Here is a 111,611-nt window from a genome sequence, read left to right on the forward strand (position 1 = left end):
AATCGGACCTCCGGACAGCCGTCGGTGACTTCGGTCCAGCCTCGCGCGGAATGAACGGCGTGCTGGCGGCAGTGCTTCTCGTCGACGTATCCCCAGGCCATCAGGACGTCCCGGCCACGGTAGGAGTACCGGCCCACGGAGGCGATCCGGTCACCGTCCGGACGGCGGTAGAAGTCGGCACGCAGGCCGGGGACGATCGTGCCCTCGAAGTCGGCGTCCGGCGTCGAGCGGTGCGGGGCATAGGTGGACAAGTCGGGAATATGCACAATTGTTGGTCGGTCGTTCTAGCCCTGTGGTTCCCGCGATCCGTCTTTCAGGTGACTGCGAATCTTCGCCCGCAACGCCCGCCGGGCCAGCGGACCCAGCTCGTCCACCACCTCGACCAGCACCGCCAGCTGATCCAGCGCCGCCATGGCCTGCCGGCCGCCGTCGTGATCCACGCCCTCGTAGAGCTCCAGCCCCACGAAGGCCGCCGCCACCGCCTTGGCCAGCCCCGGCAGGTCGGCGACCTCGGCCACCGGCGAACCCTCCAGCAGCCGCCGGAGCACCGACTCGATCTCGTCCGACCACATCCGCAGCGCCGCCGCCGTAGGCGCGGCCAGCCGCTCCCCGGTCTGGGCGGCCGCGAGCATCTGCGCCAGCACCGACACGTTGCCCGCCGCCAGCTCCGCCTCGTGCAGCTCACGGCCCACCGACAGCAGCTCCCGCAACGAGCCGACCGCCGCGAACCGGTCCGCATACGCCGTCACCCGCTGCCGCGTCGCCTGCTCACAGGCGGTGCCGAGCAGCTCGTCCACCGAGCCGTAGTGGTAGAAGACCAGCGCCTGATTGACCCCCGCGGCGGCCGCGATGGTCCGGGCGGACACGCCGGTGACACCGTGCTCGCGCAGCGCGGCCAGGGCGCCTTCGAGCAGTCGCTGCTTGGTGTCGCTCATGACGCGACATTCTGCCGGGCCTCGCCCGCGCGAGGCGGCACGGGGTGCGGCGGCGCGATCGAGGTATCGGTCATCGGTGGGGGCGGTTTCTTCAAACCCGGGAAGACCCATCGGCGGTACGACCGGAGTAGTCCCCCGTCCTCCGTCTCCCGCCCGGCCGGCACGACGCTACGGGGGCCGTCAGCAACAGACCGATGGTGGTGAACCGGAAGACCCTCCCGTGGCCGGCCGTGAGCGCCGGTATCGCGACGTCCACGACAGGCAGCCCCCCGAACAGCATGGCACCGTCGGCGCTGCCGCACCGGGCCGCCAGCCCCAAGAACAGCAGGGCACCGTCGGCGCTGCCGCACCGGACCGGCAGCGCCATGGGAGCCGCTCCGCAAGGCGGCATCGTCTCGGCCAGGACAGTGGTGTGCCGCCGGAACACCACCACCGATCTCCCCCCGTTTGAGCACTCGCTCAAACGCAATCTAGCGTGTTTTGAGCGATTGCTCAAGACATAGGGTGGTCGGCATGCGCATCCGGGACGCGGCCCTCCCCACCGGCCGGGTGGTGGCCTCCGCCCTTCCCGCCGGACTGGCCGCCGTCCTCCCCGCCGGACTGGCCGCCGTCGCGGCCGCAGCCGTCCCCGCCGGGCTGGCCGCCGTCGTGGCGGCGGTGGCGCTCACCGGCGCGGACGATGACGACCGGGCACTGTGGCCGTGGGGCTGGGCGCTGATCCTGGTGTCCTCGGCGGCCGTTCTGTGGCGACGCCGGCACCCGATCCCGGTCCTGGCCGTTACCGGCGCGGCCTGCCTCGCCTACTACCCGCTCGGGTTCCCCGACTCGCCGCTCGCGTTGTTCCTGCTCGTGGCCCTCTACACGGTGGCACGCACCCACGGCCCGCTCCCGTCCGGCGCCGCGGCCGCCGGGCTGCTGCTGCTCGTCACCGTCACCGCCTCGGACCCGCTGCCCACGGCCGCCGCGGTCGGCCCTCTGCTGGCCCTGCCCGTGGTGCTCGGCGAGGTGATCCGCGGCCGGGCCCGCCAGACCGCACAGGCCGAGGACCGCAGGGCGGTGGCCGAGGACCGCAGGGCGATGGCCGAGGAACGAACGGCGCAGGCCGAGGAACGACGGACCCTGGCCGACGAACGGACGGCACTGGCCGAGGAACGAGCCGTGCTCGCCGAGGAACAGGCTGTGCTGGCCGAGGAACGAGCCGTGCTCGCCGACGCTGCCCGCCGGAGCGCCGAGGCCGCGCGGGCCGGCGCCGAATCGTCCCGGCGGCACGCCGAGGAGTCGCGCGAGAACGAAGCGCTGCGGCGGGCCGCGGAGGAGCGCCTGCGGATCTCCCGCGAGTTGCACGATGCGCTCGGTCACCAGTTGTCACTGATCAGCGTTCAGGCCGGAGCCGCCCTGCACACCCGCGCGCCGGACGCCGCGTTCGCCGCCCTGACGGCCATCCGCGCCGCGAGCGGTGACGCCCTCCGTGACCTGCGCGAGGTGCTGGGCGTCCTGCGCGAGCCGGTGCGGCCCGGCCTCGCCGCCCTTCCCGAGCTCGTCGACCGCACCTCAGCGACCGGTCTGACCGTCCACACGACGATCGACGTCCCCGACCCGGCACCGGCGCCCGAGGTTCAGCAGGCCGCCTACCGCATCGTCCAGGAGGCGCTGACGAACGCGGTCCGCCACGCGTCCGCCGGTGCTGCCGTCCACGTGACCATCCGCCAGGCTCCTGGATCCTCCCTCGCAGACCCACCGCGAGCCGGTGACGCGGCCCCCGGCCCGCCCTTCGCAGACCCACCGCGAACCGGTGACCCGGCGCCCGCGACCGCCGCCGGCGAGGGTGCGGTGGGGCGGCGGGTCGCGGGATCGACCCTGGTGGTCGTCGTGGAGAACGACGGTGACGAGGTGGGTGAGGTGGTGGCAGGGGGCGGCGTGCGCGGCATGGCGGAACGCGTCGCCTCACTCGGCGGCGCATTCTCCGCCGAGCCGAGACCGGGCGGTGGTTTCCGGGTGGAAGCGCGGCTGCCCACCGTCCCACCGGCATCCGAACCGCCTGTGGGACCCGGCCCACCGGCAACCGTGGAGAACGGAGCTCGATGATCGACGTCGTTCTGGCCGACGATCAGGCACTGGTACGGGCCGGGTTCCGGGCGATCCTCTCCGGGGAGCCGGACATGACCGTGGCCGGGGAGGCCGCCGACGGGGAGCAGGCGGTGCGGCTGGCCCGGGAGCTGCGACCGGACGTGCTGCTGATGGACATCCGGATGCCGGTCGCCGACGGGCTGGCCGCGACCCGGGAGATCTGCGCCGACGAGACCCTCGACGGGGTCCGGGTGGTCATTCTGACGACCTTCGAGTCCGACGAGTACGTCTACGGCGCGATCAGGGCCGGGGCGAGCGGGTTTCTTCTGAAGGACATCGAACCGGCCGAGCTGATCCACGCCGTGCGGGTGGTCGCCCGCGGTGACGCGCTGCTCGCGCCTTCGGTGACCCGCCGCCTGATCGGTGAGATGGCGGCCCGCCTCAAACCGCCACCCGAGCCGGGATCGGCGGCCCTGACCGCCCGGGAGACCCAGATCCTGGACCTGGTGGCGGCCGGCCGCTCCAACGAGGAGATCGCCGCCGCGCTGGCGATCAGCTACACGACCGCGAAGACCCACGTCAGCCGGATCCTCACCAAGCTGGGCCTGCGCGACCGGGCCCAGCTGGTGGTGTGGGCGTACGAGTCGGGCCGCGCCGTCCCCGGCTGGCTGCCGTGACACCGGGACGGCCGGCCGTCGCATACCGGGGCGCTGCGTCCGCGATGCCCTCGGTACTTCTCGGGAAGTACGCGCGGGCCGCCGGAATACATCCCGCGATGCATTGACGAACGGGGGATACAACCGATTCCGGCGGACGATTTCCATTGCCACCATTGAATTCGTGAAACGTCGAAGCGTCTTTTCTCTGGCAGTTTTCTCCACGGTTCTCAGCGCCTGCGGCGATGACCGGAACGGCGGTGGTGGTGGCGGTGACAACCGGCTGCGGATTCCACCGGTGGCGGGGTCGGCCGTCGACCCGGACGGGGCGCGGCGGTTCATGTTGACGATGCGCGCGGACGGCCGGTCGGAGCTCTTTCCCGGAAAGGTCACCGAGACCTGGGGGATCAACGTCGACCATCTGGGGCCGGTCGTCCGGGCGAAACGTGGCGAGAGGGTCCGGATGTCCGTCACCAACCGGCTGCCGGAGGCGAGCACCCTGCACTGGCACGGCTTGCGTCTGCCCGCACGGATGGACGGCGGCCCGCACCAGATGATCGAGCCGGGCGCGACGTGGACCCCGGAGTGGACGATCGACCAGCCCGCCGCCACGGCCTGGTTCCATCCGCACCCGCACGGGAGGACGGCCATGCACGTCTACCGTGGTCTGGCCGGGCTGTTCCTGATCGACGAGCCGGGCGGGCCGGTCCTGCCGCACGAGTACGGCGTGGACGACCTCCCGCTGATCGTGCAGGACAGGGTGTTCGACGGCGCCGAGATGGCTGCCGGTGGTGTCGACAGCGGCACGTTCGGGCTGCTCGGCGACACGATCCTGGTCAACGGCACGTACCGGCCGTTCCACGAGGTGACCACCGAGTCGGTCCGCTTCCGGCTGCTGAACGCGTCGAACGCCCGCGTCTACCGGGTCGGGTTCGCCGACGGTCGCCGGTTCGACGTGATCGCCGGCGACCAGGGGATGCTGCCACGGCCCGCGACGGTCGACCGGGTGAAGATCAGCCCCGGCGAGCGGCTGGAGATCGTGGTGCGGTTCGTGCCGGGTGAGACCGTCGTCATGAACAGCGCGGGCGAGCCGCGGAAGCAGGCCAACGACATCGAGGAGGACGACTTCGACCTGGTCCGGTTCACCGCCGGGGCCACCCTGCGGCCCTCGGGACGGGTGGCCTTCGACGGGCCCGCCGTCGGGTCGCCGCCGCCGGGCGCGCGGGTGCGCCGGTTCGAGCTCTCCGGTTCGGAGATCAACGGGCGGGACATGGAGATGTCGCGTATCGACGAGGTGGTCCCGGCCGGGGCGGTGGAGATCTGGGAGATCGACAACACGACGTACGCCCACAACTTCCACATCCACGAGGTGGAGTTCCGGATCCTCGACGTGAACGGCGAGCCGCCGCCGGCCTACCTGGCAGGCCCGAAGGACACCGTGTTCGTGCCGAAGAAGGCGAGGGTACGGCTACTCGTCCGGTTCGGCCGGTACGCCGACCCGGTCACGCCGTACATGTACCACTGTCACCTGCTACGGCATGAGGACAAGGGCATGATGGGCCAGTTCGTGATCGTCGAGCCGGGCACCGAGGACCTGGTCCCGAGGGTCATCCCGGCCGGGCACCATCACGACTGAAAGCGACCGTCCTTCGGCAGTCCCGCGGCGGTCAGCAGGGACACCACGTAGGGCCCGTCTCCCCAGGCGTCGGCCTCGATGAGCGACTTCACGACGGCCAGCTGGAGGTCGGTGAACCGGCTGATCAGCCTGTCGGTACGCGGGAACACCGAGTCCACCAGGGCGCCGATGAGGGTGGTGCGGTCCTGGCCGGGCCGGGTCTTGCGCAGCCGGCCGATCAGCAGGTCGACCCGATCCGCGGCGGTCGACGGGTCGAGCCGGGACAGGGTGAGGGCGGCCAGCGTACGCATGTCGCCCTCGAGGAACGGCCAGTTGGGCACCGGGTCGTCGGCGTCGAGCAGGCACTCGTAGACCTGGTCGATCACCTCCCGCGGTGGCCGGGTGTACAGCGTGGCGACCGCGATCGCCGCGGCCCACCGCTCGGTCGGCAGCGGCCCGGCCAGGCGCATGGCGAGCGCGCCGGTGAGCACCCGGTCGGCGGCCACCCCTCCGGCGAGGGCGGCGGCCACCGCGGCGACGGCGGCGACCTCGGCGTGCTGGCCGTGCTCGGACTCGACGACCCGGGTGAGGGCCGGCACGACGGCGTGGCGCTCCTCGGGGAACCAGGCCAGCAGGTGCGCGGTGTGCATCCGTACCGCCGGATCGTGGTCGTGGAGCGCCGCCAGGAATGCCGGAATCCGCGCGCGAACCGCGTCATAGGCCGCCATGTCCCACTGTTCGGGCGCGGGAGCGGCGCGCAACTGCGCCGGCTGGGGGCGCTCGATCAGCCAGTGCGTCTCGTCGCCGATCGCGATCAGGCGCAGCAGCTGGCAGGCGCCGAACCGGTCGCCGGCCGCCGGGTCGGCGAGGACGTCGGTCAGGAACGGGATCGCCGCGATGCTGGTCGGGAAGCGGCTGCCCTGCTGCACGAGGGTGCCGGCCAGGTAGTTGTAGGCGCTGCGCCGGAGGAACTCGTCGCCGGACCAGAGCGCGTGCAGGGCGGCGGGCACGCCCGTGGCGGCGCGGGGGTCGCGAGTCAGGGACGCCCAGTTGACGGCATCCACCATGTGCGTGCGCTCGGGCATACCCCGGAATCTAGACGATCATCTCCCCATCCATCGCCCGCCCCCGGCGACCTCGTCATCGATCGGGGGCGGGTGGCCGTACCAAATAGTGCTTTTAAATGAGAATGCGGGCGGCGACCGCCTCGCCCATCCGGATGGCCCCGTCGACGTGCTGGAATCCGAGGCCGGCGATGTCGCTGCTGGCGAAGGCCAGCGGGCCGACGTCGGACCTCAGGTGCCGGCCGTATCGGGTGAGCGAGCCGATGTCGAAGGAGGTGCCGAAGGCGCCGACCGTCCACTCGTCGGCCATCCACGGGCTCTCGTAGTAGTGGACCGGGGTGAGCGCCTGCTCGCCGTAGTAGGCGGCGAGCGCCTCCAGGACCTTGCGCCTGCGCGCCTCGGGGTCCAGGGCGAGCAGGCCGTCGGCCTTGACGTCGGAGACGAACCCGACGAGCGTGCCGCGGGTCTCGCCCTCGACGTCCTCGTTGGTGTTGTCGTAGGCCTCGTGGACCAGGGAGTACGGGCTGAATGCCGTCCCCGACAGGCCGTGATCGCGCCAGAACGGGGTCTCGTAGGTGACGTGCAGCTTGATCACCAGGCCGAACGAGATGTGCTGGCGCATCTGGGCCTGCACCGGCGGCAGCGCGGGAACGAACTGCACCCGGCTGACCAGGGTCGGCGGGACGGCCAGCACCACGTTGCGTCCGTGGTAACTGCCCCGGCCGGTGAAGACGGTCGCCCCGTCCTCGGTCCACTCGATCTTGGTGACCGCCTCGTCCAGGTGGACGCTGCCCGCCGGCAGGCTCTCCGCGAGCGCCAGCGGCACCCGCTGCAGGCCGCCGACGACCCGCCGGTCCAGGATGAAGTCGGCGTCGACCAGGTGGCTGAAACCGCCCGCGCTGGCCGCCATCAGCACCGCCGACAGTGCCGAGAACGAGTGCGCCGGCTTGGTCAGCATCGCCGGGCCGACGTAGAGGGCCACGTTGTCACGCGCCTCCGGGTCGTCGGTCTGCCCGGCGAGCCACGCGGCGAACGAGATCCGGTCCAGCTCGTCGGCGTCCGGGTGCTCCCACGGCTCGAGCGGGTCCATCTGGGCGGCGAGCCGGTCCATCTCCTTGACCAGGCGCTCCACCTCGGCGGCGGTGGCCGCCGAGACCGGGAACTTCTCCCCCTCGAAGGTACGGCGGACCCCGTCACGGCCGATGTAGATCGACTCGCCGGCCCGGTACCGGGAGTACATCTCCAGGTCGAGCTCGTCGATCAGCGCGAGCAGGGCGGTCTGGTCCGGGGAGACCCACTGACCGCCGACCTCGAGACGGACGCCCTCGTGGTCCTCGGTCAGCAGCCGGCCGCCGACGCGGTCACGGGCCTCCAGGACGAGCACGCGGCGGCCGGCCGCGTGCAGGCGGTTCGCGATGGTGAGCCCGGTGACACCGGCCCCGACCACCACGGCGTCGAAGTCGGTCACGACTCTCCTCCAGGTATAGCGGGTTCCTGCTGGGTGATGCAGTGGATGCCACCACCGAGCGCGAAGATCGCCCGGGCGTCGACGCCGACGACCCGGCGGCCGGGGTAGGCGGCGGCCAGGATCTCCAGCGCCTGGTCGTCCCGGGGATCGTCGAACGTGCAGGCGACGACACCGGCGTTGCACACTAGGTGATTGACGTACGAGTGATCAACTGGCCCGCGCTCGTCCTCGATCCCCTCCGGCGCGGGGAGATCGATGATCGTCCAGTCGCTTCCGATCGCTTCTCGCAGCGCCGCGTCCAGAGCGTGATCCGGATGCTCGGGCGAGGGCTGGACGTGCAGCAACACGGTTTTCGGCGCAGGGAACGTGGCCACGATGTCGACGTGCCCGCGGGTGCCGAGCTCCTCGTAGTCACGGGTCAGGCCGCGCGGCAGCCACACCACCTCACGGACCCCGAGGGTGCGTCGCAGCTCACCCTCCACCCGCTGCCGCGACCACCCCGGGTTACGGCCCGGATCCAGCTGGACCGTCTCGGTGACCAGCACCGCCCCGTGGCCGTCGACGTGGATGCCGCCGCCCTCGTTGACCATCTCCGAGCTGACGACCGTGGCGCCGGCCCACTCGGCGACCTGCCGGGCGATCCTCGCGTCCCTGTCCCACCGCGCCCAGCTCTGCCCGCCCCAGCCGTTGAACACCCAGTCGACGGCGCCCAGCCCGGCCGGGCCGACCACGAACGTCGGGCCGATGTCGCGCATCCACGCGTCGTCCAGCGGGGCCTGGAAATACTCGACGGCGTCACCGAGCCAGTCCTTGGCGTCACGGATCGCGGACGGATCGACGACCAGCCGGACCGGCTCGAACTCGGCGACGGCGAGGGCCACCGATGCCCACGCCCGGCGGGCGTCGTCACCGTCGGTGTATCCCGAGGACGGCCAGGCCATCCAGGTGCAGGTGTGCGGCTCGGTCTCGGCCGGCATGCGCCATGCGCTCATGTGAGACCACCGTAGGTGTCCGGGCGGCGGGTCCGCAGGAACGGGAAGAGCGTCAGCCAATCCCGGCGCTGGTCGAGGTCGAGGTCGGCGATCAGCACGGCCTCGCTGTCGCGAGGGGCACGGGCGAGGATCCGGCCGTACGGGTCGACGATGAACGAGGAGCCGTAGAAGGTGATCCGGCCCTCGTCGCCGGTGCGGTTGGGGACCACGATGAACAGGCCGTTGGCGATCGCGTGGCCGACGATGACCTGCTCCCACAGCGGCTGGGTGTCGAAGTCGGGATGGTCGGGCTCGGACCCGATCGCGGTCGGATAGGCGAGGATGTCGGCGCCCTTGAGCGCATACGATCGCGCGACCTCGGGGAACCACTCGTCCCAGCAGGTCGGCAGGCCCACCTTCGCCCCGAGCATCGAGTGGACGGGGTAGGCGTCGTCGGCCGGGCCGGGCCGGAAGTACTTGTCCTCGACGTAGCCCTCCGTGACGGGAATGTGCGTCTTCCGGGTTCTGGCCACGACGTTGCCGTCCTCATCGACCAGGACCGCGGTGTTGAACCCGAGCCCGTCGCCCAGGTCGACCTTCTCGTAGAGCGACGCGTGCACCATGATCCCGTGCCGTCGCGCCGCCTCGGCCGCGAGCGCCACCGTCGGCCCGGTCTCCAGGTCCTCGGCCAGCGCGACCGGCCTGCCGACCGGCTCCTCGAACGCCGGGTACCTCGACAGGGTGAGCTCCGGCAGGAACACCACCCCGGCCCCGGCGTCCGCGGCCTGCGCGATGCCGCCGAGCAGCACCTCCCGCAGCTCCGCGGGGTCGGACCGCCAGTGGTGCTGAACCAGGCCCACCCGCAGTGGCGGGCGGGTCGGCTCGTCGACACGAGCGGGCGAGTCGTGCAGCGCGGCCCGGATCAGTTCCATGGCTGTCCCCAGAGTTTAACGAATGGCGTTCGTTTTACTATGGTGGTCCACCTCAGCCGAGCGCAAGGGGGTTCGCCGATGGCCCGGCCCGCCACACCGAAACTGTCGGTCGACAAGATCGCCGGGGCCGCGCTCGCCCTCGTCGACGCCAAGGGGGAGTTCACGATCGGCGAGGTGGCGGCGGCCCTGTCGGTGCGCCCGTCGTCGATCTACAACCACCTGAGCGGCAAGACCGAGATCATCGAGGCGATGCGGGCGCTGATCTTCAGCGAGCAGCCGCCGGCCGACGTGTCCGGCGCCTGGCCGGAGGCGTTACGGGCGCTGCTGCTGCGCTACCGCGACGCCTTCGGGCGACACCCGCGGCTCATCCCGATGCTCACGGCGCACACCGTCTCCTCCCCCGACGTCGTGCACATGTATGACGACATCGCCACGGTGCTGCACTCCGCCGGCGTCCCCACAGCCCAGTTGCTCGACGTGATCACCGTGCTGGACAGCTTCGTCATCGGCTCGGCGCTCGACATCGCCGCACCCGACCAGGTCTGGGACCCGGGTCAGGCCCGCACTCCGGTCCTGGTCGCCGCGATCGAGGCCGCCGGGCACGGCCGGGAGCGCGCCGACCGGGCCTTCGAGTTGGGGCTCGGGCTCATCCTCGGCGCGCTCACGACTCTGACCACCGCTCAGGGGCGTGGATACAGCAGGTAGGGCTTGCGCTTGCGGACGAAGGCGGCCAGCTCGTCCCGCCAGGCGCCGGTCACCTCGGCCAGGGGCGCGCCGGCGTCGATCATCGTGCGGTAGCGGTCCGAGCCGGCCAGCTTGTCGACGAAGTGCGGGATCGGCCACGGGTCCTTGCGCCAGACGAAACCGGGGTACCGCCTCGCCTCGATCAGCATGGCGGTGGCCGTACCGATCGGATCGAAGCTCTTCGGGTCACCGACCCGGACCTCGACGCCCACGCACAGCTCGTCGACGAACCTGCCGACCCGCGGCTCGAAGTAGGCCTCCCGGAACTCCACGCCCGGCAGGTCGAGCCCGGCCAGCCGGTCACGCCAGCGGAAGTCCAGGCCGGGGGCGCCGGCCAGCTCGAACGGGCGGGTCGTGCCGCGGCCCTCGGACAGCGACGCCACCCCCTCGAACAGGCACGTGCCGGGATAGACGAGCGCGGTGTCCGGCGTCGGCATGTTGGGGCTCGGCATCACCCACGGCACGTCGGTGTCGGCGGCGAACAGGTCACCGTGCCAGCCCTCGCAGGCGATCACCTCGAGCCTCGCCCTCGGCAGCCACTCGCCCCGGAAGAAGCGGGCCAGCTCCCCGACGGTCATGCCGTGCTGCTGGACGATCTCCTTCCTCCCGACCGCGGACGCGAACGCCGGTTGCAGCATCGGCCCGCGCGCCCGCCCGCCGATCGGGTTCGGCCGGTCCAGCACGACGTAGCGCAGATTCAGGGCGGCGGCCGCGGCCATCGAGTCGTAGAGCGTCCAGATGTACGTGTAGAACCGCGCGCCGACGTCCTGCATGTCGAAAACCACCGTGGTGACCCCGGCCTCGGTGAACATCCTCGTCCAGCCGTCCAGAGTCGCCAGGTGGCCGTCGTACACGGGCAGGGTGGTTCGCGGGTCCGTGCGCATGCCCTCGTCGCCACCGACCGGCGCCGAGCCGCGGAAGCCGTGCTCGGGCCCGAAGATGGCGGCGATGCGGACCCCGTCGGCGTGCATCCGGTCCACGAGGTGCCGGTACTCACGGTCGACGGCGGTCAGGTTGGAGACCACCCCGACCCGTTCGCCGTCCAGCGCCGCCCACTTCGCCGCCGCCTGCCGGTCCATCCCGGTCCGGACCCGTTTCCGGGCTGGAACGGCTCTCGCCGCCCCGGCCGGACCCACCACAGCCGCCAGCACACCGCCGGTAGCGGCCAGTAAGTTTCTCCTCATCACGGGCGTAAATGGTATTATACGGACATAAATCTCACCCGAAGACCAGGCTGGTCAGGCGCTCGCTGCTCTGGAGATAGACGCCGGGACCGTTCGACACCTCGGCCAGGATCCGCCGGCAGCCGTCGCCCTCGATGTTGAGGGTGCCGCCCGGCTCCAGGTGGATCACCGCGAAACGGCCGGCCGGGGTACGGCAGGTGGCGTTGCCGGGAGCAGCCGAGGCCAGTTCGGCGCGAATGGCGGTCCAGTCGGCCGCGGTGAGCGGGCCTCCGTCACGGAAGTCACCGGCCGGCTTGCCGCTGCCACGCTCCCCCACCGGCACGTCGTAGACACAGCGACGCGCCGAGACCGTCTCCGGCAGCGGCCCGAGCGTGCGCTCCACCACTTCGTCCTGGCCCAGGGCCCAGGTCATGTCCCCGTAGGTCTGCGAGCACCCGGCGGTCGCGGCCGCGTCGGACTCCAGCTGCCGGACCACCCGGCTCTTGACCGTGACGGTCACCAGGTCCTCGTAGGCCTTGCGGAACTCGCGGCGCGGCTTGTGACAGGAGTCGATCGGCACACCCGGCCGGATCCAGCGGCCGTCCCGGTCGACCAGCGCCAGCCACGGCACCGCCGGCAGGTCCGCGGTGCAGGCCTCCGCGGTCGCCGGCTCGTCGGACAGCCGCAGCGTGGGCAGCAGCGCGGTCAGATCGTCGGCACGTGCCTCCTCGGCGGTCGACTCGCTGCCGCCGCCGGGTCGCTGCCGGATGCCGGACCGGCAGATGATCGCGGAGACCGGCTGGAAGTCGTCGCCGAGAAGCGGCAGGGTGAGCGCCTCCTGCCCGGCACCGAACGGATCCTCCGCCTGGCCCGGCAGAGCCGCGTCGCAGGAATCCCATCGGTCGTTCACGACGGGCGCCGCCGGGCCGCTGCGCTGCGGTCCCGGAACGGCCCCGCCTCCAGGTGTGTCCTCGCCGGCGCGGGCGCACCCGCCGACGAGAAGGGCCATCAGGGCGACGGTCGTCATGGTCGCGTGAATCCGCATGGTCGTGCTCCTCCGTGTGGCGGACGTGCCAACGGCTCAGACGGGACGGCGGCCCCTCCGGTTGCCGTCACCGCCCGACGGAGTCGAGACCGGCACCGCGGTCACCGAGGCCGCCTGGCAGCCGGGCGCCCGAGCCCGCATCACCGCCGCCGGCCGTCCCACCCTCACCGAGTCGGGCCAGCTCGACCCGTCGTCATGGCCCGACGACCTGCCCTTCGAGCGCGGCCTCGATATTTCTCAATTTCGATTGTTCTATATCCGAGGGGTCATCGAAGACCGCGGAAAGGTGAGAACCGCTCGCTCGTGCCAGCCATTACACGGTCGCGGAAAACTGTCGGAATAGCGACAGTGCGCTTGGCGGCGCATTCCCTCGAACGATACGTCGAGGTCGGGGACCGGGCCACAGAACGGGCTCGCAACGGCCCTACGGAAGCGACTCGGGCATAACTTGCGCGTGTCGTCGGCGCGTTTCCTCGATAGGGCGGGAAAGCTGTGCTAGTGATTCGGTTCCAGGCCCGGGCAGCCAGACCGGCCGCCGACACAAACTGCTAACATCGACGGTACAACTCGGGCGATTATCGGGTGCAAGCGATGAGCGGCCTGATGCCCGTCATGCGCCATCACAATGAGTAAACCGGCTCCGGTCTCGACGATGTGACATCCCGACTGCTGCACCCTCTTGGCAAGGTGGACGCGGGAGGCAGAGAGTGAACAACTGACAGCGACCCCTCCGTACAGACGACGGCATCCGGATGCGACCCGGATGCCGTCGTTCTGTTCGTCGGGCCCTCTTGGCAAGGCGTCCGGCGATAGCTGAAGTAAAACTCATTTCCCACATCTATGCATCGACTGATCGGACCCTCGTGCACCCCGTTTGTCGCCTCGTCCACTTCCGGACGGGCGGAAGACAGCGAAGGAAAATGCGGCATGGAACGGCTCTCCACCAGGCCGGCCTCACTCTCGGTGAACCCTGCACCGCAACTCGAGCACGTAGAACTCATGCCGACCCGACGACTCGTCTGCCGACTCAGTTGTCCACGAGCACCTCCCATTAGCGGAACCACTCGGAATTTACCACAAGAAAGAAACGAGACGCCGCTTATCGCGGATAACTCGAACTATCCCAGATGATCTGGTAGCGGGCACCGGATTTCGGCTTCCCGACGTCGTAGACCGCCTCTCCGGTGGTCGCATCGACGGCCAATGGGCACTCATCGGCGATCTCCCATTCGGTACCGCCACCACGCGGCCGGGTCAGCTCCACGGCCCTGGCCTCGATAGGCCGCATGACAGGCGGGAAAATGACGCGCAGTTTCAGCTCCCCGATCGGCTCGATGATGTTCTTGGCCAACATCGACTGAAAGGTGCGGCCCGTGTCGTGCAACTCTTGAAGAATTTCGATATCAGTGGTCGCGCCTTTCCGTAAGGGGCGCTCCAAAACCACGTAGTAGTACTTCCAGAATCCGTTCCGGGAGATCTCGGTCATCAGCGAGTGCCCGTTGCTGACCACCCGCGGCGGCGGGACGTTCCCGGAGCCGGTCCAGGTGTAGCGGTTCTTGAACATCTCGACGTTGTGCTTGTTGGCCTTGATCCGCACCCGCACCGTCTGCTGATGCTTGAGAATGTCGTCCGGATCGAACCGGTACACGTACTCGGCGCTCTCCCAGGAATATTCCGCGGTCTTGCTCATCCGCCGCTGCATCGTGAGGGTGCCGACGAGGATTCCGGTCCCGAAGGACAGCAGGCCGATCACCGTATACGTCACCACTGCGGGAATCGCGCTGCCAGATCCGGCCACTCTGGCGACGACATAGACGACTCCGGCGACCGCCATCGCGAGCCAGCCGAGATTCCGAACGATCCCGACCCACGTACCCACGCTTTTGATCTTGCCGAATATGTTCACCTCTGCCATCGCCCCCAGAACCCTTCCGACGAATATTCGATATTCACGTTCACCGGGCCACGAAGTGTGGGAAGTAAACGACTCGAACCATATCCGGAAGCACTCAGGGCTGCTGTCACGCGATCGGGGGAGCCACCTCCACAACCAGAGCCGGCAATCCCATCCGGCCCGATAAGGAATGCACGAGCTCGCGAATGTACGGATGCGCTATCTCGATCAATCCGACGGCGCCGAACGCTTTGAGGTCACTCTCCGTCAAAGGTGGATCATCGGGCAGCCGGACCACCACGTGCAACACGATCTTCACGGTGAGGAACCGCTCCGGAGTGGCGTCACGGCCTTCGAGCTCATAGGTGCAGGCGTAGACCATGTGGCCGGGAATCGACGACATCTCACGTTTGAGGTCGAGCAGCACGACGCGTAACGGCGGTTTGACCACCGGCAGCAGCAGTTCGGTGTCCAGTCGGCGCAAACGGAGGTCGACCAGGGAGATCCGGCGGACCACGTTCTCCGAGCGTTGCCGCAGATCGTTCCGCGGCTTCACGCCGGATTTACCGCCTCATCCAGCGCCCGGACGAACCCGTCGTCGCCCGCGGACGCCACGCTCATCTCGTCGTCGCCGGGAGGCGGTATCTGAATGGGCACCCCGGCCCGGGTCACCACGAGAGCGTCACCGGCGTAACCCCATTCCGAGGCATCCGCCTTCAGCACCTTGGTACGGGAGTTCGCCTTGTACGGCAGCGACCGTTCCTCCCAGGAGGTGAAGTGCCGGGTGACGCCCTCGCGCAGCATCAGATCCAGGCTGCAGCCCAGGACCCGCGCGTACCGCTGCAGGGTGGACAGCCGCGGGTCGGTACCGCCGTTCTCCAACTCGGAGATCGCCGACTGGGTCGTCGACATGCGGCCGGCGATCTGCCCCTGCGTCAGGCCACGCCGGCGGCGCATCCACGCCAGCGCACGGATCAACCTGCCGCGGATGTCGGCCTCGTGCCCGACCGCCGACAGGGATGCCTCCACGCCACCCGCCACAGCCTTCACCTCCGCTCAGCCGCGGTCACCGCCCGCAGCGCCTCACACATCCGCCATGACGGAGGCGCCCTTGCCCTATTCAGGCATGATAAGTCCGGTCTGCGGTGCAGACCAGCGGCGTGTCCGACTCGCCGACCGGAAGAAGCGGACGGCGCGACCCGTACCGGCACGGCGACGGTCCCGGCACCGTCAGCCGTACGAGTCGAACAACGCACTGGCGCCGAGAATGGCGCGGCGCCACCCGATCACGACGGACAACCTGTGCGAGGTCACATCGGCGTCAGCTGTTGCCGGGTGGGCAGTTGCGGCTGGTTCGGCGGACCGAGTACTCGCGATCGTCGGCGGTGATGCCGGAGGGCTCGCCCGCGAAGACGGCCTCGCTCTTCTCGCCGGCGGCCCGCTGCTCGTAGTGCAGGTGCGGGGCGCCCGACTTGCCGGTGCTGCCGACGCGGCCCAACTGCCGGCCCTGCTCGACGCGGTCGCCCTCGCGGACCAGGGGCGGCTCCAGCATGTGCAGGTACTGGGTCTCCCACAGGCCGCCGTGGTCGAGTCTCACCCAGTAACCGGCGCCGCTGCCGTGCGGGCCCTCCGGGTTGTCGGGGGTCCGGGACCCCAGGGTGCCGTTGATGCCCGCCTCGACGACGGTGCCGGCGTAGGACGCGTGGATCGGGCGGCCCCACGCCGAACCGGAGGACGGGAAGAAGTCGATGTCGTAGTCGTCGTGGCCGGGATAGGTGCCGAGGATCCACGTCTCCCCGCACGCGACCGGCAGTTGGAAGTCGGGGCGCGGGCCGGGCGTGCGCAGCCGCGGGACGGTCACGACGATGAGCCCGAGGAGGGCGACGAGAGTGACGGCCACGGCTATTCCGGTACGGGCACGCGCTGTCACCCGGCTGATCCTGGCAGAGCATGTCAACACACACTGATCGGGGCTCGTACCCGCCGCACGGTGACACGGCCGGCTCGTGACGGAGTGACCGCCTCTTGCGTGAGGGCGGGGCGGGTGGACCGTACCCCCGAATGGTTCAACGCCGCGGTCAGGGGCAAAATCAGGACCATGAAGCGGGGTGTGTGGGCGGCCGGGGCCGCCGCGGCAGCGTTGGCGGCCGTCGCGGCGCGGGATCTGACGCAGCGCCGGCATGCGCTGCTGCGCAACTTCCCGGTGATCGGGCACGGCCGCTATCTGATCGAGGCGATCGGGCCGGAGCTGCGGCAGTACGTGGTGGCGGCCAACGACGAGGAGCGGCCGTTCACGCGTGACCAGCGGCGATGGGTCTACGCCTCGGCGAAGAGGGAGAACAACTACTTCGGGTTCGGCACCGACAACGACATCGAGTTCACCGCCGGATATCCGATCATCAAGCACCGCACGTTCGGGCGGGCGGTGCCGCGGTCACATCCGGAGGCCGGCTACGAGGCGTCGGTGCCGTGCGCGAAGGTGCTCGGTGGCGCGCGCGGCCGGGCCCACGCGTTCCGGCCCGGTTCGGTCGTCAACATCTCCGGCATGAGCTTCGGATCGCTGTCCGGGGCGGCCGTCGAGGCGCTGAACCGGGGCGCCGCGATCGCCGGCTGCCTGCACAACACCGGTGAGGGCGCGTTGTCGCCGCATCACCGGCACGGCGGTGAGCTGGTGTTCCAGATCGGCACGTCGTATTTCGGCTGCCGCGACGAGCAGGGCCGGTTCGATCTGGCCAGGCTGAAGGACGTCGTCGCGTCCAACCCGATCAGGGCTCTGGAGATCAAACTCAGTCAGGGCGCGAAACCGAGCCTCGGTGGCCTGCTGCCCGGCGCCAAGGTGTCGGCGGAGATCGCCGCGACCCGGGGCATCCCGGTCGGCGTCGACTGTGTGAGCCCGTCGCGGCACGCCGAGTTCTCCGACACCGACAGCCTGCTCGACTGGGTGGAGCTGCTCGCGACGGAGACCGGGCTGCCGGTCGGCATCAAGTCGGCCGTCGGCGACCTGGACTTCTGGGACGAGCTGACCACGCTGATGGTGACCACCGGCCGCGGCGTCGACTTCGTGACCATCGACGGCGGCGAGGGCGGCACCGGCGCCGCCCCGATGATCTTCTCCGACTCGGTGTCGCTGCCGTTCCAGGTGGGCTTCGCCCGGGTGTACAGGATGTTCGCCGAGCGCGACCTGCACGAGAAGGTCGTCTTCATCGGCGCCGGCAAGCTCGGCCTGCCGGACAATGCGATCGTCGCGTTCGCGCTCGGTTGCGACATGGTCAACGTGGCCCGCGAGGCGATGCTGGCGATCGGCTGCATCCAGGCGCAGAAATGCCACACCGACACCTGCCCGACCGGCGTCGCCACCCAGAACAGGTGGCTGACCAGGGGCCTCGACCCGGGCCTGAAGTCGGTGCGGGCCGCCAACTACGTCAAGACGCTGCGCCGCGACCTGCTCAAGGTCGCCGAGGCCTGCGGCGTGGAGCATCCCGGTTTGATCGAGACGTCGTCGGTGGAGATCCTCGACGGGCGGACCACGGCGACACCGCTGGACCGGGTCTACGACTACCAGCCGGGCTGGGGCCTGCCGTCGAAGGCCGACCAGGAGGCCGTCATCGCCCTGATGCTCGACGAGCCGCAGGGCGGCAGCGCGCCACCCTCGCTGTAGACAACGCGTCGTGACGATCACCGAGACGGCTCCGCTGCGGGAACCGGTCTTCCGGAGTCTGTGGCTGGCGGTCCTGGCCGGGAACGTGGGCACCTGGATGCACACGGTCGGCGCTCAGTGGCTGGTGGTCTCCGAGGCGAACGCCGCCACCTGGGTGAGCCTGGTGCAGGCCGCCACCACCCTGCCGGTGCTGGTCCTCGCTCTGCCCTCCGGGGCGCTCGCGGACAACCTCGACCGCAGGCGGCTGCTGCTGGGCGTACAACTGGGGCTGTCGTGTGTGGCCGCGACGCTGGCGGTGCTCGCGGCGCTGGACCGGGTGGAGCCTCCGCTGCTGTTGGTCTTCACGTTTCTGCTCGGCGCCGGGCAGGCGCTGACGCTGCCGTCGTGGCAGGCGGTGATCCCGGAGATCGTGCCGCGCGAGCAGCTGCCGGCCGCGTCGGCGCTCGGCGCCGTCAACACCAACCTGGCCCGCTCGGCCGGGCCCGCTGTCGGCGGCCTGCTCGTGGCGCAGTTCGGCCCGGCCGTGGTGTTCGCGCTCAACGCCGTCTCGTTCGTGGTGTTCGCGCTGGCCCTGGCCCGGTGGCGGCGTCCACCGCAACCGCCGGCCGACCGTCCGGAACGATTCGGGACCGCGGTGCACGACGGCGGCCACTTCGTCCGCTACTCGCCGGACGTGCGCCGGATCCTCGGCCGGGTGCTGCTGTTCGTGCTGCCCGGCAGTGTCGTCTGGAGCCTGCTGCCGCTGGTCGCCCGGGATCTGGGCCTCGGCGCCGGCGGCTACGGCGGCCTGCTCGCCGCGCTGGGCGCCGGCGCGGTCCTCGGCGCGCTGCTGATGCCACGCGTCCGCGCCCGCCTCACCCCGAACCGGATGGTGCTGGCGACCGGGCTGGTCTACGGCTCGGCGCTGCTGGTGATCGCGCTGCGCCCCGGCGTCACGGCGGCCGTCGCCGCGCTGTCCGCCGCCGGGCTGGCCTGGATGATGCTGGTCTCGCGGATGAACACGGCCATGCAGCTCGTGCTGCCGAACTGGGTGCGGGCCCGGGCTCTCGCCGTCTACCAGGTCGTCTTCGCCGGCGCACAGGCGGCGGGCGCGCTGGCCTGGGGGCAGGTCGCGGCGGCCTTCGGCCTAACCGCGACGTTCGGCACGGCCGCGGCGATGATGGTTGCGGGCACTTCGACGGTACGGGTGCTGCCGGTCCGCACCCACGAGGACGCCGACACGAGTCCCGCCGTCTTCTGGCCCGAACCACACCTGATGCTGCAACCCCGTCCCGATCGGGGCCCGGTCCTGGTGCAGGCGTCCTACCGGGTCCCGGAGCCGCACACGTCCGCGTTCGTCGCCGCCATGCACGGCCTGCGTGACTCGCGGCTGCGTACCGGCGCCTCCCGGTGGGGTCTGTTCCGTGACGGCGCCGACCCGCGGACCTTCGTCGAGACCTATCTGGTCCCGACGTGGGAGGAGCACCTGCGCCAGCACGAGGGCCGGCTCACCGGCAGCGACGAGGAAGCCGAGCAGCGGGCGGTGGCCCTCGCCGACGGCCCGCCCGTGATCCGGCACCTGCTGGACGCCGAATCCCTCTGACCGGCGCCTCCGGGCTGTTTGAATGACCTGGTGAGGCCACTTTGGGGCTGGTACTTGGCGATTCTGGGGCTGGCGGTGGGCGGGTACTTCTGGACACCGGACACCTGGGTCCAAACCGTCGTCTACGACTCGATCGCGCTGTCCGGTGTCATCGCCATGGTGATCGGCGTGCGCCGCAACCGGGCCGCGGCCGCCCGGCTGTGGATCATGTTCGCCGGCTGTCAGCTACTCGCGGTCTGCGGCGACTTCACCTACGCCTGGTATGCCCGGCACCTCGACCTGTCCCCGTACCCGGCACCCGCCGACGGCTTCTATCTGGCCGCCGGCTTCCTGGAGGTCGTGGTCCTGGTGCGGATCCTGCGACGCCGGCTGCCCACGCGGGACGCGGCCGGCGTCATCGAGGCCGTCATCCTCACCGGCTCGTTCGCGCTGATCGCCTGGGTGTACCTGATGAAACCGGTCACCCAGGACGCCGACCTCACCACCGGCGGGAGACTCGTCGCCATCGGCTACCCGGTGATCGACCTGCTGCTGCTGACCCTGCTGGCCCGCATGCTCGTCGGCGGCGGCGCCCGCAACGGCGCATTCCGGCTGCTCGCGCTCGGCATGACCAGCTATCTCGTGGCCGACTACGCCTGGGCGTTCACCGACCACTTCCAGTTCGAGGCCGGCACGTTCACCAGTCACCTGATGGACGCCGGCTACCTGCTGGCCTTCGGCCTCTACGGCGCGGCCGGCCTGCATCCGGGGATCCGCGACCTGGCCGAGCCGGTCGAGGTGACCGGCCGGCACTTCTCGCGGTGGCGACTCGGGTTGCTCACCACGGCCACGATGATCGCGCCGGCGCTGCTCGCCGAACAGGCCTGGTTCGCCGACAACCACGTGCCCGACGCGCAGGCGATCGCGGCCGGCTGCATCGGGATGTTCCTGCTGGTGGTGGCACGGATGACGGTTCTGATCCGGCAGGTCGAGCGGCAGGCGTCGGTGCTGGAGAGCCAGGCCGAGGAGCTGACCGAGCTCGCCCAGCGGGACACCCTGACCGGCCTCGCCAACCGGCGCGCCTGGGAGCAGGCGCTGCCGCTGGCGCTGGACCACGCCCGGCGCGACGGGAACCTGCTGACGCTGGCCGTCATCGACCTCGACCACTTCAAACGCTTCAACGACCGGTACGGCCACCAGGCCGGCGACCGTCTCCTGAAGGAGGCCGCCGCGGCGTGGACGGGCGGACTGCGCTCCGGCGATCTGCTGGCCCGCTACGGTGGCGAGGAGTTCGCCCTGATCATCCCGAACGGCGGCGCCGCCCTGGCCGCGGAAGTGCTGGACCGGCTGCGGCCGTTGACCCCGCACGACCAGACCTTCTCGGCGGGTGTGGCCGTGTGGGACGGCCAGGAGTCGTCGGAGATGCTGTTCGCGCGCGCGGACGCCGCCCTCTACGAGGCGAAAGGGGCCGGCCGCAATCGGGTGGCGCTCGCCGCGTGACCCTCGCCGGCGAACTCCGCCACCACCGCGGTCAGCGCCTCCGGAGTCTCGATCTGTGGCAGGTGACCGGTCTCCGGCAGCAGCGTGAACCGGGCGCCGGGAATCGCCGCGGCGTAGGCCCGGCCGAAGTCGGTGTCGCCGATCCGGTCCGCCTCGCCCCAGACGACCAGGGCCGGGGCGGTCACGCCGCTCAGTCGGGCGGCGAGGGTCGGATCGGTCATCGCGCGGCCCGCATAGACCTCGATGGCGGCACGGTTGCCGGCCATCGCCGCCCGAGCCTCCGCGGGTAGCCGGGCCGGGTCGACGCCGTACGTCACCGGGTCGTGATAGCTGAGCGCGGCCAACTCGGCCGGTGTGAGCGCGAAGAAGTCGGCGACCGGGTGGCCGGGAACCTCGATGCCCACCGCGTCGACCAGCACGTAACCGCCGACCCCGGCCGGGTGCAGCAGAGCCATCTCGGCGGCGATCCAGCCGCCGATCGAGTTGCCGACCACCGTGACGCCGGTCAGCCCGAGGGCGTCGAGCAGGGCCACATATGTCGCGGCGAGGCCGGCGATGGAGTCGAGCGCGGCGGGGCGCGGAGTCCCCTGGAAGCCGGGATGGATCGGAGTCAGCACGCGGGCGGGTGCGGCGGCGGCCAGGCGGTCCGCCCACGGTGTGACGGTGAGCGGGCCACCACCGCCGTGCAGCACGAGGATCGGACGGCCCTCACCGCGCTCGCTGAGGGTGACCTCGACCGGGCCGATGGTGGGGACGGTGAGTCGGTGCGTATTCATATAAGGAACCTTAGGTCAGGTTCCTTATATACGCAACCTGCTATAGCCTGGCACCCATGAGCGCGTCGTTGCAGCAGGTCGGCCTGGCGGTCAAGCGCCTTCAGTGGCGTCACCACCGCGAGGCCAACCGTCGACTGGCCCCCCACGGCCTGTCACTGGTCCAGTGGGACACCCTGCGTCACCTGCACGCCGAGCACGAGCCGTCACTGCACCGACTCGCCGAGCTGACCTTCCAAACCGACCAGTCGATGGGCGAGCTCGCCCGGCGGATGGTGGACCGCGGCCTCATCGAGCGCATCGAAGGCCCGGGACGCAAAGTCCAGCACCGGCTCACCCCGGCCGGTGACGAGCTACGCCTGGCCGGGTCGGCGGCGGTCGACGAAGTCCTCCGGGAGTCCCTCGGCCACCTCAGCGAAAGTGAGTGCGAGACCCTGCACACGCTGCTGCTCAAGGCGGCCGGCGCGCTCTGAGGCCTTTCCGCGCCTCCGGGCGGCGCCGCCTGGTGCGGTACTCACCGTCCGCCGCCGCGACACCGCTTCCCGACTGCGATGCGCCGCCGCTCGCCGCTCGCCGCTCGCCGCTCGCCGCTCGCCGCTCGCCGCTCGCCGGTCGCCGGTCGCCGGTCGCCGGTCGCCGGTCGCCGGTCGCCGCTCGCCGGTCGCCGCTCGCCGGTCGCCGCTCGCCGCTCGCCGCTCGCCGCTCGCCGGGAAGGTATCCCGCGGCTCAGGGGTTGCAGTCCACCGCGACATATACGCGATCAAAGCGTCTCGCGATCAGGTCGTCGCGCTGGATCGTCCAAAAGATGGCCGCGCCCGCGCCCCGACCGGCCGTGTTGCACTCGGCCAGCAGCACCCAGTCCGCGGGATCCGGCGACGTCGTGCCGGAACGATTGCCATCCTCTGCCGCCGCGAAGTAGGCGGCTTTTGCGCGCACATCGTCGCCGTTGAAGTCCGTGCCGTACCCGCCGATCGCGAGCGGCGGCGATTCACCCCATTGGTCCTGCCACACCTCGGCCAGCTCCTTGGACCGGGGATGCCCGGGCATCGGCGCGAGCCACGGGGGGCCAGGCAGGCCGATCTCGCCCACGAACGGCAGGGAGACGTCGGCGGTCAGGCGCGCCTCACCGCGCGGAAGTTCGCCGATGACCTCGGCAGAATCCTCGTTGTCCGAGTAGAAATTCGGTTCCGTCCACTCCTCGACGGCCACGCCCGCCGGGACATACACCACATCGCCCATGGAATAGGAGTCTTCCTGCTCGGGGAACCCGAAAAACAGCAGCCAGCCGTCGGACGGCAGAGGCAGGTCCGTCACGTCCGCCGGCAGGGCCGCGCAGTCGATGGTGGCGATCAACGGAAACTGCGGATTCCGGGTGCCGGCGGGGAGCATCACCGGGCCGCCGAACCGGCCCACGACCGGCCCGTCACCGTCCTCGGTCAACCGTGCGCACGGCCGGGCGAGCGTCATCCACCGCTCCACGTCGGGGGCCGGAATGCTCCGCTGGAGAGCCTCGGCGCGGATCTGGTCGAGGATCGCCACGTTTCGGGAGTTCATCGAGGAATCATAATGGCCACGCGTGCCGCGGCTCCTGACGCGACATGGCGTACCTATCGTCGAGGTCCGGCGTGCGAAGGTGAGCACGCTTATGCCCACGATCACTGTTGCGTACGCCGGGCTGCTGGGCGACCAAGGCGAAGTTCACCAAGAAACATCCGCCGGGATCGTCGAAGTCGAATATCTCCTGGCCCACGCCCCGGCTGGCACTCCGATACCGGCGATGATCTCCGCGGCGGGATCGCGCTGGAACATTGAGGACGAAAGACCACCCACTCCGCACCCGGCACACGACCCGAAGCAGCGTCGCGCGCCCCTGATCCGACTGTCGATGGCCGCCCTACGCGGCCTGCTCACCGCGACCGTCCTGGCCCGCACCGCCATCGACCACGCCGCCGATGCGCACCGGCCTTCCGCGGACCTCCTACGCCGGTTCGGAGCGGAGGATCCGGACCGAGCCGACCGTGGCGTAGCCCCGCCACTCGACGGCCGCGGCCGGGCTGTAGGCCGGGAAGTCGACGGTCCAGCCGCCGTCGTCCTGCTGACCCGCGGCGAGCCGCTCCAGGTCGGCGGCAATCGCCTCCTTGCTGAACAGCGCCCGCGACGGCCCGTCAGCATGCGGCGTGAAGGCGAGCGGATGCAGCACCTCCCCGCCGGCGCCGCCGACCGGCGTCGGCCCGTCGGTGCGGACGAATCCCGCCATGCGCTCCAGCAGCGCCCCGGGCTCCGGGACGACGTCGAGAAACTGCATGACGAACATCAACTCGTACGCGCTGGGCGCCCCGCTCAGACCGTCGATCACGGTCAGGCAATACCTCGTGGCGCCGGTCAGCCACGGATGCCCGGCAAGGTCGGGCCGCACACGGGCCAGCCGGTGCGCCTGGGCCGCGAGCTGCGTCGTCATCTGCAGCGACGAGGCGTCCGGGTCGGCGGTCGTCCAGTGCGGGGCGCTGCCGTCGACATCGGCGAACGGCAGCGCGAACGGGATGCCGCCGTCACCCAGCGAGTGCTCGGCCAGCCAGTCGAAGAGCCGGGGTGCCCTCTCGCTCGGGTCACCGACCTCGGCCAGCACTTCGAGGGCGTGCATCGCGGCGACCGGCTGGCTGGTCACCGAGCGCAGGTCGGGTTCGAGCGCCCAGCCGTAGCCGCCGTCGGGATTACGAAACCCATCCAGCACGGTCAGCACCTGCTCCGCGGTGGCCGCGCCGAGCAGGAATCGCATGCGCCGCCAGTCGAGGACCCGGCCGTTCATCGCGACGAACCTGGCCGCGGCGTCGAGATCGAAGCTCATGGCCCGATCCTGCCCGGTCACGGCTGTGGTCGCACGGCGCCGGACACGCACCGCAGGATGAGCCGCAGCACGTCGTGCCGGGAGGCGCCGTGCTCGGACTGGTAACTCCACCCGGCGTAGAGCTGCGACCACACCAGATTCTGCACCCAGACGGGTGGCAGCTCCGGGTCGATGCTGCCGTCGGTGTGCCCACGCCGCACCATGGCGACGAAGTCATCGTCGCAGGCGCCCGTCTCGTCCTCGACCTGCTCCAGGAAGAGCAGCGACAACAGGTCACCTAGATCGAAATACTCCTGGCAGAGCCGGACCAGGGCGGCCCCGCCGGCGCCCTCGCCGAGCCGGGCACGCTCACCGGCACGGCCGAGACGGGCGTTGGCCTCGGCGCGCAGGGCGGCGATGAGGTCGCTGCGCTCCGGGAAATAGCGATGCAGAGTGGTACGCCCCACGTCGGCCGCGTCGGCGACGTCACCGAGCGAGGCAGCCGGATTGCGGGCCAGCACCTCGATCGCCGCATCGAGGATCGCCTGCCGGGTGCGGGCCCGGCTCCCGGTGGGGGCGCTCATCACCGGGACAGAATAACACTTGCCCAGAACGGAACAGTAGTGTTCCATTGCGGGCATGCCGGATTCCACACGACTGAGAACCCTCCTCACCGTGCTCCGCCCGCATCGCCGCACGATGCTGCTCGGCCTGGCCCTCGGCCTCGCCGCCAATGCCGCCGCGCTGGCCACCCCGATGGTCACCAAATGGGTGCTCGACAGCTTCTCCAGCGGCCTCGACCTGGCCCGCCCGGTCGGCCTCCTCGCCGGTCTCGTCGTCATCGGCGCGGCCATCGGCCTCTGGCAGTGGATCCTCATGGGCACGCTCGCCGAGCAGATCGTTCTCGACGCCCGCACGTCGATCATCCGGCGCTACTTCCGGGCCCGGGTGCTCGATCTGCAGCGCCGCCCCACCGGCGAGTTGGTCACCCGCGTCACCTCCGACACCGCCCTGCTGCACGCCGCCTCGGGCAGCCTGGTCGGTCTGATCAACGCCGGGGTCGGCCTGGTCGGCACGCTGATCCTGATGGGCGTGCTCGACCTGACGCTGCTCAGCTGCACCCTGGGCGCGGTCGTCCTGGTCGGTGCGCTCATGAGCCGGCTGCTGCCGCGCATCGGGATCGCCCAGACCGCCGCGCAGGAGTCGGTGGGCCGGCTCGGCGCCAACCTCGAGGGCTCGTTGCGCGCCATCCGGACGGTCAAGGCCAGCCGCGCCGAGACCCGCCAGAGCGAGGAGATCATCGGCAACGCCCGCGACGCCGCCGCCCACAGCGTGCGCGCCGCGCGGGTCGCCGCCACCGTCTGGACGATCTCCTGGTCCGGGGTCCAGCTCTCGGTGATGGTGATTCTGGCCGTCGGCGCCTGGCGCGCCAACCACGGGCTCCTCGAGGTGTCGACGCTGGTGGCGTTCCTGCTCTACGTGTTCCAGCTGATGGGCCCGATCAGCGAGCTGACCCAGAACCTGACGGCCCTGCAGTCCGGCATCGCCGCCGCCGGCCGCATCAACGAGCTCGACGCCATCGGCCTGGAGCCGGCCGACCCACCGTCCACTCAGCCATCCGGCTCACCGCCCGACCCGGCATCCGGCGCAGCGCCCCACCCGGCATCCGGCACGACGCTGATCCCCACGTCTGGCCGGGCGGCTGCGACGGGGTCCGGCACGGCTTCTGGCTCGGGGTCTCCATCCCCGATGACGGGTCCGATCCTGACGTTGCAGGGTGTAACGGCCCGCTACGGTCCTGATGCGGCGCCGGCGGTCCGTGGCATCGACCTGGAGATTCCCCGCCTCGGCCACACAGCGATCGTCGGGCCATCCGGCGCGGGCAAGACCACCCTGTTCTCGCTGTTTCTGCGCTTCCTGGAGCCAGAGCGGGGGCGGATCCTGCTGGACGGCCGGCCCTACACCGAGTGGAGCAACCACGACATCCGCGGCCGCCTCGCCTACGTCGAGCAGGAGACCCCGGTGCTGCCGGGCACCATTGCGGACAACCTGCGGTTCACCCATCCCGACGCCACCGACGATGAAGTCCGCGCCGTGTTGTCCGCCGTGCGGCTGGAGGGCATCGACCCTGTCCTCAGTGCCACCGATGTCTCCGGCGGTCAGCGCCAGCGGATCGCCCTGGCCCGAGCTCTCCTGCGCACCCCGGATGTCCTCCTACTCGACGAGGCGACAGCCCAGGTCGACGGCCTGACCGAGGCCGCCGTACAGGAGTGCATCCGAGACCGAGCCGCGGCCGGCGCTGTGGTGACGATCGCCCACCGCCTGTCCACGGTCCTCGACGCCGACCGCATCATCGTCCTGGAGGACGGACAGGTCCGGGCCCAGGGCAGCCACGCCACCTTGTACGCCTCCGACGACCTGTACCGCCGCTTGGTGGAAGCCCTACGAATAGCCGCCGACGACACGTCCTACGTCTGACCCCCGCTACCCACCGCCGCCGCGCGCGGCAACTCCAGCGCCCCCGCGCGCGGCAACTCCAGCGCCGTCGCGCGCGGCAACTCCAGCGCCGCCGCGCGCGGCAACTCCAGCGCCGCCGCGCGCGGCAACTCCAGCGCCGCCGCGCGGGGCAACTCCAGCGTCGCCGCCGCGGGAAGTCCAGCGTCGCCGCGCGCGGCAACTCCAGCGTCGCCGCCGCGCACAGGAATGCCACCGCCGCCGCGGGCGGCAACTGCAGCGTCGCCGCTCGCGGGAAGGCCGACGCATGCGGTGGCGTCAGCGGGGTGCGCGGCGACGGGTTAGGGCACAGCCTCGGGCTGCGGGGGCTGGCCGGATGGCGAATGCGCCAGGAAGACGCCCTTTCCGCCGGCGAGGGCTAGGAGGTCTCCGCTCTCCGTGGCGGCCAGGCCGGCCACCGGAGCTTCCAACCGCACCACGTCGACGATTCGGTGGGCGGCCACGTCCCACACCGATACCTCGTGGGCGTGGATCACTGCGGCCATCAGACGACCGCCGGCGTGGAAACAGGTCACCGATCTCTCCACCGCCGACCCGTTGGCACCTGCCGCCCCGAACCCCATGGCGTCGGGACTCGAACCCTTGGCTCCGGAGACGGCGCCCGATGAGACGGCGCCCGACAAGGCAGCACCCAATAAGGCAGCAGCCGGCGAGGCAACGCCCGACGAGGCAGCAGCCGGCGAGGCAACGCCCGGCAACCTGTTGATCGCGGTGGCGATCTGGGCTTCGGATGTCTGGAGGTCGCCGTCGGGGGCTGCGGTTATGGTTACCGGGCGGCCGTTCAGGAAAGTGATCGGGTGTTCGTCGAACTCGTCCTTCGCGGTCTTTCGGCCGGAGACCAAGTCGACCAGGAGTCCTCGCCATCGGTCTCCGGTGACCGAGGCGATCAGACGGCCACCGATCGAGAGAAGGCTCAGGTTCGAGCCGCGACGGCCTTTCATCGACACCGTGGTCAACGGTGTGCCGTCTGCGCCGTCCCAGAGTTGTAGGACGTTGCCGTTGTCGATTGAGGCGAGGTACACCCGGCCCGCGTGATGGCCGAACGCCAACTCCATCAGATCGGCCGTGCGCTCGGACCTGCATTCGGCGAGAAGCTCACCGCTTCGCCGGTAGAGGCGCAGACACCCACCGCGGACGCCGACGGCGATGAGGTCGGCTTCGGCCGCGCAGGCGACTGCCGTAACGAAACCCGAACCCGCAGCCGAACCCGCAGCCGAACCCGAACCCGCAGCCGACGTCGACGCGGGAGCCGGCACCGGATCGGTCGTCCAAGACCGCTGCCATCGGAGCGCGGGTGCGCCGGAAGGTGTGCCAGATTCAACCGGGACCAGGGTCTGCCGCAACGGTGCCGCCCTTCACCGGCGAATGGACGAGAACCATCGTAGACCTCAGCGGCTGTCCACAGTTGATCCGAGCGGGCACACGGGAACAGCCGGGCGATCCACGAGAACGGCCGGGCCATCTACGCGAACAGCCGGGCACACGGCAACGGCCGGGCCACCCACGAGAACGGCCGGGCCATCCACGGCAACGGCCGGGTCATCCACGAGAACGGCCGGGCCACCCACGGGAACAGCCGGGCCCACGGCAACGGCCGGGCGTTCCGTGGGAACGGCGAGGCGCACGGGAACGGCCGGGCGTTCCGCGGGAACGGCGGGGTGGCGGCGGGGGCGCAGCTGGACGACGGCGACCGAGGCGAGGACGAGGATGCCGCCGCCGAGTTGGGCCGGGGTCAGGAGCTCGCCCAGCAGGACGGTGGCGAGGGTGGTGGTGACGACCGGCTCTACGGTGGAGAGGATTGCGGCCGTCGACGGGCCGGTTCGGCGTAGGCCGGCGAAGAACGTCAGGGACGCCAGGACCGTGGAGACGACCGCGATGCACGCCGTCCAGAACCAGCCGGCCGCGCTGAAGCCGAGGTCCACTCCCCCGGTCACCAGGGACTTCCCGGCCAGTGACAGGGCCGCTCCGGTCATCACCAGGGTGGCCAGCAGCACCGGTGACACGCTGTGCAGGACGCGGTCCGAGACGAGGATGTAGACGGTGTAGGTCAGGGCCGACCCGAATCCGAGAGCCGCGCCGACCGGGCCGAGGGTGCCGGCGCCGGCGCCGAGCAGGACGAGCAGCGTTCCGGCTGAGGCGATGACCAGGGCGCAGGCGCGATTGCGGGTCATCCTCTCCCGGCCCAGCAGCACCGCGGCGGCGGTCACCATCAGGGGGTACGTGTAGAGGATCAGTGACAGCAGCGACGCGTCCATCACGCGCAGCGCCTCGAAGTAGAGCGTCGCCTGGGTGGCGAACCCGAGCGCCCCGAGGGCCAGCGCGGTGATCACGGTCCGTCCGGTGGGGCGGGCCGCGGGCCGGATCGCGAGGAGGCCGGCGAGCAGCAGCGCGGCCATCGTGAACCGTGCCAGGAGTAGCGCGGACGGTGAGACTCCGGCGTCGTACGCGAACTTCCCGAAGATCGACATCGCGCCGAAGCCGGCGGCTGAGAGCAGGCAGAGCAGTGGACCCATAACGGAAAGCATCAGGCCGACGACCATGCAGGTCCAGTGACGATTACTGGAGTGGAATGGTTAGGATTCGTGCATGGTCACGCTGGATCTGCGGCGCCTCCGGTTCTTGCGTGAGTTCGAGGAGCGCGGCACTCTCGGGGCGGTGGCGATCGCTCTCGGTTACAGCCCGTCCGCGGTCTCCCAGCAGCTGACCGTCCTGGAGAAGGAGGTCGGCGCGCCTCTGCTGGAGCGGGCCGGGCGCGGGGTGCGACTCACCGATGCGGGCCGGCTGCTGGCGCAGCACGCCCGGGTGCTCCTCGCCGCGGCGGAGGCGGCGACGTCCGACCTCGCGGCGCTCGGCGACCAGGTCAGGGGTACGGTCCGGGCCGGCGGCGTCCAGTCGGCCGCCCGCCACCTGCTCGTCCCGTCGCTGTCCCGAATGGCGGCCGAGCATCCGCTGGTCCGGATGGAGGTGTCCGAGCTGGAGCTGGAGCAGGCGCTTCCCGGGCTGCGCCTGGGTGCGGTCGATCTGGTGATCAGCGACGACTACGACGGCCATCCCCGGCCCCGGCCGGCCGGGGTGCGGTTCGAGCCGCTGCTGTCCGAGCGGCTGCTGATCGTGCTCCCGGTCGATCACCCGCTGGCCGCGCCGGGCGGGCCGGTGGCGCTGGCCGACCTGCGGGACACCGTGTGGGTGTCGTCCGACCAGAGCACCGGCCACCACGCGATGATCGTCGGCACCTGCCGGGCGATCGGCGGCTACGAGCCGGACGTGCGGCACCACTCCAACGACGCCGACGTGCAGTTGGCCGTGGTCCGGCACGCGGCCGCGGTCGCCCTGTTGCCGCTGCTCAACCTGCCCCTGGAGGATCCGACGCTGGCCTACCGGCCGGTGGCCGAGACCGATCTGGGGCGGCGCCTGTTCACCGTGACGCGCGACGGTCCACTGTCACCGGCGCTGACCGCTTTCCTGCAGGTGGTGACCGATCAGGCGGACAGCCTCGGCGACACTTTCCTGCGCCGCGGGCAGCAGCGGTAGCCGTACGTCCGCGGTCGGAATGCGACCTTGCGCGCACAGGACCCCTTGACCACCGTCGGGTTGGGCTCGGCGAACAGCGCCCGCGACAGGCCGGCGAGCGGCCCGCCGAGACTCCGGGCCCGCGCCACGTCACCGTCGCGCCAGGCCGCGGCCAGGTCCGCGAACGATCGGGTCGCCACGTGCGCGGAGGCGAGGATTCCGCCGTGCGCGCCGATCGCGAGCATCGGCGAGATCAGCGGATCGTCCCCGCCGAGCAGCGCGAACCCCTCGGGCAGGTCGCCGGGGACCTCGACGGTCCCGGTCGCGTACTTCATGCCGATCACGCCGGGAAGGGCGGCCAGCCGCCGGATCGCCGTGATCGACAGCTCCTGCCCGGTCCGGTAGGGCACGTGATAGATCACCAGTGGCACCTCGCCGGCCCGCGCCTCGAAGTGCGCGATCACCCCGGCCTCACCCGGCCGCACGAACGGCGGCACCAGGCTCAGCGCCGCCGTCACGCCCGGCCGAGCCGCCAGGTCCGGCCGCGCTCCGACGATCAGCGGCACACCCCGCTCCCGGGCCACCCGCGCGGCGACATCGACGACGGCGTCCTGCTCGGCGCCGGTCAGCGACGCCGGCTCCCCGGTCGTCCCGAGCGCCACCAGCCCGGACGCGCCGTCGTCCAAGACCTCGTGGGCGAGCCGTTCCAGCGCGCCGAGGTCGACTTCACGATCAAGACCAAAGGGCGTGATCAGGGGTACGAGAATCCCGTGCAGTTCCATGCCGAAAGCCTCGACCCGATCGAGCATCAGGTCCAGTTCACGTTCCTGACGTGACCCGTAAGCTGAACTGATGCTCGACGTGCGCCGTCTCCGCCTGCTCTGCGACCTGGCCCGGCTCGGCACGATCGCCGCCGTCGCGACCGCGCACACGTACACTCCGTCGGCCGTCTCCCAGCAGCTGTCCGCCCTGGAGCGGGAGGCCGGCCTCCCCCTGCTGGAACGCACCGGCCGCCGGGTCGCCCTGACCGCCGCCGGCCGCCTGCTGGTCCAGCACGCCGAGACGGTGCTGGCCGCTCTGGAGCAGACGGGCGCCGCGCTGGCCGCCGCCCGGGCCGGCCTCTCCGGTGAGCTGCGCATCGGCGCCTTCCCGTCGGCGATCCGCACACTGCTCACCCCGGCCCTGATCACGCTCGCCGACCGGCACGCCGCCCTCGACCTGCAACTGACCGAGCTGGATCCGGCCGAGGTGCCCGCCGCCCTGCGCGACCGGCGGCTCGACGTCGGCCTGCTCCAGGACTACGACGTGGTGCCGCTGGAGACCGGGCCCGGCCTGGAGAGCGTCCCGTTGCTCGACGAGACCGTCCATCTGGCCGTCGCCGCGGAGTCGGGAGTGAGCGGGCTGAGCGACGTCAGCGGAGCCGGGTGGATCCTGGCGAGTCCCGGCACGCTCTGCCACACCGCGACGCTGCGGCTCTGCGAGACGGCCGGGTTCACGCCGCGCGCCCGGCACCGGGTGGACGACTTCGACACCGTCCTCGCCCTGGTCGCCGCCGGCCAGGGGGTCGCGCTCGTGCCGCAGTTGGCCACCGACCGGTTGCCGCCCGGCGTCCGCCTGCTGCCCCTGCCGACCCGCCGCCGCACCCGTGTCGCCTTCCGTTCGGGCGCCGCCGGCCATCCGGCTGTCCGGGCCTTCGTCGACGCGCTGCCGCCACTAATCTGATCACCGTGAATGGCGTCCAGCTGCTTCTCATCATCGGAGTCGGGATCGCCGTCACGGCGGTCGCCCGGCGGCACCGCGTCGAGCCGGGCTGGGTGATCGTGCTGCTCGCCGCCGCGGCGTCGTTCCTCCCCGGGATGCCGCGGCTGGAGCTGGACCACGAGCTGATCCTGGCCCTGGTCATCCCGCCGCTGCTCTACTCGGCGACGAGGGGCGCGTCGTTCGCGGCGTTCGGCGCCAACCTGCGGGCCATCATCTATCTCGGTGTGGTCGTGGTGGTCCTGACCGCTGGCTTCCTCGGCTGGCTGTCCTCGCTGCTGCTGCCCTCGATCGGGCTGTCCGCCGCATTCGTCCTCGGGGCGGTGCTGGCGCCGCCGGACACCATCACCACGGTCTCGCACGGTCACGAGATCGGCCTGCCCCGCCGGGCCACCTCGATCCTCACCGGTGAGAGCCTCGTCAACGACGCCACCGCGCTGACCCTCTTCACGATCGCGGTGGCCGCCGTCAACGGGGCGCACACCACCTGGCAGGGCGGTGTGCGAGAGCTGCTGCACGCCGCCTCGATCGGCCTGGGCATCGGCGCCGCGTACGCGCTGGCCGGCTTGTTCATCCGCAAACGACTCGGCAACCCGACGCTGGAGACGTCGCTGGTGCTGCTGCTGCCGTTCACCGCGTTCCTGACCGCCGAGCAGGTGCACGCCTCCGGCATCCTCGCCGTCGTCATGGCCGCCTTCTCGATGAGCATCAACCTCACCCTCGACCCGAAACACCAGTACCCGGGCGGCTACCTCACCCGGCTCCAGGAGGAGCAGGTGTGGCGGGTGCTGGACTTCCTTCTGGAGACCTTCGTCTTCGCGTACATCGGCCTGCAGTTGAGGTTCGTTCTCGAGGACCTCTCCGAGGACGGCGACCCGGGGCTGGTTCGCACCCTGGTCGCGGCAGGGGTGCTGCTCGTGGCCGCGATCCTGTTCCGGTTCGCGGCGGTGTTCGCGCTGTTCGGCCGGTGGCGGCTACGGCACCGGATGGCGGAGCGCCGGGCCGGGCGCGACCCCCGCTACCGGCGGGTCCGTGAGGCACGGCTGAACCGCCGTCGCAGCCGGCCGCTGCCGCCACCGTCCACGAAGGAGACGGTGCTGGTCAGCTGGACCGGCATGCGGGGAATCCTCACCCTGGCGGCCGCGGCCGGCGTGCCCGAGCTCACCGCCGCCGGCCGGCCGTTCCCCGGTCGTGACGCGATCCAGGTCATCGCCCTGGTCGTCACCCTCGGCACGCTGCTCGTCCAGGGCACCACCGTCGGCCGGCTGGCCCGGTGGCTGCGCTTCGACCTGACCGCCGAGCACGCCGAGCAGGAGCGCCTGCGTGCCGTCGGCCGCGAGGTGATGGCCGAGGCCGCCGCCGATCCGGACAGCGACACCGCGTACGAGGAGCAGCGGCTCGCCCTCGGCCGTGCCGTGCACGAGCAACGGGTCAGCGAGGACGTCGCCCGCGAGCTCATCGAGGAGATCGATCTTCGCCAGGCCGCCCGCCACACCACCGGCGGCTGAGATCCGTCCGCGCCGGCCGCCCATTGATGCGTGACGGGACGCCCCGGCCCGGCGGTCGCTGGTCGGCCGGGACGGGCCGCCCACGCCGCGCGGTGGGCCCGGGACTGACCCGGCTTCGGCGAGGCGGTCCCGACCGTACGATCAGAGGGGTTTGATCGTCAGACGCGGGCGGCGAGGGCGCGGCCTGCCTCGACGGCGGCCTCGTGCGCGGACTTACGCATGACCGCGGCGGTCTCGGTGAAGGCGTCCAGCGCCGGGTTGACGCCGACCAGGGTGAACTCGCGCTCGATCAGGGTCAGGTCGGCGCCCCAGATGTCGGCGACGACGCGGCGCAGGTAGTCGGTGTTGTGGTCCCAGCCGTCGCGGGGCGTGCCCGGACCGTAGGAGCCGCCGCGGGTGGTCAGGACCACGACCGGCTTGCCGTCGAGGAACTTCTCACCGTTCTCACCGCCGGCCATGGCCAGGTCGAACCAGGTCTTCACGTGCTGCGACACACCGTAGTTGTAGAACGGCAGAGCCAGGATCGCGGCGTCCGCGGCGCGCAGCTCGCCGGCCAGCTCACCGGCCAGGGCCACGGCGCCGTGGTGGGCGTCGCTGCGCTGGTCGGCGGGGACATAGGCGGCCTGGATCGCGGTGGCCCAGGCGTCGGCGGGCAGCGGGGACGCGCCGATGTGGCGGCGGACTATCGGGGCGCCGCCCAGCTCCTTCTCGACGATATCGGCGAGCTCGGTGCTCGCGGAGTTCGGGCCCAGGATGCTGGCGTCGACACGCAGAACGGCCATCGAAATCTCCTAATACCATGCCAAGTCCGGATCAGTTGGACTTGAACGTTCAAGACGAAGCATGACACCGCAAGTGTTGAACGTTCAAGAGGTTGATCGCGTATTCTTTCGTTCCGTGAGCGATCCCACAGCCGCCCCCTGGCTCTCCGACGACGAGCGCACCGCCTGGATGGCGCTCAGCGCGGTGCTCACCAGCCTGCCGCCGGTCATCGACGCGCAGCTCAAACGAGACGTCGGGATCAACTACTTCGAGTACACGATCCTGTCGTCGCTGTCCGAGGCGCCGGGGCGTGCCATCCGCATGGGAAGCCTCGCCCACCTGGCCGCCGGCTCACCGTCGCGCCTGTCGCACGCCGTCTCCCGGCTGGAGAAGCACGGCTGGGTCGAGCGCCGGGTCTCGATCGACACCGCCACCGAGACGCGCTGCGTCGAAGCGGTTCTCACCGATGCCGGCTGGGACGCGGTGGTGGCCGCCGCACCCGATCATGTTCGCGAGGCCCGCCGCCTGGTCTTCGACGTCCTCACCCCGGAGCAGGTGGCACAGCTCGCCACGATCGGCCGCAAGCTCCTGACGGCGGCCGCCCCGCACCTGGTCTCCTGCCTGGGCGACCGACCCCCGGCGGCCTGCTGAACCGGCGGCCCCGCACTCCCCGCCCGACCGTCCTCCCCACCCGCCCCCGCTCGGCCTCTCCCGGTCACCCTCTGGGGTCAGGCGGCGATCGCCCGTAGGGTGTCGAGAACCGTGCGGACCGCCGCCCGGTGCAGGGTCTCCGGCCTGGCCAGGACGTCGATGTGCCGGGCGGCCGGGATGCCGGCGAGCGGGCGGAGCGCCAGCCGTGCATCCGGGGTCGTGGTGCGGCCCGGGAGCAGCGCGAGCACCTCGCCCGCCGCGACCACCGAGGCGGCGACCGTGAACTCGTTGATCCGGTGCCGGATCTCCAGCGGCCGCCCGGCGCTCGCGGCGATCGCGGCCAGCACCCCCTCCAGCGGGAATCCCTCGTGCACGCTGATCCACGGCCATCCGGCGACATCGGCCGCGGCGAGCGACTCCCGCCCGGCGAGCGGATGCTCGGCGGACATCGCCACGTACAGTGGCTCCTCGATCAGCGGAATCACCGTGAGCCGGTCGGCGGGCCACGGCGGGCTGTACGCGAGGCGGTGCGCCACCACCAGGTCGTAGTCGCCGACGAGCGCCGGGAAGTCGGCGTGTGCCACGTCCTCGTCGGCGCAGCGCACGGGCGGGCCGCCGATCTCGGCGAGCCGGATGATCAACGGTGCGAACCAGGTCAGCCCGGCACTGTGGAACGCGGCCACACGCACCGGGTCGTCCGGCGCGTCGAGATGGTCGCCGACGGCCCGCGCAGCGCGATCCAAAGCGGTCATCACCTCGACCGCGGCCGCCGCCAGAGCCCGGCCCGCGCCGGTGAGCGCCAGCCGTCGGCCACGGCGCTCGGTGAGCGGCACCCTCGCCGCGCGTTGCAGAGTGTTCAGCTGCTGGGACACCGCGGACGGGGTGATGTGCATCGCACGGGCGACCGCTGCGACGCTCCCCCGCTCGCCGAGCTCGCGCAACAGCCTCAGGTGATGCGGATCCACAAGGCCCCACTACATCGTCGGTTCATCAGTTGGCCTCTTGTCTACCGTATCGCCGGGCCGGACGCTTCCTCCTGTGACCGGAGACCTCCTCCTGCTGGCCGTGGCAGCCGTCTGGGGCAGCAGCTATCTCGCCGCCAAGACCCTGGTGGCGGCCACCGGCGTGCTCGTCGTCCTGGCGCTGCGCTACCTCGTGTCGATGCTCGCGATGCTCCCGCTGATGATCGGCCGACGGGTGCAACGGCGTGAACTGGCCGTCGGCGTGCTGCTCGGCTGCACCCAGGCGTCGGTCCTGGTGCTGGAGACGTACGGGGTGTCGATGACCAGCGCCACCAACGCCGGGGTGCTGATCAGCCTCACCATCCTGCTCACGCCGGTCCTGCAGGGCGGGTTGCCGGCCCGGTTCCTGCTGGCCGCGGCGGTGGCGACCCTCGGGGTGGTCCTGCTGGTGGCGGGGCCGGGACTGCGTACCCCCTCGGTCGGTGACCTGTTGATGCTGGCCGCCGCCGTGGTCCGGGCCGTGCACGTCAACCTCTCCGCCCGCCTGTCCCGTCCGTCGTTCGACACGGTGACCCTCACGACGGCCCAGACGGTGATCGGTGCGCTCGTGTTCACCGTCGCGGCGTGGCCGCTGACCACCGACGGTCTCGGAACCGGCGAATGGCTCGGCGTCCTCTACCTGGCGCTGGGCTGCAGTGTCTTCGCGTTCCTGGTGCAGCTGTGGGCGATCCGCCGCACGTCACCGGCCCGGGCGAGCCTCCTGCTGGGCACCGAACCAGTGTGGGCCGTGCTGATCGGAATCAGTCTCGGAGGCGAGCATCTGACCGTTCTCGCGGGGCTCGGGATCGGACTCGTCCTGGCCGGCACGTTCTGGGGTCAGCGGGTCGAGCGCCGGCACCGCATCGGGTCGCTCACCCCGGCCACCGCCGTCTGAGGCGGCTGCGGACCTTCGGCGCGGGAGGGTCCGGGGAGCAAGGCTCATGAGGTGAAGCCCGACGTCTACGAGTTGACGTAGCGGGCCGCGAGTGCGGGCTGGTTACCACCGGCGAGCCACGCGCCCTCGGCGGCCTGCAGAGCCTCCAGTGCGGTGGCCGGGTCCTCCAGTCCGGGCGCGCAGATCGTCTCACCGAGTCGCAGCCCGGTCAGGCTGGCCGAGGCGACGTCTTCCGGCGACATCGCCCAGGGGATGCGGTGGCCGGCGCCGCTGTTCCATTCCGTGGCCACCACACCGGGGCACAGCACCTGCACCTGCACCGGGCTGTCGGCGAGCTCGTTGGCCAGAGTGCGGGTGAAGCCCAGCGTGGCGGCTTTCGCCGCGACGTACAGGGCACGACGAGGCGCACGCGCATCGGTGCTGCCCGCGCTGAAGGCCAGCAGCGAGGCGACCGTGATGATGGCGCCTTCACCGGCCGTCAGCATGCCGGGGAGCCCGGCACGGACCAGACGGATGGGAGCGACGGCGTTGAGAGTGAGCAGCCGGTCGACGTCGGCCGGGTCGACATCGGTGAACGGAGCGTAGCCGCCTTCGCCGGCGTTGCTGATCAGCAGACGCACGTCGCCGGTGTCGAGGCGTTTGGCAACGGTGTCGATGCCGTCGTGGGTGCCGAGGTCGGCGGCCAGCACCTCGACCGCCGCGCCGCGCGGTCCCAGCTCCTCGGCGAGGCCGCTGAGTCGATCGGCGCGCCGCGCCACCAGGACAAGGTCGTGGCTGTCGGCCAGGTTGCGGGCGTAGGCGGCGCCGATGCCCGACGAGGCGCCGGTGATCAATGCAAGAGGTCGACTCATGAAGACCATGGTTACTCAAGCGTCGAATGCCTGTCAAGCGTTTGATGGTCTGGCCGGCGAAGCGCCCGGTGCCGAGGTGTGCGGTGTTCAGGCCCTACGGAGTGCGGCGGCCAGTTGGTCGAGTAGTGCCCGAAGCTGAGTGGTGTTGTCGGGGCCGAGCGCTGCGGTGGCTTGCCGCTCGACGTCCGCGACGACCGCATCGGCCATACGCAGTGCTTCCCGTCCGGCGTCGGTGAGGTGCAGTTCCTGCACGTGCCGGTGACGCGGATGCTCACGGCGCTCGAGTTGCCCACGATCGGCCAACCGCGCGACCAGCGAGGCCACAGCCTGCGGGGTGACGTTGAGACGACGGGCCAACTCGGCACCGGTCACCCCGGGGTCGGCGTGCAGAGAGATCAGCAGGGTGTAGTGCGCGGTCGCCATGCCCAACGGCCGGAGGCGTTGCTCCTTCAGGGCCTGCACTGCCAGTTCCGCACGACGCAGCGCCCACGTCACCCGGTCCAGCGCGTCGCGCTCCACGGGCTCATCGTCTCGAGTCACCCGCGCACGATACAACGCTTCACGGCCATCAAGCGGTTGACCGTTGCGGAGTGCACGCCGGCAGCCTGCACCAGGCGGACAGCGCCGATGTCTCATGCCGATTCTGGAGAGGGCCGGATTCAGACCCTGACTCCGAGAGCTTCTAGGGAGCTTCCGAGGTCAGGGTCTGTGCCAGGTCACCGCCGCCCCGGCCGGCCCACCTGCCGGGTTCGGGTGTTCTCGCCGCCGTCTACGGTCGGTGACCGAGCCCGGTTCCCCTACCGGGTGCACCGGACGGCTCCGGCGATGGGCCTCGCGCCCACCCGAACCACTGCTCGGATGCGACCGCGGCGCGACACCAGCGTCGACGACCCGACCCCCGCGTGCCAGTAGTCCGTACCAGCGTCGACGACCCAGCCCCCGCGTGTCGGTAGTCCGTGTAGTCGATCTTCTCCGTGGTCGCCGGCGGTTATGGGCGCACACGTAACGGTTGCGTGTGCGCTGGTCGTCGCCCTGGCGTTGGTGAGAGCCCACGATCGGGGTTTCGTGTGCGCTGGTGGTCGTGGTGGCGTGGCTGGGGTCGCACGATCGGTGTTCGTGTGCGCTCGTCCTCGTCCTCGGCAAAGGCCTCGGCGAAGGCAGGGACCGTCCTGGTGACGAGTCCCCCGGGGCAAGGGCAGCGGACGTCTCGGCGACCAGTCCCTCGGGGCAATGGGCCGGAGACGTCTTGGTGACGAGTCCCCCGGGCCGAGGGCAGCGGACGTCTCGGTGACCAGTCCGTGAACCGCGGCGTGAACGGGCTTGCGGCGACGTCATGACTTGGCTGAGCCATGGCCAGCCGACGCCGGCGCAGACCCTGACTCCGAAAGCTCTCTAGCGGTATTTTGTCGTCTTTATGGCGGTAGGTAGAGGTTGAGGGCGTGGCCTCTTCCGACGGCGTTGAGTAGCTGCTGGAGTTCGCGGGGTGGCGGTCTGTCGGTCCAGGCTGTCCAGCAGCGGTGCAGTAGCAGCCAGGGGGTGAGCCAGGCGCGGACGGCGCGTAGCGCTTTCGGCCAGCTGGGTTGCTCAGTGGTGGGGCCGGGGTCGGTGCCCCCTCTCTCCGGAGCCGTCGGGGACAGGTTCCGGGGGAGTCGCGATGTTGTCGCTGGTGGATGGCGGGTCGAACCAGGTGTCCCAGCAGAACGAGAAGGCGCAGTTGACGAGGGTTTGATGCCGACGGATCGCGGTCGCGGAGCGGACTTGGAAGTCGGCCCAGCCCAGTTCGTCTTTGACCTGCTTGTAGCTTTGCTCGATCCAGTGCCGGATCCCGTAGAGCCGCGCGACCTCGGTCAGGTCTGCCGGCTCGTGGACGGCATTGGGAGTGTCGTGGGGGCCGCTGGGTCGGGGCAGGTTCGTGGCCAGGTACCAGGTGGCCTTGTCCGGCAGGGATTCCGGGTCGGTGGTGGCGATCACGAGGCGGGTATGCCCGTCGGGTCCCCACCAGCCGAGGCTGGCGTCGGTGGCCCACCAGGTCTCGGTGTGCCCGTCGCGGAAGGTTCGCGTGACCGGGTGCCAGCCGCCGGGATCGTCCGGGCCGGCCCAGGGCACCGCGCGGGCGGCGTCGCGCGGTGTGTATGCCTCGGCGCCGTATTGCCAGGTGCCTCTCGACGGCTTGAGTGCCATGACGAACCCCAGCCCGCTCTGCCGCAGCACACCACGCAGGTCGTCGTGCTCGCCGTAGAAGCTGTCTGCCACCACCGCTCGGCACATCACGCCCGCTGCTTGCGCTGCGGCGATCAGATCGGCGGCGATCTGCAACTTGGTCCGGAACCCGGGATCGGCCTGCTTCCGAGGGAAATGCGACGCTGGGGTGTACGCCTCGGCGTGCAACGGGTAGTAGACGCGTTCGTCGGCCCAGACGGTAGTCACGGTGACGATGCCGTTGTCGGTCTTGCCGTACCGGCCCAGCCACTGCCGCCCGACGTGCGCCGTCGCGGAGCCGTCCTTACGGTCGCCGGAGTCGTCGATCGCGATCACCCCGCGGGTGTGCGGCGCGGTCGCCGGATCGTTCACCAGCAGCTCGAGACGCCGCTGGTTGATCTCGTCCGCGTCCCATGTGGACTGCGACAGGAAGTACTGCAACCGCTGCACCGCAGCATGCTGTGCCCCCACGACCGGCTCGGACCCGGCCAGACCCGTCAAGGTCTTGTTCCGGTCGCGGGGAGCGAGCAGTCCGGTCAGATATTCACGGAACCCGCGCCGCTGGGCCAGCCGGGAGAACAACTCGTCGAAACACGCCGCGTAGTCTTCCAACGGACCCGCAGCCGGCGGACACACCACACGAGCCACCCAGCACTCCAACGCTCGACAAACCAGTTGCCGAACGCAACGCCAGACACCGCGGAAAGGTTACGAAGCCGACAAACCACCGCTAGAGTGCCGAGCGGGCCTCCAGGGCGCGGATCACCGCGGCCATGTCCTCGCCGCCGTGGCCGGCCCGGTCGGTCTCGGCGTAGAGGGCGCGGCACACGTCCAGCAGCGGCGACGCGAAACCCGCCTGCCGGGCCGCGGCCACGACCAGCTCGCTGTTGTACAGCACGTCACGGGTCGCGGCCTGCACGTCGAAGTCGCGGTCGCGCAGTTTGCGGCCCTTGACCCGGGACACCGTGCTCGCCATCGGGCCGGCGTCGAGCGCCGTGAGCAGCGTCGACCGGTCGAGCCCGTGCCGCTCGGCGAAGTGGAACGCCTCGGCCAGCCCGGTCACCATGCTGATCAGGAAGGTGTTGACGGCCAGCTTCATCAGCAGCGCCCCGGGCACGTCGCCGCAGCGCACGATCTCCCGGCACATCGGCCGCAGCAGGTCCTCGACCTCCGGGCCGCCGACGAGGAGATCCGCGCCACCGGCAGGGACGCCCGAACCGAGGGCGGAGAGATCCGGGCTCCCGGTGGAGGGATCCGCGCCACCGGCGGAGGCGATCATCACCACCAGGTCGCCGGACTCTGCCGGGCCGCGGGACCCCGAGACCGGAGCTTCGACGTACGCCCCACCGGCGCCGATCACATCAGCGCCGAGCCCGGCCGAGTACGCCGGAGCGGTGGTGCCCATGTGGATGATCGTTCGGCCGGCGACGTGTCTGCCGAAGGCCTCGGTGCCCCGCCCCAGGACGTCGTCGATGACCCGGTCGTTGGCCAGCATCAGGATGACGGTCCCGGCGGCCGCGAACACCTCCGCCGGGTCGGCCGCCACCACCGCCCCGGCCGCACGCAACGGCCCGGTCCGCTCGGGGTGCGGTTCCACACGATCAGCTCGGTACCGGCCCGGGCCAGATTGAGCGCCATCGGCTGCCCCATCACCCCGAGCCCGACGAATCCCACGGTCACGCCCCGACGTTACGACCGCGCACCGGCACCGGGCGCGGTCCAATCCACGACCGGTGGCCGTCAGGCACTCCACCAGTGGTCGGTGGCGCAGCCGACCTCGTACTGCCACCAGCCCTTCTCGGTGCCCTCGTCGAGCAGCCGCTTGACTCCGGGGAGGTCGGCGTCGGCGGGCACGTCGAAGGCGACCATCGGGAAGTCCCTGCTGAAGACTTCGCCGCCGAGCCCGAACCGGGCGAACGCGTCGTGCACGGCGGCCGCCGGATCGCCGGGCGACGTCCCGCCGTCTGGCAACGTCTGGCCGTTGGGCGGCGTCTGCCCGCCGGGCGACCCATGGCTGCTGGGCGACGGCCCGCCGAGCGGGTCGCCGGGCGACGTCTGGCCGAGCGGGCCGCCGGGCATGGCGATCACGCGGATCACGCAGTGGCCGGAGGCGGTGACCCGGCCGGTGGCCCAGTGCCGGCCGTCCGGTTCGGTACGGAATCGGATCACGTCGTTCTGGGCGACGCCGTCCTGCAGGAAGGCCACGTTGTCGATGCGCGCCGTGTCCGGGGTCAGGCGGGTCGCCCACAGTCCCTCGGTGTCGATGGGCAGCCAGCCCTCCCGCGGTACGAACCGGAACCAGACCTTGATCCGGTCGTCACCGGGCTGATCGTGCTCGACACTCATGCCGAGCATGATGCCCCGCGTCAGGCGAAGTAGCCCTTGATGGTGTCGGACTCGCTGGTGACGGTGTCGGCGCTGATGAGGTCGCTCGCCTTGGCGGTCAGCACGGCGGCCCGGGTCTGCAGGATCGACGCCGCCTTGCCGCTGGTGTAGAGGGAGGCCTTGAGGTCGGTGAGCGCTTTGTCGTACGACGCCTTGAAGGTCTTGTCGGCGTTGAATCGGGTGACCAGGATGTTGCTGCGCCCGCCGGGACCACCGCCGCCCCCGTTCCGGCGGCCCTGGCTGCCGCCGGGAGCGCCGCCTCCAGGAGCGCCGCCGACGGGAGCGCCGCCGCCGCGGTTGCCACCCCCGCCACCCATGCCGCCGAACGCCAGGTTGTGGTCCCACGCGACCACCGTGAACTGATCCTTGTCGGTCGTATAGCGCAGGTACGAGTTGTTGCCCGGCCCGTCGATGTCGTCCGAGTTCTTGACCAGCTCCTGGAACGCCAGATAGTTCGCGAATGCGGCGACGTCCAGGTGCTTGGCGAGGTCGGAGGCGAACGTGGCGTCGTCGGACTCGTTGATGAACTTGAGGAATGCGGCCAGCGGCGCCACGTTCGGGTTGTCGGAATCGGTCTCCTGGTCGAAGACGTCTTGGTAGCTGTCGGCGTCGTCACCGCGGTACGAGTAGTCGCCGCCGCTCTCCGCCTTGTACAGGATTCCGGCGGACGAGAAGTGGTCGGCGTCCCATTTGTCGCCCGGGTTCTCGATGATGAGCCGCAGTACCTCGTTGCCGCCGTTGACGCTCAGCCGGGTCGAGGCCGACTTCTGGGTGGCGAGCCCGGCGAGCGCCAGCAACTCCAGGGCGACCGCCTCGTTGAGGGCGCTGTCGGTGTTGTTGGAGCGGACCACGAACTCGGTGTAGCCGCCCAGCGCCTGCCCGTCGGTGTACTTGTCGAGCCGGACGAGCCATGGCAGGTCCTGCGGGTTCTCCGCCGAGATGCCGCCGCCCGGGCCGCCGGCGCGGTTGCCGGTGTCGGCGGTGGCGCCCGACCTGGTCAGCCCGCGCAGCGTCGAGTTGCCCTTGAGCCGCAGCCCGGCCTTCTCGAACGTCGTACCGTCGATGGTGACGGTCGCCTCCAGCCACTCCTTCGACTGGTCGCCGAGGTAGGCGTCGATCACCTTGTCATAGGCGTCCTGGTCGAAGGTGAACTCGATGTCGTGCACCTGGGTGGGGTCGAAGAGCCCGCTGCCCGCGGTGGCGGCGGTCGACGAGGCGGAGGCGGAGCCGCTCGAGCAACCGCCGACGACGGCCAGGCCGACCGCTCCGAGCAGGGCCGCGCCGAACGACCGTCGGGACAGGGTGTGAGCGGGCATGCGGGCCATCCTTCGTCGCCATGGGAGCTGGACGACTCAAGGAAAGGCCGGTTGCTGAGGATCCTCTTGTGCCACGGCTGTGCGTCGCCTGTAAAAGCGGACCGCCAGCACGATCAGCAGGATGGTCATGAGCGGCGCCCCGGGGAACTTCACGAACCGGGCCAGACCGCCGCCGTCGGGCAGCACCGAGAACGCGGCCACGATGGCGATCCACATGAACGCGCTGGTCCGCACGGTGACGGCGGCCAGCAGGGTGAGCGGCCACATCACATACCAGGGGTGGAAGACCGGTGACAGCAGGACCACGGCGGCCATCCCGAAGGCGGCTCCCCGCAGGGCGGCCCGGTCCCGGTCGGCGGCACGCAGGGCCGCGACGAAGAGCATGATGAGTACGGTCGTGAGCGCCACGAGCGCAAGAGCGCGGACCGTCGGCACCGCGTCGAATCCGGGGAACAGCGCCTGGCCCGCGTAGGTCAGCGTCATGCCGATCGCGGTCGGCGGCGAGGTGAACTGGATGACCGTGGTGCTGCCCTGCATCGCCGGCACCCAGCCGAAGCCGAGCCCGCTGGCCAGGGTCACCGCCAGCAGCGCCACCACCGACGATCCGCCGACCAGAGCGGAGGCCTTCGCCAGGGGGCCGAGTTGGGCGCGCAGTCCTGGTGAGCCGGGCACCCGGCGGGCAGCGATCAGCGCCGCGAACGGGATCACGACGATCGCGGTCGCCTTCACGGCCACCGCGAGTCCGAGCAGGACACCGCCGGCGAGCAGCGGGATCGGGCGGGCGTCCGCTCGTACGACCAGGAAGAGGCCGGCCACCAGCAACCCGACCATGACCGCGTCGTTGTGCGGCGCCGCGAGCATATGGGCGCCGACCAGCGGGCCGGCGAGCGCCACCCAGATCGCGCGCTCCGGCGCGATGCCGCAGCGGCGCGCCAGGGCCGGCAGGCAGGCGGCGATCACGACGATCGCGGCCAGGGTGACCAGGCGGAAGACGACGATGGTCCCGGTCAGCGTCTGGCCCACCGCGACCGCGGCGCCGGCGATCAGGAGGAACAGGGGGCCGTACGGGGTGATCGTGTCCCGCCAGATCTCGGCGACCGTGCCGAGCCAGGTGCACGGCAGCGCCGACACCCCGACCTCGTACGGGTCGAGCCCGTGGGTGAACATCTCGCCCTGACACGCGTACGAATACACGTCCCGGCTGCCCATCGGTGGCACGAACAGGAACGGCAGCAGCCAGAGGAACGCCGTCCCGATCGCCCACCGCAGCGACGGAACCCGGTCCCGGCCGGACCACCAGGCGTAGGCCGTGATGGCCGTCCCGGCGAGCCAGAGACCGAGGATGACCGGCCCGTAGGTGCTCCGGGCGACGCTGAGCGGAGTGGCCGCCAGATCGGCGCCGGGCAGTGCCCCGCCGAGCCGGCCGGCCACCGCCAGCATCAACGAACCGGCCAGCCCCAGCCACCGGAGAGAACTCAGCCCCATAACCGTCGAGCTTCGCGCATCAGGGCACGAGACGGTGCACCAGGGTCGTGAACGTCACCGGACCACGCGGCACGGTCACACCACGGCGGCGACCTCGTCGCGGGTCAGGCGGCCGTCGGCGACCAGGACGGTGATCTCGCGGGTCAGCGGGACGCCCGGTTTGATGGTCAGGGTGTCCTCCCAGGCCAGGGCGGCACAGACACCGTTGTAGTCGCCGGTGCGGGCGAACCATCGGTCGTCACCGTCCAGGCCGGTGAAGACCAGGGTGTACGCGTCCTCGACGGACAGTGCCAGCCAGGGATCGGTGGAGCCGTGCGGGTCGCCGCCGGACGGGGTGAACGCCATCGCCTCGCCCTCGGTGGCTCGCCAGAAGAAGCCGCCGTAGCCCGCTCCCCCGGTGCGCCCGTTCGTCGCCGGGCTCCCGATCGTCACCTCCGACTGGGTGGGGGCGCCCAGCGCGTACCGGAAGAAGAGCCGCCAGCCTCGCGGCGCCGGGCGGGCCGTGACCGAACGCTGCTCTCTGAGCAGGAGCCGGCCGCCTGCGTCGACCCACCGCAGGTCCTCGGCGAAGCCGCCGGGCAGCGGCGTGCGGCTGCCGGCGATGACGCGCCCGTGATCGTCGCGCCAGATGTAGCCTTGATCGCGCACGTAGGTGCGCCCGCCCCAGACGTTGACGCCGTCGACGTCCTGCATGGTGACCGACACCCCGAGATGCCAGGGGTGGTCCTGCGGGAGCTCGTCGGTGACGACCGTGCCACCCAGCGTGCGGACCGGGTGCAGATAGGGGCGGGGCGCGAGACGGATGTCGAGCTCGGGGGCGTCCACATAGGTGGCCACCCGGGTCCCGTCCACGTTCAGCTCGGTCATCCGATCCCCTTACCGGCAGGAAAGCGCTTTCCGGCAGCCTAGTGGCCCCGACCTCGGACGGGCAAGCGGCGAACTTCCCGTCAACCCGGTGATCCGGGCACGCGGCGGCCACCGGTGCCGGAGAATCAGGGCTTCGACGGAAGGACAGAGAAGATGACCGGCCCGTTCACGGTGTGCAAGCACGACGACGGCGACGGCGTTGTGCGGATCATGGTCAGCGGTGAGATCGACCACGACGTCAGTGAGGCGCTCAGCATCATCCTGATCAACGCCGCCGAGCAGTCCGGCGTCCGGCATGTCGTCGTGGACCTCGCGACCGTGCCGTTCCTCGGCGCGGCGGGCGTGCGGTCCCTGCTGACCGGCCGCCAGGTGGCGGTGCGGCGGGGGCGCGCCTTCTCCGTGGCCAACACGCACGGCATCGTCGGGGACACGCTGCGGGCCGCCGGCGTGGCCGGCATCCTGGCCGCGCAGACGGGCGCCGTCACGGCCTGAGCGCCCGGGCCAGCTCCTCGGCGGGGAACGGGGTGTGCTTGCTGACACTCCACAGCTCGTCGAAGAACTCGCCCATCACCAGGGCAGCCGGCAGATGGCGCCGCAGCACGCGGAGCGCCGGCTCCGGGAGCGCGAACCCGCCCGGGTCCGCCGCATGGGCCCGGAGGCGGCCGGTGACCTCCGGCCAGGGGACGTCGAGCAGCCTGCTGACCAGCCAGCGGACCAGGTGGGCCGCCGTGTAGCCACGGTCGTAGTCGTGGTGCCGCCGATGGAAGGCGGACTCGACGGCGTCGAGGTCGAACCCGGTGTGCACGGCCAGCCCGAAATCGGCGAAGTAGATCCGGTGGCCGTCGGTCAGCAGGTTGAGGAAGTGCGCGTCGAAGTGGGTGAGGCCGCGCGACCCCAGGAACGCCACGCCCTCCTGCACGGCGCGGTCGACGACGTCGTACGCCCCCTCGTCGCCCGCGGCGGTCCGCTCGGCGAGCCACGCGTCGACGGTGAGCGGGAAGCTCTCCATGAACAGGACCACGGCGGCCGAGGCCGAGCCGATCGCCTCCAGCCGGGCCCGGACCGCGTCGTCGCCCTCCCAGTGCTCCACCCAGCGCTCCAGCTCGCCGGGCTCGGTGGGGCCGGGCGTACGCGGCAGCACACGCCAGTGGTGGACGAGCGGGAAGCCGTCGTACTCGCCGTCCAGGACCCACCGCGTCGTCAGGGTGTGCACGGCGAGCTCACGCCAGGCGCCGAATCCGGCCGAGCCGATGCCGTACTGGTAGAACGGGGGCAGGCCGAACAGGTTCGCCGTCGAGCCGACATTCTCCGGGCGCCGCTCCAGGTCGGTCAGCGGCACCAGCTTGACGAAGACCGGCACGCCGTCGACGGTCACCGACGCCGTGCTCCCACCGAAGCCGGCGGTCGGCTCGCCCACGAGCGCGGCGATCCCGGCGTCGTCCCGAGCGGCCAGCGCCGCCGACAGAGCCCGGTGCCGTGCCACCCGTTCGAGATCCACTCCCACTGTCCACACTCTAGTCAGCCCTACCCTTCGCCCGGTGGCCAGCAGGATCGAATCCTGCCCCGGCCAGGCCTAACGTTTGCACGCATGCGACTTCTCCTGATCTGGGCACTGCTGGCCCCGACCGGCGCCGCGGCACCGGTCCCCGAGCTGCAGCGGCACGCCGACGCGATCCACGCGCTCGGCATCGTGGGCGCGCAGGCCCGGTTCGTCTCCGCGGACGGCCGCGCGCACGTGGCCACCAGCGGCGCCGGCGACCTGCGCACCGGGCGGCCGGTGCCGGCCGACGGGCGGTTCCGCATCGCGAGCGCCGGCAAGACGTTCACCGCCGTCGTCGTCCTGCAGCTCGCCGGTGAGGGCCGGCTGCGACTGGACGATCCGGTCGAGCGATGGCTGCCGGGGGTCGTGCGGGGCAGCGGCAACGACGGCCGCCGCATCACCGTCCGTCACCTGCTCCAGCACACCGGCGGCATTCACGACGACATCCCGGACGAGGGCGCGTTCACCCCGGAGCAGCTGGTGGCGCGGGCGATGGCGCACCGGCCGGATGCGGCACCCGGTACCGCCTGGGGCTACTCCAACACCGGTTACATCCTTCTCGACCTGATCATCGAACGGGTCACCGGACGGCACTGGTACGACGAGGTGGAGCGCCGGATCGTGCGACCGCTGGGCCTCACCGGGACGTCGTGGCCCGGTGGCTCGCCCGTGATGCCGGAGCCGTACGCCCGCGCGTACCGCCTCGGCGCCGACGTCACCGCTCAGTCCCCGGCCGACACCGGGTCGGCGATCGTCTCCACGACCCGGGACCTCAACGTCTTCCTCCGGGCGCTGTTCGGTGGGCGGCTGCTGCGGCCGGCCCAGCTCGCCGAGATGACCCGTACCGTGCCGGTGGACTCCCCGGTCATGCCGGGCGCGCGTTACGGTCTGGGGATCTTCCAGCGACCGCTGCCGTGCGGTGGCACGTATTGGAGCCATCCCGGTGGCTGGGGCGGCTACATCACCGACGACGGCGTCACCGCGGACGGCCGGCGCAGTGTGGTGCTGTCGGTGAACAGCGTGCTCGGCGACACCCCCGAGGACCACATGCGACAGCAGCGGGCGGCCGACACCCTGATCGAAGGGGCACTCTGCTGAGACATCGAACGGCAACGCGTGTTTCGGAGTTGCGGCGGCTGGGCTAGTCTGACCAGACGGTCAGTGGGCCGAAAAGGTTTTCAAGAATGTCACGCGGGAGAATCATCTTTGTCCAGGGCCACTCTTCGCGACGTCGCCAAACTCGCCGGGGTCTCGGTCGCGACCGCGTCCAAGGCGCTCAACGGGCAGCCGCAGGTTCGCGCCGAGACCCGTGAGCGTGTCATCCGCGCCGCCGAGCAGCTCTCCTTCTCACCCAACACGCTCGCCCAGGGCCTGATCACCCAGCGCAGCGGCACGGTCGGGCTGCTCACGTCCGACCTGGAGGGCCGGTTCTCCATCCCGATCCTGATGGGCGCCGAGGACGCGTTCGGCTCCGACCAGACCTCGGTGTTCCTGTGCGACGCCCGGGGCGACACCATCCGGGAGAAGCATCATCTCCGGGCGCTGCTGTCGCGCCGGGTCGACGGGTTGATAGTGGTCGGCGCCCGCCCGGACACCCGGCCGTCCCTCGGTGATCTGCCCGTTCCGGTGGTGTATGCGTATGCGCCGTCCGACGACCCGGCCGACCTGTCGCTGATCACCGACAACACCGGCGGCGGGCGGACCGCCGTGGACCATCTGATCCGTTGTGGACGCCGCCGGATCGCGCACATCACCGGCGACCCCGGCTACAGCGCCGCACAGGACCGGGCGCGCGGCGCCGTCGACCGGCTCACCGAGGAGGGGCTGACCCTGGCCGGCGGCGAGGTCTGGTTCGGCATGTGGTCCGAGGCGTGGGGCCGCGGCGCGACCCGGATGCTGCTGGAGCGCTGCCCCGAGGTGGACGCCATCTTCGCCGGCTCGGACGAGATCGCCCGGGGTGTCCTCGACGTGCTGCACGAGGAGCGTATCGACGTGCCGTCCCGCGTCGCCGTCATCGGCTTCGACAACTGGAGCGTCCTGGCGGTCAACTCGCGGCCGCCGCTGACCACGATCGACCTCAACCTGGAGCATCTCGGCCGGATAGCGGCCCAGCGCCTGTCCGCCGCCATGGAGGGGACGGCCACCTCCGGAGTGGAGCGGTTCCCGGTGCGCCTGATCACCCGTGAGTCCACCGCACCTCTGCGCTGACGTGCGCGAGGGTGCAATATCCTCATCCCATCGATGATCGTCACGGGGGTGGGGCGTTGCGAAGCAGGGCCGGGTTGGTGGCTGCCGGGCTGGTGGCAGCCGTCGGAGCGGCCTGGCTGTGGGCGGACGGCCGAGACGAGCCGACGGACCCGCCGGTTCCGGCGGGCGCCGCTCCGACGGTGCGGGAGAGCAATCCGGTCGTGCCGGGGCCGGTGGCGGGGCTGACCATCCCGGGCCTCGCCGCCGCGTGGGGCAGGACGGCGAAGACCACGACTCGTCGTTCCGACGGGCAGGTCAGCGTCTCGTCCGGCAGCCCGGACAGCGACGTCACGCTCACGGTGGTCTCGCTTCCCGGCGACCCGGACACGCCGTGGGGCATGTCCTGTGCGCGGTACGGCACACCGGCCCCGCACGATCGCAAGGCCGTGGCCGCCCTGTTCGGCAGGTGCTGGCCGGCCGGCATCGACGAGCCGGAGCGGGCCGGGGTCCTGGCCTGGCTGTCCGATGTCACCGTCAGCCACCAGCGGACGGCGCACCGGTTCGACGGCTACAGCATCGTGGTGGCGTACGACCCGCCGGGCGGCGGCGAACAGGGGCCGAGCCGGGCCCCGGGCCGGGACGGCTCGGCGTTGCGCATCTTCCTGACCGGTGGCTCCGGGCAGCCCGGTCTGACGTGAGGCCGGTCAGCGACGGGCGTAGAACGGCACGGTCTCGGCGAGCATCCACGCGCTCACCGGTGACTGATCGTCCAGCAGCACGATCTCGATGTCGTGGGCGACCGGGGTGAGGCGGGCGGCATACTCGACGGTGGCCCGAACCTCTCCGGGCCAGGTCGGGACCTGACGGTTCGGGCGGATGCCGATCATCAGCGTCTCCGGCCCGTCGTCGATGCGGCGCAACGCCCGGCGGGCCTCCAGCACTCCGCGCACGGCCTGGAAACCTCCGGCCAGGGCCTGGAGCAGGTGGTACGGCTCCGGGTGCGGAACACCCAGCAGGACGGCCGGCGTGTGGCCGGCGCGGAGGCTGTGCACCCGTTCGGCGGCGACCGGCATGCTGGAGGCCGAGCCCGGGTTCACCGCGAAGCCCAGGTCGCCGGGGAGCCGTTCGGCCAGTTGGCGGCCGGTGAGGCGGATCTGACGGCGGTGACCGGCGCCCGCCTTGGCCAGCTGCTCGGCGGAGGTGTAGACGGTCACGTAGGTCCGGCCGTCGATCGTGGTCAGCGGAAGCGGCCCACCGGACGGCACCGGCACCCAGACCGGGTGGTCGGCGAGGGCGGTCAGTAGGGCTTCGGGTGGTGACTGACCGCGGCGGACGTGCAGGAGTGTGGTCTCCAGAGCATTCGTGGGAAACATGGTCGACTCCCGTCTGTCGGCGTCTCCACCAGCGGGTACGCGACATCGGGCGGGCCGGTTCACCTTTTAAGCAGACCCTAAGGCTGCGTCTCGCGTACCACCGGAAGGTCTTTATCGGGCCGGCCGGGGGCGTTTCGAGGCGACGCGGCGGGTCGGTGAACGGATGCGGATCGGCGGTACAGCCGCCGTAGCAGGGGTGACTCCCCGGCATGACCGGGCTGCGGGAATGGTTCGAGACCGAGATCGCCCGGCGACTCCCCGCCTGCCGCATCCTCTACTGGACCTGGGGCCGGCCGCCTGAGAGCCGGCGCCTCAGCCATGGTGACAGCGGCCGTTCGACCAGCCGGTGCACCAGCCAGGAGACGACCAGGAGCAGGATCACGGTTGCGGTGATGAGCAGCCAGGCGGGCCACCCGGTGCGCTCGCGGACGGTGCGCATCAGGCTGTACCCGATGCGTGGGTGCAGCAGGTAGAACGGGTAGGTCAGTGCGCCGGCTGTGGCGAGCCGCCGCCACGCCAGCCGGTCGGTGAGGCCCAGGGCGACGGCCAGCAGTACGGCGTACGCGCCGGTGATCAGCACCAGGGCGGGCCAGACCGGCACGGCGAAGCCGGGACGCAGCTCCTCGACACGGAGTGTGACGTGGTGCAGGCTGACCAGCCAGCAGCCGGCCAGCAGCAGCCATGACCGGCAGTCCCGCCGGTCCCCGCGCAGCAGGAACATCGCCATCCCGGCGATGAAGTACGGCGCGAAACCGGGCATGACGATGGTCTGCACCAGCGTGCCCGGCAGTGCGGGCGCCAGGACCGCCACGATCAGCCATCCCGTGCCGAGCGCCCGTATCCCCCGGCCGGTCATCAGCCCGGCCGCGATCAGACAGGCGATGATCAGGTAGAACCGCAGTTCCACCCAGAGCGTCCAGTACACGGTGTCGACGAGCGGCACACGGAACGGCTCGGCCAGCATCGTCAGGTTGATCACGACATCGCGAAGGCTCGGCACGCCGGTGACCGGCAGCCCTCCGGTCACCGGCAGCACGGTCACCACGACCGCCGTGATCAGCACCGCCACCCAGAAGGCGGGGTACAGGCGGGCAGCCCGGGAGGCGGCGAATTCGCGGACCGTCCGGCCCCAGGCGCTCATGCAGATCACGAAGCCGCTGATCAGGAAGAAGACCTCGACGCCGAGGAAACCGTAGATCAGCACCGGAGCGGCGCCGGGCAGGAAATACCCGGGCGGGTGTACGCCGTCCAACCGCCAGGACGTGCCGAAGTGATAGCCCGCCACCGCCAGCGCGCAGACCGGCCGCAGAGCGTCGAGCGCGTGAAGGCGTACCGGGCCCGACGGCGCCGGCCGGTCCACACCCGCGTCGGCCGCATGATCGTCGACGGCTGTCGTCATCGAGACTCCTGTCCACGGGCCGACCGGGCCGGGTGCGCGGAAGCCGGGACGCCGCCGTACAGGAGTCACCCGGACGGGGCCCGGTAGAAAGATCGCCCAGGGGCGCCGCCGCTCTCATCGACCTCGGGTACCGGGGCGATGGCCTCAGGTGCCGACGCTCAGGACAGCAGGCCGTGCTCGTGGGCGAACACCGCGATCTGCACCCGGTCGCGCAGCACCAACTTGCGCAGGATCGCCCCGACGTGTGTCTTCACCGTCGACTCGCCCGCGAAGATCTCCGCGGCGATCTCCGCGTTCGACAGGCCGCGGGCCACCGCCCGGAACACGACCCGCTCCTTGTCGGTCAGCGCCAGATAGGCGTCCGGCACCGGCGTCGGCGCCGGGAAGTGACTGGTCAGCAGGGTCGTCAGGTCGGCGGGGGCGAGCACCGCGTTGCCCGCGTGGACGCTGCGGACCGCGTCGGTCAGCTGGGCCGGCGTGGTGTCCTTCAACAGGAAGCCACTCGCGCCGTGCCGGATCGCGGTCGCCGCCCGGTCGTCGAGGTTGAACGTGGTGAGCACCAGCACCCGTACCGGTGGGGTGTGCGCGGCGGCGTAGATCTGCCGGGTCGCCTCGACGCCGTCCATCACCGGCATGCGCAGATCCATCAGTACGACGTCCGGCCGCAACTCCTTCACCAGGCGCACCGCGTCGGCGCCGTTGCCCGCCTCGCCGACCACGGTGATTCCCGGCTGGGCGTCGAGGATGACCGCCACACCGGCCCGGAACAGCTCCTGGTCGTCGACGACCAGCACGGTGATGTCGTTCATGACAGCGGGATCCTCGCGGTCGCGACGAACACCTCGCCCCGCACCCCGGCGGAGAGGGTGCCGTCGACCTTGGCGAGCCGCTCGCGCATACCGTCCAGCCCCGACCCCGACCCGGGTGACGACAGCCGGTCGCCGGGGCCCGGCTCGATCCCGTTACGGACCTCGATGTGCAGAGCATCGGAGGACCAGGTCCTGCGTACCGTCAGGGCCCCTCCTCGCAGACCGTGCCGGATCGCGTTGGTCAGCATCTCCTGAAGCACCCGGTAGGCGGCGGCCCGCTGCGGCTCGGGCAGCGCCCGGGGCGTGCCGTCGTGGCCGGTCACCACCTCGTGCCCGCCGGCGCGGAGGTTGTCGATCAGGTTGTCGAGGTCGTCGGTGGTGTCACCGGTCGCGGTCAGGACCTCCCGCACGTCGCGCAACGAGGCCCGGGCCGACGTCGCGATGGTCGCCAGCGCCGTTTTGAGGGCGGTGGGGTCGTCGTCCGGCAGATACCTGCCGGACTCGGCCTGCGCCAGGATCACGGCCAGGGAGTGACCGACGACGTCGTGCACGTCGCGGGCCAGGCGGGTCTGGGCCTCACGCATCCGGGCGATCTCCTCGGCCCGCGCGCGTTCCCGGGCCGCCCGGTCCAGGTCGATGCGGGCCCGGCGGGAGATCCGCAGAGCGAGCCCGCCCAGCCACGGCATGGCGAGCAGGGCACCGAACACCAGGCCCGCGCCGATCCGCCAGCCGAGCCCGAGGCGGTCGACGGTGGCCGCGAACAGGTCCCGGGAGGCGTACGGCGGGTGGATCCAGACGAGGTCGTTGCCGATCAGCACGACCGCGACCACCGGCCCGGCGGCGATCGAGAAGGCGCTCGCCCAGAGGACGGCCCGGCCACCCCAGCGGGCCAGCCCGAACGCGACGACCGCCCACGCCGCCTGGGTGAGCAGGAACGGCGTCGCCGTCGCCGCCTGGCCGATCGCGGTCAGCCAGACCAGCCCGAGCGAGGCCGGAGGGATCTGCCGGACCAGGCCGACGGCCACGGTGGTGCCGAGCACGACCAGCGCGGCGAGCAGCCCGCGGCCGGACTCTCGTATCTCGTCCTGCATCGCGAGCTCGATGCCCCCGGAGAGCAGCACGCCGAGCGCCGCAGCGGTGCAGAACAGGGTGCCGCGATCTTTCACGCCGCCCACCCTAGGCCGCGGTTGCGCCGGTCGAAGGTCATGCCGTCGATGATCGTGGGCCGCGCGCGGTGGCGCGTCGCCCGCGGGTATCGATCGTGTCGGGCCGCCGGTACCCAGGTACCGGTGGCACCGACCCGAGGTGGATGCGCCACCGTCCGGGCCGTACCCATGCTGGTCGACATGGACGGCATGAGCGGCATCTTTCTGGAGTTCTCGGCGGCGACCGTGGGGGTCGTGGTGGCGGCGGTGCTGGTGACCGGCTGGGTCCTGGTCCTGTGGCGGCGTCACGATCTCACGGCGCGGCGGCTGCTGCTCGCCGGTGTGACGAGTTGCTACCTGGCAGGGGTCGCCATGGTCACCGTGCCGCTGCAGATCCGCACCGGCGACTTCGGCAACCAGGTCCCCTGGTACGAGAGGGCGCATCTGATACCCCTGGCCGGCCTCGACACCACCACGGTCGTGCTGAACATCGTGATGACCGTCCCGGCGGGCGTGTTGCTGCCCCTGCTGGTCCAGGTACGCGGCGTCGGGCAGGTCGCGTGGATCGGCCTGGCGATGAGCGCCGCGATCGAGTCGATGCAGTTCGTCACCGACGTCCTGATCAGCGGCGGGCGGACAGCGGACGTGAACGACCTGGCCACCAACACGCTGGGCGCGGTGCTGGGCTACCTCCTCTACCGCCTCTACCGCGCGCTGACAGGTGTTCCCGCCGGGGACAGCAGGAAGGCGCCGCGGCGAGGACCCCTCAGTCTCCGAAGGTGACGGCGAGGCCCCGGAAGACCTCCTCGAGAAGCTCGAGCCGCTGCAGGCTGAAGCGGCCCGGCTCCGCCTCGTAGACCGCCCGGCCGGTCGGGCTCCAGAGCGCCCCGGGTGACACCGCGTCCGCGCCGAACGCCACGAACTTGCGAGCCTCCGCGGCCGCCGCGGCCGCGGTCAGGAGGTCGTAGCGGGCTCGCCGTCGCTGCTGATCGTCCATGCCGGCCGGTTCCGCGGGTGTGCCGGCGGCGATGGTGTCGGCCACCCACAGCCACTCGCCGGCGTCCAGCAGCTCGGACGGGCGCTCACCCCCGAAGCTCGGCTCGTCCGGGTCGGGGATCGGTGTCTCCTCCGGGAGCCGGAACGTGAACTCGCGGGGGTCACCACACTCCGGACACACGCCGGAATACCTGCTGCACAGCTCGCCGTCCACCACGATGACCGCGAAGTCCCGCTCGAACTCCTCCTCGCCGCAGACGTCACACCCGTGCAGGTCCATGAAGAGGTGTGCTTCGGTGGCGGAACGGCCGAGGCCGATCACCCGGATTCCCGGCCGGCGGGCCGCTCGCTCCTGGACCGGGGTCCCGGTCATGCGGAACGTGAACTCCCGCAGCCGGGCACACTCCACGCAGTAGAAGTCGAAACGGACGGCCGCGACCCCTCCGATCAGGACTCTCTCGCCGGTCCGGTTCTCGATCCCGGTCTCGGTGGCACCGCACACGCACCGACGCTCGTTCACATGGGCGAGGACCTCGTCGAAGGTGCGAGCGTACGGAAACGCCATCGGCCAACCCTCTCAGTCCGCGTAGGTGCCGACAAGGCCCGAACAAGCAGCCGCACCATTTTCACTGAGCGGTCTCCCCGCGAGGCGGGCACAGCGGGCCACGACGTCATCGAGCGCCTGGGCCCGACGGCACGCGGGGCGTACCGCCGACTCCCGCAGCCTCCGCCGCCGACTGACCATGCTGATCTCCCGGGCATAATGGCGCGGTGCCGCACGCCGATCTGACCCAGTCCGCCTGGAACGAGCTCTCCGACGAGGCCGCCGCGCGGATCGCCGCGGCCATCGCCTCCGACACCGGCGCGACCCTCACGCACGTCGGCTCGCACTCCTATGCGGATCGCTCCGGCCGGATCGCCCTGCTCCAGCGCGACGGCATCGACTTCGCCCTGGTGCCCGGCGGCACCGTCGACCTGGGCTTCGATCCGGCCCGCTTCACCGTCACCGCGAGGCAGGCGGCCCACTTCGCCGAGGCCGCGGCCGAGTGGGGTCTGGACGGCACACCGATCGACTTCATCGTCGGCACCACCTCCCCGCCCCGCCGGGTGGCGCTGCCCGCGCGGCTCGTGGCGGTCCGGGCCCGGCCGTCCGAGGAGCTGATCGACGATGACGAGGGCGACGGGCACGACTGGGTGATCGCCGGCCTGCGCGGCCGGGGGCTGCGGCCGCCGACCCCCGACGAGTGGGAGCACGCCTGCGGGGCGGGCGCCGGCACCCTGTTCCGCTGGGGCGACGACTACCCGGACGGTGAGCCCTACGGCACCGTCCCGCTGATCCAGGAGCCGAACCTGTTCGGCCTGATCATCGCCGCTGATCCGTATGAGAGCGAGCTCACCACCGACCCCGCTGTGCTCTGCGGTGGTGACGGCGGGTCGGCGCTCTGCGGCGGCTACGGCGATTTCCTGTCCTGGCTGACACTGGCCACCGCCTACCGGGAGGCGGAACTGGCCGAGACGGTCTTCGACGGTGGGCTCACCGCGGAGACACCGGTCCGGCCGGTCATCGAGATTCCGTGACGGTCAGGGCGTCCGGGCCGAGCGCGGCCAGGAAGTCCAGCGGGTCGAAACGGGCGCCGAGACCCGCGACCCCGGTGGTCGCGCCCTCCCCCGCCAGGATGCGGACGGTCGCCTCGGCCACCAGCGGCGCGGTGATCGCGTAGATGTCCCGGCCGCTCGCCGTGACCCGGCGCTCCTGATCGCCGGACCGCGCCACCACCTCGACCAGGAACGTCTGCGCCGACCGCCCCGACTCGTCGACGGCGACCGGCTCCGGGGCGTCCGGGTCGCGCAGGTCGGCGACGGCGTTCGCGGTCATGAACGAGTGGATCACCGGGGTGCCGATGTGGGTGGGGATGACGGCGCTGTCCGCGGTGACGAACTCGCCGACGACCGCGCGGCGGCCGATCGGGGCGGGGAAATCCCACTCGGCGCGGGGCGCCTCACCGACACGGGGGCGCAGGCGGTGGCCGACGAAGGCGAGCCGGTTCCCGTCGCGGCGGGCTGCCGAGACCTTGCCGGTACGGCGGGTGCCGCTCGTGGGGTGCCAGCTGCTCAGGGCGTACGCGATGGTCAGCTCGTCGACCGCGGCGAACGGTGACGTGGCCGCGGTGGCCAGCAGATCGCCGAGCCCGCCGTAGAAGGCGGCCGCCGGCACGATCGGGATCCCGGCCGCACCGAAGGCGGCCACGGTGTCGCCGACCACCTCGACCTCGGCCGTCACGTCCAGATAGGGGATCTTCGCCCGGATCGCCGCCTCGATCGCCGGCGCGGCCGTGGTGTGGAACGGCCCGGCGACGTTGATCACCGCGTCCGCGTCACGGAGGGCCGCGTCCAGGTCGGTGCCCCGGCCGCACGGGATCGGGGTGAGACCGCGACGCTCCAGCTCGGCGACGACGAAACGACCGGTGTGCCCGGCGGCCCCGAGGACCGCGATGCGCTTGTTCATGCCGTCAATGATCTTTTGCCGGGTACGGGCGGAACAGTGTCCGCAGTGACACCTCCCGTACAGTTTCGGACATGCATCGTGTCGCTCTGCCCGTCACCGACGGCACGCCGCTCTACGAGCTGGCCGCCGCGTGCGAGGTCTTCGGCGCCGACCGGGAGCTGACCGATGCGTGGTATGAGCTGGTCGTCTGCGGTGAGGACGGCGCGACCGTCGGCGGCTGGCTGACCGCCGGCGTCCGGCACGGGCTGGAGGCGCTCGCGACCGCCGACACGGTGCTGATCACGTCCTGCCGCGACCCGCTCGACCCGCCGTCGCCGGCCCTGGTCGAGGCCGTTCGCGCCGCCCACGCCCGCGGCGCCCGGGTGGCGTCGCTGTGCACGGGCGCGTTCACCCTGGCCGAGGCAGGGCTGCTGGACGGGCGCCGGGCGACCACCCACTGGGCGCACACCGATCTGCTGCAGTCGCGGTACCCGTCGGTGACCGTCGATCCCGGCGTCCTCTACATCGACGACGGTGACGTGCTGACCTCGGCCGGGAAGGCCGCCGGCATGGATCTCTGCCTGCACCTGGTGCGCCTCGACCACGGCACGGCGGTGGCCAACGCGCTGGCCAGGACCCTCGTCGTGCCGCCGCACCGGCCGGGCGGGCAGGCCCAGTTCATCCCGGCGGCGGTCGGGCACGGGCGCAACCATGTGCTGACCGGGGTGATGGCGTGGGCGCAGGACCGGCTCGGCGAGCCGCTCACGGTTCGTGACCTGGCCCGCGAGGCGGGCATGAGCTCCCGCAACCTGGCGCGGCACTTCCATGCGGTCACCGGCAGCAGCCCGCTGCGCTGGCTGCACGACCAGCGGGTCCGTCGGGCGCAGGAGTTGCTGGAGCTCTCCGACATGAGCGTCGAGCAGATCGCCACGAGGACCGGCATGGGTACGGCCACCACGCTCCGCCGGCACTTCAGCCAGCAGTTGGGTGTGCCGCCGGAGACGTACCGCCGTACCTTCCGCGCCTCCTCGCATCGTTGACACTCCCGCAACATCGAACCTGTGAATCCCTTCAGGTTCGGCTGGGCGTGACGAACCGGGCGCCCGATCGTTTGCCCAGGTGAGGAGTACAAAGGCTGGGCCGGGCAGCACCTGGCTCCAGCCCTCTCCAAGCCTTTTCACAGCCTCGGGCCGCGGGTTCCATCGTCTCAGGCCGTGACACTCTCGTAACGAAGTCAATGTTCTTGTAAAGTGCCCCCAAACGCACGACGTCGTGCGCGACGTCGGCGTGCCGCTCCCCCATGGCGACGAATTGGACTTTGGCGATGCTCAATCGATCGGTGATGTTCGCGAAGCAGCACACCCCCGATTCCCTTCGGGTACTCGCCCGCCGCGCCCTCCTCGAGGCGCACAATGCGAAACTACGGATCACCGTGCCGGTCGAGGACCGTTGCGAATTCGTCAACATCTACCACTGCGCCGTCCGCAAGACCGCCAGCCAGTGGGTGAAATCAATGTTCAGCGACCCGATCGTCTACCGCCGTTCCGGTCTGGTCACCTATGACCCCCGCTACTACGGCTGGCGCGACGAGCGGGTCGTTCCGCCGCAACGGATCGGCCTGTCACTGTACTTTCCGTACAAGCGCTATCTGAAAATGCCGAAACCCGCGGAGCACCGGACCTTCTTCATCTACCGCGACCCGCGTGACCTGCTGGTCTCCAGCTACTTCTCGACCCGTGACTCGCACACCCCGATGGGCGACGTGCTGGAGGTCCGGGCCGCCCTGCGAGAGCGCTCGCAGAAGGACGGAATGCTCTACCTCATCGAATACCTGACCCGGAAAGGCATGTTCAACGCGGTCCGCTCCTGGGTCGAGGCGCCGCCCTCCGAGACGATCCGGCTGATCCGCTACGAAGACCTCACCGGTGAGCACCAACTCGCCGAGATGGACGCCCTCATGCGTCATTGCGGAATCAACGTCCCGGAAGCGGAACTCGCCACCCTGCTCCAGAAGTACAGCTTCTCCCGGATGAACGAGCGCAAGAAAGCCGGCGGGATCTCGCACTACCGCAAGGGCAAGTCCGGCGACTGGCACAACCATTTCGACGACGACCTCGAGCAGGCCTTCCGCACTGCCACCGGAAATCTGCTGGACGTCCTCGGCTATGCGGAGCCGGCCGTGGCCCGCGCCCGGTCGGCCGGACCGCAGGGCAGGTAAAGGCCGCGCCGCGCCGGCAACCGCGGATGTCACCGTCGGCACCGCCGCCGGACCGGTCGCCGGGTGGCTCACAACAGTCCTCCGCCCGGTCCCACGAGCCTGCGCCCCGAACCCGCCGGCACACGCCAACGCGGCCACCGCCGCGGACGGCCGGTCGCGGTCGATCGTGCAGCCCCGGCGCCACGAGAGGCAGGGTGCCCGCCGCTGTGCCGAACAGGGAGCCCGGTTGACCGCGCCCGCGACCATGCCGACCAGCCGGGTCCGGCCCCAGCGCGGCAATGCCGAACCGCGGTACTTCTCGCCCGCCATCGACGCCGTACGAGGCTCGCTTTCATCCACCGATGACGAGGCCGACGCTCCCGGGGTGAGGCTAGCGTGACGCTTGGTTGACCGATCGATCACTCAGCGCTTCCGTCAGATTGCATCTGGCTGGAGCGCCGGAGGTTCGAGGAGCGGAGGGAGCCCGACATGGCCAAGAAGTCGAAGAAATCCAAGAAGGACAAGAAGTCCAAGAAAGACAAGAAGAAGTAGCCACCCAGGGCCGTCGGCCGAAGCCGGCGGCCCTGCCTTCTTCCCCACCACCCCACCGAGCCTGCCCTATCCCCTCCCCCTCGCCGGCCATGCCGCTGTGTTCCCCTCCCCGCCGCCCTCCCCGGCCCACCCTGCTCTACCTAGCCCCGGCCACGCCGCTTCGCCGAACTCGGTGCCGCCTATCCGGCCCAGCCCTTTCCTGCCGGTTGCTCCAGGGGATGCCTCAGGGCCGGAAAATGTCGGACCCCGGCTCTACGATGCGGGGCATGACGGCGACGATCGATTACTCGGCAGGCGGTCCGCTGACTGACCTCTCCACGATCGAGGGCGGAGCGCTCGCCGACCTCCCGGAGGATCCGGTCGCCATCTGCGGGCTCGTGCATCGTCTGGTCATCCAGCCCCACGACGCCGGTCGACTCGAAATGCCACCGGGCCGATTCGACGAGAATCAGATCCGGCCCGCCGCCCGCCTGGTCAGCACGCTTCTCGGCCTCGACCCGTCTCCGCTGACCGTGCCACGACCACCCGAGCGCCGGGTCGTCGGCACCTGCCGGCACTTCGCCGTCCTGGCATGCGCCCTGCTGCGCCATCGCGGTGTCGCGGCCCGCGCCCGCTGCGGGTTCGCCACCTACTTCCAGCCCGGGCTCGGCTTGGACCACTGGGTGATCGAGTTCTCGACCGGCGGATCGCCATGGGTCCGCGCCGACCCCGAGGCGATGGGCCTGACGGTGCTGCCGACCCCCGAGGCCCTGACGCCGGGCCAGTTCCTGACCGGCGGCGAGGCGTGGGCAGAGTTCCGCGCCGGCCGCCTCGACGCATCGAGGTTCGGCGTCCGGGGCACCGAGAATTTCGGCCCGGCCGAGATCCGCGGCAACGCCATCCGCGACCTGGCCGCCCTCAACCGCGTCGAAACCCTCCCGTGGGACGAGTGGGGCCGGATGGAGGCCTCCTACCAGGGGCGGACGGGCGCCGACTACGACACCCTGCTCGACACCGTCGCCACCACATGCGCCGAGGACGACCCGGCCGCCGTTGCCGCGCTCTACAAGACCGAAGACCTGGAGGTGCCCCCAAGCCTGCTCGCCTGACCAACCGCGCCGCCGGCGGTAACGGCGGTCACGCTGCCACCTGCCGCCGCGCCCAGAGGCATACCGCAGACTCTCACCTCGAAAGGCGTCAAACGGGTGAGGTCAAGTCGAGACGGTCAAGGGCTCAGGGGGACGGTCAGGGCGCGGGCGGCCTCAGCGGCACGGTCGGCGATGTCGTCGACCCGGCGGGCGAAGAAGCCGTCGGAGAGCAGCGCCGCATAACCGTGTGCGACCGCGATGGTGGCCTCGACCAGTAGGACCGTGTCGTGATGGTTGCGGGTGCCGGTCTCGCCGGCGAGGTCGAGCATGGTCTCCATGAGAGCGCGCGTCTGCTCGCGGCGGGCCTCGTCGGGGATTCGGGACAGCTCGGCGGCGTAGATGACCGGCAGTCCGGCGCCGGTGCGCATGACGTAACGCACGTAGGCGCCCGCGGCGGCGGCCAGGCGGTCGGCGGGGTCGGCGCCGGCCGCGTCGGCGGCGGCCACGATCGCGGCGTTCAGATCGTGGGCGGCGACGGCGGAGACGGCGGCGAGCAGGTGGCCGCGATCGGCGAAGTGGCGGTACGGCGCAGCTGAGCTGACCTCGAGCCGGCGGGCGACGGCCGCGACCGAGAAACGCTGTAGTCCGAATTCGGCGAGCAGGTCGAAACTGGCCGCGATCAGCGAGGCGCGCAGATCACCGTGATGGTAGGCCCGTTTCGCCGACACGCTTGCCTCCGTGTAAGTAGGCTCTTACATTAGCAAGTGAGAGACCTCTTACATCAACATCGGAGGCGTACGTGAGCATCAAGCTCGGCTACCAGATCCCGAATTTCACGTACCCCGGCATCGGAGTGGAGAACCTCTTCGACACCGTCGTCGCGCAGGCGCGCGAGGCGGAGGCCAACGGTTTCGACACCGTGCTCGTGATGGACCACCTGTACCAACTGCCCGGCATCGGCCCGGCGGAGAACGCGATGCTGGAGGCTTACACGACCCTCGGCGCGCTGGCCTCGGCGACCTCCACGATTCAGCTGTCGACGCTGGTCACCGGTAACACGTACCGCAATCCCGCTCTTCTCGCGAAGACGGTGACCACGCTGGACGTGGTCTCCAAGGGCCGCGCGATCCTCGGCATCGGAGCCGGCTGGTTCGAGCTTGAACACGACGCGTACGGCTTCGAGTTCGGCACGTTCGGCCAGCGGTTCGAGCGTCTCGAGGAGGCGCTGACGATCATCACGCCGATGCTGAAGGGTGAGCCGGCCTCGCTCGACGGCAAGTGGTACACGGCCCGGTCGGCGATGAACAACCCGCGGTTGCGGCCGTCAGTCCCGGTGATGCTGGGTGGTTCGGGCGAGCAGAAGACGTTCCGGCTGGCGGCCCGTTTCGCCGACCACATGAACATCATCTGCGACGTCGACGATCTGGCCCGCAAGGTGTCGGTGCTGCGCGAGCGGTGTGAGGAGATCGGGCGTGACCCGGCCACCCTGGCCACCAGCTTCCTGGTGATGGGCATGGTCGGCGAGAACGAGCAGGAGGCGAAGGAGCTCGGCGAGACGATCCCGGACGATCGCCGCAACCGGGCCTTCATCGGTACGCCGGAGCAGGTGGCCGAGCAGATCCAGGAGCGGGTGCTCGCCGCCGGTATTGACGGCATCACCATCAACCTGATCCGCAACGGTCACCGCCCCGGCGTCGTCGCCGCGGTCGGCGCAGCTCTGAAGCCGCTGGTCAAGTAGCCCTGAAGCTGGCGGTCAAGTGACTCTGAAGCCGCCGGTCAAGTGGCTCTGAAGCTGCCGGTCAAGTAAAGACGTCAAGTAGAGACCTCGAATCAAGACGTCCCGTACAGCGTCTCGAACCGAGACGTGTCACGAACAGCGTCTTGATTCGAGACGTCATGTACAGACGTCCAGGGAACACGTCATGTACAGACGTCCAGTCAATACGTCGAATACACACGTCCAGTCAAGACGTCATGTACAGGCGTCCAGTCAACACGTCGTGTACACCCGTCCGGTCAATACGCGGCCGCGCGTCTCGGCTGCACGCCGCACGTCTCCGCCCATAAGGGGAGAGCGCTCCAGTGCGTCGACATGAATCCATGGCCTGACAACCGATTCGGGCCCGACGGCAGGGCTCGGGCCGGCAACCAGGAAGCCGAAGTCCGCAGGGTTCCCGTGGCTGACGCGGCCGTCAAGAGGGCTGCCGAACCCGTCAACCGTTCATGATGAAACGGTGCATAAACGCCATTACAACCGAGTCAGCGCAGCAGCGGTCCTGCTCACCGTCCTGACCGGCGCCTCACCCGCGCGGGCCGCCGACGACTTCCGGACGATCGTGAACAAGCTGTCCGGGAAGTGCCTGACCAGCTCGGACACTCCCGACTACCGGGTCACTCAGGCGACCTGCTCCCCGGGCGACCGGCGACAGTGGTGGGACTTCGACGGCGACCACGAGGACCAGCGGTTCGTCAACGCGTCCACTGGGCGGTGCCTGACCGTGTTCGGCGCTTCCGACGGGCAGCCGGTCCACGCGGTGGCGTGTGGTCTGGCCGGTGCGTTCAACCACTGGACGTGGGTGTGGACCGAGGACGACTATGCCTACGAGCTGCAGCCGCTCGACGCCCGCGGCTCCTGTCTCGACCTGGAGCCGGGCGACGTCATCGCGCTGCGCACCTGCAAGGACCCCGGCGGCGCCGACCAGCACTGGATCTTCGAGTCCCAGCCGTAGGGCCTACGAACGGACCCCGCCTAGGAACGGACCTCCAGGAGCAGCCGGTTGACGCTCATCATCACCCAGGGATTGCGCTCCTCCACCGGGGCCACGACGGTGATGTCGCGATAGCGGTCCAGCAGGATGCGCAGTGCCACCCGCGCTTCGAGGCGGGCCAGCGACGCACCGAGGCAGAAGTGGATGCCGTGCCCGAAGCTCAGGTGCGGGTTGGGGCTGCGGCGGATGTCGAACCGGTCCGGGTCGGCGAAGACGCGGCTGTCCCGGTTGGCGGCGGTGATCCAGAGCTGCAGGATCGCCTCGGCCGGCACCAGCGTCGTGCCGATCCGGGTGGCGATGACGGAGCGCCGGGCGAGTCGCGGGAACGGCGTACGGCATCGGATGCTCTCCTCGATGGCGCCCGGCAGCAGGCCCGGATCGGCGCGCAACTCGGCAGCCACGCCGGGGTGCTCGTCGAGGCTGAGCACCGTGTTGCCGACCGTGGCCGTGGTGGTGATGTGCCCGGCGAGCAGCAGCAGGCCGACGAAGCCGACGATCTCCCGGTCGTCGAGGCGCTCGCCGCCGACCTCGGCGGTGAGCAGCCGGCCGGTCAGATCGTCGCCGGGAGCCCTCCGGTGCCCGCGGATGTGGTCGAGCAGGTAGTCGTTCATCTCCCGGATCGTCGGCGCGAGCCGGGTCATCGTCTCGCGGCCGGCCTCCAGCACCGGCGCCGACGGGTCGACGTCGGTGTGGTCGAAGAGGGCGTCCGCCCAGCGGCGGAAGACCGGCTGGTCGGCCGCGGGGATGCCGAGCAGCTCGGCGATCACGATCACCGGCAGGGGGTACGCGAGAGCCTCGATCAGGTCGAGCCGGCCCCCGTCGCCTGCCGCGTCGAGCAGCTCCGTGGTGATCTCGGCTCCAGCCCGGCCACCATCTTGATCGCCACAATAAGGACTATTCCACCGTACGGCCGGGGTGGTGTGTCGGTATGGCTCTCACCGCTGCCTCAGTGTGCTCGCGACAGCGGTGAGAGCCATACCGGGTCTCAGGACTCAGGCACCCAGGGCCGGGTAGTCGGTGTAGCCGCGGTGGTCGCCGCCGAAGGCCGCCGCGAAGTCCGGGGTGTTGAACGGGCCGCCGGTGGCCAGGCGGGCCGGCAGATCCGGGTTGGCCAGGAAGAGAGCACCGAACGACACGAGGTCGGCGGTGCCGTCCTGGATCAGGGCCAGCGCCTCCGGGCCGGTCGGCGCCGGGTGGGTGGCCGGGTTCAGGATGAACGTGCCGGGCCAGGTGGCCCGCAGCTTGCGGGTCAGCTCACGGTCGCCCTCGACCAGGTGCAGGTAGGCGAGTCCGAGCGGGGCGAGCGCCGCGACCAGGGCCGGGTAGACCTCCTCGGCGCCGGTCTCGGTGATGTCGTTGTACGGGTTGGCCGGGGAGAGCCGGATGCCGGTCCGCTCGGCCCCGATGGCCTCGGCGATCGCGGTGGCCACTTCGACGGCGAAGCGGATCCGGCCGTCGACCGAGCCACCCCACGCGTCGGTGCGCAGGTTGACGTTGTCGGAGAGGAACTGGTGGACGAGGTAGCCGTTCGCGCCGTGGATCTCCACGCCGTCGAAACCGGCCGCGATCGCGTTGCGGGCGGCGGAGGCGAAGTCGGCGACGGCGGCCCGCACCTCCTCGTCGGTGAGCTCCTTGGGCTCGACGAAGTCCTGCATGCCCTCGTGGGTGTGCAGCTGCCCGGCGGCCTTGACGCTGGACGGGGCGACCGGGATCAGGCCGTCCGGGAGCAGGCTCGGGTGACCGATCCGGCCACTGTGCATGATCTGCGCGAAGATCACGCCGCCCTCGGCGTGCACGGCGTCGGTGACCTTGCGCCAGGCCTCGACCTGCTCGTCGGAGTGCAGGCCGGGCGTGTTGGTGTAGCCCTGGCCGACGACCGACGGCTGGGTGCCCTCGGTGATGATCAGGCCGGCCGAGGCGCGCTGGGCGTAGTAGGTCGCCATCAGCTCGGTGGGGGTGTTGCCGGCGCCGTACGCGCGGCTGCGGGTCATCGGGGCCATCACGATGCGGTTGGCCAGCTTGGCGCCGGCCAGGTCGTACGAGTCGAAGGCGTCAGCCATCAGAATGCCCCTCCATGGAAGTTCGTGGCGCGAACAAAACTAGTTCGCAGCGCGAACTTATGCAAGGTAGGATGGCGCCCATGACAGCGACTCCGGGATTCGGCAACAACCTGGTGTATCTGTCCGCCCTGATCCAGCGACGGTTCACGCAGGTCTGCGCCGACCACGACCTCACCAACGCCCAGGCGCAGCTATTGTGCCTGGTCAAGGACCGGCCGCACGGCATGTCCGAGCTGGGCCGCCTGCTGGGGCTGGCCAAACCCGGCATGACCGGCCTGGTCGATCGCACCGAGCGGCGCGGGCTGGTGCAGCGCGGCTCCTCCGAGCACGACCGGCGCGCCTGCACGGTCTCCAGCACCCCGCTGGGCAAGAGGATCGGCGACGCGCTCTACGCCGACGTGGCGGCCCGGCTGCCCGACATCGCCGACCACCTGCCCCCGGCCGATCGGCAGCTGCTCGAGGAGCTGGTCGCCGCCGTCATCGCGACGACTTCGGGTCCATGCCGCGCAGACGATCTCCCAGAGCGGTGATGAGCGCGGCCCGCCGCTCGCGGGCCTCCTGACACAGGGCTTCGATCCGGGCCAGGGCGTCACTGCGCTTGGTGACCAGACCGGCGACCCGCTCGGCATGCGCGTGCCGGGCGTCGGCCACGATCGTCGACGCGAGCAGCTCGGCGTCGCTGGTCAGGCGGGCGGCCTCGACGGACGCCTTGTAGAGCAGGTCCTCGGCCACCCCGCGCGCCTCGGCCAGGTGCTCCTCGGCGGTCTGCTGGGCGAGCTCCAGCAGGCGCGGCGCTTCGCCGTCGGCTGACGGCACCCCCGAGCGGGCCCTCTCCAGCTCTGTCCGCAGCTCCTCGACGCGTTCCAGGGCCCGGTCCCGATCGTCCTGCAGGCGTTGCAGGCGGTCGGTCAGCTGCCCGGTCAGCGCCTGGTTCTCGGCCTGCAGCCGACGCATCTCGTCGGCGACCCGGGCCAGGAAGTCGTCGACCTCGCCCCCGTGATAGCCGAGCGAGCCCTCGGCCGGCTCCCCGAACGCGATGCTGCCGATCTGCGCTGCGCTGAGAGACATCGAGTTACCTACAACCTTCCCGGGCGGCTCGGACGACGAGCCTGTGCACGTTCACACGGCGCCTTCCGGAAGGTGGCACAGGTTTCGGGCACGGGTCCGATCGACGTCAGGAAGTACACGGGAAGGCCCGTTCAATGTCAACACCGCGCGACCGGGCGGGCCTCCGACAGTAACCGGACACCCGGATCAGGAGAGGCGGAACGAGCTCACCAGACCCCGTAGCTCCTCGGCCGTACGCGCCACTTCCGAGCTGGCCAGGTTCGTCTGGCTCGTGCCGGCCACCGAGATCGAGCTGGCCCGCGCCACCTCGGCGATGCTCACCGCGATCCGGCCGCTGCCCGCCGCCACCTCGCTGATGCTGCGGCTCATCTCCGCCGTCGTCGCGGTCTGCTCCTCGACCGCGCTCGCAATCGTGGTCTGGTAGTCGTTGATCTTCGCGATGACCTCGCTGATCCGGCTGATCACCTCGACCACGCCGCCGGTCTCCTGCTGGATCGCCGCCACCCGGCTGCTGATGTCCTCGGTCGCCCGCGCCGTCTCCTGGGCCAGATCCTTCACCTCGCTGGCCACCACCGCGAAGCCCTTGCCCATCTCACCGGCACGGGCGGCCTCGATCGTGGCGTTCAGCGCCAGCAGGTTGGTCTGCTCGGCGATCGACGTGATCAGCTTGACCACGTTGCCGATCTCCTCCGACGACACCCCCAGCTGCTCGATCTGCTTGGTGGCCAGCGCCGCCTCGGACACCGCCTCCCCGGCGATCTGCGCGGCCCGGTTGGTGTTCTCCGAGATCTCCCGGATCGAGACACCCATCTCCTCGCTGCCCGCCGCCACGGTCTGCACGTTGCGGGAGATCTCCTCCGCCTCGGCCGACGCCGTCGACGTCTGAAGGTCGGTCTGGTCGGCCGCCCCGGCGATCTCCTGGTTGGTCGCGGCCAGCTCGGTGGCGGCGCCGGCCAGCGTGCCGGCGTTCTCGGCGATCCGCTGCATCGTCTCGTTGATGCTGTCCACCGCCGCGTCCAGTTCGGACGCCATCACGCCCAGCTCGTCCTTGGCCACGATCCCGGTCCGCTGGGTCAGGTCCCCGTGCGCGAGGGAGCCGACCACCGCGGCGACCCGCCGCACCGGGCCCAGGATCGACCGGACCAGCGGCACCGACATCGCCACCAGCGTCACCAGGCCGATTCCGGCGACCACCAGCATCCACCACATCGCCGACGCCTTCGTCGCATCCATCTCCTTCTGACGCTCCACGATCTGGGCGTCCAGGGTCTCGTGGATCGCGCCGATCGCGTCGTCGACCACCCCGTTCTGTTCGGCGATCGACTCGTAGTCCTCCACGCTCACGCTCGCCGGATCCTTCACCGCGGCGGCAACGAAGTCGGTGACGAAGACGTTGAACGCCTCCACCTTGCTGCCCAGCGCATCGATCGCCTCGCTGATCGCGCCGATCTCCTGGGCGCTCGCCGCCTCGAGGGCCTCGTTCGCCGACACCACGTCGTCGGCCGCGTCCCCCGTCACGTCGTCGCCGTGCGTCGACCGGTACGCGTCGACCTTCAGCTCCGCCTCCCGGGTGTCCAGGTGGTTGAGCGCCGCCTTGGTGACCGTGTAGGCGTTGAGGCTCGCCTGCTTCTCGCTGAGCTGGTCCTGCGACCAGAGTCCGATCCCGGTGAGCGCGCCGGCGACGACGACACCGGTCACCACGATCGACGACAGTCGCTGGGCGACGCTGAGGTCAGCAAGACGAGGCATGGACACTTCCCGGGCAGGTTGATTGCGGCCTTCCCTACACGCATCGGCCCGAAAGTGCCCGAACTGAGGGCACATCTCGTCCCGCGGGCCTCGGCCACCACCGCCGCATCAATCGCGCCCCTTCCAACACCTCGCGGTGCACCTCAGGACCGGCGTGGCCGTCGATGATGCCGAGGCCGGTGATCAACCGGCTGCGGAGCGCAAGAGCGGCGGATGCAGGAGGGCCGCCGGACCGCGGCGGTACAGCTGGGCCGGGCGGCCGCGGTCGCGGATCACCGTGCCGCCGGTGGGCTCGACGAACCCCTCGGCGCCGGTGACCTTGCGGTGGAAGTTGCGGGGGTCGAGACGGGTACGCCAAACGGTCTCGTAGACCGCCCGCAGCTCCGCGACGGTGAACTCCGGTGGGCAGAACGCGGTGGCCAGCGGCGTGTACTCCAGTTTGGCCCGGGCGCGCTCGACGCCGTCGGCGAGGATCCGGTCGTGGTCGAAGGCGAGGTCGGCGCCCTCGACCGGCTGCCAGGAGGCGCTCGCCGCGTCACTGCCGGCGACCGGGGCCGGCAGGTCGGGCAGCAGCGCCAGGTAGGCGACGGTGATCACGCGGCCGCGTGGGTCGCGGCCGGGCGCACCGTAGGTGGCGAGCTGCTCGAAGTGCCCGGCGCGCGGGTCGAGGCCGGTCTCCTCGCGCAGCTCGCGCGCGGCTGCCTCCTCGAGGCTCTCGTCGGGGAGGACGAAACCCCCGGGCAAGGCCCATTTCCCGAGGTACGGCTCGATGCCGCGCCGGATCAGCAGGACCTGGAGCGTGCCGTGACGGATGGTCAGCAGCACCAGGTCCACGGTGACCGACACCACGGTTGTCGTCATGTTGACGATAATACCCACAGCCCTTTATCGTCATCGTGACGACAAAACGAAGGGACCCCACCATGGCCGACGTGACGCGACGCCTCCACCTGCGGCACCTGCGCGGCGCTCCGACGAGCTGGGTCAGCCACACCGTCAAGGGCCGGGAGCGGCGCTCGGGCACCGGGCTCTCGTTCTGGTACCGGCCGTTGACCGCCGTGCTCTCCGAGGTGCCGGTCGACGACCGCGAGCTGCCGCTGCTCTTCCACGCCCGCACGGAGGACTTCGCCGACGTGACCGTGCAGGCGACGGTCACCTACCGGTTCAGCGACCCGGCGGCGGCCGCGGGGCGCCTCGACTTCTCCATCGACCCCTACAAGGGCAGGTGGCGTGGCCAGCCGCTCGACCAGGTGGCCACGCTGCTGGCCGAGCTGGCCCAGCAGCCGGCGCTCGACGTGCTGGCCCGGGTGCCGCTGGCCGAGGCGCTGACCACCGGGATCGCGCCGGTGCGGCAGTCGGTCGCCGACGCCCTCGCCACCGACCCGCGACTGATCGAGACCGGCGTGTCGGTGGTCAGCGCCCGGGTGGTGGCGATCCGCCCGGAGCCCGACCTGGAGCGGGCACTGCAGACCCCGACGCGCGAGCAGGTGCAGCAGGACGCGGACAAGGCGACGTATGCCCGCCGCGCCCACGCCGTCCAGCAGGAGCGGCAGATCGCCGAGAACGAGCTCCAGTCCAAGATCGAGCTGGCCCGCCGGCAGCAGGAGCTGGTCGAGCAGCACGGCGCCAACACCCGGCGGGAGGCCGAGCTGGACGCCGAGACGCAGCTGGTCGCGGCCAAGGCGGAGGCCGACCGCAAGGAGGTGGCGAGCATCGCCGCCGCCGAGCGGGCGAAGCGGGTCGCGGCGAGCGAGGCCGAGGGCGCCCGGGTGCGCGACGAGGCCCGCGCGGCCGGGGCCCGGGTCGTCGGCCTGGCCGAGGCGGAGGCGGAGGCCGCGCGCCTTGCCGCCTACCGGGATCTGCCGCCGGCGGTCCTGCAGGCGCTGGCGCTCAAGGAGCTGGCCGGTCAGCTGCCGTCGGTCAACGAGCTCACCATCACTCCGGACGTGCTCACCAAGCTGGTCGGGCGGCTGGGTCGATGAGCACCCTCAGCCCGAGGATCGTGATCGTGTCGCGGCGCAGCGAGCTCGACGAGTTGCTCGCCCGGCACGGCACGCTCGGCGCGGCGGCGTACTTCCTGCGCCAGCGTGGCCGCGACCTGGACGAGGTGACGGCCCGGCACGAGGCGCTGAAGGCCGCGCTCACCGAGGTGGGCGCGGCCGTCCCGGCCGACTGGCGGCGGGGTCACGTCGAGCGCGGCGACCTGCCCCGGTTCCTGTTCGCGCCGGAGGACGTGGTGGTCGCGGTCGGCCAGGACGGCCTGGTGGCGAACGTGGCGAAGTATCTGGACGGCCAGCCGGTGATCGGTGTCGACCCGGAGCCCGGCCGTAATCCCGGCGTGCTGGCCCGGCACCGGGCCGGCGGGGTGGCGGCGCGCCTGCGCGACCCGCGGCGCGACAGCCGGGAGCGCACCATGGTGGTGGCGCGGCTGGACGACGGCCAGGAGCTCTACGGCCTGAACGAGGTCTACATCGGCCACGCGGGCCACCAGTCGGCGCGCTATGTGCTCTCCACTCCCGACGGGGCGCGGGAGCGGCAGTCGTCGTCCGGCCTGATCATCGGCACCGGCACCGGGGCGACCGGCTGGTGCGCGTCGATCGCCCGGGAGCGGGCCACCGCCCCGGCGCTGCCGGCCCCGGACGATCCGGCGCTGTGCTGGTTCGTCCGGGAGGCGTGGCCCTCCCCCGCGACCGGCGTCACCCAGACGTCCGGCATGCTCAGCGGGGGTGCCGAGCTGGAGCTGACCTGCGAGTCCGAGCGGCTCGTGGTCTTCGCCGACGGCTTGGAGTCGGACGCGCTGGAGCTGTCCTGGGGTCAGCGGGTCCGGATCGGCGTGGCGGCGAGGAAGCTGAGACTGGCCTAGGCGAGCAGCGCCTCGCGCATCGCCTTACCGGGGTTGAAGCCGCCGACGATCCGGTTGGCGGCGGGGTCCCACACGTCGACGGTGTTGTTGCGGCGCATCTGCTCACGGATGCCCGACGGCAGCGGCGGCGCGTCGGGCATGGCGGCCCGGACCTCCTTGGCCGCCGCGATCAGGGTGGCGGCCAGGTTGGCGGCGTCCGCGTCGGGGGCGATCCCGCCGTACTCCCAGCCGGCCGTGACCATGTCGAGGATCTCCAGGACGTGGGTGACGACCGGCTCGGCGGCGATCAGCTTGACGACCTGCCTGGCGCGGGTGGCCATCACCGTGGCGGCGGCCGCGACATGCACGTACGGATGAAGGGTGACACCCGGACCACCGGCCAACGGTGACCGCAGCCGCGGCCCGGCGCCCTGCCACGTCCATCGGTAGTCGCGGCGATCCGCCTGGAAGCCCTGGCCCGCGGTGGCCGCGAACGCGGCGTCGGCGAACTCGCGCAGCACGTAGGCCGCCACGATGATCCCGTCGTCGCCGTCGAGCAGCCGGGCCGCCCCGGCCGCCTGGTCGGTGAACCGCCCCGGCACGTGCGGGCCGAACCGTTGCAGCAGCTCGCGGTAGATCTCCTGCTGGCGGCCGGGGTCCTGCTCAGCCTGTCGCCTACCCGCCCCGAACCGGAACCACCGCATGTCGCCTCGTCTCAGCCGCCAAGAAGAACGCGCAACATGGTAGTTCGTCACCGGTGTTCACATTTAACCGTGGTGCCTCCCGTGGGCACGGGAGGCACCACGGCGATCACACCAGCTGGGTCGTCACGTCACCGTGGGCGGCCCGGACCCACCCCTTGCCGGACAGGCGCAGGTGGAGCGTACGCATGAGGGCCGCCCTGTCCTCGGCGGACAGTGAGCGGACCGCGGCGTGCCCGGCGATGCGCTCCAGCGCGGAGGCGTCGTCCAGATCCTCCGGCCGCGGCGACCGGCCCGCCTGCCGCGCCCGGCGCAGCCCGGCCTGCGCACCGAGCACCGCGATCGGCGCGACGCCCAGTTCCCGCTCCAGATACGTCAGGTCGACGTCGTCGGCGACCTTGTTGCCGACGATCGCGACCGCGTCCAGCACACCGGCGGCCTCGGCCAACTCCCGGTAACGGCGGGCCACCGACACCGACTCGGGCGTCGGCTCGGTCACCACGACGATGGTGTCGAACTGGGCGTGCAGCGAGTTGGCGAACGCGTCGGTCCCGGCGACCATGTCGCAGACCACCCACCCGTCGTCGGCCGAGTCGAGGTGCGAGAGCAGGTTCTCCAGGATCGCGAGGTGCCCGTGGTAGCAGCCGGACCCGATGTTCTCGACCTCGTAGGTGCCGACGTGCATGACGTGCGCGCGCTCGTCCAGGGCGGTCGCGTGCCCGGCCATCACCGGGTCACCGGCGTCCAGCGTCACCAGCCGCGAGCCCGGCCCCGGCGGCGTCGTCGCCACGAAGTGCTCCACCCCCGCGATGCGCGTGTTGTCCCCGAGCAGGTGCGTGCGCACGCGCCGGACGTTCTCCGGGTGCGACAGCGCGTCGTCGGCCCGCGCGGTCACCCCGAGCAGCGGCGCGAGGTGCACGTTGACGTCGGCGTCGACGGCCAGGACCCGGTGCCCGGCGGCCCGCAGGTGCTGCACGAACAGCGCCGCGAGGGTGCTCTTCCCACTGCCGCCCTTGCCAGTGAAAGCGATTTTCATTTGCAAGAGGATAGACCAAAGACCCTTCAGTGGTACGAGCCACGCCGGGTTCCCGGGCTACACCGCGACGCGAGCGGCCGGTCCCGGCCGACAGCGCGACCGCCGGGCGTATGCGACGGCCGGCGAGCACCTACCATCCACCGGGATCACATCGATGAGCACGGAGGACCAGTGAGCGACGAGCACCAGGTGTCACTCAGCCCCAGGCAGATCATCGGAGGGCTGATCGCGTTCGCCCTCCTCGTACTCTTCGTCATCGAGCTCGGCCGGGCGAGCCGGAGGCCGGCCGACAGCCCGGAGACCCAGGCCCGCAACGCCGAAGCGCTCCAGGCCCTCCTCGGCGGCGGCCCGCGCATCCTCTCCCGCGACGCGAATCCGCTCAACAAGTCCACCGGTCAGGCCGCCCGCCTGCGCCAGGACGCCACCGAATGGCTGGTGACCCCGTCGAAGGCCGGTCCCGGCGCCGCCGCGCCGTGCGCCACCGGCTCGCACGTGACCGTCGACCTGACCGTGGAGACCGTCGACGGCGCCGACCCCCTGCCGCTGAACGCCTTTCTCCTGCTCACCCCGGCCGGCCCGGCGGCGCCGGTGGTGGCGTGCTCGACCGGATTCGGCGGCGGCGCGGCGCGGCGCACCCTCGTCTTCGCCGCGGACGACTACGACCAGCTGATCGTCGGCACCGACCCGGCCGCCCCCGTGGTCAGCTGGCAGCTGAGCTGAGCTCCACGGTCTCGACCGCGTGCGGCGCGCGTGTCAGGATGGCGTGCAAACGTTCCCACAAAACGTCAAGGACTCCCCATGCCGCAATCCGACCTGCGCGAAGTGGCCCTGCTGCTCCGTGAGCACGACGACGTCGCCGTGGCGACCCGGGACCTCGCCGCCGGGGAGACGCTGCGGCACGACGGCCGGGAGCTGACCGTCGCGAACCCCGTCCCCCGCGGTCACAAGATCGCGCTGCGGGACCTGGCGACCGGCACGCCGATCCACAAGTACGGGCAGGTCATCGGGCGCACCACCACCGACGTGCCGGCCGGCGAGCACGTACACGCGCACAACCTGGGCATGGCCGCGGTCGACCACGAGTACGAGTTCGGTACCGCCGTCGCCGAGATCCCGCCGGCCGAGTACGGCCGCACCTTCCAGGGCTACCGCCGGTCCGGTGGCGCGGTCGGGACGCGGAACTTCGTCGGCATCGTGACCTCGGTGAACTGCTCGGCGTCGACGGCCCGGATGATCGCCGACCAGTTCCGGGGCCCGCTCATGGACATCTACCCGAACGTGGACGGCGTGGTCGCGCTCGCCCACGACTCCGGCTGCGGCATGGTGCCGGCCAGCGAGGGCGGGCAGATCCTGCTGCGGACCCTGCGCGGCTACGCGAGCCACCCGAACATCGGCGGGATCCTCGTCCTCGGGCTGGGCTGCGAGATGATCAGCGTGGACACGCTGCTCGCCGGGCTGCCGGACGACTCGGACACCATCGTCGAACGGCTCACCATCCAGGACACCGGCGGGGTGCGGGCCACCGTGCGCGCCGGGGCGGAAGTGGTCCGTACCCTGCTGGAACGTTTGAACGAGAAACGGCGCGAGACCTTCCCCGCCTCGAAGCTGGTGGTCGGCCTGAACTGTGGCGGCTCCGACGGGTACTCCGGCATCACCGCCAACCCGGCCCTCGGCCACGCCTCCGACCTGCTCGTGGCGCAGGGCGCGACGACCGTGCTGGCCGAGACGCCCGAGGTGTTCGGCGCCGAGCACCTGCTCACCCGGCGGGCGGTCAGCAAGGAGGTCGGGCAGCGGCTGCTCGACCGGATCGCCTGGTGGCACCGGTATGTCGAGGCGGGCGGCGGCACCCTGGACAACAACCCCTCCCCGGCAACAAGGCCGGCGGCCTGACCACGATCCTGGAGAAGTCGCTCGGCGCCGTCGCCAAGGGCGGTTCGGCGCCGCTGACCGCCGTCTACGAGTACGCCGAGAAGATCACCGACCCGGGTTTCACGTTCATGGACACGCCCGGCTACGACCCGGTGTCGGTGACCGGCCTGGTCGCCGGCGGCGCCACCGTCGTCGTGTTCACCACCGGCCGCGGCTCGGTCCTCGGCGGCAAACCGGCCCCGGTGCTGAAGGTGGCCACCAACTCGGAGACCTACCAGCGGATGCGCGAGGACATGGACCTCGACACCGGCGGCATCGTCACCGGCTCGCTCACCATCACCGAAGCCGGGGAGCAGATCTTCGAGGCGATCCTGGCGGTCGCGTCCGGCCAGGTCACCTGCAGCGAAGACCTCGACCTGGGCCGCGACGAGTTCATCCCGTGGCAGCTGGGAGCGGTGACCTAACCGGTCGGGCCCGACGAGGCGCGGACGACCAGGGTGGTGGGCAGGATGACCTCGGCGCCCTGAGCCGCCGTCATGCTGCCCCGCCCCAGCAGCAGGTCGAGGCCGATCGCGCCGGCCCGGTCCTTCGGCACGGCGACACTGGTCAGCGGAGGATGGCTCATCGCGGCGAGGCTGATGTCGTCGTAGCCGACCACGCTCATCCGCTCCGGAACCACCGCGCCACGCGCCGCCAGCCGGTGCAGCAGGCCCATCGCGACCAGGTCGTTGTAGGCCAGGACCGCGGTCGCCGTGCTCGCCAGCACCAGATCGCCGGCCAGCACCCCGCCGTCGAAGGTCGGCGCCACCGAGCCGACCGGCAGGATCTCCAGGTCCTCGTCGCCCTGGAACTCGGCGACCCCGGCCAGCCGCTGCCGGGAGGCCCACGAGTCCTCCGGGCCGGAGACGTACGCGATCCGCCGGTGCCCGAGCGCCCGCAGGTGACCGACCGCCTGCCGGGTTCCGTCGACGATGTCCGCCACCACCGACGACAGGCCGGGCACCCGCCGGTGCAACAGCACCGTGTTCTCCGGATCGGCCGCCGCCAGCAGCTCCGCGTCCTTGGCGCGGGGCGAGCACAGCAGGATCCCGTCGGTGTTGTGCCGCAGCGTCGCGATCGCCTCCAGCTCGGCCACCGGGTCCTCGTCGGTGTCGCTGATGAACACGCCGCAGTCCACCGCACGGGCCCGCGCCGTGACGCCCTTGGCCACGTCGGCGAAGAACGGGTTACGCAGGTCGGGAACGATCAGCCCCAGATTCCCGGTACGCCCCGTGATCAGTCCCCGGGCCGCCCGGTTGGGCTGGTAACCGAGCCGGTGCGCGACCGCCATCACCGCCTCGCGGGTGGACGGGCTGACACTGCCGCCGGTCAGAGCACGGGACACCGTCGACACCGAGACCCCGGCCGCCCGCGCGACATCCTGCACGGTCGTGCGTACCAACCCGGCTCCTCACGCTGTGTCCTGTTGCCGCGCCAGCATAAGTCCCACTCGACACCGTCTCAGCAGGGGCCGCGCAGGATCACGCTCCGGCGCACCACGGTCGCCCCGTGATCGAGACCCCGGGACCGGCACCGGCGAGCTGACCGGCAGCGGGTGGGCTCACTGCGTCGCGGCGGGTGCCGGGTGGTCTCGCGGGGAACCGGGAGGCAGCCGGCAGTCGTAGAAGAACACGATCTCGCCGGAGCCCTGGTCGATGACCGTCAGGGTCACCGGCTCGCCCTCCCGGCCCGGCGGCGCCGGCGGCAGGTCGTCGCACACGCTCGCCTATCGGCCGTAGCTCAGTAGTCCCATTTCTGATGCGACGCGCCGGAGCACTCCCAGATCTGGACGACGACGCCGTTGGAGCCGTCGGCGTCCGGAATGTCGACGCACTTGATCGCCCACAGGTTGACCAGATCGTATGACGAGTTGTAGTTCCACTGCTGGGCGCGGGCGCCGGTGCAGGTGGCCAGATCGAGCGTCGCGCCGTCACCGGTGCCGGCGACCTGGACGCACCTGCCGCGGACCCGCAGCGTCCCGTCGGACGGGTGGGTGAACCTCTGACCGGCGTCGTCGTTGCAGGCCCCCGACTGGATCCGGCCGGTCGTCCCGGCCGCGTACAGGCAGGTCCCGGTGGCGTGGCTCAGAAGCCGCCTGCCGGAGACGGCCGCCGCCGTCGTGGTGACGGCCGCCGTCGGCGTGGCGGACGGTACGGTCGTGACGCCCGCCGCATTGGACGGCTTCGCCGGGGTGCCGCCGCTCGATGAGTGGCCGGCCGACGGTGCCGTGGCGTGTGACCGGGTGCCCTTGACCGGCACGCTCGCGATCGGGCTGCCCACGCCGCCGGCCCCACCCGCCGACGGTCCGGCGAGGGCCGCGCCCGGCTGCGGGTCCGCGGTGCTTCCGCCAGAGATCCGGGGGTACGCGACAAGCCCGCCCGTGACCAGCACAGCGACAGCGGCGGCAACGACGAGGACACGGCGCTTCGGATTCGCGGCTCTCGTCGAGCCGCTTCGCCTGAACCCGCCCGCCGCCCCGGCACCACCCCGGCGCCCGTGCCGACGACGGGCTGAACAGCGGCGTCCCGCCCGCCCGCCGCCGCGGTGAGGTGCCGGTCCCCACCGGAGGCGGGCGCGGTGTCCCTCCCCCGCGGCGGGGCGGGGCGGGCGTCCGGGCGTCCGGGCGGAGGCGCGAGCACCGCGAGCGGATCGACCGGCTCCCTTGGCGACGGTTCGAGCACCGCGAGCGGGTCGGCCACGGCCGGCACCCCGGGGACGGCAGGACCGCCGCTGACGACGGGCGCCTGCGGGACCGGAGGGCCGGGCTCGGTGACCGGGACGGCCGGGGCGGATCTCGGCGGTGGCAGGACCGGGGCGGGGGTGCGCTGGTGGGGGACGGCGAACGTCGGGGTCTCGTAGCGCGGCAGATCGGCCGGCGGCGACGCGCCCGGGGAGGTCGCGGCGAGCAGCAGGCGCCGGGCGGTCTCGGCGTCGGCGCGCCGAGCGGGGTCCCGCTGGAGCAGCGCGGTGAGAGCGTGCCGCAGAGCGCCGGCCCGTTCCGGTGGGGCGGGCAGCTCGGTGGCGAGAGCGGCCAGGGTCGCCATCGGGGACGAGCGGACGTACGGCGGATGGCCCTCGACCGCGGCGTAGAGGGTCGCGCCGAGGGACCACAGGTCGGCGGGCGGGCCGATCTCGCCGTCGAGGGCGCGTTCCGGGGCCAGGTACTGCGGGGAGCCGAGGACGACACCGGTGCTGGTGATGCCGGCGTCACCGGCGGCGGTGGCCAGCCCGAAATCGGTCAGCACGACCCGGCCGTCGTGGGCCAGGAGCACGTTGCCGGGTTTGACGTCGCGGTGCAGCAGGCCGGTGCGGTGGGCGGCCCGCAGGGCGGCGAGGACACCCAGGCCGACGCGGGCGGCCCGGTCGGGTGACATCGGCCCGTCGTCGCGGACGGTGTCGAACAGCGATCGGGACGGCACCAGCTCCATGACGATCCACGGTTCGCCACGGTCGAAGACGACGTCGAAGATGCGCACCACGTTCGGGTGGTCGAGCATGGCGATGGCGCGGGCCTCGCGGATCGTGCGTTCCCGGAGCGCGCGCAGCTCGGCATCGGTGAGACCGGGGGCCGGCACGACCTCTTTGACGGCCACGTCCCGCGCGAGCAGCTCGTCACGGGCGGCCCAGACGCGGCCCATCCCGCCCTGGCCTATCTGTCCTACCAGGCGGTAACGTTCGGCGATCAGATTCGGGCGCGTGTCGGGCACTGCGGCACGGTACCGGCAGCGCCGGCTGACGTGTGTCCGTGGGGACGGTGGGTCCGGGCCGTCGACCGGTTGTCAATCGATGTCGGCTACCCCCGGCAATCACTGCTCAGACCGGCTCGGCCCGGCGCCGGCGACCGGTCCGGTGGACCACCATGTGGGAGCTGTGACGTCTACCACGAGGCGATCCAGGACGTGACGGGCGCCGCCGGGACGCGCGGGCCGGTCACGACCACGCCCCGGTCGGCGTGGATCGGGGCGACCATCGGGTCGGCGCCCAGGTTGACGGCGATGGCGGCCGCGAGCTCGGCGCCCCGCAGCATCCAGCGGGCCGGTTCGGCGGGTGCGGCGATCTCGGTGCGGCGGGTTGTCGGAAACGCGACGGGAAAGGTCATCTGTGTCATGACACGAGCTTGACCTGCGAATTTCGGTCCATCCCGTGAGCATCCTGTGGAGTTGCTGTCGGGCCGTGGGGGCGGGGCCGTGGCAGGGTGTCCTCAAAGGGCGGGCGACGGTGGGAGAGAGATGACGGTGCTGTCCGCGGGCGCGGCCCTGATCGCGGCGATGATCCCGCTAGCCGCGGGGCCGGTGGCCGCAGTGCCCGTGGCCGCGGCGGCGGAGACGTCGTGCCGGGTGAAGGACGACCGGCTGGTGGAGATCTCCGGGCTGGTCGCCGACGGTGACGGCTACGTGGTGGTGAACGACGGGGCCGACGAGGAGTCCGGGCGGAAGGTCTTCTACCTCACGAGGAAGTGCAAGGTCAGCCGTACGGTGTCCTACCCGTCACGACCCCAGGACACCGAGGACATGGCCCGTGGCGCGGACGGCACGCTGTGGATCGGCGACATCGGTGACAACGACCGCGATCGGGACGGCATCGGGGTGTGGCGGCTGGCCCCGGGCGGGAAGTCGCCGACACTGTTCCGGCTGTCCTACCCGGACGGCGCCCACGACGCGGAGGCGCTGCTCGTGGCCGGCGACGGGACGCCGATCGTGGTCACGAAGGACCCGCTGACCGCCGGGGTGTACGTGCCGGAGCGCCCGCTGGACACGTCGGCGACCGTGCCGCTGCGACGGGCCGGGGCGTTCCGTATCCCCGTCACGACGACCGACAACCCGTACGGATTCAAGGGCCGTTTCGTGGTCACGGGCGCCGCGACCAGCCCCGACGGCGGCAGGGTCGCGCTCCGGACGTACGCCGACGCCTTCGAGTTCGATGTCGAGCCGGGTGGATCCGCCGACGCCGTCGTCCGCGCCATCGGTGAGGGCACGCCGCGCAGGATCGCCCTGCCCGACGAGCCGCAGGGCGAGTCGATCGCCTACACCGCGGACGGCACCGCCCTGCTCAGCGTCTCCGAGAGGACCGACGGCGCGAACGGGGTCGACATGTTGCGGTACGCGCTGCCGGACGCGCCCGCCCCGATCGCCGCCTCCTCCGCCGGGCCGTCGGCGGCCCCGAAGAAGAAGGCCGCTGAACCGGCCGCGGCGCAGCGGCCCGACGAGGGCGGCATTCCGTGGGGCGCGCTCGCCGCGGGCGGCGCCCTGGTCGCCGCCGCACTCGTGCTCGGCCTGGTCATCGCCCGGCGCCGCTCCCGCTGAGTCCGCGGGCGCCCGGGCGCCTTGAGCGCGGCCCTGACCTGGCCGAGCGGGAGCGGCCCTGACCTGGCCGAGCGGGAGCGGCCCTGACCTGGCGGAGCGGAAGCGGCCCTGACCTGGCTGAGCTACGGCCGGCGTGCCCGGTGGTACGGGTCGACCAGCTTGGGGTGGGCGAGCAGGTAGCGGGCCACCCGGTCCTCCTTGACCGCGGCGAAGAAGCGCGTGACAGCGGGATCGAAGCGTTCGCCGAGGTAGCGCTCGTTCTCGAAGACCGGGCCGCCGGGCAGTGTGACCGTGGTGAACGCCGTGGGGTCGACGTCCTTCAGCGCGATCAGCCAGTCGGTGATGTCGTGGCCGCCGTCGTCGAGGGTGAGCCCGTCGCCGACCGCGGTGACCACCTTCATCAGCTGGGCCGGGTCGGTGATCTGCCGCGCGACCGCCCGCAGAAGTTGCCGCTGGTGGCGCTGCCGGTCGTAGTCGCTGCGCGGCAGGCCGTAGCGCTGCCGGACGAAGTCGAGCGCCTCCCACGGCCGCAGGCGCACCGGAGTCGTGCTCTTCGGGTAGGTCTTCTGCGGGCCGGTGTACGGGCGCAGGCAGTTCCCGCCGAGCCGGCACTGTGGCAGCAGGTCGCGGCGGGTGCCGTCCGGTTTGAGGTGCTCGGAGACGACCTCCTGGTCGACGGTGAGCTCGACGCCGCCCAGTGCGGCCACCATCCGCTTGAACCCGCCGAAGTCGATCACCGCCCCGCCGTCGAAGGCCAGGCCGGTGACCCTGCCGACCGTGGTGGCGAGGAGGCGGTAGCCCTGAGCGGGGTCGTAGCGGTCGCCACCGACCGGGCTGCCGAGCGCCATCGCCGCGTTGATCTTCGCGCGCTGCCCGGGGCTGCCGGTCGTGGGGAACGGCGGGATCCACACGACCAGGTCGCGGGGCAGCGAGAACAGGAAGACGCCGCTGCGGTCGGCCGGCACGTGCGCCACGATGATCGTGTCGGCGAGGGGCTTGACGTGGGTGCCGCGCGGGTCGATGCCGGCCAGCAGGATGGTGAGCGGACCGGACAGCCCGCCGCGCCGCGGGCCCGCCACGGACGGCACGATGACCGCGGCGGGCAGCAGCAGGAGGACCCCGACGGCGATGGCGAGCCGGGTCCACCATGGGGTTCGGCGTGTCCCCGACTCGGAGATAAGGCATGTTCGCACGTCGGATGACGATATGACCTGATCAGGGATGAAACGGAGCTTTCCCCTCGTACCCCCTGATGGTTTGACGGTTTTCAGGAAGCCAGGATGTCCCGGACCATCGGGGCGACCTTGGCGCCGAAGAGCTCGACCGCCCGGGTACGCGCACTGACCGACTGGGCGCCGGCGGAGTAGATCAGGTCGAACCGGCCCACGCCGAGCGCCCGGATCGCGCCGGCGATCTTGCGGGCCACGGTCTCCGGAGCGCCGATGTAGAGGGAGCCGGACCCGACCTCGTGGTCGAACTCGGCGCGGGTCAGCGGCGGCCAGCCACGCAGCGCCCCGATCCGGTCCCGCTGGATCTTGTACGCCGGGTAGTAGAGCTCCTTCGCCTCCTCGTCGGTGTCGGCCACGAAGCCGGGCGAGTGCATGCCGACCGGGTGGGCCGTCGTCCCGAGCTGGTCGGCGGCCCGCCGGTAGAGGTCGATGTAGGGCGCGAACCGGGCCGCCGGGCCACCGATGATGGCGAGCATCAGCGGCAGGCCGTGCCGGGCGGTGCGGACCACCGACTCCGGCGAGCCACCGACCCCGACCCAGGTGGCCAGCCGGCCGGACTCGGTCTTGGGGAAGACGTCGGCGTCGGTGAGCGCGGCCCGCGTCGTGCCGGACCAGGTGACCGGCTTCTCGTCGAGCAGCTTCACGAACAGGTCGAGCTTCTCCTCGAAGAGCCGGGCGTAGTCGGCCATGTCGTAGCCGAACAGCGGGAACGACTCGGTGAACGAGCCCCGCCCGAGGATCACCTCGGCGCGCCCGCCGGACAGCGCGTCGACCGTGGCGAACCGCTGGAAGACGCGGACCGGGTCGTCGGAGCTGAGGACGGTGACGCCGGAGCCGAGCTTGATGCGCTCGGTGACGCCCGCGATGCCGGCGAGCACGGTCTCCGGGGTGGAGATCGAGTACTCCGGCCGGTGGTGCTCGCCCAGCGCGATCGCGTCGACGCCGAGCTGGTCGGCGAGGACCGCCTCGGCGACGACCTGCCGGATCGCGGCCGCCTGTGAGATCGGCTGTCCGGCGTCGTCGACCGGGACGTCGCCGAAGGTGTCGAGGCCGAGGATCATGACGCTTCCTCCATACTGGTTGACGTGTCAACTAGGGTTGTCGACACGTCGAACAGGGGAGGGCCGAGGTTTATGCCCAGGAGACTTCCGAGCTCCGCCGAGCTGCGGACATGGCGGGACTTCATCGAGACCGTCGAGGCGCTGCGTACCGTCGTCTCGGCACGACTGCTGGCCGACTCCGGGCTCTCCTCCGGCGACTACGTGGTGCTGCTCGCCCTGAGCGAGGCCCCGGAGACCCGGCTGCGCCCGTCGGACCTGGCCACCACGATCGGCTGGGAGCGCAGCCGGCTGTCGCATCACCTGGGCCGGATGGAGCAGCGCGGCCTGATCCGGCGGGAGGGCTTCAGCGGGGACAGCCGCGGGGCGTTCGTGGTCCTGGAGGAGGCCGGCGCCACCGCGTTCCGCTCCGCGACCGTGCCGCACCTGACGGCCGTTCGCGAGTTGTTCGTCGACGCGCTCGCCCCGGATCAACTCGACGCCGTGGCGCAGATTACGGCAGCGTTACGCGATCGACTTCCGAAACGTTGAACCGCGGCGCCCCGTTAAACGTATCCACTACGGCCAGGATGCATTTCTCGGGGGAGGAGAATCGTCATTCCCACGGCGCGGCGCGTGATCGCCCCGGAGGTTCTTCTGCGGGGCGCGGCATACCATTATCTGCAGCATTCCACGATCGACATGGATCTCCTCGCCGGCGAGCTGGCGATCAGCCGGGCGACGCTCTACCGCGCGGTCGGCAGCCGGGACGCGCTGCTCGGCGAGGTCTTCTGGGCGATCGCCAAGGTGCTGATCGCCGAGGCGGCCGGGGAGGCCGGCGGCACCGGGCCGGACCGGGTGATCGCGGTGTCCCGGATCTTCACCGAGCTGCTCGACTCGGCCCCGCAGATGCGCACCTTCGTCGCGGCGGAGCCGCAGACCGCGGCGCGGGTGCTCTTCACCGCCGCCGCCGAGCTGCGCCACCACGCGATCGACGCGCAACTGCGGATCTTCGTGGAGTCGGGCATCGAGGGCGACCCGGCCGACCTGCGCCGCCGCGCCGCCCTCTACCTGCGGACCCTGGAGGGTGTCCTCTACGGCCCACTGCTGGGCAGTGGCCCGATCGCCTTCGAGGCGGCCGAGCCGGCCCTGCGGGCGCTGCTCACCGAGAACACCGGGCTCACTGACTGAACTGGTCGCAGGTCGCGCGGTACTCCTGGACCGCCGAGCCGGTGCCCGGACCGGGGCAGACGAACTGCCGGTAACGGGTGTCGTCGTCGACGAACAGCTTCAGCCAGGAGATGCTGAACTTCGCGATCGTGGTGTTCGGCGTGTTCGGCGCGAAGTGGCTGGCCCCGTTGAGCTCCAGGAACGCCTTTCCGGGTGCGGCCGGCAGGCTCTGGAAGAACGGCTGGGAGTGGCTGCGCACCGGCGCGATGGTGTCCGCCTCGGCCCCGATCACCAGGGTCGGCACGGTCACACGGCTGAACGACTTGGTCAGGTTCCACGGCGTCAGCGGGATCGCGGCCTGCAACTGCGGGCGGCTCTGCGCGGCCTCCAGGGTGCCGCCGCCCATCGAGTGCCCGACCACCGCCACCCGGCTCGGGTCGATCCGGGCCCGCACGGTGCTGCGCTGGGTCAGGAAGTCGGCCGCCGCGAGCAGCTGGCGGCCGCGGCTGGCGGGCTGATCCGAGGTGGTCAGGGTGTCGATGTTGAAGACCACGAAGCCCTGCGAGGCGAGCCGTGGGGCCAGCCAGGCCATGCTCGACCTGCGGGCCGTGAAGCCGGGCGCGATGACCACCGCCCCGAACGTGCCGGCGCCGGTGTCGGGCGGCGCGTAGATGTCGCCGCCACCGAAGCCGGACACCGACGCCCGGGACACCGTGGACTCGACGATCGCGAACGGGCCGCGGACCGCCTCGATGCTCGCGTTGCTCGGCGCCGGGCCCTTCGCGAACGACGCCTCGGCCGCGTCGGCATCCGGGATCAACGTGATTCCGGCGCCGCCGAGAGCGACCGCGGCCGCGAATCCGAATAACTTTGGAATTACCTTGCCCACTTCTCTCTCCCCACTTTGTGAAACGTTTACCGGGCCAATTCTTGGCTCGCCGGCATCGCCTCAACAACGGCTCGGAGAATGCTGAGACGGGGGTCCGGGCACCGAGCAACAAAGCGCCCGAATCGGACGACGATTGATGGTCAACGATTCGACGCCTGCTGTTCAGCGACTGTCTTCGATGGGCCAATACGGTCCGGCGCATGGATCGGCGAACCCTTTTGCGTACCACCGTGGCCGGCGCCGGAGGCCTGGCCCTGCCCTTCACCGCATGGTCGGCCGCGTATGCCGCGCCCGCCCAGAACGCCACCGGCCCGTACGGCGCACTGCAGGCCGCCGACGCCAACGGCATCCAGCTCCCTGCCGGGTTCACCAGCAAGGTGATCGCCCGCTCCCGGCAGACCGTCCCGGGGACCGGCTACACCTGGCACGACGCCCCCGACGGCGGCGCGGTCATCCCGAACGGGTCCGGCTGGATCTACGTGTCCAACTCCGAGGTCAGCTCGTCGGCCGGCGGCGGGGCGTCCCGCATCCTGTTCGACTCCACCGGCGCGATCGTCGGCGCGTCCCGCATCCTCTCCGGCACCAACCAGAACTGCGCGGGCGGCAAGACCCCGTGGAACACCTGGCTGAGCTGCGAGGAGATCGACCTGGGGCGGGTCTGGGAGACCTATCCGCTGGGCGGGACCGCGGTGGCCCGGCCGGCGATGGGCCGGTTCAAGCACGAGGCCGCGGCAGCCGACCCGGTCCGCAAGGTCATCTACCTCACCGAGGACGAGACCAACGGTCGCTTCTACCGGTTCGTGCCGAACACCTGGGGCGACCTGTCCTCCGGCACGCTGCAGGTCTTCGTCGCGGGGTCCGGCACGTCCGGCTCGTTCACCTGGGCGAACGTGCCCGACCCGGACGGCTCCCCCACACGCACCCGCAGCCAGGTGTCCGGGTCGAAGTCGTTCAACGGCGGCGAGGGCTGCCACTACGCCGGCGACACGGTCTGGTTCACCACCAAGGGCGACAACCGGGTGTGGCAGGTCAACCTGCTGACCAGCACCTACGAGCTGGCCTACGACGACAATCTGGTCACCTCGGGGAGCGCGCCGCTCACCGGCGTCGACAACGTGACCGGGTCGTCGTACGGCGATCTCTACGTCGCCGAGGACGGCGGCAACATGGAGATCTGCATGATCACGCCGGACGACAAGATCTCGGTGTTCCTGCGGGTCACCGGCCAGGGCTCGTCGGAGCTGTGCGGGCCGGCGTTCACCCCGGCCGGCAACCGGCTCTACTTCTCGTCGCAGCGCGGCACGAGCGGCTCGTCGTCCGGTGGCATCACCTACTGCATCACCGGACCGTTCCGGACATAAGGGCATATGCTCGGCGGATGGACCGGGTAGCGGAACTGCTGGACGGTTGGCGGCAACTGGCCGCCTGGCGGCTCGACTGGACCGCGAGTCCCGGGCCCCGCACCTGGAACGCCCTGGTCGACCGCCTCAACCGCATCGCGGAGGAGGCGGTCGCCGACCCGGCCTCGGTCGCCCGGATCACCGAGATCGCCGACAAGGATCCCGACGATGAGGTACGCCGTAACGCGCGCCAGTGGATCCATCCGTGGGTGCCCCGCCCGCCCGAACGCGAGCACCTCGATCGATGGCTGCGGCACCCGCTGATCGGCCTCGGCGAAGTGCCCGCCGAGCACGGGATCATGCTGGTCCCGGGGACGGAGTCGCTCACCTGGGTCGGCTCCGGCGACATCCTCGTGCAACTGGAGACACCCGAATACCCGGCGACCAGCGACGCGTGGGATCACCTGCCCCGCGGCGGTGCGATCCAGTTCCGCCGCGACGGGACGACCCGGCACGTCGAGGACCCACAGCCCGGCGCCGCGAGCTGGGATCCGGTCGACGTCTGGACCTTCCCCGACGACTGCGACCTCGCCAACCGGCGGATGCTGGAGACGGTCCACTCCCAGTGGGGGCTGATCGAGGACCACGGGCCCGTGGAGCCACTCCCGGCGATCGTCGGAACCGGGCCGCGGCGGGTGCTGCGCCTGCCCGGCGAACCGTCCGTCGAGTACCGCCTCCCCGGCTGACCCCGCAGCCGCCGGGCTCGGCAGCATCACCTCACGGATCGGCCCCCAGCCGCAGCACGACCTCGCGGAACGGCCCGCAGCCGCCGGCCGCCGGAGCACGGCCTCGCGGATCGGCCCCGCGGTCGTCGGCCGCGGGGCCGGGCCGATCACGCCTACGGACGATATCGACGCTCGCCACGGCCCCTATCGTGACAGCGTGATGACCGTCGCGACTGTGGCGCTCTGTCTCGGCATCCTGCTCGTCGCCGGGGCCGGCATCTTCGTACTTCTCATCCTCGGCGACCTGCGGGCCCTCTGGACCCTGCGGCGCCTCCGCCCGTCTCCGATCGGCTCCCGCGGCCGGGTCGCCGTGGAGGGGACCACCGAATACGGCACCGCCGGCCGGCAGATCGCCCCGGCCACCGGTGAGGACTGCACGTGGTACAGGCTGATCCTGCTCCGCGAGCCGAGCCGTGCCTTCTCCCACGGCGACGGCCCCGACCACGACGTGATCCTGGAGTCCGAGTCACCGGCCTGGCCCGCCCTGGCCGACCGGCTCACCCGCATCCCGGTCGATCCGCGTCTGGTGTCGCCGCGGCGGGCCCTCTACGACCCGATCATGACCGACCCACCGGCGTACGTGGTCACCGAGCTCGAGCACAGCCACGCCGAACCGGTCCCCCTCCCGCCGATCGTCCCCACCGACGTGATCGACGGACTCCGCGGTTCCGAGCGCCTGCGCCTCACCGAGATCCGGCTCCCGCACGGCACCGAGGTCTTCGCCGTGGGCCGCACCACCCGGCGAGGGCTGCTCCCGAGCCGGGCCGGCCTGACCGTGTTCACCACCGACGACCGTGCCACCACGATCGCCACCCGCCGCTCGGACATCCGTGTGGGCGGCTCCGCCGCCGTCTGGCTCACGCTGATCGGCCTCGTGCTGGCCGTCCCGTCCGCCTTCTACCTGCTCACCCTGCCGGGCTGAACCCGGCCGGGGCTCGCCGCCTCACCGCGGGGCCGGCGGACCCGCTCACGCCCGGCGGTCACTCCGAGGCGGACGGCCCACCCGGATGCCCGACGCGCCGCCGCGGCCGACAGCCACACACGGTCAACGCTCCCGACACGGTCGACGCTCCCGACACGGTCAACGCTCACGACACGGTCAACGCTCACGACACGGTCAGCGGAGAGCCGGGTAGAGGAGGCCGGTGGCGCAGGCTCCGACCAGGGCGCCGGCCAGCACCTGGGCCGTGGTGTGGTCGCGGAGGTGGACGCGGGACCAGCCGACGGCGCCGGCCAACGGCCAGGTGAACAGCAGCGCCCAGCCGAAGACGACGGTGAAGGTCACCGCTGTCCCGGCGGCGACCAGGGAGTGGATGGAGATCTTCCAGCGGGCCAGCAACGTGATCGGGGTGGCGACCATCAGGGCGACGGCCATGCAGCCGATCAGAGCCAGCAGGTCACGGGGTGCACCGACCGCGGCCAGCGCCAGCGTTCCGCAGGCGGTCGAGCCCAGGCAGACCAGCATCGGCAGGGTTCGCTGGGCGCGGACGCCGACGTGCCGGTCGGTCCAGGCGCCTCGGCGTACGCCGTACAGGATGTAGGCGATCGGCAGGAAACTGGCTGCGGCCGCCGCGATCACGCCCATTACCAGCGCCGACATCGGGGACTCCACGGATGCCCAGGCCACCGCGAAGAGGATCCCGGCCACCAGCACCGCCGGTGACAGGACCTCGGTGAGCAGCCGCGCCACCCTGTCCGGGCCGACCGCCCGCTCGGTACTGGACGTCGCCATGACGTCGATCATCGCAAATCCCCGTTCCGGACTCCGCCCCGTCCCGACGCCTCCACGATCCCCGACGGGGATGCCACCGCCGCCGATTCCATCGATCCGGAGACGCGGCACGCCACCGGCTGATACCGGGGTGTTCTGCGGCGGGCCGGGCGGATCGGCCTCTTGCGCGCGGCGGGGGCGGGTGGGGCGTACCGTGGCGGGATCTTGACCTTGGGAAGCGGACCGTAAGAGGCTCGAGGGCGTGAAGCGCTTACTCCCCGCCGCGTCAGCGGCCGCGACGATCTTTCTCGTCGCCCTCTGCCTGCGGCCCGCGATCACCGCGGTGGGGCCGCTGCTTCCGCAGATCAGCGCCGATGTCGGGCTCGGCGAGGCGGCGCAGGGGCTGCTCGGTGCGCTGCCGCTGCTGGCGTTCGCGCTGGTGTCGCCGCAGGTGCACCGGCTGTCCGGGCGGGTCGGGATGGAGCGGGCGGTGCTGCTGGCGCTGCTGGTGCTGGCCGCGGGCACGGTGGCGCGGTCGTACACGGGCACGGCGGGGCTGTGGGCCGGGACCGTCGTGATCGGATGTGCGATCGCGGTCGGCAACGTGCTGGTGCCGGCGATCGTGAAGCGCGACTTCGCGGCCAACGTGTCGCGGGCGACCGGGTTCTACACGGCGTTCATCACGATCGCGGCGAGCACGGCGTCGGCGGTGGCGGTTCCGGTGGCGGAGGCCGTGGACTGGCGGCTGTCGCTGGCGCTGTGGGCGTTCCCGGCCCTGGTGGTGGCCATGATCTGGGCACCGCGGGCCGGTCCGGCGCCGGTCGTCGAGGAGGGTCCGCCGGGTGGTGGCGCGCCGGTGTGGCGGCAGCCGCGGGCGTGGTTGATCACCGCGTTCATGGGGTTGCAGAGCACCTGCTTCTACGTGCTGGTGACCTGGCTGCCGACGATCGAGATCAGTCACGGGGTGTCGCAGCGGACGGCCGGGCTGCACCTGTTCCTGTTTCAGGGAATGGGGATCCTGGGCGGTCTGGCGGTTCCGCTGCTGCTACGGGATCCACGGACCCGGGCTCGGGGCGCGGTCGCGGCGAGCCTGCCGGTGGTCGTGGCCATGGCCGGGCTGCTGGCGGCGCCGGGGCTGACGGCGTTGTGGGCGGCGATCGCCGGGCTGGGGCAGGGCGCGTCGCTGGTGGCCGCGCTCACGCTGATCAGTTTCGGCGGGCGCACCGCGTCGGAGACGACCCGGCTGTCCGGGATGGCGCAGTCGCTGGGCTATCTGCTGGCCGCGGCGGGCCCGATCGCGGCGGGTGTGCTGGCCGAACGGACCGGCGCCTGGGAGGCTACCCTCGTCATGATCATCGGGCTGGGCGTGCTGCAGACGGCGGCGGGCGCGGCCGCCGGGCGGAAAGGGTCCTGATGCGCGCGCTGGTGCTCACCGGGCCGGGGAAGGCCGAGGTCCTGCAGGTTCCGGCGCCGGTCGCCGGGCCTGGGCAGGTGGTCGTCGAGGTGGCGCGGGCCGGGGTGTGCGGCACCGATGTGGAGTTGTTCACCGGTGAGATGAGCTACCTGCACAGCGGGGTGTCGTCGTATCCGTTACGGCCCGGGCACGAGTGGTCGGGCACCGTCCGTGAGATCGGCGAAGGGGTCGACACGTCGTGGCTGGGCCGGCGTGTCACCGGCGACACCATGATCGGTTGCGGTCATTGCCGGCGCTGCACCAACGGCCGGCACCACGTCTGCCCGCAGCGCCACGAACTCGGCATCCGGGACGGGCTGGCCGGTGCGCTGGCCGAGCGACTGGCGTTTCCCGCGGCGTACCTGCACGCTCTGCCGGACGGTGTGGACGCCACCGCCGGAGCGCTCGTGGAGCCGGCCGGCAACGCGCAACGGTGTGTGGAAGCGGCCGCGCTGGCCGCCGGGGAACGGCTGCTGGTTCTGGGTACCGGCACGATCGGGCTGCTCACCGCGATGCTGGCCCGGGCCCGTGGGATCGAGGTGCATCTGCTCGGGAAGGAGCTGGAGTTCGCCCGGTCGCTGGGATTCGCCGACGTCTGGACCCGGGAGTCACTGCCGACGCCGCCGTGGGACGCGGTCGTCGACGCCACCAACGCCCCGTCCATGCCGGGGCTCGCCGTCGAGTTGGTCGAGCCCGGCCGCCGGGTGGTCCATATCGGTCTGTCCGGCACCCCCAGCACCATCGACACCCGTGACGTGGTGCTCAAGGACGTGACCGCCGTCGGCATCCTCGGCGCGTCGGCCGGGCTGGCCCCGGCGATCGCCGCGTTCGCGTCCGGGGCCGTCGACCCGCGGCCGCTGGTGGCAGCGACGGTCTCCCTCGACGAGGCCGCCGACGTGCTCGCCGGGCGGCGGCCGCGGTCCGCCGGAGCCGGTCCCAAGGTGCTGATCGACCCGATCGGCGCCGTGTCAGAGGCGTGACAGGGCGCTGTCAGCGCGGGCCGCGAACCTTCTCGGCATGAGTGATCCAGCGATCGAGGTCTCCGGCCTCAGCAAGGCCTTCGGGACCAGGGTCGTGCTCGACGGCATCGATCTGCATGTCCCGGCCGGCACGATCTTCTCCCTTCTCGGACCCAACGGGGCCGGCAAGACCACCACGGTCAACATTCTGACCACCCTGATCCAGGCCGACGCCGGTTCGGTCCGGGTGGCGGGCCAGGACCTGATCAGAAACGCCAAGGGGGTACGGGCACGCATCGGCGTGACCGGCCAGTTCGCCGCGGTCGACGACCTGTTGACCGGGCACGAGAATCTGCAACTGATGGTGGACCTGAAGCGGGCCGACAGCACCGTGATACCCGGCCTGCTGGAGCGGTTCGACCTGACCGAGGCGGCGCAGAAGCAGGTCGTCACCTATTCCGGGGGCATGCGCCGCAAGCTCGACCTGGCGATGACGCTCGTCGGCGGCCCGCAGATCATCTTCCTGGACGAGCCGACGACCGGCCTGGACCCACGCAGCCGCCGCACGATGTGGGACATCATCCGTGACCTGGTGGCCGGCGGAGTGACGATCTTCCTCACCACCCAGTACCTGGAGGAGGCCGATCAGCTCGCCGACCGGATCGCCGTCCTCGACCAGGGCCGCCTGGTCGCCCAGGGCACCCCGGCCGAGCTGAAGCGGCAGATCCCCGGCAGCCATGTCCGGCTCCGGTTCCGCGACGCGGCCGCGGCTTCGTCGGCTGCCGGTCTGCTGCCCGGCGCGACCCGCGACGACGACGGCGTGACACTGCGGGTCCCCGGCGACGGCGGCACCGCGTCACTGCGGGATCTGCTCAACCGGCTCGACGACCACGGCACCCACGCCGAAGAGCTGTCCGTGCACACCCCCGACCTCGACGACGTCTTCCTGGCCCTGACCGGACGAGAGGTGAGCACCCGATGAGTGACTCGACGATCATGTTGCGCCGCAACTTCAAGCACACCCTGCGGAACCCGGCCGCGGTCTTCAACTCGGTCCTGTTCCCGGTGGTCATCATGGTCATGTTCGTCTACGTGATCGGCGGGGCGTTCGACGTCGGTGTCGACTATGTGGACTACGCGACTCCCGGGATGATCCTGCTCGCCGTCTGCTACGGGCTCAGCGCCACCGCCACGGCCGTCAACTCGGACATGACCAAGGGCATCATCAACCGGTTCAAGGTCATGGACGTGTCCCGTGGCGCGGTGCTGACCGGGCACGTCATCGCGAGCATGCTGAACAACGTGATCGCGATCGCGGCGATCATCGGGGTGGCGTTCGCGCTCGGTTTCCGCTCGCCGGCCGGGCTCACCGGCTGGCTCGGCGTGATCGCGCTGGCTCTGCTGCTCAGCTTCTCGGTCGGCTGGTTCACGGTCGCGCTCGGGCTGTCCGCCAAGTCGCCGGAGACCGCCGGGCTCGGTTCGGTGCCGCTGGTCATGCTGCCGTTCTTCAGCAGCGCCATCGTGCCGGCCGAGAAGATGGGCACCGGCGTCGAGCAGTTCGCCGAGTACCAGCCGTTCACCCCGATCATCGAGGCGTTGCGGTCGCTGCTCGCCGGGACGCCGGACACCACGGCGCTGATCACGTCGCTGGCCTGGTGCGCGGGGATCGCCCTGCTGGGGTACGTGTGGGCGATCCGAACCTTCAACCGGCGAGCGTGACCTCGGCCAACTCGTTCCAGTCGGCTGCCGCGCCCTCCCGCTCCGCCTCGGCGAAACCCCCATCGCCGAGGCGGTGGCGCGCGGTCTCCTCGATTCTCGCGGCATCCGGGTGCGAGCGGTCCGGCAGTCCGCGTACGCCGCCCGCCGCCCCCAGCATCCGGGCCGCCCCCAGGTCATCGCCGTCGCGCAGCGCCAGGTCGGCGACTCCGACGAGCACCCGCGCGATCAGGGTGGGATGCCCCGCCTCGACCGCCGCCCGGTACGCCGTCACCCGCTGCGCCCGTGACCCGGCGGGATCGTCGGCGAGATAGCCGAGCAGGTCATGGATGCTCGCCCGGATGTTCGGCCAGTGGGCCTCGTCGCCGAGCAGTGCGGTTCCCGCCTCGACCTGCCGGTACGCCTCCGCCCGGTCACCGGCCCAGCGAGCCAGCTCCGCCCGGACGAACGCCAGCTCGGCGAGCGCACCGGGCCAGGTGACCTGCCCGGCCAGCCGTTGCGCCTCGGCGAGGGCGGCCGCGCTCGCGTCCCGGTCGCCCGCCAGCCAGTACAGCTGCGCCTGCCGGGCCCGCCGCCGGATCACGTCCTCCGCCGACCCGACCTGGGTGAGCACCTCGACCGCCCGCTCGTAGTGCTCGCACGCCCCGGCGAACTCGCCCCGGGTGGCGATCCGCTCGGCCAGCTCACTCAACGCGAACGAGATCCCGAACCGCTCCCCAGCGCCCGGAACTCGGCCAGCGCCGCCGTCAGGTACTCGTCGGCTTCGCGGCCACCGTGCCCGAGCAGGATGCGCATCTTCCCCAGGTGCAGCCGGGCCAGGGCGCGTGCCCACGGATCGTCGTCGTCGAGCATCGACTCGAACGCGGACGGCGCCGCGCCCGGATCCCGCAGCAGACGCTCCAGCGGCACCACGAACCCGATCAGCGGATGCGCGCGGTCGACGCCGCGACTGAACCGGTACGCCTGGTGGATCCACTCGGCGGCCTGGTGCTCGTCGCCCATTCCCGAGTTCACGTAGAGGCTCATCAACGCGTACACGGTGGCGCGGATCCGGTCGGGCGCCTCACCGGGCATCGACAGGGCCGCGGCGATCAGCTCGTTGCCCTCGGTCTTGTGCCCGCTCAGCCACCAATACCATCCGGCGGCCGCGGCGAGCCGCATCGCCGCCACGGTCTCGCCCGCCGCCAGCGCGCCCCGCATGGCCGACCCGATGTTGTCGTGATCGGCCTCCAGGCGGGCCAGCCACTCCAGCTGGTCGGCGCGGCGCAGGCGGGGTTCCGCGGTCTCGGCGAGCCCGGTGAAGTACGCGAGGTGCGCCTGCCGGGCCGGCTCGGACTCACCCGCCTCGGCGAGACGCTGTGCGGCGTACTCCTTGATCGTGCCGAGCATCCGGTACCGGGGAGCGTCACCGCCCTCGGTGACCAGTAGCGACTTCTCCGCGAGCGAGGTGAGCAGGTCGAAGCCGGCGCCGACGTGCTCGGCCGCCTCCAGGCTCGCCCCACCGGAGAACACCGAGAGCCGGCACAGAGCGGTACGTTCGTCACCGCTGAGCAGATCCCAGCTCCAGTCGACGACGGCCCGCAGCGTCCGGTGCCGCGGCAGAGCGGTGCGGCTGCCCCCGGTGAGCAGCCGGAACCGGTCGTCGAGGCGATGCGCGAGTTGCTCGAGCGTCATCGTCCGCAGCCGCGCGGCGGCCAGCTCGATCGCCAGCGGCATGCCGTCCAGAGCCCGGCAGACCCGCTCCAACAGCACCGAGTCGCCGTCACCGCCCTCCACGACGGTCCCCGCCCGGTCCCGGCCTGCCACACCCGCGCGGCCCAGGCTCGCTGAGCCCGCGCGGTCCCGGCCTGCCACACCCGCCCGGCCCACTGCGCCCGCACGCTCCCGCAGCAGCCTCACCGCGGAGGCTTGGTCGAGGGGCTCCACATGCCACAGGGCCTCGCCGGTGATGCCGAGCGGCTCCCGGCTGGTCGCCAGGATCCGCAGCCGGTCGCACTCGCCGAGCATCCGGTGCGCGAACGCCGCCGCCTGGTCGATCACGTGCTCGCAGTTGTCCAGGATCAGCAGCATCTCCCGGTCCCGGACGGCCGCGACGATCCGGTCGGTAAGGTCGGCGCTCGGCGCGGCGCCGAGCAGCGCGTCCCGCAGGCCCAGCGCGGTGATGGTCGCCTGCGCCACGTCGCCCGCGGCGCCGATCGCGGCCAGCTCCACCAGCCAGACCCCACCATCGAGATCATCGACGAGGGTACGGCCGGACTCAGCGGCCAGCCGTGTCTTCCCCGACCCGCCCGGCCCGATCAGCGTGGTGAGCCGGCCGGCCCCGATCAACTCGCGCACCGCGGCGACGTCAGCGCCCTTACCGACGTAGCTGGTCAGCTCAGCCCGCAGATTGGTCCGGCGGCCCTCCCGGGGACCGCGCCCGTTGCCGCGCAGCAGCGTGACATGCAGGGCGGCCAGCTCGGGCGACGGGTCGACACCCAGCTCATCGGCCAGCGCCTCCCGGGTGCGCTGATAGACCTGCAGTGCCTCGTTCCCCCGCCCGGCGGCCACCAGGGCCCGCATGAGCGCCGCGACCAGCCGCTCCCGCAGCGGATGCGCGGCGACCAGTCCGGTCAGTTCCCCGATCAGCCCACCGGCCGCGGAAGCGCTCCGACCGCCGGCCGCCAGTGGCTCGTCGGCGGGCCGACCGGCCGGGTGCGTGCTCTGCGCGAGGCGGACCTCGGCCTCGAACCGCTCCTCGACCGCGGCCAGGCGCAGCTCCTCCAGCCGGACGACGGCCGCGGTGTCCGGCAGGTCCACATCCTGCAGGGCCGAGCCCCGCCACAGCCCGAGGGCCTCGCGCAGCAGCCGCACCCGCTCCGGGTCGTCGTCGGGACGGGCCCGGCCGGCCGTGAGCAACCGCTCGAACCGCACGGCGTCGACCGCGCCCGGCTCCACGGCCAGCCGGTAGCCGTCGGCGAGGCCATCGATCGAGCCCTCCGGCAGGGTCTTGCGCAGCCGGGACACCAGGCGGTGCAACGCGTTCGTGGCGTCGGCGGGCGGGAACGCGCCCCAGATCCGGTCGACGAGCACCGCTTTGGGCACCACCCGGCCGGGCTCCAGAGCGAGGACGGTGAGCAGCCCCCGCAGGCGCGCACCGGGCACGTCGACGAGGACGCCGGAATCCGTCCGGACCTCGAACGGCCCCAGTATCCCGATCTGCACGCGCCGATTTTGTCACGGGCCAGTCAGGTCGCGGATGTCCCGGCTCACCTCCGGGAACCCGCCCGGTCCGAGGCCCTCCGGCCGGAAGGCCCCGGGCATCCTCGTCGATGAGCATGCCGACACCGTGGTGAGCGGGTACGACAGAATGTCCCCGTGCCGCTCTCTGTCGTGATCGCCCAGGTCCCCGCGGTGTGGGACATCGAGACCAACCTGGCCGCCGTGCGCGACGTCCTGGACGACACCGCCCCGGGCGACCTGGTGATCTTCCCAGAGGGCATGCTCTCCGGTTACGCCGAGGACCTCTCGCCCCTCGACACGTTGAGCCCGGACCGGGTCCGCGAGGCCGTGGCCGACCTGGCCGACCGCAACCGGCGCCACGTCTTCCTGGGCTCCCTCTATCCGACGGCGAGCGGCTGGTCCAACGCCGCCGTCCACCTCTCCCCGGCCGGGAGCCCCGGATCTATCGCAAGGTCAACCTGGCCGTGAACGAGCGCGGCCGCCTGGAGCCGGGCGATCGCCTGCCCACGTTCGACGTGGACGGAGTGACGGCGGCCGTGCAGCTGTGCCGGGAGATCCGTTTCCCCGAGCAGTGGCAGCACCTGGCCTCGGCGGGTGCGGCGTTCTTCGCCTATCTCACCAACGCCGCCAATCCGCGGGAACCCCGGGGCGTCTGGCGCAGCCACCTGATCAGCCGGGCCGCCGAGAACCAGCGATTCGTCCTCTCCGCGAACATCCCCGACCCGGACCAGCACTGCCCCAGCATGATCGTCTCTCCGCGCGGGGAGGTCCTGGCCGAGCTCGAGATGGGCAGGCCGGGGATCCTGCGGCACACCATCGACCCGGCCGAGTCCGCCGACTGGTACCTCGGCCAGCGCAGACAGGACGTGATCGCCCTGGCATACCGTCGCGGCGATTACCCAGCCGAGATGCAACATTGATGTTTATGAATGCCGAGAATCTCAGGAAACCCCCTGAGAGACCCGGAGCCCCCCATGATCCGGAAACACCTCGCCCTGGCCACCGCGGCCGCCGCCCTCCTGGCCGCCGGACTGGTCGCCGTGGTCACCACCGCCGGCCCGGCGCAGGCCGCGTCGATCTCGCAGCCGCTGCGCACCATGGTCGCGAACCTGCCGGTCGCCGCGGAGGTCCGCACCGGCTACGACCGTGATCTGTTCAACCACTGGATCGACGCCGACGGCGACGGCTGCAACACCCGCTACGAGGTTCTGATCGCCGAGGCCACGACCGCGCCCGGTGTCGGCTCGGGATGCACTCTCAGCGGCGGCGCCTGGCTGTCCTACTTCGACGGCGCGACCTGGACCGACCCCGCCGACCTGGACATCGATCACCTGGTGCCGCTCGCCGAGTCGTGGGACTCGGGCTCCCGCAACTGGACGTCCGCGCAGCGCCAGGCATACGCCAACGATCTCGGCGACGCCCGCGCCCTGGCCGCGGTGACCGACAACGTCAACCAGTCGAAGGGCGACCAGGACCCGGCCGAGTGGACACCGTCGCTGACGAGCGTCCGGTGCCGCTACGTCACCGAGTGGACCGCGGTGAAGACCCGCTGGGGCCTGACCGTCGACACCGCCGAGAAGAGCGCGCTGACCGGGTACGCCGCGGCCTGCACGAACAGCACGGTGACGGTGGAGACGGTGCTCGGCGGCGGGACGACGACGTCACCCACGGTGACCCCGACCGGCGGGACGTGCACCGGCACCAATGGCACGGACGTCACCATCCCGGACGCGGGAGCCGCGGTGACCAGCACGATCACCATCTCCGGCTGCTCCCGGACCACCCCGTCCACCGCGTCGGCGATCTACGTGAACATCGTCCACCCGTTCCGCGGCGACATCTCGGTCTATCTCTACGCCCCGGACGGCACCTACTACATCCTCAAGTCCACGAGCAGCACCGACAGCGCCGCCAACGTGATCACCACCTACACCGCGAACCTCTCGGCGGAGACCACGAACGGCTCCTGGCGCCTGAGCGTCAGGGACGGCTACTCCGGCGACACGGGATACCTCAACACGTGGACGATCACGGTCTGAACCGATAGGGGGTACGGCCACGCAGAGTCCCCCGGCTACCCCGCGACGCGGGCGGCCCGTCCCGGCCGACCAGCGACCGCCGGGCCGGATGCGTCCGTGACGGTATGACCTCCCACGGTTGTCCCCGGCGGTCTTGACCGGGACCACCGCATCCGGCCCGGCGGTCGCGTCTCGGCCCGGCGCCGGGTCTGCGTCGCGGGGACAGCCACGGGAGCCGGCGTGGGGCGTACCCCCTCCTGGTCTCGGGTGTGAGCAGGGGGACGCCTAGCGGGACTCCGGCGGAAGGGGGCGACGGCCCGCGAAGCCGAGGTCGGCGCGGTGGTACCAGGTGATGTCGTCGTCGCCTTCGAGCCAGCAGAGCAGAACCGGGACGTCGTCGAAGGTCGCCGGGAAGTCGATCAGCAGCGGGGCCATGCCCTTGAGCTCGGCGCCGGTCTCCTGGACCGTGGTCATCAGCTCGTTGAGGCGGGCTTCGGCGGCCTTGCGTTCGGGGAGGCCGCCGAGCGGCGTCGGCGCGCCGCCGGGGGTGAGGGCGGCGGACAGCTCGACCATGTCGGCGCGGACGGTGACGATCTCGGCGAGGACGGGCCGGAGGCGGGCCAACTCGGCGCGGGCCTCGGGCAGTGTGAACAACCCCATGGCGCCGAGTCTGTCAAAGAGCGGCGGGATTCCCTCGGGTGGTACCGGCAGTACCAGGCTCGGCCCGCCGGACGCGGCGATACTTGACCGGTGAGCGGATCGCGAGAGCTGGGCAGGGCGCTACGGGGCTGGCGGGACCGGACGACACCGCAGGCCGCCGGGGTACCGGCCGGTGGGGTGCGCCGGGCGGCCGGGTTGCGGCGCGAGGAGCTGGCCCAGCTGGCCGGGCTGTCGGTCGACTACGTGGTGCGGCTGGAGCAGGGTCGCGCGATGTCGCCGTCCGTGCAGGTGCTGTCGGCCCTGGCCCGGGCATTGCGGCTGTCCACCGCCGAGCGGGAGCACCTGTTCGTGCTCGCCGGCCAGACGGCGCCCGGCGCCGGCCGGATCCCGACGGACATGCCACCGGGCGTGCGCCGGCTGCTGGACCAGCTCGACGGTGTCGCCCTCACCGTGTGTGACGCCGCGTGGAACATGATCGAGTGGAACTCGCTGGCCGCGGCGCTGATCGGTGACCTGTCGGTGTTCCGCGGGCGGGAGCGCAACGTGGCATGGCGGGAGTTCACCGCCATGCCCAGCCGGATCCGGTGCTCCCCCGAGCAGAACGCGCTGTTCCGCGCGATCCTGGTCACCGATCTGCGGGCGGCGACCGCCCGCTACCCGGCCGACCCGGGCCTGCGGGACCTGGTGGCCGCACTGCGGGCGGCGAGCCCCGACTTCGTGCGGCTCTGGGACACCGGGGTGGTGGGCGCCCACGAGTCCAACAGCAAGAGCGTGCACCATCCCGAGGTCGGCACGTTCACTGTCGACTGCGATGTGCTCACGGCGCCGGGCAGCGACGTGAAGGTCGTCGCGTATTCGGCGCCGGTCGGCAGCGACGCCGCCGACCGGCTCAAGCTGCTCAGCGTGATCGGCACGCAGAGCATGAGCGCGATCTAGCAGCCCTCCCGCGCCCGGGGATCTCGCGTTATCCCTTTTGCCGGTCGCGTTTATCCCTTTTGCCGGTCGCGTTTATCCCTTTGACGGGCCGGGGCCGGGGCCGGAGGATCGGCGGATGTCCGATTTCTCGATCAAGCCGGTGCTCACCGGCGAGCGGGTGATCCTGCGCCCGTTCACCGAGGCCGACGTGCCGGTCTTCCTGGAGGCGGTCGCCGATCCCGAAGTGGCCCGGCTCACCGGCAGCTCACCCTCGGACGCCCCCGACGAGGAACGGACCCGCGCCTGGTACGGCAGCCGCAACACCCAGGACGACCGCCTGGATCTGGCCGTCGTGGACCGGGACAGCGGCGCGTGCGTCGGCGAGGTGGTCCTCAACGAATGGGACCCGGACAACCGCAGCTGCAACTTCCGGACCCTGCTGGTGGCGGCCGGTCGCGACCGCGGGCTCGGCACGGAGGCGGTCCGGCTGATCGTCGGCCACGGATTCGAGCGGCTGGGCCTGCACCGGATCTCCCTCGAGGTGTACGCCCACAACCCCCGGGCACGCCGCGTCTACGAGAAGGTCGGCTTCGTCGCCGAGGGCGTTCTGCGGCAGGTGCTCCGCGACGGCGACGACTGGATCGACGCCACCGTCATGTCGATCCTCGCGCCCGAGTGGTCCGCGCCGCCAGTGACCGACTGAACGCCCGCTCGCTCCTGTTCCCGGACTGCGGTCGTGCGGATCGATCGCCTAAAACGTCTCGCCACAGTCGGTGCCGTGTCCGTCATCGTTCCCGTCGTCGACACCCGATGGGTCACCGTCGCCGTCACCGCCGGGCGCCACCGGGATCCTGCCGGACGGCGCCTACGAAGTCGTCGTCGTCCGCGCAGTGACCGTGGCCGGCCCGATGTGCACACCTATGCCGTGCCGGCCGGCAGCGGCTCTGGTGCACGTGGCCGAACCGGCGAGCTGGTGGCTCCGCCAGGTCCGGATCGCCTTCCTGCCGGCGTCGTCCCGGCCCGATCCCGACATCTCGTGGCCGGACATCGCCTTCCCGCTGATCGGATCCGGTCCGGGCGGGAACGTCTGACGCCTGGCCAGCCGGCCTTCGACAGGGTTCTCGAAGCTCCCCGCGGGTAACGTGCCGGGATGTTCGACGGTTTCCAGCTCGACCACATCGACGTCGGCGAGGTGACGCTCCGGGTCCGGCACGGCGGCGCCGGCACCCCGATCGTGCTGCTGCACGGCCATCCGCGGACCCACACGACCTGGCACGACGTCGCTCCCCGCCTCGCCGGCGACCACTTCGTGGTGACACCCGACCTGCGGGGGTACGGGCGGTCGACGCTCCCACCGGACCAGCCCGGCCACGCGCAGTCGAGCAAGCGGGCCATGGCGCTGGACGTGGTCCGCCTGATGGAGAGCCTGGGTCACGACCGGTTCGCGGTGGCGGGTCACGATCGTGGTGCGGTGGCCGCGTTCCGTACCGCGATGGACCACCCCGAGAAGGTGACGCACCTGGTGGTGATGGACGGCCTGCCCGCGGTCGAGCACCTGGAACGCACCGACGCCACGTTCGCGCTGGCCTGGTGGCACTGGTGGTTCCTGGGCCAGACCGACAAGCCCGCCGAACGGGTGATCAGCGCCGACCCGGACGCCTGGTACCGCCTCCCGTCCCCGGCCGAGATGGGCCCCGGGAACCACGACGACGTCCGGACCGCCCTGCATGACCCGGCGGTGGTACACGGGATGTGCGAGGACTACCGGGCCAACCTGCGTATCGACCGTCGCCACGACGAGGAGGACCGTGCCGCCGGCCGCAAGGTCCGGTGCCCCACGCTGCTGCTCGAGTCGTCCGACGACGACCTGGACATCCACGGCGACCCGGCGGCCATCTGGGCGCCCTGGCTGACCCATCCGCTGCGCCACCAGGTGATAGACAGCGGTCACCATCAGGCGGAGCAGGCCCCCGCCCCGGTCGCCGGCGCCATCCGCGACTTCCTGGCCACCACCTGACCGCCTACTCGGCGGGCAGGTCGTCGAACACCTCGGCGTAACGCTCTCACTCGGCGTAACGCTCGCAGTCGGCGTAACGCTCGCACGCGGCGACGTCACGGAACCCGGCCCCGATCAGATCTCGAAGTCCGACCAGCCGCCCGGAACCCCGTCCGGCCAGCCGCCCGGTACCGGTCTCGGGAGCCGGGGCGTGGCCTCAAACCCGCCCTTGGTGCGCGGACCGCCGCCTTCGCCGTCCGACCAGCGATGGGTCCGGTCGGCGGCATTCGTCAACGCCTGGTTCCCGCCGGAGCAACGTGGTCCCGCCGTCGCCGTCGCCGTCGCCCTCGCCTTTCACCTCCACCTTCGCCTTCACCTCCGCCTTCGCCGACGTGGTCGCCCTCGCCCTGGCCTGGCCCTCGGCCTCGTCGCCGTGGTCGCCCTGGCCGCCCTCGTGCTCGCCGACGGGCAGCCTCGTCCCTGCCCGGGACCACACCGACGAGATCTTCGGGTGGTTCCGGTTCGGCGTCGGCCGCCTCACGCCATTGAGGAGCGTCGACGGGCGTGTGACCATGACCTGCGAGGGCCGTGCCGAGAGGAGTCCTGGTGAGGAGGGTGTACTACCGCAGCTACGACGCCGAGATCAGCAGCGAGGCGTTCATCCGGGAGACGGGCGGGGAGCCGGAGACGTTCACGATCGCCGACATCGGTGACGTCGCGATCAAGGTCGTCGAGCGCCACTGGTGGGAGCCGTGGCTTCCGAAGCAGGTGTGGATTCTTCAGGCCCGCTACCGGGGCCGGTCGGTCACCCTCTACGAGAGCCGGGAGCCACGCGTCTTCAACATGGTCACCCGTGCTCTGCAGAGGGCGCTGGACGAGCGCCCGAAACCTCCCGACCCTACCGCGGCGCCGCCCTTCAGGCCGTGGGGCTGAGGACGGCGACCAGGAAGTCGGCTCCCGGGGTGTAGGGCCGAAGGTCCCAGGTGTTGAGCAGCAGGGACGGCGCGAGCCCGGCCGCGGCGACGTCGGCGAGGAAGGCGTCGAACTCGTAGCCGCGACCCGCACCGAAACCGACCACGGCACGGCCGCCGTCGGCCAGGTGGCCCCGGAAACGCCGGAGGATCTCGCCCCGGGTGGACGGGCCGGCGAACGCCATCACGTTGCCGGCGCAGACGATCACATCAAAGCGGGACGGCAGATCGAGCTCGCTGAGATCCCCGACCTGCCACGTCGCCCCCGGATGCTGAGAACGGGCCTCCGCGATCAGCTCGGGATCGAGGTCGACGCCGGTGACGTGATGACCGGCGCCGGCCAGGTGCCCGCCGACCCGGCCGGTGCCGCAGCCGGCGTCGAGGACACGGGCGCCCCGCGGCACCATGGCGTCGATCATGCGGGCCTCACCGGCCAGGTCGTCACCGCGGGCGGCCATCTGGCGGAACCGATCGATATACCACCGGGAGTGACCCGGGTCCTCGGCGATCTTCTGCAGCCAGAGATTGTCGGTGGTCGTCATGGTGTCACCGTAGTCATGCGGCGAAGTCGACCTTCCCGGTTTCGACGGTCCCGGCGGTGCGCCCCGGAGCGCGGTGGAACTGCCAGTAGAGGTTGGTGTGGGCGATGACCTGCTCGGGGGCCGGCGCACCATATTCCGAGAGGTCCTCGGTGGTGTGCGCGTCGGAGACGAGCGTGACGTCGTAGCCCCGGACGAACCCGCCGTGCAGGGTGGAGCGGATGCACGCGTCGCTCTGGGCGCCGGTCACGATCAGCCGGCCGACGCCCCGCTCGGCGAGCAGCGCCTCCAGGTCGGTCGCCTCGAACGAGTCCCCATACTTCTTGTGGACGACCGGCTCGTCGTCACGACGGCTCAGCTCCGGAACGTATTGCCAGCCCTCGCTGCCCTGGGCCAGGCCACCGTCGTCGGAATGCTGCACCCAGATGACCGGGACGTCCTCGGAGCGGGCCTTGCCGACCAGCGTGTTGATGTTGGCGATCACGTCGTCGCGGCGGGGCGTGCCGGCCACCACACCGACCTGGACGTCGATCACGAGCAGGGCGGTGCGGGGCCGATCGGTCAAAGTCGTCATGTCACCCACCTTAGGACGAGGGTGTGACAATTTTCCGGATGGACGCCGGAGCCGGTTTCGGGGCGGGGCAGCCGCGGGAGACGACGGCCTTCGCTCCATGGGCCTTCCGCCTCACGTGCCCTCCACCCCGCGGGCCTTTCGCTCCACGGGCCCTCCACCCCGCGGGCCCTGCGTCCCACGGGCTCTCCACTCCTCGTCGGTTCGGCGATTCCGGGTGCTCTTCGGCTCTGGCTCGGTGGGCCTGGATCCTGCATATTTGCGGCATGAGCCGCAGTCCGGTACTCGCCGAGGTGGCCCGGCTCGCCGGGGTTTCCGTCGCGACCGCCTCCCGTGTCCTCACCGGACGCGGGCCGGCCTCGGCTGCCAGCCGGGACGCCGTCCTCAGGGTCGCCGCCGACGTCGGATACGTGCCGCATCCGGTGGCCAGCCGCCTGGCCCGCGGGACGGGGACCCGGCTGCTGTTCGCGGTCCGGGACAGCCGCGCCGACATCCTGTCCGATCCGTTCGTCACCCGGGCGGCCACCGCGATGGCGGTCGCCACCGAACCGGACGGGCTCGGCGTCGCACTGCGCCGGCTGCCGCTGGACGCGGCCGCCGAGTTGGACCGGATCGCCGTCGATCGCAGCATCGCGGCCGTCGTACTGGCAGGGCACGACTCGCTCGACACCGTACCCATCCGTCTGCGCGGCCGGCTCTCGGCGATCGGCGCCGGTGGCCTCGACGTGGACAGCACCGCCGGGATCGGCGCGCTGCTCCGCCACCTGCACGCGGCGGGCCGGCGCCGGATCGCCCTGATCGGCGGACCGTCGTGGCTGGCCGCCGCCCGTGTGCCGCTACGCGCCTACACTGCGCTGATGCGCGAGAGCGGGCTGCCGGTCCGGGCCGTTGTGGGCGACTTCACCGCCGTCCGGGGTCGTGCCGCCGCCCGGGCCGTCCTGCGCCGTTGGCCGGACACCGACGCCATCGCCACGGTCAGTGACGCGACCGCCCTCGGGGTGCTCCAAGCCTTGAACACGGCCGGAATCCGGGTGCCCGACGACATCGCCGTGACCGGTTTCGACGACATCCCGTTCGCGGCGTGCTCTCATCCGCCCCTGTCAACGGCAACCCACCCGGTGGAGCTGATCGCCGCTGCCGCCGCCCGCGCGGCCCTGGCCGGGGAGCCGACGTCACGTCTCTTCCCGAGCCACCCCGTTCTCCGCGCCACCGCCTGACCGCCCGCCGCACCGGCCCTCCCCGCGACCACCGACCGCCCCGCGAACCGGCCCTCCCGCCACCGCCCTACCGCCCCGCGAACCGGCCCTCCCGCCACCGCCCTACCGACCGCGGTAGAGGTCGACGAGCTCGGCGCCGATCCGGGCCAGCTCGGCGCGTACCTCCGGCGGATCGAGAACCTCGACGGCGGCGCCCCAACCGGACAGGGTGCGAGCGATGTCGCGGGCCTCCGGCGCGCCCACCCGCACCCGGGACCGCCCGTCGGCGAGGGTCTCCAGAACCTCGCAATGCCGACCGAAGTGGTCACGCAGCACCCACACGAACCGCTCCGCGATCAGCAGCGTCGCCCACGTCCGGGACCGCAACCCCTCGACGTCGCCGACCACCTGCGCCCAGGCCTCGTCCAGGTGGAAGTCGACCGGTCGCTCGAACGTCTCCCCGGTCACGACGACCCCCGACATCCGGTCCACCCGAAAGGTCCGCCGCCCGCGAGTGGTACCGGCGATCAGGTAGTACAGGTCCCCTTTGTCGACCACACCCCACGGCTCCGCGACCCGCTCAGTGTCCGTCGTCCGAGCCTGGGAGCCGGCGTTCGCGCTCCTCGCCGCCCCCTCACGCCGATCGGCACTTTCGCCCTTCCCCGGCCGCTCATCGCCGTCCGGCCCTTCGCTGCCCGCCGCACGCTCACCGCGGCGGATGCCCTGGTAGGTGAAGCGGATCCGCCGGCGCTTGACCACCGCTTCCTGTAGCACGCTGATCACCTCCGGCGGCTGCTTCTCTCGTTCGCCCCAGCCGGCCGCATCGATCAGAGTCGCACCGGCGGCGACTTCGGCCTCGGCGCGGAACGGGGCGGGCAGCGCCCGAAGCAGTTTGCGCAACGCTGTCTTCGCCTCGCCGGACACCGCGGTCGGCCCGGCGAGCAGGAACAACGCCCGCGCCTCGGCCGCTGACAGGCCGCTCAGGTCGGTACGGGCTCCGCCGACCAGTGACCATCCGCCGTGCCGGCCGGGCTGCGGATAGACCGGAACCCCGCTTGCGGCCAGCGCTTCCAGATCACGGCGGGCGGTCGCCACCGACACCTGCAGCTCGGCAGCGACCTCGGCTGCGGTCACCCGACCGCGGGTCTGCATGAACAGAAGAGTGGCTACAAGCCGGTCCGCACGCATACGAGCCAGATTCCCAGAGAAAGTGCTCAGGAGGTGAGCACTTAACCCGGAATCATCGACGTCGACTCCAATCGAAGGGACCACCGCCATGCTCCGCGGATTCACCACCGTCACGTACTTCGCCGACGACATGGCCGCGGCCCGGGCCTGGTATACACAGGTCTTCGAGGCCGAGCCCTACTTCGTCCGCGAGGCCGGCCCGGAAGCCGCCTACCTCGAATGGCGAACCGGCGACTACCAGCACGAATTCGGCCTGCTCAACGCCAGGTTCGCCCCGCACCGGCCGACCGGCGTCCCGTCCGGGGCGATCATCTACTGGGCGGTCGACGACGTCGACGCCGCCTACCAGCGGTTGCTCACGCTCGGCGCAACCGAACACGACAAGCCCACCGAACGCGGCCCCGGCTACGTCACGGCTTCGGTGACCGACCCCTTCGGCAATGTTCTCGGAGTCATGTACAACCAGCACTACCTGGACATTCTCGCGGGTACGCGGCCGGTTCCCCGCGCATGATCCTGACGCCGCCCTGTCGGCCGCAACCAGACAGCCCCGTCGCCGAGGAGCCGACGGGACGCCTGGTTGCGGTCGGCGATGGGGTGGCGCGTACGAGAAAGGGTTGCGGTGGAAGCGTTTCCACCGCATACCGTGCGGCGTGCCCGAGATCCGCCTGTACCGGCCCGCCGATCGCGCCGCCATCTACGACATCTGCGTCCGCACAGCCGATGCCGGCGCCGACGCCCGCGGACAGTATTCCAGTGACGACCTGATGGGTGACCTGTTCGCGGGCCCCTATGCCCATCTGGAACCGCATCTGGCATTCGTCGTCGACGATGGCTGCGAGGTGGTCGGTTATGTCGTGGGCACGCCCGACACCGCCGATTTCGTCCGCCGCTACCGCGCCGAGTGGATTCCACTCGTGGGTGACCGCTATCCGGTTCTGCCTCCGCCGCCGCGCACTCCCGAGCAGGACATGGTCGCCCTGCATTTCCACCCCGAACGCATGTTGGTCGACGGGCTCGACGGATATCCCGCACACCTGCACATCGACCTGCTGCCCGCCTATCAGGGCCGCGGTTTCGGCCGCCGCCTGATCGACCGTTTCCTGACAACGGTCGACGCTCCCGGCGTCCATTTGGGCATGCTCACCGCGAACGTGAAGGCCCGAGGCTTCTACGACCGTCTCGGTTTCACCGTTCTCCCAGTCCCCGATCCTGATCCGCTCACCTTTCTCGGAATCAGGACCGGCAAATAGTCCCGATTCATCGATGGCATCGAGTTGACCGCTCGGTGACTGCCGGTCTTGTCGGCCCAGGTCTCCGGCCGCCATGAGAATCCGCCGGCGAGAGTCGACGAGACCGGCCTTTCCCGTGACCAGCGGCCGCAGCGCCACGGCCGATCCACATCTGAACTCGGGGGGGGCGTCCCGCGGGCCCATCACCCGGCCCTGCCTGGCCCAGCGCGCTCGGGCTCAGCCCGGCCCGGACCGGCCCGCTCACCCTCAGCCCGGCCCGGCCTGGCGCGGCCCGGCCCGGCCTGGCGCGGCCTGGCGCGGCCTGGCGCGGCTCGGCGCGGCGCGGCGCGCTCAGCCCTGCTCGCCGAGCGCGTGGAGGAATCCAGCGGTGATCGTGTCGAGGGTGGGCAGGGCTCGGGCGGTCCCGGGGATGCGGGCCACCGTGGTGGCGTCCCGGATCGCGCTCAGGGCGAGTAGCAGCGACTCACGGAATCGCGGCAGCCGGGCATAGGTGGGCAGGGCCTCCTCGGCGACCGCGATTACCCGGTCGGTGACCGCCACCAGTGTGGCCGCCGTCTTCTCCGCGGTGTCGGGATGGGTCCGTGCGAGCACCAGCAGTTCCGCCACGACGGCGAGGACCGGCGAGCTGAAGCTGTCCCACACGCGGCGAAGCAGCAGCTCGGCCCGTTGACGCTCGGTGGCGCCCTCCACCGGCCGGGACGCCTCATCGAGCAGCCGAGTCGCCAGGCGGTTGATCGCCGAGTCGATGAGGGCGGCCTTCGTCGGGAAGTAGTGCTGCTGCAACCCCTGACTGACGCCGGCCAGCTGAGCCACACCGCGGGTCGTGGTCGCGGCGAATCCGACGGTGGCCAGGCTCTCCAGAGTCGCGTCCAGAAGTGCTTCGACGGCTTGGGCACGCCGCGCCGCCCGCACCCCGCCGTGTGTCACCCGCCGATCCTAACTTTCCCCAAGTCAGCCGACTTCTCAAGTCAGGTGACTTGGTTTAACGTGTCAGCCACGTCCACCGATCCCATCAGCGTCTCCCCTGCCGGTCCCCGTCGTCGCCTGCAGATCCTCAGCCAGACGGAGCTCCGCCCCTACTCGTTGCCCGCCCTCGTATGTTCTCCGACCTCAGTTCTCTCCCCGCGCCGCCGATCGTCCAGACCCGTCATTCGCCCAGACCCGTCGTTCGCCCAGACCTGTCATTCGTCCATCCCGACCGTTTCCAGCTCAACCTGATCGACCTCTCGGAGGAGCCGATGTCCGGAGCCGGGCTTGCCCGTTTGAGCACGATCTACCGCCAGGGCGCTCTGGGGCGGCGGCCCGCGGTCCCGGCTGACTTCGCCGAGTTGGAGCGCCGCGCCCGCCGGGCTGCCGGTGCGCGCGCCTGGGCCTACGTCGCTGGTGGTGCCGGTGAAGGGCGGACCATGCGCCGTAACCGGGATGCCTTCGGCCGCTGGTCGATCGTGCCGCGGATGGCCTCGGGCGCCGTCGACCGGGACCTGTCGATCGAACTGCTGGGCGTCCGTCACCCGACGCCGCTGCTGCTCGCGCCGGTCGGGGCGGGCGCGCTGATGGCCGCCGACAGCGACGTGAAGGTCGCCCGTGCCGCGGCCTCTACCGGCACCGCTTACGTCTTCTCCAATCAGGGCTGCAATCCGATGGAGGAGTGCGCGGCGGCGATGGGCGACGCGGCACGGTGGTTCCAGCTCTACTGGAGCAAGGACGAGCAACTCGTCGACAGCCTGATCGCTCGGGCGGAGGCGATCGGGGCCGGCGCTCTGGTCGTCACTTTGGACACGACCGTGCTCGGATGGCGGCCGCAGGACCTCAATCTGGGCTCGTTGCCGTTCAGCCGCGGCCAGGGCATCGCGCAGTACACCTCGGATCCACGGTTCCGGCAGATCGCCGCCGAGCGGGCCGGGCAGCCCTCGCCGAAACCCGAGGTGACGCTCGGGGCGATCCGCACGCTGCTGGCGATGACCCGCAACCACCCGGGCCGGTTCTGGGCGAACCTGCGCTCGCCACTGCCGAAGGCCTCGGTCGAGACGTTCCTCGACATCTACTCCAATCCCGGTCTGAGCTGGGATCATCTCGCCACGCTCCGGGGCCGGACGCGCCTGCCGATCGTCTTCAAGGGGATCCTGAGCCCGGACGACGCCCGCCGGGCCTTCGACGTCGGCGCCGACGCGATCGTGGTCTCCAACCACGGTGGCCGACAGATCGACAATGCCATCGCCTCCCTCGACGCTCTGGTCGCCATTCGTGCCGAACTCGGCCCGGACCCGACGATCCTGCTGGACAGCGGCATCCGCACCGGCGCCGACGTCTTCACCGCGCTCGCCCTCGGCGCGAACGCCGTGCTCCTCGGACGCCCCTACATGTACGGCCTCGCCCTCGCCGGTCAGAGCGGCGTCGAAGACGTGATCCGCAATGTGATCGCCGAACTGGACCTGACGATGGCCCTGACCGGCACCCGCGACATCGCCGGAATCACTCGAAGCCTGCTGACCGCTGCCTGACCTAGCACTCAACCCGCCCCAACCCCGAACCACGAACCAACCCCCGCAGCCGACCGCCGACCGCCCACCGCAGCCGGCCGATCACCGCAGCCGGGCCGCAAGCCTGCCGCTGCGGCTGCGGCCATGCTCGCCGACGAACCGCTGCCTGAACCTCGCACAGAGCCCGCCGCAGCCCCGACCGACCAACCACCGCAGCCGGACGCCGACGCCCACCGCAGCCGGACGGCCGCCTGCGGGGGCTTGTCGCTGCTGCCCGGCCTGCCGGCAAACCGCTGCCTGCCCGGCCCGCCGATCAGGCAGCGGCGGCTGGTCGGGCAGGCTGCTCGGCCAGGCGAAGACTGCCCGCGCTCAACGCCACGAAGACGGCCAGAACCACGGGAATCCCCAGCGCCGCGGGCAACCCGACGAACGTCGCGGCAGCCCCGATGGCGATCGGCCCGAGCAGGAATCCGACATAGCCGATGCTCACCACGGTGGACAGTGCCTGCCCGGCCCGCCGCGGATCCACGCCCGCCGCCGCCGAGAAGAACTGCGG

General features: G+C 71.4%; 114 protein-coding genes and 2 pseudogenes (2 of these 116 running past the window's edge). 52 read left to right on the plus strand and 64 right to left on the minus strand.

From position 1 onward, the window contains the following. Positions 1-251 carry the 5' portion of a hypothetical protein gene (locus tag ACQPZW_RS30215; RefSeq protein ID WP_433789432.1) on the minus strand. The gene continues 52 nt to the left of window position 1, outside the view, so only the first 251 of its 303 coding nucleotides appear in the window; its start codon is at positions 249-251; the stop codon falls past the left edge of the window. A 33-nt stretch (positions 252-284) separates the two neighbouring features. Next, positions 285-935 (minus strand): TetR/AcrR family transcriptional regulator, encoded by a 651-nt coding sequence (locus tag ACQPZW_RS30220; RefSeq protein ID WP_433789433.1) that lies wholly within the window; start codon positions 933-935, stop codon positions 285-287. A gap of 513 nt (positions 936-1,448) precedes the next feature. On the opposite strand from ACQPZW_RS30220, the gene ACQPZW_RS30225 reads away from it, so the two are divergent. The 3 genes from ACQPZW_RS30225 (at position 1,449) to ACQPZW_RS30235 (ending at position 5,294) form a co-directional block, all read left to right on the plus strand. Further along, on the plus strand, positions 1,449-3,020 hold the full coding sequence (locus tag ACQPZW_RS30225; protein WP_433789434.1) for a histidine kinase: 1,572 nt from the start codon (positions 1,449-1,451) through the stop codon (positions 3,018-3,020). Further along, a complete protein-coding gene (locus ACQPZW_RS30230; RefSeq protein WP_433789435.1) occupies positions 3,017-3,679 on the plus strand; it encodes a response regulator in 663 nt (220 codons plus the stop codon). The genes ACQPZW_RS30225 and ACQPZW_RS30230 overlap by 4 nt, the downstream gene beginning before the upstream one ends. Positions 3,680-3,956: 277 nt before the next feature. After that, entirely contained in the window at positions 3,957-5,294 is a 1,338-nt protein-coding gene (locus tag ACQPZW_RS30235) for a multicopper oxidase family protein (protein WP_433789436.1), read from the plus strand. On the opposite strand, the gene ACQPZW_RS30240 is transcribed toward ACQPZW_RS30235, so the two are convergent. From ACQPZW_RS30240 to ACQPZW_RS30255, 4 genes are all read right to left on the minus strand, one after another. Next, the gene (locus ACQPZW_RS30240; RefSeq protein ID WP_433789437.1) at positions 5,285-6,358 is read right to left on the minus strand and encodes a hypothetical protein; all 1,074 of its coding nucleotides are present in this window, start codon (positions 6,356-6,358) and stop codon (positions 5,285-5,287) included. The two genes, ACQPZW_RS30235 and ACQPZW_RS30240, sit on opposite strands and share 10 nt — an antisense overlap. A gap of 94 nt (positions 6,359-6,452) precedes the next feature. Further along, positions 6,453-7,805: a flavin monoamine oxidase family protein gene (locus ACQPZW_RS30245; protein WP_433789438.1), complete on the minus strand. Its 1,353-nt coding sequence runs from the start codon at positions 7,803-7,805 to the stop codon at positions 6,453-6,455. Continuing rightward, positions 7,802-8,797, minus strand: coding sequence for an agmatine deiminase family protein (locus tag ACQPZW_RS30250; protein ID WP_433789439.1), 996 nt, complete (start codon positions 8,795-8,797; stop codon positions 7,802-7,804). The genes ACQPZW_RS30245 and ACQPZW_RS30250 overlap by 4 nt, the downstream gene beginning before the upstream one ends. Next, on the minus strand, positions 8,794-9,708 hold the full coding sequence (locus ACQPZW_RS30255) for a nitrilase-related carbon-nitrogen hydrolase (RefSeq protein WP_433789440.1): 915 nt from the start codon (positions 9,706-9,708) through the stop codon (positions 8,794-8,796). Before ACQPZW_RS30255 ends, ACQPZW_RS30250 begins: the two co-directional genes overlap by 4 nt. Positions 9,709-9,786: 78 nt before the next feature. Between ACQPZW_RS30255 and ACQPZW_RS30260 the strand changes: the two genes are divergently transcribed. Then, the gene (locus tag ACQPZW_RS30260) at positions 9,787-10,413 is read left to right on the plus strand and encodes a TetR/AcrR family transcriptional regulator (RefSeq protein ID WP_433789441.1); all 627 of its coding nucleotides are present in this window, start codon (positions 9,787-9,789) and stop codon (positions 10,411-10,413) included. Here ACQPZW_RS30260 and ACQPZW_RS30265 read toward each other — a convergent pair. From ACQPZW_RS30265 to ACQPZW_RS30290, 6 genes are all read right to left on the minus strand, one after another. Beyond that, complete coding sequence (locus tag ACQPZW_RS30265; RefSeq protein WP_433789442.1) at positions 10,389-11,636, minus strand: exo-beta-N-acetylmuramidase NamZ family protein; 1,248 nt, start codon at positions 11,634-11,636, stop codon at positions 10,389-10,391. The genes ACQPZW_RS30260 and ACQPZW_RS30265 overlap by 25 nt on opposite strands. Positions 11,637-11,670: 34 nt before the next feature. Then, positions 11,671-12,660 (minus strand): hypothetical protein, encoded by a 990-nt coding sequence (locus tag ACQPZW_RS30270; protein WP_433789443.1) that lies wholly within the window; start codon positions 12,658-12,660, stop codon positions 11,671-11,673. A gap of 1,099 nt (positions 12,661-13,759) precedes the next feature. After that, entirely contained in the window at positions 13,760-14,575 is an 816-nt protein-coding gene (locus ACQPZW_RS30275; RefSeq protein WP_433789444.1) for a hypothetical protein, read from the minus strand. Positions 14,576-14,681: 106 nt separating this feature from the next. Beyond that, positions 14,682-15,071, minus strand: a complete 390-nt coding sequence (locus tag ACQPZW_RS30280) for a hypothetical protein (RefSeq protein WP_433789445.1) — start codon at positions 15,069-15,071, stop codon at positions 14,682-14,684. A gap of 35 nt (positions 15,072-15,106) precedes the next feature. Continuing rightward, positions 15,107-15,595, minus strand: a complete 489-nt coding sequence (locus tag ACQPZW_RS30285; protein WP_433789446.1) for a helix-turn-helix domain-containing protein — start codon at positions 15,593-15,595, stop codon at positions 15,107-15,109. 280 nt (positions 15,596-15,875) lie between these two features. Next, positions 15,876-16,484 (minus strand): M23 family metallopeptidase, encoded by a 609-nt coding sequence (locus ACQPZW_RS30290; RefSeq protein ID WP_433789448.1) that lies wholly within the window; start codon positions 16,482-16,484, stop codon positions 15,876-15,878. 168 nt (positions 16,485-16,652) lie between these two features. Between ACQPZW_RS30290 and ACQPZW_RS30295 the strand changes: the two genes are divergently transcribed. From ACQPZW_RS30295 to ACQPZW_RS30305, 3 genes are read left to right on the plus strand one after another with little or no spacing between them, the layout of a single operon-like run. Then, positions 16,653-18,212 (plus strand): FMN-binding glutamate synthase family protein, encoded by a 1,560-nt coding sequence (locus ACQPZW_RS30295; protein WP_433789449.1) that lies wholly within the window; start codon positions 16,653-16,655, stop codon positions 18,210-18,212. 10 nt (positions 18,213-18,222) lie between these two features. Then, positions 18,223-19,794, plus strand: a complete 1,572-nt coding sequence (locus ACQPZW_RS30300) for an MFS transporter (RefSeq protein ID WP_433789450.1) — start codon at positions 18,223-18,225, stop codon at positions 19,792-19,794. Between the two features lie 30 nt (positions 19,795-19,824). Next, positions 19,825-21,273 (plus strand): diguanylate cyclase, encoded by a 1,449-nt coding sequence (locus tag ACQPZW_RS30305; protein ID WP_433789451.1) that lies wholly within the window; start codon positions 19,825-19,827, stop codon positions 21,271-21,273. On the opposite strand, the gene ACQPZW_RS30310 is transcribed toward ACQPZW_RS30305, so the two are convergent. Continuing rightward, complete coding sequence (locus tag ACQPZW_RS30310; protein ID WP_433789452.1) at positions 21,225-22,049, minus strand: alpha/beta fold hydrolase; 825 nt, start codon at positions 22,047-22,049, stop codon at positions 21,225-21,227. The two genes, ACQPZW_RS30305 and ACQPZW_RS30310, sit on opposite strands and share 49 nt — an antisense overlap. Positions 22,050-22,105: 56 nt before the next feature. Here ACQPZW_RS30310 and ACQPZW_RS30315 point away from each other — a divergent pair, with 56 nt between their 5' ends. After that, positions 22,106-22,519, plus strand: coding sequence for a MarR family winged helix-turn-helix transcriptional regulator (locus ACQPZW_RS30315; protein ID WP_433789453.1), 414 nt, complete (start codon positions 22,106-22,108; stop codon positions 22,517-22,519). Between the two features lie 253 nt (positions 22,520-22,772). On the opposite strand, the gene ACQPZW_RS30320 is transcribed toward ACQPZW_RS30315, so the two are convergent. From ACQPZW_RS30320 to ACQPZW_RS30330, 3 genes are all read right to left on the minus strand, one after another. Then, the gene (locus ACQPZW_RS30320; RefSeq protein WP_433789454.1) at positions 22,773-23,600 is read right to left on the minus strand and encodes a DUF1963 domain-containing protein; all 828 of its coding nucleotides are present in this window, start codon (positions 23,598-23,600) and stop codon (positions 22,773-22,775) included. Positions 23,601-24,024: 424 nt separating this feature from the next. Continuing rightward, positions 24,025-24,891 carry a hypothetical protein gene (locus ACQPZW_RS30325; RefSeq protein WP_433789455.1) on the minus strand — a complete coding sequence of 289 codons (867 nt, stop codon included), beginning with the start codon at positions 24,889-24,891 and terminating at the stop codon, positions 24,025-24,027. Between the two features lie 17 nt (positions 24,892-24,908). Continuing rightward, positions 24,909-25,454 (minus strand): TetR/AcrR family transcriptional regulator, encoded by a 546-nt coding sequence (locus ACQPZW_RS30330; protein ID WP_433797659.1) that lies wholly within the window; start codon positions 25,452-25,454, stop codon positions 24,909-24,911. Between the two features lie 91 nt (positions 25,455-25,545). Between ACQPZW_RS30330 and ACQPZW_RS30335 the strand changes: the two genes are divergently transcribed. Then, entirely contained in the window at positions 25,546-27,348 is a 1,803-nt protein-coding gene (locus ACQPZW_RS30335; RefSeq protein WP_433789456.1) for an ABC transporter ATP-binding protein, read from the plus strand. On the opposite strand, the gene ACQPZW_RS30340 is transcribed toward ACQPZW_RS30335, so the two are convergent. From ACQPZW_RS30340 to ACQPZW_RS30350, 3 genes are all read right to left on the minus strand, one after another. Beyond that, the gene (locus ACQPZW_RS30340; RefSeq protein ID WP_433789457.1) at positions 27,339-27,569 is read right to left on the minus strand and encodes a hypothetical protein; all 231 of its coding nucleotides are present in this window, start codon (positions 27,567-27,569) and stop codon (positions 27,339-27,341) included. The two genes, ACQPZW_RS30335 and ACQPZW_RS30340, sit on opposite strands and share 10 nt — an antisense overlap. 96 nt (positions 27,570-27,665) lie before the next feature. Beyond that, positions 27,666-28,439 carry a hypothetical protein gene (locus ACQPZW_RS30345; protein ID WP_433789458.1) on the minus strand — a complete coding sequence of 258 codons (774 nt, stop codon included), beginning with the start codon at positions 28,437-28,439 and terminating at the stop codon, positions 27,666-27,668. 333 nt (positions 28,440-28,772) lie between these two features. Then, entirely contained in the window at positions 28,773-29,897 is a 1,125-nt protein-coding gene (locus ACQPZW_RS30350) for an EamA family transporter (RefSeq protein WP_433789459.1), read from the minus strand. Between the two features lie 73 nt (positions 29,898-29,970). Here ACQPZW_RS30350 and ACQPZW_RS30355 point away from each other — a divergent pair, with 73 nt between their 5' ends. Further along, the gene (locus ACQPZW_RS30355) at positions 29,971-30,915 is read left to right on the plus strand and encodes a LysR family transcriptional regulator (RefSeq protein ID WP_433789460.1); all 945 of its coding nucleotides are present in this window, start codon (positions 29,971-29,973) and stop codon (positions 30,913-30,915) included. On the opposite strand, the gene ACQPZW_RS30360 is transcribed toward ACQPZW_RS30355, so the two are convergent. Continuing rightward, on the minus strand, positions 30,864-31,703 hold the full coding sequence (locus ACQPZW_RS30360) for a dihydrodipicolinate synthase family protein (protein WP_433789461.1): 840 nt from the start codon (positions 31,701-31,703) through the stop codon (positions 30,864-30,866). The two genes, ACQPZW_RS30355 and ACQPZW_RS30360, sit on opposite strands and share 52 nt — an antisense overlap. A 43-nt stretch (positions 31,704-31,746) precedes the next feature. Here ACQPZW_RS30360 and ACQPZW_RS30365 point away from each other — a divergent pair, with 43 nt between their 5' ends. Next, complete coding sequence (locus ACQPZW_RS30365) at positions 31,747-32,616, plus strand: LysR family transcriptional regulator (protein WP_433789462.1); 870 nt, start codon at positions 31,747-31,749, stop codon at positions 32,614-32,616. Between the two features lie 5 nt (positions 32,617-32,621). Further along, the gene (locus tag ACQPZW_RS30370) at positions 32,622-34,160 is read left to right on the plus strand and encodes a cation:proton antiporter (RefSeq protein ID WP_433789463.1); all 1,539 of its coding nucleotides are present in this window, start codon (positions 32,622-32,624) and stop codon (positions 34,158-34,160) included. Positions 34,161-34,318: 158 nt separating this feature from the next. Here ACQPZW_RS30370 and ACQPZW_RS30375 read toward each other — a convergent pair whose 3' ends face one another. Then, complete coding sequence (locus ACQPZW_RS30375) at positions 34,319-34,942, minus strand: FMN-dependent NADH-azoreductase (RefSeq protein WP_433789464.1); 624 nt, start codon at positions 34,940-34,942, stop codon at positions 34,319-34,321. A 115-nt stretch (positions 34,943-35,057) separates the two neighbouring features. On the opposite strand from ACQPZW_RS30375, the gene ACQPZW_RS30380 reads away from it, so the two are divergent. After that, positions 35,058-35,573: a MarR family winged helix-turn-helix transcriptional regulator gene (locus tag ACQPZW_RS30380; RefSeq protein ID WP_433789465.1), complete on the plus strand. Its 516-nt coding sequence runs from the start codon at positions 35,058-35,060 to the stop codon at positions 35,571-35,573. 77 nt (positions 35,574-35,650) lie between these two features. Here the strand turns inward: ACQPZW_RS30380 and ACQPZW_RS30385 are convergent, their stop codons facing one another. Next, a complete protein-coding gene (locus ACQPZW_RS30385) occupies positions 35,651-36,514 on the minus strand; it encodes a LysR family transcriptional regulator (RefSeq protein WP_433789466.1) in 864 nt (287 codons plus the stop codon). A 97-nt stretch (positions 36,515-36,611) separates the two neighbouring features. Here ACQPZW_RS30385 and ACQPZW_RS30390 point away from each other — a divergent pair, with 97 nt between their 5' ends. Continuing rightward, positions 36,612-37,469, plus strand: coding sequence for a DMT family transporter (locus tag ACQPZW_RS30390; RefSeq protein ID WP_433789467.1), 858 nt, complete (start codon positions 36,612-36,614; stop codon positions 37,467-37,469). A gap of 65 nt (positions 37,470-37,534) precedes the next feature. Here the strand turns inward: ACQPZW_RS30390 and ACQPZW_RS30395 are convergent, their stop codons facing one another. The 9 genes and pseudogenes from ACQPZW_RS30395 to ACQPZW_RS30435 form a co-directional block, all read right to left on the minus strand. Continuing rightward, positions 37,535-38,320: an SDR family NAD(P)-dependent oxidoreductase gene (locus ACQPZW_RS30395; protein ID WP_433789468.1), complete on the minus strand. Its 786-nt coding sequence runs from the start codon at positions 38,318-38,320 to the stop codon at positions 37,535-37,537. 87 nt (positions 38,321-38,407) lie between these two features. Further along, entirely contained in the window at positions 38,408-38,860 is a 453-nt protein-coding gene (locus ACQPZW_RS30400) for a MarR family winged helix-turn-helix transcriptional regulator (RefSeq protein WP_433789469.1), read from the minus strand. 1,044 nt (positions 38,861-39,904) lie between these two features. Then, the gene (locus tag ACQPZW_RS30405; protein WP_433789470.1) at positions 39,905-41,131 is read right to left on the minus strand and encodes an IS701 family transposase; all 1,227 of its coding nucleotides are present in this window, start codon (positions 41,129-41,131) and stop codon (positions 39,905-39,907) included. A gap of 118 nt (positions 41,132-41,249) precedes the next feature. After that, the gene (locus ACQPZW_RS30410; RefSeq protein WP_433797660.1) at positions 41,250-41,798 is read right to left on the minus strand and encodes an NAD-binding protein; all 549 of its coding nucleotides are present in this window, start codon (positions 41,796-41,798) and stop codon (positions 41,250-41,252) included. Positions 41,799-41,846: 48 nt separating this feature from the next. Continuing rightward, positions 41,847-42,169, minus strand: a pseudogene (locus tag ACQPZW_RS30415) (NAD(P)-binding domain-containing protein); the annotation flags it as partial. Between the two features lie 90 nt (positions 42,170-42,259). After that, positions 42,260-42,865 carry a DUF4265 domain-containing protein gene (locus ACQPZW_RS30420; RefSeq protein ID WP_433789471.1) on the minus strand — a complete coding sequence of 202 codons (606 nt, stop codon included), beginning with the start codon at positions 42,863-42,865 and terminating at the stop codon, positions 42,260-42,262. Between the two features lie 20 nt (positions 42,866-42,885). After that, positions 42,886-44,220 carry a CotH kinase family protein gene (locus ACQPZW_RS30425; protein ID WP_433789472.1) on the minus strand — a complete coding sequence of 445 codons (1,335 nt, stop codon included), beginning with the start codon at positions 44,218-44,220 and terminating at the stop codon, positions 42,886-42,888. A gap of 36 nt (positions 44,221-44,256) precedes the next feature. Beyond that, positions 44,257-45,705, minus strand: a complete 1,449-nt coding sequence (gene mptB / locus ACQPZW_RS30430) for a polyprenol phosphomannose-dependent alpha 1,6 mannosyltransferase MptB (RefSeq protein ID WP_433789473.1) — start codon at positions 45,703-45,705, stop codon at positions 44,257-44,259. A 75-nt stretch (positions 45,706-45,780) separates the two neighbouring features. Beyond that, entirely contained in the window at positions 45,781-46,572 is a 792-nt protein-coding gene (locus tag ACQPZW_RS30435) for a PmoA family protein (protein ID WP_433789474.1), read from the minus strand. Between the two features lie 153 nt (positions 46,573-46,725). On the opposite strand from ACQPZW_RS30435, the gene ACQPZW_RS30440 reads away from it, so the two are divergent. Then, positions 46,726-47,064, plus strand: coding sequence for an anti-sigma factor antagonist (locus tag ACQPZW_RS30440; RefSeq protein WP_433789475.1), 339 nt, complete (start codon positions 46,726-46,728; stop codon positions 47,062-47,064). Here the strand turns inward: ACQPZW_RS30440 and ACQPZW_RS30445 are convergent. Next, positions 47,054-48,076, minus strand: a complete 1,023-nt coding sequence (locus ACQPZW_RS30445; RefSeq protein WP_433789476.1) for a serine/threonine protein phosphatase — start codon at positions 48,074-48,076, stop codon at positions 47,054-47,056. The genes ACQPZW_RS30440 and ACQPZW_RS30445 overlap by 11 nt on opposite strands. Positions 48,077-48,160: 84 nt before the next feature. Here ACQPZW_RS30445 and ACQPZW_RS30450 point away from each other — a divergent pair, with 84 nt between their 5' ends. The 3 genes from ACQPZW_RS30450 to ACQPZW_RS30460 all read left to right on the plus strand — a co-directional run bounded on the left by ACQPZW_RS30450 (position 48,161) and on the right by ACQPZW_RS30460 (position 50,997). Beyond that, positions 48,161-49,210: a serine hydrolase domain-containing protein gene (locus tag ACQPZW_RS30450; RefSeq protein WP_433789477.1), complete on the plus strand. Its 1,050-nt coding sequence runs from the start codon at positions 48,161-48,163 to the stop codon at positions 49,208-49,210. Between the two features lie 108 nt (positions 49,211-49,318). Next, positions 49,319-50,320 (plus strand): LacI family DNA-binding transcriptional regulator, encoded by a 1,002-nt coding sequence (locus tag ACQPZW_RS30455; protein WP_433789478.1) that lies wholly within the window; start codon positions 49,319-49,321, stop codon positions 50,318-50,320. A gap of 56 nt (positions 50,321-50,376) precedes the next feature. Then, positions 50,377-50,997 (plus strand): hypothetical protein, encoded by a 621-nt coding sequence (locus ACQPZW_RS30460; protein ID WP_433789479.1) that lies wholly within the window; start codon positions 50,377-50,379, stop codon positions 50,995-50,997. A gap of 6 nt (positions 50,998-51,003) precedes the next feature. Here ACQPZW_RS30460 and ACQPZW_RS30465 read toward each other — a convergent pair whose 3' ends face one another. From ACQPZW_RS30465 to ACQPZW_RS30480, 4 genes are all read right to left on the minus strand, one after another. Beyond that, entirely contained in the window at positions 51,004-51,672 is a 669-nt protein-coding gene (locus ACQPZW_RS30465) for an enhanced serine sensitivity protein SseB C-terminal domain-containing protein (protein ID WP_433789480.1), read from the minus strand. A gap of 274 nt (positions 51,673-51,946) precedes the next feature. Continuing rightward, a complete protein-coding gene (locus ACQPZW_RS30470) occupies positions 51,947-53,071 on the minus strand; it encodes an acyltransferase family protein (RefSeq protein ID WP_433789481.1) in 1,125 nt (374 codons plus the stop codon). Positions 53,072-53,229: 158 nt separating this feature from the next. After that, entirely contained in the window at positions 53,230-53,880 is a 651-nt protein-coding gene (locus ACQPZW_RS30475; RefSeq protein ID WP_433789482.1) for a response regulator, read from the minus strand. Then, positions 53,877-55,046 carry a sensor histidine kinase gene (locus ACQPZW_RS30480; protein ID WP_433789483.1) on the minus strand — a complete coding sequence of 390 codons (1,170 nt, stop codon included), beginning with the start codon at positions 55,044-55,046 and terminating at the stop codon, positions 53,877-53,879. Before ACQPZW_RS30480 ends, ACQPZW_RS30475 begins: the two co-directional genes overlap by 4 nt. A gap of 123 nt (positions 55,047-55,169) precedes the next feature. On the opposite strand from ACQPZW_RS30480, the gene ACQPZW_RS30485 reads away from it, so the two are divergent. Next, the gene (locus tag ACQPZW_RS30485; RefSeq protein ID WP_433789484.1) at positions 55,170-55,808 is read left to right on the plus strand and encodes a VanZ family protein; all 639 of its coding nucleotides are present in this window, start codon (positions 55,170-55,172) and stop codon (positions 55,806-55,808) included. Here the strand turns inward: ACQPZW_RS30485 and ACQPZW_RS30490 are convergent. Then, on the minus strand, positions 55,792-56,586 hold the full coding sequence (locus ACQPZW_RS30490) for a hypothetical protein (RefSeq protein WP_433789485.1): 795 nt from the start codon (positions 56,584-56,586) through the stop codon (positions 55,792-55,794). The two genes, ACQPZW_RS30485 and ACQPZW_RS30490, sit on opposite strands and share 17 nt — an antisense overlap. 206 nt (positions 56,587-56,792) lie before the next feature. On the opposite strand from ACQPZW_RS30490, the gene ACQPZW_RS30495 reads away from it, so the two are divergent. Next, complete coding sequence (locus tag ACQPZW_RS30495) at positions 56,793-57,599, plus strand: hypothetical protein (protein WP_433789486.1); 807 nt, start codon at positions 56,793-56,795, stop codon at positions 57,597-57,599. Here ACQPZW_RS30495 and ACQPZW_RS30500 read toward each other — a convergent pair. After that, the gene (locus ACQPZW_RS30500; protein ID WP_433789487.1) at positions 57,583-58,527 is read right to left on the minus strand and encodes a saccharopine dehydrogenase; all 945 of its coding nucleotides are present in this window, start codon (positions 58,525-58,527) and stop codon (positions 57,583-57,585) included. The genes ACQPZW_RS30495 and ACQPZW_RS30500 overlap by 17 nt on opposite strands. A 71-nt stretch (positions 58,528-58,598) precedes the next feature. Between ACQPZW_RS30500 and ACQPZW_RS30505 the strand changes: the two genes are divergently transcribed. From ACQPZW_RS30505 to ACQPZW_RS30515, 3 genes are all read left to right on the plus strand, one after another. Continuing rightward, positions 58,599-59,546 (plus strand): GlxA family transcriptional regulator, encoded by a 948-nt coding sequence (locus ACQPZW_RS30505; RefSeq protein WP_433789488.1) that lies wholly within the window; start codon positions 58,599-58,601, stop codon positions 59,544-59,546. Positions 59,547-59,830: 284 nt separating this feature from the next. Beyond that, the gene (locus tag ACQPZW_RS30510; RefSeq protein ID WP_433789489.1) at positions 59,831-60,724 is read left to right on the plus strand and encodes a sulfotransferase domain-containing protein; all 894 of its coding nucleotides are present in this window, start codon (positions 59,831-59,833) and stop codon (positions 60,722-60,724) included. Positions 60,725-61,521: 797 nt separating this feature from the next. Further along, complete coding sequence (locus ACQPZW_RS30515) at positions 61,522-62,343, plus strand: transglutaminase-like domain-containing protein (RefSeq protein WP_433789490.1); 822 nt, start codon at positions 61,522-61,524, stop codon at positions 62,341-62,343. 116 nt (positions 62,344-62,459) lie between these two features. Here the strand turns inward: ACQPZW_RS30515 and ACQPZW_RS30520 are convergent, their stop codons facing one another. Then, positions 62,460-63,050 carry a TetR/AcrR family transcriptional regulator gene (locus tag ACQPZW_RS30520; RefSeq protein ID WP_433789491.1) on the minus strand — a complete coding sequence of 197 codons (591 nt, stop codon included), beginning with the start codon at positions 63,048-63,050 and terminating at the stop codon, positions 62,460-62,462. 71 nt (positions 63,051-63,121) lie between these two features. Here ACQPZW_RS30520 and ACQPZW_RS30525 point away from each other — a divergent pair, with 71 nt between their 5' ends. Next, positions 63,122-64,060: an LLM class F420-dependent oxidoreductase gene (locus ACQPZW_RS30525; protein ID WP_433789492.1), complete on the plus strand. Its 939-nt coding sequence runs from the start codon at positions 63,122-63,124 to the stop codon at positions 64,058-64,060. A 496-nt stretch (positions 64,061-64,556) separates the two neighbouring features. Next, positions 64,557-65,051, plus strand: a complete 495-nt coding sequence (locus tag ACQPZW_RS30530; RefSeq protein ID WP_433789493.1) for an RICIN domain-containing protein — start codon at positions 64,557-64,559, stop codon at positions 65,049-65,051. Between the two features lie 20 nt (positions 65,052-65,071). On the opposite strand, the gene ACQPZW_RS30535 is transcribed toward ACQPZW_RS30530, so the two are convergent. Both ACQPZW_RS30535 and ACQPZW_RS30540 read right to left on the minus strand, forming a co-directional pair. Further along, on the minus strand, positions 65,072-65,863 hold the full coding sequence (locus tag ACQPZW_RS30535) for a cytochrome P450 (protein WP_433789494.1): 792 nt from the start codon (positions 65,861-65,863) through the stop codon (positions 65,072-65,074). Between the two features lie 219 nt (positions 65,864-66,082). Next, positions 66,083-67,150 (minus strand): alkene reductase, encoded by a 1,068-nt coding sequence (locus ACQPZW_RS30540; protein WP_433789495.1) that lies wholly within the window; start codon positions 67,148-67,150, stop codon positions 66,083-66,085. A gap of 80 nt (positions 67,151-67,230) precedes the next feature. Between ACQPZW_RS30540 and ACQPZW_RS30545 the strand changes: the two genes are divergently transcribed. After that, positions 67,231-67,680, plus strand: coding sequence for a MarR family winged helix-turn-helix transcriptional regulator (locus ACQPZW_RS30545; protein WP_433789496.1), 450 nt, complete (start codon positions 67,231-67,233; stop codon positions 67,678-67,680). On the opposite strand, the gene ACQPZW_RS30550 is transcribed toward ACQPZW_RS30545, so the two are convergent. From ACQPZW_RS30550 to ACQPZW_RS30560, 3 genes are all read right to left on the minus strand, one after another. Further along, entirely contained in the window at positions 67,628-68,218 is a 591-nt protein-coding gene (locus tag ACQPZW_RS30550; RefSeq protein ID WP_433789497.1) for a DivIVA domain-containing protein, read from the minus strand. The genes ACQPZW_RS30545 and ACQPZW_RS30550 overlap by 53 nt on opposite strands. Before the next feature lie 186 nt (positions 68,219-68,404). Further along, positions 68,405-69,967, minus strand: a complete 1,563-nt coding sequence (locus tag ACQPZW_RS30555) for a methyl-accepting chemotaxis protein (protein WP_433789498.1) — start codon at positions 69,965-69,967, stop codon at positions 68,405-68,407. A gap of 183 nt (positions 69,968-70,150) precedes the next feature. After that, complete coding sequence (locus ACQPZW_RS30560; RefSeq protein WP_433789499.1) at positions 70,151-70,828, minus strand: NUDIX hydrolase; 678 nt, start codon at positions 70,826-70,828, stop codon at positions 70,151-70,153. 62 nt (positions 70,829-70,890) lie between these two features. Between ACQPZW_RS30560 and ACQPZW_RS30565 the strand changes: the two genes are divergently transcribed. Together ACQPZW_RS30565 and ACQPZW_RS30570 are read left to right on the plus strand one after the other, a co-directional pair. Beyond that, positions 70,891-71,949: an SPFH domain-containing protein gene (locus tag ACQPZW_RS30565; protein WP_433789500.1), complete on the plus strand. Its 1,059-nt coding sequence runs from the start codon at positions 70,891-70,893 to the stop codon at positions 71,947-71,949. Beyond that, positions 71,946-72,830 (plus strand): hypothetical protein, encoded by an 885-nt coding sequence (locus ACQPZW_RS30570; protein ID WP_433789501.1) that lies wholly within the window; start codon positions 71,946-71,948, stop codon positions 72,828-72,830. Before ACQPZW_RS30565 ends, ACQPZW_RS30570 begins: the two co-directional genes overlap by 4 nt. Here the strand turns inward: ACQPZW_RS30570 and ACQPZW_RS30575 are convergent. Together ACQPZW_RS30575 and ACQPZW_RS30580 are read right to left on the minus strand one after the other, a co-directional pair. Then, entirely contained in the window at positions 72,827-73,513 is a 687-nt protein-coding gene (locus ACQPZW_RS30575; protein WP_433789502.1) for a hypothetical protein, read from the minus strand. The genes ACQPZW_RS30570 and ACQPZW_RS30575 overlap by 4 nt on opposite strands. 106 nt (positions 73,514-73,619) lie before the next feature. Beyond that, a complete protein-coding gene (locus ACQPZW_RS30580) occupies positions 73,620-74,546 on the minus strand; it encodes an ATP-binding protein (RefSeq protein WP_433789503.1) in 927 nt (308 codons plus the stop codon). Between the two features lie 171 nt (positions 74,547-74,717). Here ACQPZW_RS30580 and ACQPZW_RS30585 point away from each other — a divergent pair, with 171 nt between their 5' ends. Further along, positions 74,718-75,266: a hypothetical protein gene (locus tag ACQPZW_RS30585; RefSeq protein WP_433789504.1), complete on the plus strand. Its 549-nt coding sequence runs from the start codon at positions 74,718-74,720 to the stop codon at positions 75,264-75,266. Positions 75,267-75,344: 78 nt separating this feature from the next. Further along, positions 75,345-76,879 (plus strand): annotated as a pseudogene (locus ACQPZW_RS30590) (UxaA family hydrolase). Here ACQPZW_RS30590 and ACQPZW_RS30595 read toward each other — a convergent pair. From ACQPZW_RS30595 to ACQPZW_RS30615, 5 genes are all read right to left on the minus strand, one after another. Continuing rightward, positions 76,876-77,856 (minus strand): LacI family DNA-binding transcriptional regulator, encoded by a 981-nt coding sequence (locus tag ACQPZW_RS30595; protein ID WP_433789505.1) that lies wholly within the window; start codon positions 77,854-77,856, stop codon positions 76,876-76,878. The pseudogene ACQPZW_RS30590 and the gene ACQPZW_RS30595 overlap by 4 nt on opposite strands. Before the next feature lie 159 nt (positions 77,857-78,015). Further along, a complete protein-coding gene (locus ACQPZW_RS30600) occupies positions 78,016-78,174 on the minus strand; it encodes a hypothetical protein (protein WP_433789506.1) in 159 nt (52 codons plus the stop codon). Positions 78,175-78,194: 20 nt separating this feature from the next. Then, complete coding sequence (locus tag ACQPZW_RS30605; RefSeq protein WP_433797662.1) at positions 78,195-78,542, minus strand: ricin-type beta-trefoil lectin domain protein; 348 nt, start codon at positions 78,540-78,542, stop codon at positions 78,195-78,197. Next, entirely contained in the window at positions 78,539-80,092 is a 1,554-nt protein-coding gene (locus ACQPZW_RS30610) for a protein kinase domain-containing protein (protein ID WP_433797663.1), read from the minus strand. Before ACQPZW_RS30610 ends, ACQPZW_RS30605 begins: the two co-directional genes overlap by 4 nt. Before the next feature lie 239 nt (positions 80,093-80,331). After that, the gene (locus ACQPZW_RS30615; protein WP_433789507.1) at positions 80,332-80,553 is read right to left on the minus strand and encodes a hypothetical protein; all 222 of its coding nucleotides are present in this window, start codon (positions 80,551-80,553) and stop codon (positions 80,332-80,334) included. Positions 80,554-80,683: 130 nt separating this feature from the next. Between ACQPZW_RS30615 and ACQPZW_RS30620 the strand changes: the two genes are divergently transcribed. Next, complete coding sequence (locus tag ACQPZW_RS30620; RefSeq protein WP_433789508.1) at positions 80,684-81,757, plus strand: hypothetical protein; 1,074 nt, start codon at positions 80,684-80,686, stop codon at positions 81,755-81,757. Between the two features lie 122 nt (positions 81,758-81,879). On the opposite strand, the gene ACQPZW_RS30625 is transcribed toward ACQPZW_RS30620, so the two are convergent. Next, positions 81,880-82,950: an LCP family protein gene (locus ACQPZW_RS30625; RefSeq protein ID WP_433789509.1), complete on the minus strand. Its 1,071-nt coding sequence runs from the start codon at positions 82,948-82,950 to the stop codon at positions 81,880-81,882. 74 nt (positions 82,951-83,024) lie between these two features. Then, positions 83,025-84,047, minus strand: a complete 1,023-nt coding sequence (locus ACQPZW_RS30630) for an LLM class flavin-dependent oxidoreductase (RefSeq protein ID WP_433789510.1) — start codon at positions 84,045-84,047, stop codon at positions 83,025-83,027. Positions 84,048-84,119: 72 nt separating this feature from the next. Here ACQPZW_RS30630 and ACQPZW_RS30635 point away from each other — a divergent pair, with 72 nt between their 5' ends. Beyond that, positions 84,120-84,575 carry a MarR family winged helix-turn-helix transcriptional regulator gene (locus ACQPZW_RS30635; protein WP_433789511.1) on the plus strand — a complete coding sequence of 152 codons (456 nt, stop codon included), beginning with the start codon at positions 84,120-84,122 and terminating at the stop codon, positions 84,573-84,575. A 150-nt stretch (positions 84,576-84,725) separates the two neighbouring features. Beyond that, on the plus strand, positions 84,726-85,214 hold the full coding sequence (locus ACQPZW_RS30640) for a QsdR family transcriptional regulator (protein ID WP_433789512.1): 489 nt from the start codon (positions 84,726-84,728) through the stop codon (positions 85,212-85,214). Here ACQPZW_RS30640 and ACQPZW_RS30645 read toward each other — a convergent pair. Continuing rightward, positions 85,204-86,013 carry an alpha/beta hydrolase family protein gene (locus ACQPZW_RS30645; RefSeq protein WP_433789513.1) on the minus strand — a complete coding sequence of 270 codons (810 nt, stop codon included), beginning with the start codon at positions 86,011-86,013 and terminating at the stop codon, positions 85,204-85,206. The two genes, ACQPZW_RS30640 and ACQPZW_RS30645, sit on opposite strands and share 11 nt — an antisense overlap. 269 nt (positions 86,014-86,282) lie before the next feature. Between ACQPZW_RS30645 and ACQPZW_RS30650 the strand changes: the two genes are divergently transcribed. Next, entirely contained in the window at positions 86,283-87,443 is a 1,161-nt protein-coding gene (locus ACQPZW_RS30650; RefSeq protein ID WP_433789514.1) for an alkaline phosphatase PhoX, read from the plus strand. A gap of 17 nt (positions 87,444-87,460) precedes the next feature. Next, positions 87,461-88,168, plus strand: coding sequence for a hypothetical protein (locus ACQPZW_RS30655; protein ID WP_433789515.1), 708 nt, complete (start codon positions 87,461-87,463; stop codon positions 88,166-88,168). 31 nt (positions 88,169-88,199) lie between these two features. On the opposite strand, the gene ACQPZW_RS30660 is transcribed toward ACQPZW_RS30655, so the two are convergent. Further along, the gene (locus tag ACQPZW_RS30660) at positions 88,200-88,346 is read right to left on the minus strand and encodes a hypothetical protein (protein WP_433789516.1); all 147 of its coding nucleotides are present in this window, start codon (positions 88,344-88,346) and stop codon (positions 88,200-88,202) included. Positions 88,347-88,367: 21 nt separating this feature from the next. On the opposite strand from ACQPZW_RS30660, the gene ACQPZW_RS30665 reads away from it, so the two are divergent. Continuing rightward, positions 88,368-89,129: a hypothetical protein gene (locus ACQPZW_RS30665; protein WP_433789517.1), complete on the plus strand. Its 762-nt coding sequence runs from the start codon at positions 88,368-88,370 to the stop codon at positions 89,127-89,129. A 195-nt stretch (positions 89,130-89,324) separates the two neighbouring features. On the opposite strand, the gene ACQPZW_RS30670 is transcribed toward ACQPZW_RS30665, so the two are convergent. Continuing rightward, on the minus strand, positions 89,325-89,939 hold the full coding sequence (locus ACQPZW_RS30670; protein ID WP_433789518.1) for a phosphoesterase PA-phosphatase: 615 nt from the start codon (positions 89,937-89,939) through the stop codon (positions 89,325-89,327). Positions 89,940-90,180: 241 nt separating this feature from the next. Here ACQPZW_RS30670 and ACQPZW_RS30675 point away from each other — a divergent pair, with 241 nt between their 5' ends. From ACQPZW_RS30675 to ACQPZW_RS30690, 4 genes are read left to right on the plus strand one after another with little or no spacing between them, the layout of a single operon-like run. Beyond that, a complete protein-coding gene (locus ACQPZW_RS30675; protein ID WP_433789519.1) occupies positions 90,181-91,332 on the plus strand; it encodes an MFS transporter in 1,152 nt (383 codons plus the stop codon). Further along, positions 91,332-92,351, plus strand: a complete 1,020-nt coding sequence (locus tag ACQPZW_RS30680) for a zinc-dependent alcohol dehydrogenase (protein WP_433789520.1) — start codon at positions 91,332-91,334, stop codon at positions 92,349-92,351. The genes ACQPZW_RS30675 and ACQPZW_RS30680 overlap by 1 nt, the downstream gene beginning before the upstream one ends. Before the next feature lie 37 nt (positions 92,352-92,388). After that, the gene (locus ACQPZW_RS30685; RefSeq protein WP_433789521.1) at positions 92,389-93,312 is read left to right on the plus strand and encodes an ATP-binding cassette domain-containing protein; all 924 of its coding nucleotides are present in this window, start codon (positions 92,389-92,391) and stop codon (positions 93,310-93,312) included. Next, positions 93,309-94,049: an ABC transporter permease gene (locus ACQPZW_RS30690; protein WP_433789522.1), complete on the plus strand. Its 741-nt coding sequence runs from the start codon at positions 93,309-93,311 to the stop codon at positions 94,047-94,049. Before ACQPZW_RS30685 ends, ACQPZW_RS30690 begins: the two co-directional genes overlap by 4 nt. On the opposite strand, the gene ACQPZW_RS30695 is transcribed toward ACQPZW_RS30690, so the two are convergent. Continuing rightward, a complete protein-coding gene (locus tag ACQPZW_RS30695) occupies positions 94,033-94,737 on the minus strand; it encodes a hypothetical protein (protein ID WP_433789523.1) in 705 nt (234 codons plus the stop codon). The two genes, ACQPZW_RS30690 and ACQPZW_RS30695, sit on opposite strands and share 17 nt — an antisense overlap. Next, positions 94,734-97,250, minus strand: coding sequence for a BTAD domain-containing putative transcriptional regulator (locus tag ACQPZW_RS30700; RefSeq protein ID WP_433789524.1), 2,517 nt, complete (start codon positions 97,248-97,250; stop codon positions 94,734-94,736). The genes ACQPZW_RS30695 and ACQPZW_RS30700 overlap by 4 nt, the downstream gene beginning before the upstream one ends. 153 nt (positions 97,251-97,403) lie before the next feature. Between ACQPZW_RS30700 and ACQPZW_RS30705 the strand changes: the two genes are divergently transcribed. Genes ACQPZW_RS30705 through ACQPZW_RS30715 form a run of 3 tightly spaced genes read left to right on the plus strand, consistent with a single transcriptional unit; the run spans position 97,404 to position 99,307 of the window. Continuing rightward, positions 97,404-97,736, plus strand: a complete 333-nt coding sequence (locus ACQPZW_RS30705; RefSeq protein ID WP_433789525.1) for a nitrilase-related carbon-nitrogen hydrolase — start codon at positions 97,404-97,406, stop codon at positions 97,734-97,736. After that, a complete protein-coding gene (locus tag ACQPZW_RS30710; RefSeq protein ID WP_433789526.1) occupies positions 97,733-98,188 on the plus strand; it encodes a nitrilase-related carbon-nitrogen hydrolase in 456 nt (151 codons plus the stop codon). Before ACQPZW_RS30705 ends, ACQPZW_RS30710 begins: the two co-directional genes overlap by 4 nt. 54 nt (positions 98,189-98,242) lie before the next feature. Continuing rightward, the gene (locus tag ACQPZW_RS30715) at positions 98,243-99,307 is read left to right on the plus strand and encodes a proprotein convertase P-domain-containing protein (protein ID WP_433789527.1); all 1,065 of its coding nucleotides are present in this window, start codon (positions 98,243-98,245) and stop codon (positions 99,305-99,307) included. A gap of 264 nt (positions 99,308-99,571) precedes the next feature. Here the strand turns inward: ACQPZW_RS30715 and ACQPZW_RS30720 are convergent, their stop codons facing one another. After that, positions 99,572-99,946, minus strand: coding sequence for a DUF2203 domain-containing protein (locus ACQPZW_RS30720; protein WP_433789528.1), 375 nt, complete (start codon positions 99,944-99,946; stop codon positions 99,572-99,574). Between the two features lie 90 nt (positions 99,947-100,036). Between ACQPZW_RS30720 and ACQPZW_RS30725 the strand changes: the two genes are divergently transcribed. From ACQPZW_RS30725 to ACQPZW_RS30745, 5 genes are all read left to right on the plus strand, one after another. Further along, positions 100,037-100,882: a helix-turn-helix transcriptional regulator gene (locus tag ACQPZW_RS30725; protein WP_433789529.1), complete on the plus strand. Its 846-nt coding sequence runs from the start codon at positions 100,037-100,039 to the stop codon at positions 100,880-100,882. A gap of 115 nt (positions 100,883-100,997) precedes the next feature. Then, on the plus strand, positions 100,998-101,564 hold the full coding sequence (locus tag ACQPZW_RS30730; protein ID WP_433789530.1) for a GNAT family N-acetyltransferase: 567 nt from the start codon (positions 100,998-101,000) through the stop codon (positions 101,562-101,564). Between the two features lie 70 nt (positions 101,565-101,634). After that, the gene (locus tag ACQPZW_RS30735) at positions 101,635-101,952 is read left to right on the plus strand and encodes a hypothetical protein (protein WP_433789531.1); all 318 of its coding nucleotides are present in this window, start codon (positions 101,635-101,637) and stop codon (positions 101,950-101,952) included. A 59-nt stretch (positions 101,953-102,011) separates the two neighbouring features. Further along, positions 102,012-102,878: an alpha/beta fold hydrolase gene (locus tag ACQPZW_RS30740; RefSeq protein WP_433789532.1), complete on the plus strand. Its 867-nt coding sequence runs from the start codon at positions 102,012-102,014 to the stop codon at positions 102,876-102,878. Between the two features lie 585 nt (positions 102,879-103,463). Further along, the gene (locus ACQPZW_RS30745; RefSeq protein ID WP_433789533.1) at positions 103,464-103,790 is read left to right on the plus strand and encodes a DUF6232 family protein; all 327 of its coding nucleotides are present in this window, start codon (positions 103,464-103,466) and stop codon (positions 103,788-103,790) included. On the opposite strand, the gene ACQPZW_RS30750 is transcribed toward ACQPZW_RS30745, so the two are convergent. Then, a complete protein-coding gene (locus ACQPZW_RS30750; protein WP_433789534.1) occupies positions 103,774-104,370 on the minus strand; it encodes a class I SAM-dependent methyltransferase in 597 nt (198 codons plus the stop codon). The two genes, ACQPZW_RS30745 and ACQPZW_RS30750, sit on opposite strands and share 17 nt — an antisense overlap. A gap of 13 nt (positions 104,371-104,383) precedes the next feature. Beyond that, positions 104,384-104,941 carry a cysteine hydrolase family protein gene (locus ACQPZW_RS30755; protein WP_433789535.1) on the minus strand — a complete coding sequence of 186 codons (558 nt, stop codon included), beginning with the start codon at positions 104,939-104,941 and terminating at the stop codon, positions 104,384-104,386. Positions 104,942-105,204: 263 nt separating this feature from the next. Here ACQPZW_RS30755 and ACQPZW_RS30760 point away from each other — a divergent pair, with 263 nt between their 5' ends. Next, the gene (locus tag ACQPZW_RS30760; protein ID WP_433789536.1) at positions 105,205-106,155 is read left to right on the plus strand and encodes a LacI family DNA-binding transcriptional regulator; all 951 of its coding nucleotides are present in this window, start codon (positions 105,205-105,207) and stop codon (positions 106,153-106,155) included. Positions 106,156-106,257: 102 nt separating this feature from the next. Here the strand turns inward: ACQPZW_RS30760 and ACQPZW_RS30765 are convergent, their stop codons facing one another. Beyond that, positions 106,258-107,286, minus strand: a complete 1,029-nt coding sequence (locus tag ACQPZW_RS30765; RefSeq protein ID WP_433789537.1) for a helix-turn-helix transcriptional regulator — start codon at positions 107,284-107,286, stop codon at positions 106,258-106,260. Positions 107,287-107,410: 124 nt separating this feature from the next. Between ACQPZW_RS30765 and ACQPZW_RS30770 the strand changes: the two genes are divergently transcribed. Both ACQPZW_RS30770 and ACQPZW_RS30775 read left to right on the plus strand, forming a co-directional pair. Beyond that, complete coding sequence (locus tag ACQPZW_RS30770; protein WP_433789538.1) at positions 107,411-107,836, plus strand: VOC family protein; 426 nt, start codon at positions 107,411-107,413, stop codon at positions 107,834-107,836. 139 nt (positions 107,837-107,975) lie between these two features. Continuing rightward, positions 107,976-108,575: a GNAT family N-acetyltransferase gene (locus ACQPZW_RS30775; protein ID WP_433789539.1), complete on the plus strand. Its 600-nt coding sequence runs from the start codon at positions 107,976-107,978 to the stop codon at positions 108,573-108,575. 330 nt (positions 108,576-108,905) lie between these two features. Here ACQPZW_RS30775 and ACQPZW_RS30780 read toward each other — a convergent pair whose 3' ends face one another. Then, a complete protein-coding gene (locus tag ACQPZW_RS30780; protein WP_433789540.1) occupies positions 108,906-109,502 on the minus strand; it encodes a TetR/AcrR family transcriptional regulator in 597 nt (198 codons plus the stop codon). Between the two features lie 335 nt (positions 109,503-109,837). Between ACQPZW_RS30780 and ACQPZW_RS30785 the strand changes: the two genes are divergently transcribed. Next, positions 109,838-111,076 (plus strand): alpha-hydroxy-acid oxidizing protein, encoded by a 1,239-nt coding sequence (locus ACQPZW_RS30785; protein WP_433789541.1) that lies wholly within the window; start codon positions 109,838-109,840, stop codon positions 111,074-111,076. A gap of 292 nt (positions 111,077-111,368) precedes the next feature. On the opposite strand, the gene ACQPZW_RS30790 is transcribed toward ACQPZW_RS30785, so the two are convergent. Next, positions 111,369-111,611, minus strand: the end of a protein-coding gene (locus ACQPZW_RS30790; protein ID WP_433789542.1) for an MFS transporter. Its footprint extends 933 nt past the window's final position; 243 of the gene's 1,176 nt are visible here — the last part of the coding sequence; its start codon lies beyond the right edge, outside the window; its stop codon occupies positions 111,369-111,371.

Origin of the sequence: Actinoplanes sp. CA-252034 (assembly GCF_050956125.1) — a bacterium.
In the GTDB taxonomy this organism is placed as follows: domain Bacteria; phylum Actinomycetota; class Actinomycetes; order Mycobacteriales; family Micromonosporaceae; genus Actinoplanes.

Bases quoted from the DNA above. Each gene is read 5' to 3' on its own strand.
- ACQPZW_RS30220 (WP_433789433.1), bottom strand. From the start codon at position 935: ATGAGCGACACCAAGCAGCGACTGCTCGAAGGCGCCCTGGCCGCGCTG.
- ACQPZW_RS30225 (WP_433789434.1), top strand. From the start codon at position 1,449: ATGCGCATCCGGGACGCGGCCCTCCCCACCGGCCGGGTGGTGGCCTCC.
- ACQPZW_RS30230 (WP_433789435.1), top strand. From the start codon at position 3,017: ATGATCGACGTCGTTCTGGCCGACGATCAGGCACTGGTACGGGCCGGG.
- ACQPZW_RS30240 (WP_433789437.1), bottom strand. From the start codon at position 6,358: ATGCCCGAGCGCACGCACATGGTGGATGCCGTCAACTGGGCGTCCCTG.
- ACQPZW_RS30250 (WP_433789439.1), bottom strand. From the start codon at position 8,797: ATGAGCGCATGGCGCATGCCGGCCGAGACCGAGCCGCACACCTGCACC.
- ACQPZW_RS30255 (WP_433789440.1), bottom strand. From the start codon at position 9,708: ATGGAACTGATCCGGGCCGCGCTGCACGACTCGCCCGCTCGTGTCGAC.
- ACQPZW_RS30260 (WP_433789441.1), top strand. From the start codon at position 9,787: ATGGCCCGGCCCGCCACACCGAAACTGTCGGTCGACAAGATCGCCGGG.
- ACQPZW_RS30265 (WP_433789442.1), bottom strand. From the start codon at position 11,636: ATGAGGAGAAACTTACTGGCCGCTACCGGCGGTGTGCTGGCGGCTGTG.
- ACQPZW_RS30270 (WP_433789443.1), bottom strand. From the start codon at position 12,660: ATGCGGATTCACGCGACCATGACGACCGTCGCCCTGATGGCCCTTCTC.
- ACQPZW_RS30275 (WP_433789444.1), bottom strand. From the start codon at position 14,575: ATGGCAGAGGTGAACATATTCGGCAAGATCAAAAGCGTGGGTACGTGG.
- ACQPZW_RS30295 (WP_433789449.1), top strand. From the start codon at position 16,653: ATGAAGCGGGGTGTGTGGGCGGCCGGGGCCGCCGCGGCAGCGTTGGCG.
- ACQPZW_RS30310 (WP_433789452.1), bottom strand. From the start codon at position 22,049: ATGAATACGCACCGACTCACCGTCCCCACCATCGGCCCGGTCGAGGTC.
- ACQPZW_RS30315 (WP_433789453.1), top strand. From the start codon at position 22,106: ATGAGCGCGTCGTTGCAGCAGGTCGGCCTGGCGGTCAAGCGCCTTCAG.
- ACQPZW_RS30320 (WP_433789454.1), bottom strand. From the start codon at position 23,600: ATGAACTCCCGAAACGTGGCGATCCTCGACCAGATCCGCGCCGAGGCT.
- ACQPZW_RS30325 (WP_433789455.1), bottom strand. From the start codon at position 24,891: ATGAGCTTCGATCTCGACGCCGCGGCCAGGTTCGTCGCGATGAACGGC.
- ACQPZW_RS30330 (WP_433797659.1), bottom strand. From the start codon at position 25,454: ATGAGCGCCCCCACCGGGAGCCGGGCCCGCACCCGGCAGGCGATCCTC.
- ACQPZW_RS30345 (WP_433789458.1), bottom strand. From the start codon at position 28,439: ATGGAGTTGGCGTTCGGCCATCACGCGGGCCGGGTGTACCTCGCCTCA.
- ACQPZW_RS30350 (WP_433789459.1), bottom strand. From the start codon at position 29,897: ATGGGTCCACTGCTCTGCCTGCTCTCAGCCGCCGGCTTCGGCGCGATG.
- ACQPZW_RS30355 (WP_433789460.1), top strand. From the start codon at position 29,971: ATGGTCACGCTGGATCTGCGGCGCCTCCGGTTCTTGCGTGAGTTCGAG.
- ACQPZW_RS30360 (WP_433789461.1), bottom strand. From the start codon at position 31,703: ATGCTCGATCGGGTCGAGGCTTTCGGCATGGAACTGCACGGGATTCTC.
- ACQPZW_RS30365 (WP_433789462.1), top strand. From the start codon at position 31,747: ATGCTCGACGTGCGCCGTCTCCGCCTGCTCTGCGACCTGGCCCGGCTC.
- ACQPZW_RS30375 (WP_433789464.1), bottom strand. From the start codon at position 34,942: ATGGCCGTTCTGCGTGTCGACGCCAGCATCCTGGGCCCGAACTCCGCG.
- ACQPZW_RS30395 (WP_433789468.1), bottom strand. From the start codon at position 38,320: ATGAGTCGACCTCTTGCATTGATCACCGGCGCCTCGTCGGGCATCGGC.
- ACQPZW_RS30410 (WP_433797660.1), bottom strand. From the start codon at position 41,798: ATGATCGCCTCCGCCGGTGGCGCGGATCCCTCCACCGGGAGCCCGGAT.
- ACQPZW_RS30420 (WP_433789471.1), bottom strand. From the start codon at position 42,865: ATGAGTGTCGAGCACGATCAGCCCGGTGACGACCGGATCAAGGTCTGG.
- ACQPZW_RS30425 (WP_433789472.1), bottom strand. From the start codon at position 44,220: ATGCCCGCTCACACCCTGTCCCGACGGTCGTTCGGCGCGGCCCTGCTC.
- mptB (WP_433789473.1), bottom strand. From the start codon at position 45,705: ATGGGGCTGAGTTCTCTCCGGTGGCTGGGGCTGGCCGGTTCGTTGATG.
- ACQPZW_RS30435 (WP_433789474.1), bottom strand. From the start codon at position 46,572: ATGACCGAGCTGAACGTGGACGGGACCCGGGTGGCCACCTATGTGGAC.
- ACQPZW_RS30440 (WP_433789475.1), top strand. From the start codon at position 46,726: ATGACCGGCCCGTTCACGGTGTGCAAGCACGACGACGGCGACGGCGTT.
- ACQPZW_RS30450 (WP_433789477.1), top strand. From the start codon at position 48,161: ATGCGACTTCTCCTGATCTGGGCACTGCTGGCCCCGACCGGCGCCGCG.
- ACQPZW_RS30465 (WP_433789480.1), bottom strand. From the start codon at position 51,672: ATGTTTCCCACGAATGCTCTGGAGACCACACTCCTGCACGTCCGCCGC.
- ACQPZW_RS30470 (WP_433789481.1), bottom strand. From the start codon at position 53,071: ATGACGACAGCCGTCGACGATCATGCGGCCGACGCGGGTGTGGACCGG.
- ACQPZW_RS30475 (WP_433789482.1), bottom strand. From the start codon at position 53,880: ATGAACGACATCACCGTGCTGGTCGTCGACGACCAGGAGCTGTTCCGG.
- ACQPZW_RS30490 (WP_433789485.1), bottom strand. From the start codon at position 56,586: ATGGCGTTTCCGTACGCTCGCACCTTCGACGAGGTCCTCGCCCATGTG.
- ACQPZW_RS30500 (WP_433789487.1), bottom strand. From the start codon at position 58,527: ATGAACAAGCGCATCGCGGTCCTCGGGGCCGCCGGGCACACCGGTCGT.
- ACQPZW_RS30505 (WP_433789488.1), top strand. From the start codon at position 58,599: ATGCATCGTGTCGCTCTGCCCGTCACCGACGGCACGCCGCTCTACGAG.
- ACQPZW_RS30510 (WP_433789489.1), top strand. From the start codon at position 59,831: ATGCTCAATCGATCGGTGATGTTCGCGAAGCAGCACACCCCCGATTCC.
- ACQPZW_RS30515 (WP_433789490.1), top strand. From the start codon at position 61,522: ATGACGGCGACGATCGATTACTCGGCAGGCGGTCCGCTGACTGACCTC.
- ACQPZW_RS30540 (WP_433789495.1), bottom strand. From the start codon at position 67,150: ATGGCTGACGCCTTCGACTCGTACGACCTGGCCGGCGCCAAGCTGGCC.
- ACQPZW_RS30545 (WP_433789496.1), top strand. From the start codon at position 67,231: ATGACAGCGACTCCGGGATTCGGCAACAACCTGGTGTATCTGTCCGCC.
- ACQPZW_RS30550 (WP_433789497.1), bottom strand. From the start codon at position 68,218: ATGTCTCTCAGCGCAGCGCAGATCGGCAGCATCGCGTTCGGGGAGCCG.
- ACQPZW_RS30555 (WP_433789498.1), bottom strand. From the start codon at position 69,967: ATGCCTCGTCTTGCTGACCTCAGCGTCGCCCAGCGACTGTCGTCGATC.
- ACQPZW_RS30560 (WP_433789499.1), bottom strand. From the start codon at position 70,828: ATGACGACAACCGTGGTGTCGGTCACCGTGGACCTGGTGCTGCTGACC.
- ACQPZW_RS30565 (WP_433789500.1), top strand. From the start codon at position 70,891: ATGGCCGACGTGACGCGACGCCTCCACCTGCGGCACCTGCGCGGCGCT.
- ACQPZW_RS30570 (WP_433789501.1), top strand. From the start codon at position 71,946: ATGAGCACCCTCAGCCCGAGGATCGTGATCGTGTCGCGGCGCAGCGAG.
- ACQPZW_RS30575 (WP_433789502.1), bottom strand. From the start codon at position 73,513: ATGCGGTGGTTCCGGTTCGGGGCGGGTAGGCGACAGGCTGAGCAGGAC.
- ACQPZW_RS30580 (WP_433789503.1), bottom strand. From the start codon at position 74,546: ATGAAAATCGCTTTCACTGGCAAGGGCGGCAGTGGGAAGAGCACCCTC.
- ACQPZW_RS30610 (WP_433797663.1), bottom strand. From the start codon at position 80,092: ATGGGCCGCGTCTGGGCCGCCCGTGACGAGCTGCTCGCGCGGGACGTG.
- ACQPZW_RS30615 (WP_433789507.1), bottom strand. From the start codon at position 80,553: ATGACCTTTCCCGTCGCGTTTCCGACAACCCGCCGCACCGAGATCGCC.
- ACQPZW_RS30620 (WP_433789508.1), top strand. From the start codon at position 80,684: ATGACGGTGCTGTCCGCGGGCGCGGCCCTGATCGCGGCGATGATCCCG.
- ACQPZW_RS30630 (WP_433789510.1), bottom strand. From the start codon at position 84,047: ATGATCCTCGGCCTCGACACCTTCGGCGACGTCCCGGTCGACGACGCC.
- ACQPZW_RS30635 (WP_433789511.1), top strand. From the start codon at position 84,120: ATGCCCAGGAGACTTCCGAGCTCCGCCGAGCTGCGGACATGGCGGGAC.
- ACQPZW_RS30640 (WP_433789512.1), top strand. From the start codon at position 84,726: ATGGATCTCCTCGCCGGCGAGCTGGCGATCAGCCGGGCGACGCTCTAC.
- ACQPZW_RS30650 (WP_433789514.1), top strand. From the start codon at position 86,283: ATGGATCGGCGAACCCTTTTGCGTACCACCGTGGCCGGCGCCGGAGGC.
- ACQPZW_RS30655 (WP_433789515.1), top strand. From the start codon at position 87,461: ATGGACCGGGTAGCGGAACTGCTGGACGGTTGGCGGCAACTGGCCGCC.
- ACQPZW_RS30665 (WP_433789517.1), top strand. From the start codon at position 88,368: ATGACCGTCGCGACTGTGGCGCTCTGTCTCGGCATCCTGCTCGTCGCC.
- ACQPZW_RS30670 (WP_433789518.1), bottom strand. From the start codon at position 89,939: ATGGCGACGTCCAGTACCGAGCGGGCGGTCGGCCCGGACAGGGTGGCG.
- ACQPZW_RS30680 (WP_433789520.1), top strand. From the start codon at position 91,332: ATGCGCGCGCTGGTGCTCACCGGGCCGGGGAAGGCCGAGGTCCTGCAG.
- ACQPZW_RS30685 (WP_433789521.1), top strand. From the start codon at position 92,389: ATGAGTGATCCAGCGATCGAGGTCTCCGGCCTCAGCAAGGCCTTCGGG.
- ACQPZW_RS30690 (WP_433789522.1), top strand. From the start codon at position 93,309: ATGAGTGACTCGACGATCATGTTGCGCCGCAACTTCAAGCACACCCTG.
- ACQPZW_RS30715 (WP_433789527.1), top strand. From the start codon at position 98,243: ATGATCCGGAAACACCTCGCCCTGGCCACCGCGGCCGCCGCCCTCCTG.
- ACQPZW_RS30720 (WP_433789528.1), bottom strand. From the start codon at position 99,946: ATGGGGTTGTTCACACTGCCCGAGGCCCGCGCCGAGTTGGCCCGCCTC.
- ACQPZW_RS30730 (WP_433789530.1), top strand. From the start codon at position 100,998: ATGTCCGATTTCTCGATCAAGCCGGTGCTCACCGGCGAGCGGGTGATC.
- ACQPZW_RS30740 (WP_433789532.1), top strand. From the start codon at position 102,012: ATGTTCGACGGTTTCCAGCTCGACCACATCGACGTCGGCGAGGTGACG.
- ACQPZW_RS30750 (WP_433789534.1), bottom strand. From the start codon at position 104,370: ATGACGACCACCGACAATCTCTGGCTGCAGAAGATCGCCGAGGACCCG.
- ACQPZW_RS30755 (WP_433789535.1), bottom strand. From the start codon at position 104,941: ATGACGACTTTGACCGATCGGCCCCGCACCGCCCTGCTCGTGATCGAC.
- ACQPZW_RS30760 (WP_433789536.1), top strand. From the start codon at position 105,205: ATGAGCCGCAGTCCGGTACTCGCCGAGGTGGCCCGGCTCGCCGGGGTT.
- ACQPZW_RS30765 (WP_433789537.1), bottom strand. From the start codon at position 107,286: ATGCAGACCCGCGGTCGGGTGACCGCAGCCGAGGTCGCTGCCGAGCTG.
- ACQPZW_RS30770 (WP_433789538.1), top strand. From the start codon at position 107,411: ATGCTCCGCGGATTCACCACCGTCACGTACTTCGCCGACGACATGGCC.